Genomic DNA, 115,343 nt, shown 5'->3' with positions numbered 1-115,343 from the left:
CATCCACATCTGGCGTCACGCGAACGGCGATTGGAGCCATCTTTTGGTCGGCTTCGGCGATGCTTTCAATCCGCGTCATTTCTTGCGCCGACTCCACATTAAAGCAGCCGATACCAGCTTGAAGCGCTGCCTTAATATCGTCTGCACTTTTTCCGACGCCGGAAAAAACCGTTTTGCTTGCGTCACCTCCCGCGGCCAGCACTCTCGCTAGCTCTCCCGCTGACACAATATCAAAACCGCAACCGGCATCGCATAACACTCGGATAATGGCCAGATTGCTATTGGCTTTGACGGCATAAAAGAAGCGCGGCGTGCTTTTTGGAAAAGCGGCTTTTAATTGCGCTAAATTGTCCAATAGAACTTGTTTGGAATACACATAGCATGGCGTGCCAAAACGTTTTGCCACCTCCACCAGCGGCAAGTTTTCCACAAACAAGTGTTCGTCGTGCCGAGAAAAACCACTCATTGTGGCATAGTGGATTGGGCTTCTTTCGGTAGCCGTAACGGCCCCGTTTTGCCACACCCGGACAGGATTAAAAACACGCAAAAGGCACTAAGCAATAACAATCTCATGGTATGATGAAAGCATTATAAACTGACTGGGAAAAGCGATGGACGAAACCGAATATCATAATATTTGTGATGAACTATTTATGCGTATTGAAAGTGTGTTGGACGATGCTGGCGTGGATTATGAATCCAATGGCGGTATGATTGAAGTGTTGTTAGATGACGATGGTAAAGTTGTTATCAATCGTCAGCCGGCATTGCAGGAAGTGTGGGTTGCGGCGCGAAGCGGCGGTCACCATTTTGTCTGGCGTGACGGCGGCTGGCACGACACCCGTTCTGGTGGGACACTATCTAATTTATTGCTAGAGGTTGTTGGCGTCGGCATTCAATAACAAAAGATAGTGATTAATTATTGGCAAAAAAGGTGCGGTTTTTTTGACAATGCAAGCGGCACTACACTTTTCGTATCGGCAGGATAATCAGTTCACGCATGGAAGCGCGAGTAGTACCCAGTCGTGCTTCATAATGAGCACGGTTGGCTAGTACATGCTTAACATATAAACGTGTTTCTAAAATGGGAATGTTTTCTATATAAATAAGTAAATCTCGGCCGCGGTTGCGTTTGTCCCAACGTACTGCCCGCGCTGGACCGGCGTTGTAAGCGGCCGCAACTTGTACCGGATGTGCTTTGAATCTACCAGCTAAATCGGCAAGGTAAGTAGTGCCGATAATGACATTGGTGCTTACGCGCGTGAGTCGGGAATGGTTATAGCGATGGTAACCATGTTTGCGAGCCACTAGCTGCGCCGTGGACGGCAATACTTGCATTAGACCGTGAGCTTTGGCGGGTGAAACAATAGTTGACATAAAATGACTTTCTTGTCGGATTAGTCCATAGACAAAGGCATGGTCAAGATTGAATGTATCACTGTTGCCGCTAATGGTGTCGTGATAAGGCAGAGGAAAGCGCAAATTGTGTGCCTGCGGCAGATAATTGGCAGCATCAATGGACGCCAAATGCCATTCCGCTACTGCTGCTGCTTGTGATGCCGCTAGCAAAATGGCGTTATCTGTTTCGTCACGAACAGCATGGCGCCAAATTTTCCGTGCTAGAGAATTTTCGCCCGCTTTACGTACTGCCATCGCCAAAGCAAAATCTCCTTGCGGTTGTGCAGACAACTCGGTTGGCGCATTTTGAATCATTACTAGTGGCATGTCCGATGCCTCGCGCGCTAGTAAACCGTAATAATCATCTTCATCAGCAGCGAGCGAGCGCATGAGCGAGAGCCCTTGTTTTGTGTTGCCAGTTTCTAGCGCGGCTACGGCCCGCCAATAGCGCCACGTTGACAATTGTGCTTCGTCGGAAGGCATGGTATCAATAGTTGCCGCTATATCGGTGTAATCGCCGGCGCGTAAGGCAGCTCTCACTCGCCACGCCCGCGCATTAGTATCATAGATAGCCGCTGGTGATGCAAGGCGATACAATGCTAATGCGTCTTGTCGGTGCCAGCGGGCTGCCCATTCAGCAATAGCCAACCACACTTGGGCGTTTTCTTCTTGGTTAAAATATTGTGAAAAAGCTTTCCATCGGCTAATGGCAATGGACGGGCGGCTGCGGGCGGCGGCCATTGCTGCTATCATTACCAGAGATTGTTTTGCTGGCGTGTTAAGACCGTGTTTGCCGAGAATATGTCGTTGTGCGCTATTGGCAACTTTGCGCACCTGCTGATAAGAGAGATTAATAGGAAAATGACGCAATAGCCGTTTCGTTGCGGATAATTTTTTACTGCCAGCAAGATCGCGCACCTTCATCCATACGTCTTGCTTGTTCAACACGCCGTTTTTTATGGACTGCCGATAGGCGGCAATACACAAGGCATCGTTCATGCGCGAATCGTTGTGCCAAATATCACGCGCTTGCTGTTTGCCGTTGCCGTTGCGAAGTTGCAATAACAATTGTCCACATGGTGGCAAAATGCCGTCCAATTTAGCAAGTTTCTTCCACAAGTTCTTTTCGGCATAATGCGTTGCTAGCTGTTGTATGGCATTGTCACGCAAAAAGGCGGAAGGTGTTTTTTGTGCGACGGTCTCCAGTTCTGCCGGTTTCTTCCTGCGTAAGTTGATTACACCTTGCCAATATTCCAATAAAGGAGTGTACACGCTATTGGATGGGATTTTTTTAACCTGATTGGTAAATGATTTAGCGTGGTCACGCAAAAAAAATTGGCGGGCTGTACTTAATTCTTTGCTTTCAGCGGCTAGCGCGCCGATATTAGCGGCACTAATTAGAAAGATAAAGACAAAGTTAAGCCCCCTCATAACAGTGATTTTACAGGCTTAAAGAATGTCTAAAAAAGCGGCTAAATAAAATCTCTATTTCAGACGGAGGAACAGTAAAAAATTAAGGTTATAGAAAAACATAATTTTTATTGTGCAAGACAATAATTTTCTTGCTGTGCTGGTTATTGGCGTAATTTTTCTAGTAATCTGTCCAATGAGTTTAAAGAACCATAGTAAATGGTTAATTTTCCGCTACCGTTTTTGTGATGCTGAATGTCCACCTGTGCCGATAATCGTGATGATAATTCTTCTTGTAGTCTGCGAGTGTCGGGATCTTTAGCCGAGGGGATTTTATCGGTTTTATTGGCGAGCATGCTCCGTGCTAGATTTTCGGTTTGTCGTACCGATAAATTAGTAGTTATGACACGCACGGCTACTTCTTTTTGCTGACTCGGAGGCAAAGGCAACAGTGCTCGAGCATGACCGGCCTCCAATTTTTTCTCGGCGAGCAACGTTAATACGGGCGTCGATAATGATAACAAGCGCAATGCGTTACTGACCGCTGGACGCGACATGCCGAGGCTGTCCGCCGCCTCCGCATGCGTAATATCTAAGTCTTTTATGAGGTGAGCGATACCTCGCGACTGTTCCACCGAGTTGAGGTCGGCGCGCTGGATGTTTTCCACTAACGCTACCAGCAATGCTTCCTTGTCGGATAGTTGTCTTACCACTACTGGTACTGTTTTTAGCCCCGCTAGCTGCGCTGCCCGCCACCGCCGTTCGCCGGCGACAATTTCGTATTCACCGGCAGCAAGCGGACGTGCTACCAGTGGTTGAATCACGCCGCGGGTTTTGATAGAAGAGGCGAGCGACTGTAGTTCACTTTTGTCAAAATGCCGACGTGGTTGGGCGCCACCGGGTTGCAATTTACTTATTGTAATATTGACAATACCTTCCGCTGCGCCGGCTTCTGACGCACCGCTCAACAAGGTTTCTAAACCGCGTCCCAGACCGCGCCGTTTCATGCGAAGCGCTCCAAAAATTCATCTCCTAATTGTCTGTAGCCTTTTGCGCCGGATGAACGCGGCGCATAAGTAAGTACAGGTAAGCTATGGCTAGGGGCTTCCGCCACGCGCACATTACGGTGAACAGCGGCAGAAAACAATTTTTCGCCAAAATGCCGCTGTAACTCATCGGAAATAGAGCGTGACAGTAAATTGCGCCTATCTAACATGGAGCGCACAATGCCAGCTACGTGTAATGATGGATTCCAGCCGGTGCGAAGTCGGCGCACGGTTTCTGCGAGGTCAGATAAACCTTCCATGGCAAAATATTCACACTGCATGGGAATAAGTACACTGTCGGCGGCAACTAGCGCGTTGACGGTGAGAACCCCTAGAGATGGCGGGCAGTCAATTAAAATAAAATCAAAATCATCCCGCACTGTTGCCAGTGCATCACGTAGCCGGCACTGCCATAATTGCTCGCCAGCCAGCTCAATTTCCGCTCCGGCTAATTCCATGTTGGCACTCAGTACCCAATAGCCACCGACCAGTGAATAAATTAGGCAATTTGCTACTTCCCGATCAAAAAGCACGTCATAGGTGCCGCCGCCAATGTGCCATTTTTCTACACCGCTGCCCGAAGTGGCATTGCCTTGCGGATCAATGTCTACTAGCAACGTTTTTTTACCCAACTCGGCCAACCGTGCCGATAAGTTAATACTTACCGTAGTCTTGCCGGTACCTCCTTTTTGATTAATAACGGCGAAAGTTTTCACACTGACCTCATTTTATCCGTAATTTCCCGTGTTTTGAGATGAGCAGCTACGATGGCCAGCGCCGCCGGCGTGATACCGCTGATGCGCCGTGCTTGCCGAATGCTTACCGGATGGTGACGGTGAAATAGCTCCTGTACTTCGTGTGATAAGCCGGCAATGGCGCTAATGTCAAAATTATTGGGAATACGCATGGCGTCTTCTTCACCCGCGCGAGCTAATTGTGCTTGTTGATGTTGAATGTAGCCGGCGTATTTGCAACGCGCTTCCATTTCAGCAATGTCAGCAGTGTCGCTGAGCGCATCGGGTAGGCATAAATCTACATAATGCGCTTCCGGTCCCCGCAGCCAACGTGCAACTGATTGTGCAGGTGCCGCGGTAACGGAGGTATCACGCATTTTGAGGGTGTTTAACCGTAATTCTTCTTTCTCCAATCGTTCTCTGCGGGCACAAAACAATCGCCACCGCTCATCATCTACCAAATTCAAGCGACGACCTGTTTCTGTTAACCGTAAGTCTGCATTATCTTCTCGCAAGGATAACCGACATTCAGCGCGGCTAGTGAACATGCGGTAAGGTTCTATCACACCACGTGCCGTTAAATCGTCAATCATCACGCCGATGTATGATTCTTCGCGTGTCGGCGTCCACGGTGGCTTGTCCGTTGCCAGCCGTGCTGCATTGAGTCCGGCGATTAGTCCTTGTGCGGCGGCTTCCTCATAGCCGGTGGTGCCGTTAATTTGGCCGGCGAAGAAAAGCCCAGGCAATGTACGTGTTTGCAAAGACGGAAGTAGTGCTCGGGGATCAAAGAAATCATATTCAATCGCGTAACCTAAACGTGTGATGCGAGCATGTGCAAGTCCGGGAATGGTGCGCACAAAATTTGCCTGCGCTTCTTTTGGCAAACTCGTGGAAATACCGTTGGGATAATATTCACAATCTTCCCGCAAACTTTCTGGCTCTAAAAAAATGCGATGCGATTCGCGCTCAGCAAAGCGGGTGACTTTATCTTCAATAGAAGGGCAATAGCGCGGTCCTGCACCTTCAATCGCGCCCGAAAACAGAGGTGAGTCGGATAACGCGGCGCGAATAATATCGTGTGTGGACGGCGTGGTATTAGTGATGTGACAGACGCGCTGTGGTGGATGGCGATGGGCGGCTCCAATAAAAGAAAACACGGGGCGCGGTGTGTCACCGGGCTGTTCTGTCAGTTGGGAAAAATCAATGCTTCGCCCATCTAACCGTGGTGGCGTACCGGTTTTGAGCCGCCCCACCGGCAAATTTAACTCCCGCAATCGGGCGGCTAGAGTCGTTGCGGGTTTGCAACCCGCGCGGCCGCCGGCGATTTGCTGTTTGCCGATGTGTATGATGCCAGCTAAGAAAGTCCCCGCCGTGAGTACGATAGCTGGAGCAAAAAATTTATTGCCGTTGTCTGTCGTATTGGTTAGCACGCCCGTCGCGTGGCCGTTTTGTACAATGATGTCGTCTACCGTGCATTGCAGTACACATAGGTTGGGAGCGATTTCTAACCGCAATTGTACTGTCGCTTTGTATAATTCGCGATCGCTTTGGGCACGAGTAGCACGTACAGCCGCTCCGCGGCTACTATTGAGGCGCCGGAATTGAATGCCAGCATCATCGGCGGCAAGTGCCATCATGCCGCCCAGCGCATCAATTTCTTTCACTAAATGCCCTTTGCCAACGCCGCCAATAGCTGGATTACAAGACATTTGCCCCAAGGTGTTTTTGTTTTGTGTGAGCAGTAGCGTTTGCACACCGCTACGTGCCGCTGCTAGAGCGGCTTCGGTACCAGCGTGCCCACCACCAATCACAATGACATCAAAACGGTTATCCATTGAACATAGAATCATACGCTACCGCAATGATAGCGGCAAGAAAAATCGTTGTTAGGTAAAAACTGTTATAGTTATTGGGTAGTTAGAAAGAGGAAATAATGCAGTATCTTCACACTATGGTTAGAATTCGCGACATTGACGAGTCGTTGGCGTTTTATTGCAACAAACTCGGACTGTGCGAAGTGCGCCGAATAGAAAATGATGCTGGGCGCTTTACGCTGATTTTTCTTGCCGCGCCCGCCGATGTGGAGCGTGCTACGGTAGGCAAGGCGCCATTGTTAGAATTGACTTACAATTGGGAACCGGAACAGTACGATGAGGGGCGCAATTTTGGCCACCTCGCTTATCGTGTGGACAACATTTATGATATTTGTCAGCAACTGATGGATTCTGGCGTAGCTATTAATCGACCGCCACGTGATGGACGTATGGCTTTTGTGCGCTCACCAGACGGTATTTCCATAGAATTATTGCAATCCGGTGATGCGTTGCCGTCGGCAGAGCCGTGGCGATCTATGGCTAACACCGGCATTTGGTAAATCGATTTATATTATTAATAGCCGTAAATGGGTGTTGTGAGCGATTTGCTAAATTTTATGGCGCCGAGCTAGATGCGACATCATGCCACAGGCACTTTTGTATTGGCGCCGAAATACATGAATTCTTGGTTCATTGCCGCCACTTCGTTTTTGTGTAGCAAAATTTCGCCGGAAGACAGCATATTGTGATTTTTTTGTGATTTTATCCAAGTGTCAGCGGATTCAAGTGTGGTCAGTGTAATAGACACGCCTTCGCATAGATAATGTGTCGGAATGATGATTTTCGGATTGAGCATGGCGACAATTTCATTTCCCTGTTCATAGCTGAGGATGTGTTGGGAGCCGTCAACCGGTAAAGTCAGCACATCTATATTGCCTAGCTGACGTAAAACGTGCGGTGATGGATTATGACGGTTGTCTCCCCACATCAAAATGCGTAAGCCGCCGGTTTCCACTACATACATGGACATATCCATGTGTCCGGGGTTATTTGGCGGACACGGGTCGGCACCAAATTCTTTAATGGCGTTTGTCCATTGATACCACCCGGGCGCGCTGCAGGCATGTTTGTCCGCTATCCCTGTGATACTTATGTCGGCGAAACGGTACTCGCCTACCATCCGATCCAGTAACATTACCGCATCCAACCGATCAATGGCATCGTGATCGAAATGTGCGTGAGTGGATAAGCCTATGTCCACCTTGCTTTTGGGGAAATCGTTGGGAAACCACAGCCCCCACGCGCCGGAAGGGTCATTGCGCCAAGGATCAAACATCATGGTTACGCCTTGTGGGGAGGTTAGCTTAAACGCGCAATGACCGAAATATTCTAACAGAACGCTGCCGTCGCCGCCCGCATCCTGTTCCTGTAGTGCAATGACATGATTATTATTGTCAGGTTGTGTCCAGGCGACCGAACCGGTTAGTGGACAAGATTGCTGCGCCGCTACGGTAGTTACCGGAAGTAGTGTGCTAGCGCTTCCTACACCACCCGCCAAAATAACGCGCCCCAAAAAATCGCGACGTGTCGGATCAGATGTTGCTAGTTTGTTAATGTTATTTTTTTTCATGCGTTCTCCTAAACAATTAAAATAAAAAACATGTTCGCTATATTACTCTATATTAGTCAAGAAAAAATTTTGATTGACAACACAAAAAGTTACTCAACGATCGCAAAAGGTGGCGCTGAAGAATTGCTAAAAATAATGTTACCGTAGCGTGCCCGCATTTCTGCGCCGGCCGAATCACCGTCGGTCATCAATCCCGCCGCATTCAATATTGGCGCTGACTCGTCAAAAATATCCTGCCAAAGCTGCGCTAAATTAATGGTGGTTTTCCCCCATTTGCCACGTGTTTTTTTGTTGCCAAGTGAATAAATGTGCAAGTCATAAAGTAGCCCGCTGTAGGGGCTCTGCCACGTGGTGTGCATTGCCGCTTGTGAGCCCACCACGGATAAACTTTTGTATCTTAAGCCGCTACGGGTGATGAAATACAAGCGTAAGGCAAAGTCGTCGCCAGCCTTGCTGCGTTCGTCAAAGCCCGTTTCCATTTGGTCAATTCGCCACTGAAAATGCAACCAGGGGGTTTTTTGTAAATCAATAGATGTTTGTAAAACGTATCCTGATGCGCCTTTCTGGCTGTGGGCAAACAAGGCTTTGCTGCCTAATTCGTCGTCGTATGCCGTTTGGTATTGTGTGGTCGGGATATTGTTAAATGTTTGATATTCCCACGCCGACACATTGCCATTAGTCAGTAATGTTACTGTCTGTCCCGATGGTTGGGGGCGCTCATCGTATGCTGCGGGTGCTGTATTAAGTGATGCTGTTTGTGCTAAGGCAACCGGCGCAAGTAATGCCAACATCCACAGTTTCCATTTAATAATGATTTGTGTTGGTTGTCTCACCTAGGGGCAGAGGACAATGAGCGGGCGCCGGAGTCGGTTACTAGCAATGTTTCTCCCGTACTCATGGCAACGCCGACGTCGCTGTCCATAAGAATAATGTGTAAAAAGAATACCATATTAGGCTGTGCTATAACCGGATTACCATGATAAAACATTGGCCAATCCATCCAGCTGGGGGCGAATTTTGCTCCCAGCGAATAACCGGTGGCATTGAACCGATGGCGTTTCATACCAGCTTTGTCTACTACCTCTGCATAAGCGTCAAATACTTTGCCAATCGGTTCGCCCGGATGTAACGCTTCAATGCCACGCGCCCGCGCTTCTTTGCACACGGCGTACATTGCCGTATGTTGCGGTTCGGGCTTGCCAATAATAAGTGTGCGCATCAATGCGGCGTGATAGTGACGGTAAGCGCCGGCAAATTCCAGCGTTAGCTGGTCGTTTTCAGCCAAATGGCGGCGACCAGAAAAAGAACGACACAATAATGCTCGCTGACCAGAACCGATAATAAATTCGTTGCCGGAGTAATCGCCACCGCCACGAAAAATCGCTCCCTGCATAGCCGCTAAAATATCGCCTTCAAAAGCTGCCGGCTTGGCTAGATTAACTGCTGCAGCAAGTCCTGCGTCGGCTAATTCGGCGGCACGAAACACATATTTTAATTCACTATCACTTTTGATGACGCGTAGCTTACTGATGAGTTGAGATGCATCTTCCAGCGTTATCCTAGCAAAAGCGGCGGCGACTCTTTGACCGTTGCCGGCGGTTAATCCATAAGTTTCCCATTCCACACCCAGCCGGTTGGCGCCACCTTGTTCATCCACAATGGCGCGTAATTCGTCGGCAGGATTGGCGTTTGGTCCGTCTTTCCAGATGCGAATGTCCTCAATCACCGAAGTCATTTGCGCTTGTCGCAAATCAGGTGCTCTGGTTAGTAATGTCATGCGACCATCACCGCGCAAATATAAACACTGAAAAAACACATAACCAAACGTGTCGTAGCCGGTAAGATAAAACATGCTTTCTTGGCTAAAAATAAGCAAACCGTCTAGCCCGTATTTTTGCATCATCTGCAAAGTACGCCCTTGTCGCGCAGAAAATTCTTCTTGGGAAAAATGTAATTGTTTTTCAAGCATATCAAGGATTATAGTTGTAATATTGTGCGGGTTAACTCAGATGATGTCCCCTCCCATGCCGTATACAGGTGGGGGAACGCCTCCTGATGGTTTGGCTTCCACATGTTGCGCAATTCACCTTCCCACGGGTCTGGATCTTTGATGGTATTGGAGCCAGCCCAGCATTTGCCCGCTTTGTCCGCAATTTCTTGGGAAATAAGCTCCGCCGCCCAGCACTACGCACTTTTTGCCGCGGTACTGTTCGCCGCCGAGATGGGAACTGTAGTGGTGTTGCTCTCCCTTAAACGTATCGGCGCCCGAAATATCGGAAATGTTAGATCATCCTGACATTCCGGTTGCTAATACCAATTGTTTTGGGTGCAACACAACCGTTTCACCCTCCCGTTTGATTGTAACCGTCCATTTTTTACTGGATTCATCGTAGTAGGCACTTTCACAAACGGTTGAGTTCCAGTAATTTAATTCCAGGACTTTGGCGTACATTTCCAACTAATCGCCCAACTTATCTTTGGGTGAAAATACCGGCCAGTGTTGAGGAAAAGGAATGTAAGGCAGGTGGTCATGCCATACCGGGTCGTGTAGGCACAGTGATTTATAACGCTTTTGCCACGAATCTTCCGGGCGGACGTTTTTTTCAATAATGATAGTGGGAACGCCTAATTGTTTCAATCGGGGCCAAGACGATGCCGCCTTGTCCACCGCCGATAATCAAACAATACGGTTGTTTGTCATAGCCTAGCAATTTTTCCTCACGTGTTTTTCCCTCGCGGCACGTCAAGCGGTTTTTAGAGGCATTATGCTCAACGCCCTTGATGCGCTGCTCACCTTTTTTCTCCTCATGACCTTTAATTTCCACCATAGTGGTTAGCAGCGTCCAGCACAACTCATTTTTCAGTCGCAGATGCCCTTTGCCCCGGCTAACCGTTGTTTCAAAAGTAAACCACGCTTCCGTAATACCGTCAGTTTCTGTGGCTTCTCTCTCTATCCGCCAGTGTGTTGGTTTAACGTCAGTAGCGCAGGCAGCAACCATGGTGTGAATTGCCCCTTTGCCTTCCATCGTTTTGATATTCCAAGTGAAAGCAATTAAATCTCGCCAAAAACATTCCTCTGCAAACAAGGAAGCCACTTCGTCGGCATCCGCCTGTTTGAGTGCTTTTTCAAATTCGCCAAGCCATTGTGTTACGCGTGCGGTTGCCGTATTTCCAATTTCTTTGTTCGTTGTCATAGCGGTTCCTCTTATTTGTCCAGATTATTTATGCGGGGTGTTCGTCTTTTGAACCCTTGTTCACTTTTCAGATTTTTTAAGACCATTCAACGCTTATTTGAATTGCGCTAACCTCCTTTTTTATTTTTAATAAATAGAGTGCTTTGGTTATAGTCATACTTTAATCAAAAAGACAGACAATCATCTCATGAGCATTTCTTACGATATTTTGAGTTGACGACTCGTCCATTTGGCTGGTGTATATTGGTTCCCAAAGAAAAAAAATGAGAAACTCGGCGCGATACACGCGTTAATATAAAAAAAACACTCTCATCAGCGGGAGCTGAATGAAAATATTGTTTTATTTAATGCCAACAAAGGCTCGTGCTGCTGTCAATGCCGCATCGATTTGCGTACAGTCGCCGCCGCCGGCTTGGGCAAAATCAATCTTGCCACCACCTTTGGCATTGGCTACTGTAGCTACCACGTCAATCCATTCACGGGCGCTAATGTTGAGCGACTTGTCTGTTGCTGCGACAAATGCTGCGGTGTCGCCGTTGCTTCCGGCCAACAATACCGCTGCCGGTGATAAACGCTCGCGAAGCTGCACCGCCAGCTCACGCAACGCTTTGATGTCGGTGTCGGCGTCGGTCGCTACCAAAATTTGCGCGCCATTATGCGCTACCGCCAGTTGCGCTAACTGTATTGCTAACTGGTCTGCCTGTGCTGCTTGTAGTGCTTCCAAACGTTTATTGGTTTCTTTTAACGATTCGCGCAATTGAATGATTTTTTCTTCTACCTTATCAGTAGACGATTTCATCAGATTGGAAATATGTTGTAAGCGAGTGTGTAAATGCTGCGCGTGCGCCACTGCACTGCGAGCGGTTACCGCCTCTACTCGCCGCACTCCGGCAGCAATAGCACCCTCACTGCGAAATTGAAAAAAGCCGATATTACCGGTTCGTGTTACGTGAGAGCCTCCGCATAATTCCACCGAAAAATCACGGTCAATGATGACCGTACGCACGATGTCGCCGTATTTCTCACCAAACAATGCCATCGCACCAAGGTTGAGCGCATCATCATAAGGCAGTGACTGTGTCTCCACAGAGTGATTGTGTCGGATTTGTTCGTTGACGATTGTTTCTACTGCACGTAACTCATCATTACTTACTGCGGTATGGTGGGAAAAATCAAAACGCAAATAATCAGGTGATACTAGAGAGCCTTTTTGTTCAACGTGTTGCCCAAGTACTTGTCGCAAGGCGGCATGCATCAGATGAGTCGCTGAATGATTGCAACGAATAGCATCGCGTCGTGTCGCGTCAACCTCACCACGCACTATCATTCCCGTATGAACGGCGCCGGCATCAATGGTAGCCATGTGCCCCCACACATCAGTGCGAATTTTGTGAGTGTCGGTGACGCGAATTTTTGTTTCTTTGCTGCACATTAATCCAATGTCGCCTACTTGACCGCCGGATTGGGCGTAAAACGGGGTCCGGTTGAGTACCACCAGTGCTTCTTGACCAGCGCGCGCTTCTTTTACCGCTTCGCCGTTAACAAACAGCGCTAGTACCTCAACTTCGGTTTCAGTATCATCATAGCCGACAAATTCAGTCGCTACTCCGTCATAAGCGATGGTCTTCTGGCCGATGTTGAAAGTCATTGCCGCCCGTGAGCGTTTGCGCTGTGTGCTCATGTGCGCTTCAAAGCCCGCCATATCTACGGCGATTCCCTCTTCACGGGCAACGTCAGCAGTCATGTCAGCGGGAAAGCCGTAAGTATCGTACAACTTAAATACGGTATCTCCGGTTAATTTGCGTTGTGTCCCTAGTGTCCCCAATTCACGCCGCAACATTGTCATACCGTGGCGTAAAAGCGTGGAAAAATTTTCTTCTTCAGTTTGTAATATTTTTTCTATCAGAGACAAGCGAGTTTGTAATATTGGATGTGCACCACCCATCAAGGCGGGCAAGTATCGGATTAATTGATAAAAAAATGCTTGTTGAGCACCCAATTTGTGGCCGTGGCGCAATGCTCGGCGGATAATGCGTCGCAACACATAGCCGCGCCCTTCGTTGGTCGGCATCACACCGTCGGCAATGAGAAATGCGGCGGCTCGAATGTGGTCGGCGATAACCTTGTGTGAAGGCGTGTAATCGTTGCCGCTGTCTTTTCCGCCCGCGGTTGTCACTTTGTCATTGACTTTCTTTAGCAAATCGGCAAATAGGTCAATTTCATAATTGCTGTGGACTTTTTGCATTACGGCACTAATGCGTTCTAGTCCCATGCCGGTATCCACACAAGGTTTAGGTAGCTTGTTTAATAATCCTGTGTCATCACGGTTAAATTCCATAAACACCAAATTCCAGACCTCTACACAGTCATCGGCGTGAGATTCGTCCGTGCCGCGAAAATATTCGGAATTTTTGTCGCGATCGTAAAAAATTTCAGAGCAAGGCCCGCAAGGCCCCGTCTCACCCATCATCCAAAAATTGTCTGTAGTGGGAATGCGGGTAATGCGTTGTGCCGCCTCAGCCTCATTAAAACCGGCGGCGACAAGTGTTTTCAGCCATAGTGCATAGGCGTCATCATCCGCTGGTACTGGAGGTGAATCATCGCCAAACAAATGGCCGCCGCCAAACACCGTCACCCATAAATGTTCTTTTTTTAATCCCAACCACTGTGGGGAAGTTAAAAATTCCCACGCGTAGGGAATGGCTTTTTCTTTGAAATATGCACCAAAAGAAAAGTTGCCTAGCATCTCAAAGAAAGTATGGTGCCGCGCCGTGTAGCCGACATTTTCTAAGTCGTTGTGTTTGCCTCCCGCCCGCAGACAGCGCTGAGCAGTGGTGGCGGTGTGGTGGTGGGGTTTGTCAAAACCCAAAAACACGTCTTTGAACTGTACCATGCCCGAATTGGTAAACAGCAACGTTGGGTCATTGGCTGGCACTAACGGTGAAGAGTCAATGCGGGTATGTTCTTTTTCAGCAAAAAACCGCAAAAATTTCTCACGAATATCAAGGCTTTTCATTAGGATATTTTATCAAAAGCATATTCATCACAAAGAGGGCAAAAAGCCACAGAAACTAAGAATTTGTCAATTTTCATTGCAAAAATTGAAAAAATGTTAGCACAATATCACAATAGGCACCGGCAAGCGGCAAAAATTTGCTTTTATTAGGGTTGATTAATTATTTTTTGAAATTAGCTAGCGAGGAGGGTTTTTATATTTCGCTGGTTTATTACACCGAAATACATCGGCGTATTTGTCGGCGGGTGTAAAATGGAATTTTTGCCGGATGCTATCAGTTAAACATTGGGATTGGATTGTTTGGGCGGTACTGTTACTGTCGCTTGGGGAGGCGAGTAGCGCTTTCGCATTTTATAAATGTGAAAAGCCGGATGGCGGCATGTCGTATGTCAACTCTCTTGAGGATTGCGATACGACGGTCGGCGCGGAAAAAGTCCCATCTTATGAACCAAAGCAGGAAACTCAAGTAGAAGCAGTGCCCGTTAAGCCTATTGAAAAACCCAAAAAATCTGCGCCGGTTTCAACCCTAGTACCGTCGTCATCGCCACCAAAAAAATATAATTTCAATTTGAGTGCCGCAGACAGCAAGCGTAGTCAGGTATTGTTATATGAGTTGCAACAAGAAATAAAAATGCAAGGGTTGATGCAGAAGGCGATTAACGGCGCGGCGGCGGGAGATGAAGAGCGATTACAGGTGCTGAGGGAGCAACGGCAAACGCATACGCTTAATATTGCGGCAATAAAACAAGAATTGGCGCGGCTGGGGGTGTATGCAGATAATACCGGCAATTGATATTTTAAACGGTCAATGCGTGCGTTTGCGGCGCGGTGATTATAATTCCGCCAGCATTTTTGGTGATGATCCGGGCATTATGGCGCGTCATTTTTTTGATGCCGGGGTGCGCCGTTTGCATGTCGTGGATTTAGATGCTGCTAAAGCGGGTGCTTCTGACAATAGTGACGCTATTGCCGCTATATTGCACGTTGCTGCTGATTATGATGCGGTCGTGCAGGTGGGTGGTGGTGTGCGCAGCTTAGAAAGCGCGCGGCAATTATTAAACATTGGTGCATCGTATGTGATTGTGGGTACTGCCGCAGTGCGGGATGCTGTTTTTCGTGCGGAAGTTATCGCCGCTTTTCCGCAGCAGGTAATTCTTGGTTTGGATGTTCGTGATGATAAGGTAGCGGTTGCGGGATGGCTGGAAGAATCTCCATTTACTGTTGATGATTTATTTGACAGTGTGCGGGATGCGCCGCCGGCAGCCGTTGTTTTCACTGATATTGGAAGGGATGGCATGATGCGTGGTGTGAATGCGAAAAAAACAGGACAAGTAGCGGCTAAAGCGCCTTGTGGGGTTATTGCTAGCGGTGGTGTATGTGGCGTGGAAGATTTGCAGGCGCTGACGGCGGCGGATTCCAATATTGTTGGTGCAATTATCGGTCGTGCGGTGTACGAAAATTTTAGCGTGCTTGAAAAATTGCTCGAAAATTATGCCTAATTCAGTATTGTGCCATATTGCTGAAAGCGTGCAAACGTTGGCACCGTATCAACCCGGTCGTCCCATAGAGGAGGTGTCGCGCGAGCACGGTATTACCGATATTATTAAGTTGGCTTCCAACGAAAATCCACTGGGACCTGGTAATGTCGTATTGCAGGCATTGCGCGAGCTACCGGCAGCAGCAGTGGCGCGTTATCCCGATTCTGGCAGCAGTACCTTGCGGGTGGCGCTGGCCGAAAAATTGCAAGTGACGCCGGAGTGTTTGATTTTTGGCAACGGGTCTAACGAAATATTAGAATTGGCAGCACAATTATTATTAACTGAAACAACAGCGGCAGTATATTCGCAACACGCTTTTGTGGTGTATAAGTTAGCGGTTGCCGCTCGTCGCGCGCGAGCACGAGTGACACCGGCGGCAACGGATTATGGTCACGATTTAAATGCCATTGCCGAGGCAGCGCAATCTGATGATGTGCGACTAATATTTGTGGACAATCCCAATAATCCTACTGGTAACTGGCATTCGCAGGCGCGCATTGCTGACCTGCTGCGGCAGGTGCCAAAGCATGTGTTGGTAGTTGTTGATGAGGCTTATTGCGAATACGCTGATGAGGAGGGCGTATTGCCTCTGCTGACGGAATACCCAAATTTATTAATAACGCGGACTTTTTCAAAAATTCACGGGTTGGCCAGTTTGCGGGTGGGGTATGGCATTGGCGATGCAGAACTTATCCAGATGTTTAATCGTGTGCGACAGCCTTTTAACGTTAGCATGCCGGCGCAAGTGGCGGCACTGGCAGCTTTGCGCGACACTGCCCATGTAGAACGCAGTCGCCGTCTTAATGATGCTGGCATGAGGCAAATTAACGATGAGCTAAAAAAATTGGAGCTGCCGGTTATGCCGTCGCGGGGAAATTTTTTGACTTTTTCCGTATCTAATGCTGACGTTGTTTATCAACAATTACTTGCTGCCGGTGTTATCGTACGACCTCTGGCTGGTTATGATTTGCCAGAGTGGCTACGGGTGACAATTGGCACCGAGACAGAAAATGCGCGCTTTTTACAAGCGTTGCGGGAAGCACTAAATAAATGCGCTCAGTAGGCGTCATTGGGTTGGGGTTAATCGGTGGATCTTTTGCGCGCGCTGCCACCGCTGCTGGCGCGACCGTTGTTGGCGCAGATTCTTGTGCGCAAACAAGACGAGCGGCACTGGAAGCGGGAGTGGTTCGGGCGGCTTATGATTCTCCATCCGCGGTTTGCGGAGCCGACGATATTTTTATCGCTGTACCGGTGGGTTCAGTGGAAAGCATTTTTGCTGATATTGCTGATGCTTTATCGCCAACGTCGGTGATTTTTGACGGTGGAAGTTGTAAGCGGAGTGTTATTTCAAAAGCGGCGGAACAGTTGGGTGACAATCGCCGTCGGTTTGTTCCGTCACACCCTATTGCGGGCAATGAAAATAGTGGATTTTCGGCGTCCAACGTTGATTTGTTTAAAAATTGCTGGGCGGTGCTGTGTACGGACGGTGTTGATGAAGAGGCCGTCCAAGTTGTTTCTTTAGCGTGGCAGCAAGTCGGAGCTAACACGGTGAATATGTCAGCTGCTGAACACGATGATATTTTTGCTGTGGTTAGCCATTTACCTCATCTGTTATCTTATGCTTTGGTGGAATCAATTCGAACGCGCCCTGACAGTGCGCGCTATTTGCATTATGCGGCGAGCGGCTTTCGCGATTTTACCCGCGTGGCATCATCGCACCCCATCATGTGGCGGGATATTTGTTTGGCTAACGCTGATAATTTGCTGGCTTCTTTGGTGCGGTTTAGAGAAGAATTGGATACATTGGAAGGTGCTATTAAAGACGGTAATAGTGTTTTGTTGTATGAGCGATTTGCCTCAGCTCGCCAGTTGCGGCGTGATTGGGCGGCTACGTTGGAAGATTAATTTATGCGATATGTAATTTCTCCCGGCGGCGAATTACGCGGCGAATTACGCGTTGCTTCCGATAAATCTATTTCTCATCGCGCCGTGTTGCTGGCAGCGCTGGCTGATGGAAAAAGTGAAATATCTAATGTGCTCATGGGAGAGGATGTACGTGCCACTATCGCAGCGGTGCAAGCATGTGGTGTGGAAGTAAACGAAGACGGCAAGCGGTTGATAGTTAAAGGTAAAGGTGGGCTGGCATCGCCTGTGGGCGATATCGATTGTGGTAATTCGGGCACTCTGATGCGGTTGTTTTGTGGTGTGGCGGCAGGTTGGAATGTGAATACGCGGTTGGTGGGAGATTCTTCATTAATGAAGCGTCCTATGCGGCGGATAACCGAACCCTTAGAATGTATGGGTGCTGACATTACCGACAAAAACGGTTGTCCACCAGTACAAATTACTGCCGGCAAAAGGCTTTTTGGTATGTCGCACAAATTACCGGTGGCCAGCGCACAAATTAAATCGGCGTTACTTTTGGCAGGGCTGCGTGCCGAAGGCGAAACAGCGGTTATTGAACCGTTTGCCAGTCGTGACCACACCGAGCGAATGTTGCAAATGTTTGGTGTGCCGGTGCGGCGAGAAGGATTATGTTGTGCGGTATCGGGGAAAGCGGTTTTGTCGCCAACACGCATTAAAATTCCGGCTGATCCTTCATCAGCGGCTTTTTTTATGGTTGGTTCAGTGATAGCGCCAAACAGTGATTTATTACTCAAGGAGGTGTGTGTAAATCCTACTCGCAATGGAGTTATTGAATTACTAAGGCGGATGGGTGCACACATTGAAATGCTCAACCCACGAAAAATGGGATCTGAGCCGGTAGCGGACATTCGCGTTGTGGGTGGTAGCTTGCGCGGCATTGACATTGTCGGTGCCGAAGTGCCAGCGGCAATTGATGATTTACCAGCGCTGTTTGTTGCCGCCGCCACCGCTCACGGGAAAACAAGACTTACCGGTGCTAGTGAATTGCGTCACAAAGAAAGTGATCGTATTGCGGCTATGGCGGATGGCTTGCAGAGACTCGGCGTAGGTTGTGAGACGACGGAAGACGGTATAGTAATTGAAGGGCGAGGCGACAAAAAATCGGTTTTTTCTGGTGGTGAAGTGGATTCGTGTGGTGATCACCGTATCGCCATGGCTTTTACCATGGCGGCACTACGCGCCAAAGACAGTGTTGTAGTGAATGATTGTGACAACGTAAGCACTTCATTTCCTGGCTTCGGAAAAATGGCCACCGCTGCTGGTATTCGCATCGCTGTTAGTAAAGACTAGCATGACGGCTTTCGGAAGGTGAAAAAACTGTCTGAAAAACGAATATGAAAAATTCCATCAAAGGAAAGTGAGTTTGATTCAAGCGATGTGGGATGCGGAGTTGACTTGCTGTCGTAACAAACTGTTACGGTGACAAGCCGATATTCTTCCTATCATAACGTGTAATGATTTTTGGAGTGAACATTAATATATGAAAAAAGAAACGATTATTAAAATCGGTATAGTTATTAGCTTACTGGTCGTTGCCGTTATTTTATATACGCAGTTTAGTGAATATGCCAGCCTAGATTACATCAAACAAAAAAAAGACAAATTTCAGTCCTATTATGAAGGTAATAAAGCCTTTGTATTAGCGATGTTTTTTATCGGTTATGTGGCAGTGACTGCATTGTCATTGCCGGGGGCGGTATTAATGACACTTTTGGCGGGCGCGTTGTTCGGCTTGTTGACGGGTGTAATTGTTGTTTCTTTTGCCAGTAGTCTTGGCGCGACATTGGCGTTTTTGGTGGCGCGTTTTATCCTTGGGGAGTCGTTGCAAAAAAAATACGGTGACAAATTGGAAAAAATTAATGCAGGTGTAGAAAGCGAGGGCAAATTTTATTTGTTCACTATGCGGTTAATTCCGGTTTTTCCGTTTTTTCTCGTTAACATTTTAATGGGGCTTACACGATTACCGGTGCTATCTTTTTATTGGGTGAGCCAATTGGGTATGTTGGCGGGGACGGTTGTTTTTGTTTACGCGGGCACGGCGTTGGCACAGGTAGAAAGCGTAAGCGATATTTTATCTGTAGAAATTATCATTGCTTTTGCTGCGCTAGGGCTATTTCCATTGATTGCTAAAAAAGCCGTAGTGTATTTTCGCAATCGCGCTTAAATTTATTAGGGAACACAGAAAGAAAAAACAATGGCATATGAATATAATATGGTGGTCATTGGTGCCGGCTCAGCCGGATTGGTGACATCTTATGTGGCGGCGGCTGCTAAGGCAAAAGTTGCCTTGGTGGAGCGGCACAAAATGGGCGGTGACTGCCTTAACACTGGTTGTGTGCCATCTAAAGCGCTGATTCGTTCGGCGTCATTTTTACGCGATGCCAAGCGTGCGCAAAAGCTGGGCATTAAAAAAGTGGAAGTGGAATTTGATTTTGCCGAAATTATGGAGCGCGTGCAACGTGTAATTGGCGCTATTGAACCGCACGATTCGGTGGAACGTTATACTAATTTGGGTGTGGACTGTGTTGTCGGCAATGCGTCTATTAAATCGCCGCACGAAGTGGAAGTAGAAGGACGGGTGTTGACTACGCGCACTATCGTTGTTGCCGCTGGCGCGCGGCCGTTTGTGCCGCCGATTAAGGGAATAGAATTATCCGACTATCGTACTTCCGATACTATATGGGAGATTCGCGAGCAACCGCGCCGTCTGATGGTGGTCGGTGGTGGCCCTATTGGTTCGGAATTGGCGCAAGCTTTTGCTTATCTTGGTACCGAAGTTACGCAAATTGAAGACGGAGAACGCATTATGGCACGTGAAGATGCCGATGCCTCAGCCATTGTCATGGAGCATTTCCGTGAAGCGGGAGTGAACATTATGACTAAAACTCGTGCCCGTGAAGTGGTGGTAGAAGACGGTCAAAAAATAATGCTGGTGGAATGTGATGGCAAGGAGGAAAAAGTTCCTTTTGATTTGTTGTTGTTGGCTACCGGACGTCAGCCTAACGGTGACAAAGTGCCGGGGCTTGCCGAGGTGGGCGTGAAAATTAGCAAGCGGGGCGTAGTCGAAGTGAATGAAAAATTGCAAACATCGGTGCCCAACATCTATGCTTGTGGCGACATTATTGGCTCTTATCAGTTTACCCACACAGCTGCACATGCCGCCGTTTATGCGGCAACAAATGCTCTGTTACCAATCAAGCGCAAAGTTGACTGGTCGGTGGTGCCATGGTGTACATTCACGCATCCTGAAGTAGCGCGAGTGGGACTTAACGAACAAGAGGCAAAAGACCAAAATATTCCCCATGAAGTGGCTAAATATGGCATTGATGATTTGGATCGCGCCATTGCTGACGAAGAGGCAGAAGGATTTGTTAAATTACTTACCGAGCCGGGAAGCAAAAAACTTTTAGGTGTCACTATCGTGGGTGACCACGCCGGTGATTTAATCCACGAATATATTCTAGCTATGAAAAAGGGACTTAAAGTTACCGACATTTTGGGGATGATTCACATTTACCCAACGTTGGCTGAATCCAATCGCTTTGCCGCCAGTGAGTGGTACAAAGCGCACCCGTCGTCGTTAATGTTGAGTATTAGCGAATGGCTTAATCGGCGAAATCGAGGGTAGTTTCCGAGTTCTTTTTTGCTTTTTTTGTGCAGAAAATGCTATTTTTAGTGTGCCGGCTTGAGCAATCGTGCGCGGCGTACCGACTTGTTGCCGGTTTCTATGATTTCAAAGCGCATGCCGGCAATTTCCACACACACTGACGTGTCGGGAATGTCGCCTAATACTTCCATAATTAATCCATTTAAATTTGTCGCGGACGTGTCGGGCAGTTGAATATCAGGTAATAACTCGCTTAATTGCAATAACGAAAAATCTCCCGGCAATATGAAATCGCCTTCTGTCGTTGGTGTTGGCGGTGCGGTACTGCCGCCGATAATGGCGGCGGCAAAATTAGCTAACGTGACCATGCCTGTTACTCGTCCGGCGCCGTCCACTACCAGTGCAGCGCGGGAATTTTGAGTGCGCATATTTTGTAATTGCTGCACGGCGTTGGCGGCGGCAGGCATAAACAACGGTTTGACTACTATACGCCGCAAATCGGCAGCGGTGACACGCCCTTGCCGTGTGGCAATTTTGAGTGCCTGAATGGTGTCCACAAAACCGGCAGCATTGTCTGGATTACTTTCGTAAATCAACAGTTTGGCGTAATCGGCGGACAAAATGGCATCATATGCGTCGTTGTCGCCATTTTGTAAATTAATTCCTTTTATATGGCGCCGCGGTGTCATTATTTTTTCCACTGGGATGTTTCCTAGATGTAACGCTTGTTCTACCATTTTGTAATGTTTGCCATGTTGCGAGTCTTGTGCGGCCTGCGCCCGAGAGGCGCGCACAGCGCTATGCAATTCGCGTGTGTTCATGGCAGTATTGAGGACGTTGGCATGACGTACTCCGGCTAACAATAAAATTCCCCGGGCGAAAAAATTGGCAACAACGATAACCGGATGAAACACAGCGAGCAAAAAGTGTAGTGGCACGGCACATACCAGCGAAATAGTTTGGGCGTGCCGAACGCCAATAACTTTGGGTGATATTTCACTAACTACCAAAATCAAAAAGGCTACACCTAGCGAAGCGACAAAAGCCGCCGTTTCGCCACCGCCTGATAATCGGGTGACAATGACAGTAGCGGTAGTCGCGCACAGGACATTGGCAATATTGTTAAATAATAAAATGGCCGCTAGTAATCGGTCAATACCGCCCAGCATAGTTTGCATGATCTGAGCCGAGCGTTTGCCGGACATGGCGAGATGTTCGAGCCGATGACGGTCTTGTGAAATAACGGCAGCTTCCACCATGGAAAAGATGGCGGAAAATACCAGCCCTACGGCGAAAACAAGCAACAGTTGTGGAATAGTCAAGCTCACGAATAACTCAGTAACAATATAATAGTATTTTCAGTTTTTTGCAAGAGGATGCGTTGGTTTGTAGCAGAGGAGACAAAAAATTATGCGTTTTTAACTTAAAAATCAGATATTCCCTGTAAACAAGGAAGTATTGCCACCAGATGTGGTGGTATTAATGCGAATATGTCGTTCCAATAGACAGCGGTCAGTCATGTTTCATTCTGTTGATAATGGAAAGCTTGATTTTCAATTAAGCAATTGTTTGAGCGCGTACAATAATTCCTGCGATTCGCGCGGTGATAAAGTGTCTGGGTCTATTCTCGCCAGTTTTTCTAATACCGGATGGGGCGGCGTGGTAGGTGGTTCGGATATAGAGGAAGCTGACGAAAATAAAGGCATTTCCGGTTTTGTGTTTTCAAAACGTGCGAGCAATGCCTGCGCTCGCGCCAACACTGCTTGTGGAACGCCCGCCAAGCGAGCTACCTGTAAACCATAACTGCGACTTGCTGCACCGTCTTCCACGCGGTGTAAGAATACTATTTCTTCGCCGTGCTCACGCGCTGACAAGTGGCGATTAATTGCGCCGGCACATTCATCAGGCAGTTGTGTAAGCTCAAAATAGTGTGTGGCAAACAAGGTTAGCGCACGGTTGTGTAACAACAGCCGTTCGGCCAACGCCCACGCCAGTGCCAGACCGTCATAAGTAGATGTGCCGCGACCGATTTCATCCAAAAGTACTAGACTATGGGTGTCGGCGTTGTGAGTAATTTCCGCGGCTTCTGTCATTTCAACCATGAAGGTAGAACGTCCTCCGGCGAGGTCGTCTGCCGCACCGATGCGGGTGAAAATATGGTTTATGCTGCCTATTTCGGCGCTTGCCGCTGGCACAAAAGCGCCACAATGGGAAAGAATGACTATAAGCGCAGTTTGTCGTAAATAGGTGGACTTGCCGCCCATGTTGGGACCGGTCACTATGCCTAGCCGCGTTTCATCACCCAGTCGCAAATCGTTGCCGACAAAGTGCGATGTCTGCGCTTCCACCACAGGATGCCGTCCTTCAACAATGCACAAAGCTGTTTTGTCAGTCATCATTGGACGATGCCACTTTTTTTGTGCAGCGATATTGGCAAATCCGGCAACAACATCGGCTTCTGCCGTTGCTGCTGCTAGAGTTCGTATAGCCGGCACATGTGGTTGCAGGGCAATTAGCACGTCATCGTACAGTCTTTTTTCCAAAGCGCGGGCACGCTCATCAGCGGCTAACACTTTTTCTTCATGTTTTTTCAGCTGCGGTGTGATGAAGCGTTCGGCATTTTTAATCGTTTGCCGTCGTTGCCAAGCCATCGGTGCTCGTGCTGATTGTGACTTGGGAATTTCAATAAAAAACCCATGTACTTTGTTGAATTCAACTCGTAACCCAGCAATACCGCTTTCCTCCCGAGCGGCTTCCGCCATGGTGTCTAAATCACCCCGGGCGCCGTTTTGCAATCGACGTAACTCGTCTAACTCGCTGCTGTAGCCGTCGGCAATAACGCCGCCATCGCGTGTGGTTGCCGCTGGCTCTAGGGTAATGGCCGTGTTGAGCAAATTGAGAGCGGCCTCGGGCGGCGACAGAGAATCGGATAATTTTTTTAGTAGCACACTTGCCTCTGCGCCTCGCCGCAATTGCATTGCCGTCGCCGGCAGCGCTACAAATGTTGCACGTAGTGCTGCTAAATCGCGTGGACGTGACGAAAATAACGCAATGCCGGCGGCAATACGTTCAATATCCGCTATCGATGACAACGTTTCTTGTAATGCAGTGGTTATACCGCCTTCTAGCAAAGTAGCAATGGCGTCGTGGCGTGCCAAAATTGTAGTACGCTGCCGCGGTGGTTGGTGCAGTAGTGTGGATAACAAACGTGAGCCCATTGCTGTTTGACAGCGGTTCACAACTGATAGTAAAGTGGGAGCCCGCTCGCCTGATAAGGTGGCGGTCAGCTCTAAACTGTTGCGGGTGGCAACGGTCATGCCGATAAAATCTGTCTCATTTTCGCGTACCAGTCCTTCCACGTCAGCTAGTGGACGTTTAGTTACATCTTTTGCGTAACGTAGTAAGGCGCCGGCTGCGGCTATCGGTAATGGCTGATTGTTGAGACCAAAACCACTCAAGTCGCGTACGCCAAAATGCGTAACGAGCAACCGTTCACAATCTTCAGTAGCAAAACGCCAGTTCGGTAGTCGTTTGATTGCTCCGTTAGCAGCCAGTGCGGGCATCGATTCGGGTAACAAAATTTCTGCTGGGCGAATGCGGGCGATAACGCTCGCCATTTCTGCGGTAGAGCATTCTCCGGCACAAAGGCGGGCGGTAGACAAATCTAGTTGCGCATAGCCGCGTCTTTCTTTATCGCCGGAAATTGCCATCAGCACGCATGATTGTTGTGCGGAAAGCATGGACTCTTCCACCAAAGTGCCCGGTGTCACTACTCGTGTAACCTCACGGCGCATCGGACCTTTGCCGTCCGATGCTCCAATTTGTTCGCAAATAGCGGCCGACTCACCTAACTTAATCAACCGCGCTAAATACTGACCTATGGCATGAAATGGCACTCCAGCCATCGGAATGGAATTGCCGGCGGAAGAGCCGCGTCGTGTTAGCGTGATGTTGAGTAATTCGGCGGCGCGTTCGGCATCTTCATAAAATAATTCATAAAAATCGCCCATACGAAAAAGCAGCAACATGTCGGGATATTTTTTTTTTATCCCTAAATATTGTTGCATCAACGGTGTGGGCGCACTCATCGGGTGCCCATTATTGATGTTTTTTCATTTCGTGCAGATAAGCGGTAAACACACCGGGCGTGCCGGCAACAAAAGGGAGCGTGGGTTCGCCAAAGGCGAAAGAGGTGTGATCTTCAGTGTCGGAAATAAGACCACCAGCTTCGCGGATGAGTAATGCACCTGCCGCCACATCCCAAAATTTTACTGGCCCGCACAACATCGCATCGGCCCGTCCGGCAGCTACCGTTGCCATATCTAAGGCCGTGGAACCAGTGCGCCGCATGCCCATGCTCCGTCGCGCCATGCTTTCTATCAATGGCCACATGCCCTTGCCGTTAATAACGCCGCTTGCTAAAAACAGTGATTTTCCTACGGTCGTTGTCGTTGTCACCCGCAATCGTTGATTGTTGAGATATGCACCTTCACCGCTGGCTGCAAAAAATGTTTCGTTAGCGGCAATGTCGTGTATTGCTGCCACTACTGGACGTCCCTTACGACAAAATGCCACCGACACCGAGCATGACAGATAGCGACAGACAAAATTGGTGGTGCCGTCAATGGGGTCAATCACCCAGCATTCGTTTTGATTGCCGGAAAGACCGCTTTCCTCGCCTAAGATACCGTGCTTGGGGAATTTTTCACGCACTAAGCTGATAATCAGGTTTTCTACTTCACGATCTACATCGGTAACCAACTCACCGTTGAGTTTGTGATTTACTGCAATAGTGCGATTGCCATAGAACCGTCGTCGAGCCAGCGCACCAGCTTCGCGGGCGAGTTCAGCAGCAAAATGTTGCGTGGTCACAGTTGCATTATAGCCGCAGAGCGACGGTAATTACTGGTGCCTAGGGCGCCGAGTTTGGTTGTACACCGTTACCACTTTACCGTTATCAAACACGGCAACGCAATTACGCATGGTTTCTATGGCGTCAATGCGCTTTTTTAGTTTTTTGTGCATAGTGCGATTATTGGGTTGTCGTTTTTGTAACCGTTGTAACCACACTTGGCGGCGAGCAATTTCTTGTTCAGCGTCTTTACTGTGCAAAAGGTAACGGGATTTGGGTTGCTTGCGTCCGTAACGAATCAGCATTTTAACGCCTTCCTTAGTTTTTCCTCGTTGTTGCATCCGTACCCATACGTGACGAGTCATTTCGTAAAGCATGACAACTCCTTTGCCTTATCTTATCATCGTTAATATTTAATGCAATAAATCGTATTTACTTATAAAACATAAAAAACATCAACGGTGCTGTGTAGTTGATTTTTACTGTAATGGGTTGTCAAAAGCCAAACGGCGGTATTGAATCGCCTCGGATAAATGACCGGTGCTAATGTCTTCTTCTTGTGCCAAATCGGCAATAGTGCGCGCCATTTTGAGCACCCGGTGATAACTGCGTGCTGACAATCCAAGTTTTTTTAGTGCTTGGCGAGCAAAAACTTGGGCGCTTTCGTTGGGAATGCAGTATACATCAACGCCGGATGGCGGCAAGCGGGCATTGAGCGCATTTTGGCGCATGGTTTGAAAGGCGCGTGCTTCCGTCACGCGAGCGCGTACGGTCGCGCTGGTCTCGCCATCAGCCGCACCGGTGATTTCGTCCTGTGATAGTGATTCCACTTCAATGTGCATGTCAATACGGTCTAGTAAGGGACCAGAAATTTTAGCGCGGTAGCGACTAATTTGATTGGGCGTACAGTTGCATTCTTTTTGTGGATGTGAGAGGTAGCCGCAAGGACAAGGGTTCATCGCCGTGACAAGTTGAAAAGCAGCTGGAAAATCGGATTTGCGAGCGGCGCGAGAAACGGTAATCATTCCCGATTCCAGTGGCTCACGTAAGACTTCTAACACCTGTCGGTCAAATTCAGGTAACTCATCCAAAAATAATACGCCGTGGTGTGAGAGCGATATTTCTCCCGGACGCGGCTTGCTGCCGCCGCCGATAAGTGCTGCCGCCGAAGCTGAATGGTGTGGTGAGCGAAAAGGGCGTTGCCGCCATTTATTGGGCTGAAAATCGCCACCAACAAGCGAGCGCACCGCTGCTGATTCTAGTGCTTCATCATCGGTCAGTGGAGGCATTAAGTTTGACAATCGTGCCGCTAGCATGGATTTACCGCAACCGGGTGGTCCCATCATCAGCAGACTGTGACCGCCGGCGGCGGCAATTTCTAAGGCACGTTTCGCTTTGACTTGCCCTTTGACATCGCTAAAGCAGGAGCTGTTTCCAATTTCTGGTAATTCTAGTGGTGTCGCTTGGGGTAGCCGCTGTCGTTCTGCCAGGTGGGCGCAAACCTCTAGTAAGGTATGCGCTTGAAGCACCACGGCGCCAGTAGCTAAGGCGCCGATGGCGGCATCTTCGGGTGGCATAATAATAGCGCGGTCAGCACGCTTGGTCGCCAGCGTGATGGGCAAGGCGCTGCCGCAAGAGCGCAACTTGCCATCTAGTGCCAACTCGCCTGCAAATTCAAATTGTTCTAGTAAGTCGGTGGGTATTTGTTCGGCGGCGGAGAGAATTCCCAATGCAATGGGAAGGTCATAGCGGCCACCCTCCTTGGGCATATCGGCGGGTGCAAGATTAATGGTAATTCGGCGGGCGGGGAATTGAAAACGAGAGTTCAAAATAGCAGCACGTACGCGGTCTCGAGCTTCACGTACTTCGGTGTCGGGTAGTCCGACAATATTAAACTGAGGAAGACCGCCGGACAGGTGCACTTCTACCGTTACTGCCGCCGCGTATACTCCGGTGAGCGCTCTACTATGTAAAATTGCTAACGCCATTATCTGTATTGTAAGTGCGTTTGTAACGGTATTGCGGAAATGCGTGTTAGTTTAGTTAAACAAAGCACTCGACAGTCTTGTTATTTATTTTTTATTGTGTGAGTGGTTGATAAATCACGCAAAAAATCCGCCAGTTGTATTGCCCGTTCATCGGGTTCAACATTTAAATTTTCAATAATAACGGATTTACTATCTGTTGCTAGGCGGCATTCTTTAGCAGCGATTTTGGCCATTAATTGATTAAGGCAGCGTGGATTGTCAGCAAATTCCAATCGTGCTGTTTTCTCGCGCATTACTTGCAGACGCGTGATTTCTACTGCTCCCGCCAATAGGCGCAGACGGTGACAGGTAATAAGCCGCCGTGCTGGTGGTGGGGCGATGCCAAAACGGTCTTCCCATTCCAGCTGCACATCATTAATTGCCGCTAGGTTTTCGCAATTAGACAGCCGGTGATAGTAACGCAAGCGCTCATGCGGTGAGCGGACATAATCTGGTGGCAACAATGCCGACGTATTGAGGTCAATAACGGAATCAATATGAACAGCGATTTCATCACCGCGTAGTTGACGTACGGCGTCGTTAACCATTTTTTGATACATAGAGCAGCCTACGGCGTTAATGTCTCCACTCTGCCGCTCACCCAATATTTCACCGGCACCACGAATTTCCAAATCGCGCATGGCGATAAAAAATCCGCCGCCTAATGACTCATATTGCGTCAAAGCTTCCAGTCGTGCATCTCCTTGCTTTGTGGCGGCACCTTCGGGTGGAGTCAGCAGCAGTGCATAAGCCTGCGCGCCACCGCGTCCCACGCGCCCGCGCAATTGGTGCAGCCGAGACAAACCCATACGGTCGGCACGGTTGATGATGATAGTGTTAGCGTTGGCAATGTCCAAACCACTTTCTACAATAGTAGTACATAGCAAAATATCGGATTCGTGTCGCAAAAAACGCCGCATTGCCTGTTCCATTGCGAGTCCGCCCATGCTGCCGTGTGCTATCACCAGCCGCGCTTCGGGTAACCATTCCCGTAGTTGGTCAGCAATACCGGACAAGGTACGAATTTCGTTGTGGACGAAATAAATTTGCCCGCCACGAAATAATTCGCGTTCGCAGGCGTCTACAATAAGCCCGTGTGAAAAAGGTGCCACTGTGGTGTGCACCGTTAGTCGCGATGGTGGCGGTGTGGTAATAATGGAAATATCCCGCAACCCATCCATCGCCATCGCCATAGTGCGTGGTATCGGCGTTGCCGACAGCGACAAAATATCTACATCAGCGCGTAGCGCTTTGAAATGCTCCTTTTGCCGCACGCCAAAACGGTGCTCTTCATCAATGACCACCAGATTGAGCTGGTGAAAATTTACTGCCGGCGATAACAATGCGTGGGTGCCGATGACAATATTGATGCTACCATCGGCAATGTCATGCAGCAGTGTTTTTTTTTCGGAGCTACCAGCAAGTCGTGTGAGCGAGGCGATGCGTACAGGAAAGCCAGAAAACCGGTCAGTGAAAGTGCGAGCATGTTGCTCGGCGAGCAAAGTGGTAGGTGCTAATACTGCCGTTTGTCCTCCCGAAAGAGCGCAGGCACAAGCGGCACGCATGGCGACTTCGGTTTTGCCGAAGCCCACATCGGCAGCGACGAGCCGGTCCATGGTTTTTTCTGCTCGCATATCTTCCAGCACTTCGCGTACGGCTTTTGCTTGATCAGGCGTTTCTTCGTAATTAAAACCATCGGCAAAGCGTGCTAACGCTTGTTCATCAGGAGCATGAACATTACCGTCTTTGGCGGCACGGCGGGCGTGAATTTCTAATAATCGTGCTGCCGTATCGCGGGCATTTTTTTCTGCTTTGGCGCGGGCGCGTTTCCAGCCATTGCTACCGAGTTTGGACAATGCAGTTATTTCGCCGTGGTGTGGCGATAACAAATTTAATTGCGGTACTGGTAGCCACAATCGCTGACTGTCGGCATATTCAATTTCTAAAAATTCTTCTGTTACGTTGCCGATGGTTTTTTGCGTTAACCCCAGATAGCGACCAACGCCGTAATCACGATGGACAACCATGCCATTGACGGTCAGCTCGCCGACGTGAATGACGTCGCGTGCTTGTTGACGAATGGCACGAGGTGGTGGACGTACATCAAACACTTCCGCTTCGGTAAGCACACATAGACGATCGGTATCCATAAAACCACCGCGCAGTGGCGCCGTGACTAGCGAAATGTCTTCGGGGCGGCAGTCGGAAAAAGAATCTGCCACTCGCAGACGCAAATCGCTGTCGGTGAGTGCTGCCTGTAACGTCTGTCGCCGTCCTTCGCTGTCAGTGGCAATAATGACTTGTTGCTTGCTTTCGCGGAGGAAATTAATTAGCGGTGTGTGCGAATCGGCACGACGGTGATTGATCGCTACTGGCGGCGGTGCTTGTAAATTTTCACTGTCGTTATTAATTTCCAGTACGGAAAAGCAGCGCAAGGCGGCATAGAAATCTTCTGGACTCACAAAAACTTCTTTAACTGGTAACACCGTACGGTTTTCATATACGCTAGCCAATTTTTGCCGCCGCCTTGCTTGATGCATAAAACGTTCTATCGCTGTGTGACAGTCGTGGTGTAATACGATACCGGTGTTGGCAGAGGGATAATCTAAAGCAGTGGCGGTATTGTCAAAAAAAAGCGGCAGCATGAATTCTATTCCTGGCGCTCGTTCACCGTTGCTGACGTGTTCATATATTGGGCTTTTTGTGGCACCAAAGTGTTTGACATAAGCCTCGCGAAAGCGCGATACGCCTGCCGCCGACAAATCGCATTCACCGGAAGGTAATATTCGGATAGTGTCGGTTTTTCCGGTGGAACGTTGTGTTTGCGGGTCAAACAAGCGAATTTGTTCAATTTCGTCATCCAACAAAACCAAACGAAATGGGGTTTCTGAGTCGGGAGGGAAAATATCTAACTGACCACCGTACACAGCAAACTCTCCTGCTGCCAGCACTCGATCTGCACGGGCATAACCATTTTGCGTCAGATTCCGAATTAAGGATGATATATCCAGACGAGCGCCTACTTGCAGATTAAAAGTGCGGGCAAGAACAAATGCTGGCGGTGGGCAGGGCAGCAGCATGGTTGTTGCCGCCGCCACGATGATGCCGCGTGGACTTTCATGCAGCGCCGCTAATGCGGCTAGGCGGGCACCAGCCGTGTCCGCTGTCGGTGATACTCGGTCATAAGGCAGACATCCCCAGTCAGGAAGCAGGCGCGCTGGTAGCGTTGGCGCAAAAAAAGCTAATTCTTCTACTGTGTGTGCGGCGCTGATGGAATCGCGTGTCAGCAACAATATTTGGCGATTGTTGTGTGTCGCTAATTCCGCTAGCGCTAGGGATTCTCCGGCACCGCGTAAGCCGTTAATGCGGTGGCGTTTGCCGGTGGCTGGAAACGACGGTAATGAGGCGGCGGATGAAAGTGCGCGTTGGTTGAGGATTTAAACTTCCTTATGTTGTTTGAGCTTGCGATACAGATAGGTGCGTTCTATGCCGGCAATTTCTGCTGCTTGTTGGATATTACCTCGTGTTGCGTGCATGATGCGGCGTAGGTATTCGCGCTCAAAGCACATTCGTGCTTCCCGCATGGACATAGAAAAAATCTCGCTGCGCACGCCTTTGAGTGAGGAATTGAGCGAAAATTGTTCAATAATAACCTGCATGGTGGCAGCGTCTACTTTATCACCCGAAGCGTACATCAGGGCGCTGCGTACCAAAGACAATAATTCCATGAAATCATTTTCATAGTCGTGTTGAGTGAGTAGATTTACTGCTTGCGGTGAAAGTCTGCGTCCTACCATGTCAGTTTGCTCAGTCAATTGCCGGGTGATAATGTCAACAATATAAGGAATGTCCTCAATATATTGCGTCAAAGACGGCATGGTAATAACGTGATTGGAAAAAGAGTTAAGCAGTGCTTTATTGTAACCTCTATCGGTTTTTAACTTTTCTGGCGGATTCACAGCGGCTGCGATGAGTCGAACGTTCATACGTCCAGATTCACGTACCAGTGCCAGCAGCCCACTTTGCTGAATTGAATTGAGCATGTCTATCAAACGGATTACAAGAATGCCGCCGTTGGCTTCGCGTAAAATATTTTCTATAGCGCCTTCCAGTTGTGTGGAATTATCCAAAAATACGACGGGCATTTTTGGCTTGGCTAGCAACTGCGCAAAAAATGAGGCACCAGAACTGGGCGTGCCAACAAGCAGTGCCGGCTGTGAGCCAGCCGAAGCATCCAGCAATTGTTGTTTGAATTTTTGGATGATTGCCGATTTGCCAAAATTGGTGCGAATGATGTTGGGATTGCCGCGCTCATTATTGCTGGCATCAAGAGCATTTTGCATTGCTACTAGCAGGCGATTAGTGGCAATAGGTTTTTCTAAAACTTCCAGTGCTCCGAGTTTGACCGCTTCTACGGCGGTGTCAATAGTAGCGTGACCGGACATGACAATAATCGGCATGTCGGCAAGTCCCGCATCTTTCCACTGCTTGAGCAAGGTTAAACCGTCTTTTCCTGGCATCCAAATATCCAGCAATACCAGAGACAACTGTTGTTCCAGGCGAATTTGCCAAGCTTCGGCAGCATTCTCAGCCATGACTACGGCATAGCCTTCATCGGTGAGAATCTCCATGAGCAATTCCCGGATCCCCGGTTCATCATCAACAATTAGTACTTTAGGGCGCGTGCCGGTAGGCATAAAACTTTCCTTGTTAATTTTTAGTATTGACAACTAGTAAGAGGTGAATTTTTGCACAAAATCATGTCGAATCACTCTTTTTTTGCGTCGTGTCGGATTTTTTTTTGGGTGCGAGCAATAACCCCAGCTCAAATAATAGCCAGCACGGGATTGCCAGCAATAATTGTGAAATAATGTCTGGTGGTGTAAAAATGGCTGCCACGACAAAAGCACCAACGATAAAATAGCGCCGTCCTCGGCGTAGTGTGTCAATTTCTACTAAACCGGTTCGCACCAGCAAATAGACTACTACCGGTGTTTCAAAGGCGACGCCAAAAGCAATAAACAACGTGATGGCAAAACTGAAAAAATTCTCAATGTCGGGCATCCATACCACGCCGTCAAAACCCATAGATGCGATAAAGTTAAATACCACCTTGAATACCATCAAGTAGGCAAAAGCCATACCGATGTAAAACAATAATGTGCTGCTAACGATTAGCGGTAGAACAAGTTTTTTTTCGTGTATATACAGGCCGGGCGCGACGAATTTCCAAATTTCGTACCATAAATAAGGCAATGCTACAAGTATGGCAGCGAGTGCCGCAGTAACGATTCGCACGGTAAAAGGAGTCAGTACGCCAATAGCCACCATTTCTTGACTTGGTAGCGCTGTCAGGAGCGGTGCCGACAATGTTGTGTATATATAGCCGGCGATGGGAAATAGCACAACCATCAGTGCCAATACTGCAAAAATGCAGCGCAACAAGCAACTGCGTAAGTCTATTAGATGGCTGAGCAAACCATCTTTGACCAAATCATTACTCACGGGGAAGTTTGGTGTCTGCAGATTGCGCAGTGTCAGTGTTTTCAGAGGAAGCCGTGCCGACATCCGAAGACTTGGCAGTTTTTTCGCTGGTTGAGGAGGACGGTGTAATAGCTTTTGTCGCATCCGCGGCAACTTGGTTTAATTCCTGCGCGGGTGACTCAAAGCTTTTTTTCAATTCTTTGGTGGCATCCTGATATTCGCGCTGAATGCTTTTCATGTCTTCCAGTTCCATTTCGCGGCGCACATCGGCTTTGACAGTAGCAGCCTGTCGTTGCAACCGCGACAAGAGATGACCAATAAAACGGGCGGTTTCGGGAAGCCGTTCCGGCCCGATAATAATTAGGCCGATAGTTGCGATAATAAAAATTTCGCCGAAGCTGATATTGAACATATCACAGCGCTCAGGCGTTTTTTTGTTCGGGGTTTTCTTTTTCGGCAGAAAAGTCTTCTGCCGTCGCTTCTAGGGCCGCTTTTTCCGGGTCGTCGGATTCTTTCATGCCTTGCTTAAAGCCGCGCACAGCACCGCCTAAATCACTGCCCAGATTGCGCAATTTTTTTGTGCCAAACAACAGTACTACGACCAGTAATACAATAAGCCAGTGCCAAATGCTAAATGCTCCCATAATTATTGTTTCTCCTTGCGTGCGGCTTTTTCTGTAATTCCGGATGTGCCGCGGCGAGATGATAAAGCCGCCGCCACCTCATGCCACGATAAATTATAACGCTCCATTACCACTAAGCAATGAAACCACAAATCGGCCATTTCTTCGGTTAGCCGAGCCGTATCGCCGGCTTTGGCAGCTAATGCCGCTTCACAAGCCTCTTCCGCTAATTTTTTGAGCAGAGAATCTTCACTACCAGTAAGTAATTTAGCAGTATAAGATTGAGGTGCGTTCGTTTGTCGTCGCTGGCGAATGCATGTCGCTAATTCTTCTAATATGTCGGTGTTGTTACTCATGCTGCTTCTCGTACCTCCAGGTCGCAATCGGCCAAATATTGTTTAACCTCGGCAATGCTGTAAGTGCCATCGTGAAAAATACTAGCGGCCAAAGCGGCATTGGCAGCTCCGGTTTGTAACGCGGCGGCCAAATGTGCTGGCGTCCCCCCGCCACCGCTGGCAATGAGCGGTACTGGCACTGCATCGGCGACCGCTCGTGTAAGGGATAAATCATAACCATTTAATGTGCCGTCAGCGTCCATACTAGTAAGTAAAATTTCACCGGCGCCGGCATCAGTTGCTTGTCGTGCCCAAGTGAGAACGTCCAGTCCCGTGCTGTTCCGGCCACCGTGGGTGACGACTTCCCAACTGTCTTGAGCGGTGCGGCGTGCATCCACCGCTAGTACTACGCACTGGGCGCCAAAGTGTTGTGCGCATTCGCTAAGTAAAGCTGGTCGCTGTACCGCAGCGGAATTAATGCTGACTTTGTCGGCACCAGCGCGCAACAGCGTTTCAAAATCTTGCAGTGAGCGTACTCCGCCGCCCACGGTAAATGGGATAGTAATTGTTTCCGCCACGGCGCGGACTGTTTCCAGCAAAATGTTGCGCCCGTCGCTGGTGGCGGTGATGTCCAAAAAAACCAATTCATCGGCACCACCTTCATCATACCGCTGTGCTGCTTCTACTGGATCGCCGGCGTCACGCAAATTGACAAATTTCACCCCTTTGACTACACGCCCGTCGCGAATGTCTAAACAGGGAATGATGCGGCACGCTAATCCCATCAGGCTACTGCCTTGGGATAAGAGCCCAACATTTTTAAGAAAGTAGCCCGCTCGCGGATTTCTTCTAAGCAATGTTGCAACTCGGTGTTTTCTTGCACATGGCCGTCCACATCTACATAAAATGCATAAGCCCACAAATTGCCAGAAGACGGACGGGATTCTAGTTTGCACATGTTCACCCCTCGCTGTGCCATTGGCTCCAACAGGCGAAGCATAGAGCCTGCTTCGTGGTGCGATGTCATTACAAAGGTAGTTTTGTCTTGTCCTGATGGACCCGGTTGGTGGTGTCCGAGGATCAAAAATCGTGTGGTATTGGCGGCCGAATCTTCAATATCCGCCGCTACAACGGACAAGTTAAAAATAGTTGCTGCTGACTCAGAGGCGATAGCGGCAGCGTTGGTGTGGTTAGTGGCTTTTTCGGCGGCGGCGGCATTGCTTTCGCACGGTACTTTGGCGACGCCGGGCATGTTATCTTCTAGCCAGCGGCGGCACTGATCCAGTGACTGCGGGTGGGCATAAATCGTATCAATTTTCTTGATGTCTTCGGTGTGTGCCAGTAGGTTGTGACGAATGCGTAACATGGTTTCACCACAAATGACAAGCGGCGTTTCTAACAGTACATCCATAGTGGTGCCAACGGTACCGGCAGTGGAATTTTCAAAAGGAACTACGGCATAATCGCAGTGTTTTTTTTCTACTTCGCGCACGGCAGCATAAATGTTTTTAGCTGGCTGTAGTTGTGCGGTGTGACCAAAGTGCTTGCGCGCTGCATCGTATGTATAGGTGCCCGGCGGGCCGAGATAGGCGATTTGCTGTGGTTTTTCACATGCCAGACAGGCGGCGATAATCTCACGATAAATTGCTGTAACTGCTTCTGCCGGCAGTATGCCTCCTTGAGATGACAAGCGACGTAAAATTTCTGCTTCTCGTTCCAGACGGGCGTAGCAATTGCTTTTTTGTTTGTTCTTGATGGCGCCAGCGCATTTTGCCAAGTTGGCGCGTTCTCGCAACAAAGCAATAAATTTCTCGTCCAGCGCGTCTATGCGCAGACGAATGTCCGCTAACGTTTCCATTATCTTGGGATTAAACAATTAACCGCGGCGCTTACCAAAGAAATGTCATTGACCACATGTTCTTGATTTTTTAAAATGTGCAGAATAAGCAGTCAGAATTTTGCTTTAACAGAAAAAATAATTTATTACTGCGGTTGAATTTCTCCACCACCTAAACAAACATTGCCGTCATACAGTACGGCGTATTGTCCTGGTGCAACGGCGCGTTGCGGTTCGGCAAAAGCAATTTCTGCGCCGTTATCATCTACTTGCAACAACGTGCAGCTGGCAGGATCTTGCCGATGTCGTAAGCGAGCAGCAAATACCCAATTAGGCGGCGGTGGATTACCGGCAATCCAGTGAGCATTTGCAATAGTCACTCGCTTGTTGTAAAGGAGTGAGTGTGATTCGCCTTGTGCTACTACCAGCGCGTTTTGGTGTGGGCGTTTGGCAATGACAAACCACGGTGAGCCTTCACCACCGATACCAAGCCCTTGTCGCTGCCCGATGGTATAAAACGCCAGCCCGCGGTGTTCGCCGATAATCTCACCTGCTGGCGTTTGCATGGGACCGGGGGCGGGTGGTAGGTAACGCGCTAGAAAATCATTAAAACGTCGTTCACCGACAAAGCAAATGCCGGTGCTGTCTTTGCGCGCCCAATTATCCAGCCCAGCTTCACGAGCTGCGACACGGACATCAGCTTTGTGCCAGTCGCCCAAGGGGAAATTTACAGCGGTCAGTTGTTCGGCGTTTAACCGATGCAGAAAGTAGCTTTGATCTTTTGCCGCATCTTCGCCTTTTAGTAATTGCCATTCACCATTGAGTTGCCGAACTTGGGCATAATGACCCGTGGCGACGGTGTTGGCGCCCATGGTTGCTACCTTGTTGCGAAAAGCCTCAAATTTAATTTCTGAATTGCACAATACATCGGGGTTAGGCGTAAGCCCATGCCGCAAAGATTGCAAAAAAGGAGCAAATACTTTTTGTTTGTACTCTGCAGCAAAGTTTACTACTTCCAATTCAATGCCTAGCACGTCGGCAGCGGCAGCGGCAGCCATTAAGTCGGCTTTGTCGTGGCAGCCGGCGTCGGTGTCATCGTCTTCCCAATTTTTCATAAATACAGCAAAAACATCAGCGCCACTGCGTTTAAGCAGCATGGCGGCTACCGCTGAGTCGACGCCGCCAGATAAAGCCACGGCGATTCGGGTTGAAGAATTTGCTGTCATGTGGCGAATTTTAAAGAATGTTTGAAAAAGCTTCCAAATTTATAAAAATAAGGGAAGATAAATATTCTAATGATTTTGAACGAATTAATTTTTTTAGAAATTAAGACAAGGGTAGAAAACGTTAACGGCAACAGGAAAAATTAGAAAAAACGGTAAAAATTGCCTAAACACTCAGCACATTTTGTAAATTAAGCATAAAATATTAAGTATAAATGCCTCATTCCTCAACCGTTACTGCTGTGTCTTCTAAAAGATGTTTTCGACCCCATCCAATATTGACTGTTGCCGCAATTTTGTTAATGATTATCACGTTTCGATTGGCATGGTGGCAGTTTGATCGCGCCAACGAAAAGCGTGTGTTGGAACAACACGCACAAGCCGGGTTGCGTGCTGAACCGCTTACCGTTACCACTACCGTTGGTATTGCGCCACACCGCAGTGCTGTTGTCAGCGGACAATATCTGCCATCGCACGAAATTTTGCTGGACAATCAAGTTCATCAACGGCGGGCGGGATTTCATGTTATTACGCCGCTTCGCCTTGCTGGCGGTGATGTTATCGCCATCAATCGTGGTTGGGTTGCCGGCGATGTTTCTAGCCGTACCGCTGTGCCACTGCCGCCGCCAACTGGAAAAGTTACTGTGCGTGGTGTGCTACAAAAAGACCGGTCTGATGCGTTTACTTTGTCAGAGCAAACAGAAAACGGTAACGTCTGGCAAAATCTACAATTACCCAAGTACGCTGCTACCACGGGATTGCCGTTGCTCACGCTGGTGTTGTTTGCGCAAGACGGTGATGGAGTGCTTGCGCCTGCTGCCGTACGTATTAACTTTAAATCGGCACAAAGTACTGCTTATGCTTGGCAGTGGCTTACATTTTGCGCACTTACGCTATTGTTTTATATTTTGTTGGGATTGAAACGAAAAGAATCATGAAAAAACGTTGGCCACTTGTATTAATTATTCTTATTAGTGTGCTTACGCCCGTTGCGTCCACGCTGTTATTTTATTTTTCGCCACCGACCGCTCACACAGAAAATGGTGATTTGCTTTCGCCGACGTCATTACCGGCGTGGGGAAGTAGTGTTGAAAAAGGCAAGTGGGCTTTGTTGCAAGCTGCTCCCGGAGAGTGTGGTGATGATTGCCAGCGGAGATTGTGCCGAATGCGGCAGTTGCGACTGATGTTGCCCGGACACTATTTGCGGTTACAGCGAGCATGGTTAATGCCGGATGCTGATGAACCAACGTCGCAAATGACAACCAGTGATTGTGGCGAAACTCTCGCCGCTGCATTTTCTGAGCGAGCTGCAGAAGTGAGCGTGAGCGACAATGTGCTGATTTTGCGCGGTAACATTACCGATTTGCCTGTTGCGGCACCGGGACTTCAGCGTAGTGACTATCTATATTTAGTGGATCCGGCGGGGTTACTGTTTATGCGTTTTGCACCGACGTTAGATATTTATGAGATTCGTAAAGACATGGCCAAACTGCTCAAAATATCTAAAGGGCGCCGGCGAATTAGTAGATAACCGCAATGTTAGGCTGGCTTGCGAAAGGTTAGCGGTGTTAGCCACAGCAAGACAGACGAGCCGCCCAACCAAGCCGCACTCAGTAACAATATCATTGACCAGCCGATATTTGCATCTAACAATAAACCGTAAATTATCGGTCCAGCGGCACTGAACAATACCATCGTTGCTTGTGCCAAGGCACGTACTGCACCTAAATTTGCTGCTCCGTACATCTCCAGCCACAACGCATTGACTGATGGCACTCCGATACCAACCGTCATACCCATTAAAGCGTAATACACTGCCGGCAATGCGACAAAATCCAAGTTAATTGGTACGAGGCAAGCACAAATAATTGGCAGTAACGAAAATCTCACTACTCGGGCGCCACTCCATTTGTCTACCAGCACGCCGGCAATTAGCGATGTGCATACGGATGATAGCGAATAGGCAATAATTGCCGCTGACCAAAGGCGAAAATCCACCCCTTTGAAAGCAGCTAAACTGTGTTGGTGAAACAATAATGCGGTGACAATAAACGCTGGTGAAAATAACGCTGGCGCCGCCCGCCAAAAACGCGAATCTGCTAAAACTTGCCGGCGTGTCCAAGAATCCGTATCCGTCGTTGACGCTGTATTTGACATTTTTCGCGGCGGTGCGGTTGATATGCCGCGCAACAGCCACTGCGCCAACAGCATAACCGCAAACAGTTCTACTAGTGCCGACAATCGCCAGATTTCCCGCCATGAAAGAGCCAGTAACAAAACGGCAATTAACGGCGGTGAAATTGCTTCACCAACGGGCATGCCCAAGCCTGCCAGGCTTATAGATTTGCCTCGTCCTTGTGCGGACAACCGGGCGGTGGCGGCAAAGCCAGTGTGCGAGGATAACCCTTGACCAAATAACCGCAACAAGAAAAATGCTGCAAGCAATTGCCACCATGTTGTTGCATAAGACATGACTGCCGCTGCCACCGCCAAGCCGCTAATGACGATACCGGCGTAATAGCGCAAGTCAATGTCATCAATTAAACGTCCTAGCCAAGGTAGCAACATGGCACTACCCAGTGTCGCAACAGAATATAACGTGCCAATGCCGCTGTGACTTAGCGAAAAAGCTTCGCGTAATGGTGCATTGAATAGCGATAAAAAATGTGTTTGGCCAAATGCTGATGATAGCGTAAATAAAAAACCGAAGGCGATAATGTGCCAAGACATTGTTTTTATTTAACGCCGCCGAATTGCAAATTTTGTTTGCCGAATGACGTTATCTTGTAGTAACCAAGCAGCCGTAGTCATTTAATCAACCAAACCATAATGTTTCAACAAGGCTGCCGGTTTTGGCACTCGCCCGCGAAAGGCGGTGAATGACTGCATTGCCGGGCGAGAACCGCCTACCGCCAGCACTTCTTGACGAAAACGTGAACCCAATTCGGCATTTAATACATCACCACTTTCTGTAAACAAAGCAAAAGCGTCTGCTGCCAGCACTTCCGCCCACAGATAACTATAATAGCCTGCCGCATAACCGCCGGCAAAAATATGCGAAAAACAACAGGGAAACCGATTCCATTCTGGCGCAGGCAACACGGCAGTTTGTTGGCGTGCTTCTTTTAGCACTGCCATAAAAGGGCGTGGTGTACCGCTGTGTAGTTTTAAATCAAACAGCGCAAATTCTAATTGTCGCACCAAGCGTAAGCCAGATTGAAACTGGCGTGCTGCCAGTGCTTTGTCAAACAGTGCTTTGGGCATTGGCTCACCGGTTTTTTTATGTGTGCTGTCATCGGTTCTAGCACTCGCCAATCCCAAATGAAGTTTTCCATAAATTGGCTTGGTAGCTCTACCGCATCCCATTCCACACCGCTAATGCCGGAGGCAGAAAATTCTTCTACCTCAGTTAACAAATGATGCAGAGCGTGACCGAATTCGTGAAACAACGTTACTGCTTCATCCCAGTTGAGTAAGGCTTGTGAGCCGGCTTTTGGTGGGGCGAAGTTACACGTAACATGTGCTACTGGCAATTGCAGCGTTCCCGAGCGACGACAACGCGATAGGGCATCTGCCATCCACGCACCGCCACGTTTGGTATCACGCGCGTACAAATCAAGATACAGACCGCCGATTTCTTCACCGTTGCGGGTGTGCAGCTTGAAGTATTGTGCTTCTGGTAGCCACAGCGATGTTGGCACTGCTGTCGCACAAACGCCAAAAAGTTTTTCGGCACAGGAAAATAATCCATCTAATACTTTGTCGACGCGCAAATAGGGGCGCAACTCGGCATCTGAAAAATCAAACTGGCGGCGGCACATGTGTTCGGAAACAAAACCCACGTCCCACGGCTGCAAATCATCAATGCCTAGCTCGGTGGCGGCAAAGGCGCGCATGGCTTCTAATTCTTTAACAGCAGCAGGATACGCTCGTGCCGCCAGATCATATAAAAAGTCCAGCGCTTCATGTGGAGTACCAGCCATTCGCGTTTGTAGTGCCATGTGGGCGTAATCATCAAACCCCAGTAAAGATGCTTGTTTGGCACGCAATTCTAAAATTTCGGTGACAAGCGGTGTATTGTCGCGGGCGGCATTGCCAAATTCGCTGGCGCGGGTATTGTAGGCGTAATACAGTTCGCGCCGTTGTTTACGGGCGGGAGAATACTGCATAAATGCCACATAAGATGGCTGTTGTAAGGTAAAGCGAAAGCTGTTGTTATCTCCTGCTGCCAGTGCTGCCGCTTGTTTGAGGTCGGGTGGCATGTCGCCCAAGTCTTCTTCGCTTGCTATATCCAACGCATAATCGTTGGTGGCATCTAGCAGGTGTTCTACAAACGCTGCCGACAAAGCCGACAGTTTTTCGCTGTGCCGGCGAAATATTGTTTTTTGTTCATCTGCCAGAGCGATGCCGGATAATTGAAAATCCTGTAAAGCGTCAGCGACGATTTTTTTTTGTGTAGGAGAAAGCGTTTCCGATTGGGTGAGTGTTTGCAGCTGTTGGTATACGCCTTCATGCTGTCCCATGCGGGCGGAGTGTGCCGAAATTTTTTCTAGATTATCGCGATAAGCGGCGCGCCACGACGGAGTACTCATAACGGCATGCATGTGTTCTACCTGATTCCAAACGCGGGCAATGGCTTCATCGGCGGCTTCTAGCGGTGCGCAAACCGTCTCCCACGACGGCGATGATTCATCGGCGACGGCATCGGCAGTTTGTTCGGCGGCGGTTAACACCGAGTCAACGGCAGCACCGACGTCATCGGGGCAAATCTCGGCAAATCTCGGTAGTTTTTTAAAATTTAATAAAGTATTGTCTGGCATAGTATCTTTCCTGTTTTAAGGTCGCTTGTATAATGAGATTTTGCCGCGCCTTTAGCTCAGCGGATAGAGTGTTGGCCTCCGAAGCCAAAGGTCAGAGGTTCGAATCCTCTAAGGCGCGCCAGCAGATTATATTGTAATCGCCCTATTGCCCATTGTTGGCGAATGCGTACTTACTGTATAAAGTAAAAAAAGAAAAGAATATGCTATGGGTATTGGGTGAAGATGCAAGAAGCAAAAAAATACTCACAATGATGGTTCTCTTTGTAAAAGAGGAAATGCGAGAAGCGATGATTATTAAATTATTTGAGCATCTTGATAAAAACAGCAGCGCAAATTTGGTATTGCGCAGTTTAGATGAAAAAAAATGATGATGGAGTTGTCAATCAAATCAGAAATTTTGTCAGCCGAAGTGATAACAAAAATAACTAGCGCACCATTATCAAATTAATATTGAGTGGGCGTCTGCCACACGCCGAGTGTTTGCAATTGTGCGGTGGCGGTGGTGGCGAATCCTCGATTGGCAGCAGGGTTGGCAGGGCTGGGATGTAAAATTTTTCCGATTGTTATATCGCTGTCGGAAAATAGTGTTAATAATCGGGTTTCGGCAAAACCGCCAACGCCAATTAAATATTGTGGCTGTAATATGTCAACAACACGGCGTAAAAAAATATCACACGCTTCAAACAGCGGTGTTTTTTCTGCTGGCGACAATTTGTCGGGTGTGATGTTAGTACACCGTTTGCCCTCAGCACTCAAAAAAAGTAACGGACAATAATTTAACACCAGGTGGTCGGAAAAAAACGCCGCTGCCGTTTTATATTCCTGCGCAAATAAATCCCACAGCCGCCGCCCGCTGACTTCGGAGCGAGGACAATCAAAACCCAGTATAGGGCGCGCCGGATGGGTGTCGGGCTGCTGCTGTGGTGCTTCGCAAATCTTCATCCAGTCGCGTACTGCTGCCACTTCGCCAAAAGGGACGCCGGTTTGTGTCATTCCCCACGGACCGGGATTCATCCCCCAAAAAAGCGTTCGTTTAGTGCCGTCGCCAAACTGCCGTAAATATTTATTGTGCGCCCGGCGGGCATATCGCAGCGGATGATATGTGTGCGTTATTGGTGCGCCAAAAGTCAGCTGTTCACAAGTGGCGGTGAGCTTGTCGGTGGCGGCAATGAGGCGGGTGGCAGTCATAAAATATTAAAACAGGCAGTTTGTGTCCGCCATTGTATGTGTTTTCTTCAGAGGATTGTTTCTCACGGCAGGTAATTGATGACGCTCGGACGCGGCGATGGCGGGGATGAGAACGGTGGAGGATTGGTTGAGCGCGAGCGATGAAAATGCACACGGCGGCGGCGATGATAAAATTAACGGTTATGAGCCTCTTGGCGGATTTATTAAAAGCACGGTTTGATAGCGGTGATTTTGTCGTAAACGACAAATTGGATGAAATTATGCTACTGGTGCCAGAAAACCGAATTTCTGAAACAATGCGGGCGTTGCGTGACGAAAAAGACTTCTGTTTTGAGCAACTCATTGATTTAGCAGGAATTGATTATTCTGAACACGCGGCGTATCCAAACAAAAAATTTGCCGTGGTTTATCATTTACTCTCCCTCACCCACAACCGCCGATTGCGAGTGCGCGCTTTTTGTGAGGATGAGAGTTTTCCGCAAATGTCTTCGGTTACCGACATCTGGGCCGCCGCTGGCTGGTTTGAGCGTGAAGCATTTGATTTGTACGGTATCGTTTTTCATGGACATCAAGATTTACGGCGAATTCTTACCGATTACGGTTTTATCGGTCATCCATTTCGCAAAGATTTCCCCGTTTCTGGCCACGTGGAAATGCGTTATGACCCAGAAAAAAAGCGGGTGGTGTACGTCCCCGTGAGCATAGAACCGCGCGAGGTAACACCGCGTATTGTGCGTGAAGACGATTTTGGCAGAGAGCGCGACGATCATGGCTGAGATTCGTAATTACACAATGAATTTGGGTCCCCAACACCCGGCGGCACATGGAGTGTTGCGGTTGGTACTGGAGTTGGACGGCGAAGTCATTGAGCGCGCTGACCCGCATATCGGTTTACTCCACCGTGCTACCGAAAAATTAGCCGAACAAAAAACATTTATTCAAGCACTGCCCTATATGGATCGGTTGGATTATGTTTCCATGATGGTCAATGAACACGCCTATGTGATGGCGATTGAAAAACTTTGCGGGCTGACGCCGCCCATACGTGCGCAGTACATCCGTGTGATGTTTGATGAAATCACACGTATTCTCAATCACCTGCTGTGGCTGGGCGCGCACGCGCTGGATATCGGTGCGATGAGCATGTTTTTGTATGCCTTTCGCGAGCGCGAAGATTTGATGGATTGTTATGAGGCCGTTTCTGGTGCTCGCATGCATGCCGCGTATTATCGTCCTGGTGGAGTGTATCGGGATTTGCCTGATACGATGCCGCAATACAGCGTTTCCCGATTCAAAAGCGAATCCCATGTGAAGGAACTTAACGCTAATAGGCAGGGTGGTTTATTGGAGTTTATTGCCGATTTTATTGAACGGTTTCCGGCTAAAGTAGACGAATACGAAACCCTGCTTACCGATAACCGTATCTGGAAACAGCGTACCGTGGATATTGGTGTGGTAACGCCGGAGCGGGCGCTGGCACTGGGCTTTACCGGACCCATGTTGCGTGGCAGTGGCGTGGAATGGGATTTGCGCAAAAAACAACCTTATGAAGTTTATGAACAGCTGGATTTTGATATTCCGGTAGGCGTTAACGGGGATTGTTATGACCGTTATTTGGTGCGTATGGAAGAAATGCGCCAGTCCAATCGTATTATTAAACAGTGCGTAGAATGGTTGAGAGCAAACCCCGGTCCAGTTATTGTGGAAGATCACAAAATCGCACCGCCGTCTCGCGTCAACATGAAAGACAACATGGAAGAACTCATCCACCACTTTAAGCTGTTTACTGAAGGAATGCACGTGCCTTCTGGCGAGGCTTATTGTGCGGTGGAGCATCCTAAAGGGGAGTTTGGTATTTATTTGGTGTCGGACGGTGCCAACAAGCCGTACCGTCTAAAAATTCGTGCGCCGGGGTTTGTTCATCTGGCAGCGATGGATGAAATGGCACGTGGACACATGTTGTCCGATGTGGTGTCTATCATTGGCACAATGGACATTGTGTTTGGTGAGATTGATCGATGAGTGCCGAAAAAAACTTATCTGCCGAGTCACTGGCGGCGATTGATCGTGAAATGGAAAAATATCCGCCCGGCAAACAAGCGTCGGCAGTAATGAGTGCCTTGCGCATCGCGCAAAAAGAAAAGGGCTGGCTGGCTGATGACACTATCGCTTTTGTTGCCGAGTACTTAAAAATTCCAGCAATTCGCGCTTATGAAGTGGCTACGTTTTATAACATGTACGACCTAAAACCAGTGGGACGAAACAAATTGTGTTTGTGTACTAATCTTCCATGTATGTTGATGGGAGCGACAGAAACGGCCGCCGCCTTGAAGGAGGCGTTGGGTGTTGATTTTGGCGAAACAACGGCGGATGACGAATGGACTTTGCGCGAAGGTGAGTGTTTTGGTGCTTGTGGCGATGCGCCAGCAATTATCGTTAACAACGAAAAAATACACAGCGGCATTACGGCGGAAAAAGTACCGGGTTTTTTGAGAAAATTGCGACAACAAAACGATAACGCAAGCGATTAATTTTGTTTTGGTAAATTATGACGATGCTAGTCCGTCGGTAAGTTAATGTAGATTTCGGAAAAGTAATGAATAACGGCAAGTTGTTTGACGGTAAATTTTACTCAGCGACTTTATGCCTTTCGCGAGGATATAATTATATATGGCACGATATGTTTCATTAATAATTAACTATCAGAAAGCATAATTAAATTTTATGGCCAATAAAACCACTAAAAAAAGCAGAAAAAATCGGAGACGAATAAGCATTTCTTTAGCAGATTTTAAAAACGTTGCTGCAAAAATCTGCTGTTTGGCGTCGTTAAGTGGTTTTTGGTTTGTCAGTACCTACAACAGTGCTGCTGGAGAATTTTCCTACGATGACGCGCTCTTTGCGGCTTCTCTAACGATTGTAGTGCTTTGTGTTCAATCTATAATTATTGGAAGTTTAGCGTGGTTGAGATTTCGTTTTATTAATACAGCACTTGGGGCTTTCGCCGCTGTCAATATCTGCTCGCTGTATCTTTTTTATAATCAAGACATTCTCACGTTGTCTTCTATTTGGCAATGGCTGATAGCGTTCGTGGCTTTTTTGATAGCCACTGTTTTTTTTCAATCGCTGTCTGATGGAGTCCGCTGGCTGAAAATTGCTACTGCATCAACGGTTTTGTTGCTAGCTTTTGCGCTGACAATAACGACCGTGAATTCTCTAAGTTCTCAACAATATGTGTCTTCTCCGGCTGTTCCTCTTTCTGGTATGACCTCCTCTTCTAATATTAAAATTGTGAATTTTGTGCGTAGGCCAAATGTTTATTTTCTTTCTTATGACGCGATGATACCGGAATCGCTAGCTCAAAAGCTTATGAATATTAAATCGCTACCTTATGCGCAGATGCTGAAAAAACATGGCTTTATACTGTTTAAAAATGCATTTAGTGATGGCGCATCAACAAAATCTGCTCTTAACATGTTTTTGGCGATGGATAGAGAATACTATCGTGCTATGCCAGAAAAACAACAGCACGAAATAATTATCGGTAAGGTCGCAGGGCCGCTATTAGAAATTTTCAAGGCTAATGGTTATTCTACAAATATATATCATAGAGATAATTATTTTGGTTCCGCCAAAGGGCCTCATATAGATAGCTACAACACCGCTAATAAGTATTCTGCCGCTTGTTCATTTGTCAACAATTGGCAATTTCATTACGGGCTTTTTGGTTATTGTTTTTTATTGCGAATAGCAATTGATAATAATTGGGGAGGATTAAAGGATAAAGTCGTCAACACCATACTTGACCCAGTGATGTATACCGATTATTTCCTTGAGGAAGTTTCTCGTCTCTTGCCCAAAGGTCCTCAAGTGATTATGTCTTATATTATTGCACCTACCCACACTCCTCTTCACTATGCTGGTTTGCCGGGGCAATTTTCTGCTTACCAGAAAGAATATATAGAAGGTAGTCAACTTGCCGCGCAGTCTATTGACAAAATTATGTCTTTTATTAAAAAAAATGATCCGGATGCTTTAGTTTATTTGTTCGGTGATCATGGTGCTAGCCTTTCTAGAGGGATGGAATGGGAGACGCTGCAAGAGGACGAAAAAGATTTTTATATACTTGACCATTATGGTGTTATTGCCGGTTTTTATCCGCCGGATGCTTGTGCCTCTTATATTCAGCAGAACTCTAGTTATTCGGTAAATTCACAAGTTGCCTACAATATTGTTCGTTGCTTGGCTGATGGCGGTGACCCCGCAATTAATGCGATGGAGTATGATTTAATATATGCTGGTAGGTATGGATATGGGGAGGGTGATGAAGACGAAAAGGATGGAGATTATGCAGACTATTTGTACGAATGATTCTTCGCGTCCCCGCGTAACCGACAAGCGGTTTTCTCGCTTGGGGGTTATTACGTTGTGGACAATTATTTTTCACGTGGATGCGCACGCTTATATCGATCCAGGTTCGGGTGCGGCAATTGTTACCGCTATTTTGGGCGCATTTGGTGCGGTGACATACACATGCCGTAAGTACTATCACAAGGTCAAAGCACTTTTCTCAAAAAAAAATAAAGACGATTAAAATTCTACGGCAGAGTCGCTTGTTCCGCCTCGTGGAAAAATAATACTAATCTATTATCTAGCGGATTTATTGGGGTTTATTTACTTCTTTTGTGGGTTCTTGATACTGCGATAAAAATCTGGCCTGCAAGCTTTCTAGTGTTCTGGTTTTTTCTTTTATCTGCGCTTGAGTTCGAATTTCTCCACTTTTGACTTGCTTGTCAATAATATCTTCTAGTCGTCTCAATAAAAATTCAAACTCTGTCGGATCGGTTACTTCACCTGCTTCTAGTAATCCAGCCAGTAAAGAAGCAGAAGCTTCATACTCCTCCTCTTCTTCCAAAATAAATGCTTCCGTTTGCCGCACCCAGCCCGGTACTTTTCCTGGCGTGGTTAGGTCGCGCATTTCTTTTGCCATTTCTAATGCGAGTGCGTTGTTTTTTAAAGTGTGTCGCGCTAGATTAGTCATGTGCGCCATCCACTCCCAACGAGTGTCTGGAGAACGAGCAAAGTGACGACGTACCCATTCAATCATTTTGTTCTGCCGTTCTTCATTTGATACGAAAGAATATATTTTAGCGGCGGAAAAATGTGGGTATTCGGCTTTTTCATCTAATGACACAATCCGGTCAAGCCATTGTCCCAGCACATCATAATCCAGTTCTCTAAAGGGAATGCTAAGACCTTGTTGATTGTCATGGGCTTGTAAGTTCATCATCAGTATTCGCCCTAATGCCAGTGGGTCGCCTAAAGAGACAGCTTGTAAAAACAGTGCCGACGGTGGTTGATGCAATGCGCTAATTTTCGGTTTTGGCTGTGGTAACAGTAACACCGAAAAAGCGATTTGTGCCGCTATGGCGGTTGCCATCAGCAACCACAGCCAGCGTGGCACATTACGCAGAGGTTGATACTCTTCTTTGACAATTAGCCGGAAACGAAATTTGAGACGGGCGACGGGCATAGTCAAAGATTTTTTCGGGAAAAATCAACTAGTGTGACGCCGCCGATTAACATCACGTAAATTACCGTTTGCAGTGCAATTAACGGCAGTGCATCAGCAAACGGGGCATTGCCGTATGCCACCCAATCGGTTTGGGTAAAACGCGCCAAACTCGGCAACGCTACTGCTAGATTATCTACTACAAAAGAGATTACCGCGTTGCCAGTGGTGTGCAGCAAAATTTCACTTTTGCTGATGAGCACTATGCTATCTGCTGAGCGACTCATCAAATAAAAGAAAAAGGCGGCGGCAAAAGATGCCGGAATTTGCTGATTAAATGTTATTACACAAAATACGCTTACTGACGCAACAATTGTTAGCTCACAAGCGAGAGATAAAAACCATAAAAGAACTGGTGCGGGTTCGGCATATAACAACAACACCGCTGCAAATATTGCCGCCAATAAAGTGCTTACTGCAAAAAAGCCGGCCATTTTGCCGATAAAATAAATTGGTCGTGAGATGGTTAGTGATAAATATAATTCTAAACACTTGTCGTTAAATTCGCGTACTAATGTGGAAATTACCAACACCATTAGTACCAGCACCGCACAAAAACGATAGGCGGCTGCAAGAAAGGTTGCTTCCACAATTTTGTTTTCAATAATTGCAATGTCGCCAATAAAGGCGGATACGCCAATGCCGATAACGGCAAAAAATAAAGCAATCCAAAAAATACGATTTTGCAATGCTTCACGCAATGCATACAGTGCGATAACCGATACAATTTTCCAATCGGATGTTTTTTTCATACAGTCACCCTGTGTAAGAAAGTTATGTGCCAAATTCGTTTTTTCATCCGTTATTTTCTCTGGTGATACGGGTCATGTTCCCCATCAAAGGGCGTAAAACATCGGGGATATTAATGCTACCGTCCGCTTGTTGATAATTTTCCATCACGGCAATGAGTGCTCGTCCTACCGCCACGCCGGAGCCGTTAAGTGTGTGTAACAAGGCAGGTTTGCCATTTGCTTGTCGGTAGCGCGCTTTCATGCGCCGTGCTTGAAAATCTTCGCAGTTGCTGCACGAAGAAATTTCACGATAACATTGTTGACCTGGCAACCACACTTCTATGTCATATGTTTTGGCAGCGGCAAAGCCAATGTCGCCACCACATAGGGATACTACGCGATAGGGTAGCTCCAACAATTCCAAAACCCGACAAGCGTGAGTTGTCATTTCTTCTAGCATGCGATAAGACTCTTCTGGCGTACAAACAGATACCAACTCCACTTTGTCAAATTGATGCTGACGCAACATGCCGCGTGTGTCTTTGCCATAAGATCCAGCTTCGCGCCGAAAGCACGGCGTGTGTGACACCAGCCGCAAGGGTAACTCGGCTGGTGAAATAAGACGATCGCGCACTAAATTAGTGAGTGCCACTTCTGCAGTGGGTATTAAATACAGCGCGTCTCGTTCCATGAAAAACAAATCTTCTTCAAACTTGGGTAGCTGTCCGGTGCCTGTCAGTGTGGCTGGATTAGCCAGATAAGGCACATACATTTCGCGACAACCGTGTTCGTCAACATGCAAATTAAGCATAAATTGTGCAAGCACTCGGTGTAGCCGCGCGAGTGGTCCGGCGAGTATTACAAATCGTGCTGCGGCTAATTTGACGGCATCGTCAAAATTTATTAACTGTAGTGCTTCGCCCAGCGCCGTATGGTCTTTAGCGACAAAATCAAACGATGGCGGCTTGCCCCAGCACCGAACTTTTACGTTGTCTTGTTCTCCGAGACCGTCGGGAACTGACTTATGAAGTAAATTGGGAATATCATATAAATATTTGTCCAACGCTGCTTGTGATTGATTCATTTCTTGTTGTGCTTGCTGAAGTGGCGTCTTAAAATCTTCCGGTGTTGTTATTTTGCCCGATGCTTTATCGGCACTAATTTGTTTAGTTTGTGCGTTTCGTTTAGCACGCAACGTTTCTGTGTATTCTTGCGTTTGTCGTCGTTGCTGATCCAAGGCAGAAAAAGCCGCCTCATTTAGCGTTATGCCGCGTCGTTGAAGGTTGTCGGCGACTACGCCAAAATCTCGCCGCAACAAGGCTACGTCAAGCATTGGTATTAATCGCTGCTAAGTAAGCTTCTTCTAGTGTATTGCCGCCAAACTGCTCTCGCATCATTGCCGGTGTTCCGAGGTAGCAAATGCGGCCGTCATGCAACACTCCCATGCGTGAGCAGACTTCTTCGATATCGGCTAGCATGTGGGAAGTAAAAAAAAGTGTTGCACCGCGTTCTGCGAGTTTGCTAAATTGACGTTTAACTAGCACTCGCGCTTTGGGGTCTAGTCCACTCATGGGCTCATCTAAAAAATAGATGTCACGCTCGGCTAAAAAACAAGATGCCAATCCCAATTTTTGGGTCATTCCCTTGGAAAATGAGCGCACCGGCTTTCGGAGTGCTGAATCATCTAAATCCAAATCGGCTAGCATTTCCAGTGCCTGCTTATGTGAAAAAGGTGTATCTTGTAGTTTCATCATAAAGCGCAAAAACTGTTCGCCAGTTAAATAATAGGGTGGAATAAAGCGCTCCGGTAAAAATGCCATACGCGCTCGAGCATGTCGGTTTTTACTAGATACATCGAACAGACGAATATCACCGCTTTCGTAATGGCAAAAATCCAGCAGACATTTCAAAAATGTACTCTTACCCGCGCCATTAATTCCAGCAAAGCCAAAAGATTGACCAGCCTCAACAGAAAAATTAATGCCCCGCAATACGGGAGTGCCATAGTAAGATTTAGTTAAATTGTGAACTTCAACAGCCAGCATGAGAGGTTTTCTTTTCAGTAGAATATTGAAAATTAATTAAGTTTATTACTTCAGGAAAAAATTTTATCACAGTGTCAGCGTCTGGTAAATGACCGTTGCGGTGGTAGCCGTATGACACGACAGCAAAGTGGCAGCCGGCGGCGGTGGCGGCGCGAGCATCGGCAACAGAATCGCCTACCATCCACGTATCGTGGCAATCTACGTTGAGTAAGTGACATGCTTCTTGTAACGGTTCGGGAGCGGGTTTTTTGACAGGTAACGAGTCTCCTGCCACAACGGCACTAAAGAAAACGTCCAGCCCACACGCAGCTAGTACTGGTTGAGTAAAACGTAACGGTTTATTCGTTACGCATCCCAGCGCTATTCCCGCCGCTTGCAGTGTCGTTAGTGTTTCTTTTACGCCATCATATATTAAGCGGCGTACTGTGCATTCCCGTTCGTAATGAATATTCATACGGACTTTAGCGTGTGTTAACAGGTCAGTTGCTGGTTCTCCCCACCACTGGCGGGTGAGAATACGCTTTACAAACCGTTCCATGCCGTCGCCGATATACTGTTTGGCTTCCGACAAAGGCACTGGTGGCAGTTGTAAGTCGTTTAATGTACCAATAGCAGCGGCGTGAATGTCTGGTGCTGAATCAATCAAAGTGCCGTCTAAGTCAAACAAAAGCGCTTTTGTCATGCCGATTTTCGTAATCCTGCCACAGCAAGCGCATAATCGTCAGTGCTAAAGATGGCATTGCCTGCTACCAGTGTGTCGGCACCAGCGGCTAGACACTGGGAGGCCGTTTCCGCATTGACGCCACCGTCTACTTGCAGGCGAATCGATCGTCCACTGTCGTCTAGTTGCCGGCGCAAGGAGGAAATTTTATTTAGCATCTGGCAGATAAATTTTTGCCCGCCAAAACCGGGATTAACTGTCATAAGCAATACAAGGTCTGCGACATCCAGCAGATAATCTAGCTGAGTCAATGGAGTTGCCGGATTGAGCGCTATGCCGCATTGCATGCCAGTAGCGGTGATGCGGGTGGCAGTCCGGTGCGGGTGTGTCGTTGCTTCTGGATGAAACGTTAAAATATTGGCGCCAGCTTCGGCAAAAGGCTCAATTAAATTATCTACCGGCGAGGTCATTAAGTGCGTATCCAGTACTGCTGTTGGTAAGTGGTGACGCAATGCTGCACAAACAGGTGCACCAAAAGTTAGATTGGGTACGTAATGGTTATCCATTACATCAAAGTGTAGCCAATCGGCGCCCGCGCCAAGCACTTGGCGAGATTCTTCTCCTAGACGTGAAAAATCAGCCGACAACAAACTAGCGGCGATAACCGGCGGTTGCACCATAATTACAAGTCAGATTATACTCCCCGTATGTCTACACGTATGGTTTCGGCTTTAACCGACGCAGTTGGTGCCAAAGTGGAAGTGTTGGTGAAAGCTAATTATCTGCCTCATGCTAACCTAGTTGATGGCGGCGAATTTATCTTTGCCTACGAAATTACTATTTGTAATGTGGGGAACGCCGCCTTCCAATTGCTTTCGCGCGCTTGGAAAATCACTGACGGAAACGGTGATATTCGAGAAGTGCGCGGCGATGGCGTTATTGGAAAGCAGCCTAGGATTACACCCGATACAACTTTTTGCTATACCAGTTATGTGGATATGCCGACCCCCGCTGGCTCCATGACCGGTGTTTACACCATGCGACTGGATGACGGAAGCCATTTTGATGCTGCCATTCCTATTTTTTCTCTTGTTGTCCCTAGCATGGTGAATTAATAGGTTGACCAGTTGCGCATTATTATTTATGCTTAAAAGGATGCTTTAAGCGTTGATAATATTGTGTTCTGGACCGTAAGGAAAGCCGGTAATATTTTCTGCGGCATTGTCGGTTATCACCAAAATGTCATGTTCACGATAGCCGCCCGCGCCGGGAGAGCCTTCCGGAATCATGATCATTGGTTCCATGGAAACAACCATATTCGGCTGTAAAATCGTTTCAATATCTTCCCGTAATTCCAACCCGGCTTCGCGTCCGTAGTAATGGCACAAAACACCAAAAGAATGTCCATAACCAAACGTCCGTCGCTCCAGTAAGTCGTATGACTTATAAATTTTATTTAATTCGGCGGCAATGTCACAGCAACGTGCGCCGGGACGAATCAATTTTAATCCCGCTTCGTGTACTTCAACGTTGATTTTCCATAGGCGCAGCGAATCGGCATCACAATCGCCATAAAATAGCGTTCGCTCCAAGGCGGTGTAATAGCCGGCAATCATAGAAAAGCAATTCAACGAGAGAATGTCGCCGTGTCGTACCGCGCGGGTGGTGACCGGATTATGTGCGCCGTCGGTGTTAATGCCGGATTGAAACCAAGTCCAAGTGTCCATTAATTCGGCATGCGGAAAACGGCGAGAAATTTCACGTACCATTGTGCGCGTGGATTCTAGTGCAACTTCATGTTCGCAAACGCCCTCCCGCACCGCTGCGGTTACTGCCGCACCGCCGATGTCACAAACTTGCGTGCCTTGTTTGATGTGCGCAATTTCTTCGTCGGATTTAATCATCCGCAGGCGCATTGCTGGTTTGGAAATGTCTTTAAATTCACAGTCGGGTAGTGCGTCGCGTAATTTTTGCAAATTGTCAGCACTGATATGGTCCATTTCTACGCCGATTGTTCCACGTGTGGGCAATAGTTGCTGTGCCGCGCGGAAGAAATTGTCGCGCCGCCAATCGGTATATACCAAATTATCTCCAACAGTCCGTCGTCCGGGCTGACCGCCGTCAATATTCGCCGAAACCGTGGTAACTTTACCATCATACATTGCTAAGCCGTACGGGCGACCAAAAGCACAGTACAAAAAATCGGCATAATAATTAACGTTGTGAATAGAAGTAAAAAAAGCGGCGCTAATGTCGCTTTCTTGCATTAAATTAAACAGTGCCGCGTGGCGCCGAGCGTATTCGGCATCAGAAAAAGTGTGCATTGCACGGGTGCCGTTTTCAATTGTTAACAGATCTTTCATTGTAGTTGTCTTTCAGTGTGCGGTGATAAAACAGGCGTCATCCGCTTTCGCCCCGGTTGTTTGAACGACCCAAAACACTCTTTACCATTTTGCAGGCTCGCTCACGACATGTAGAAATTCGTTATATTACTATTTTGTTGCGCAGCAGCAGGTTAAACAATCACCACAATAGGTCGTATTTAAGTCTGAAAGAAATTAAGGTAGTAAGTGCTTTAGCGCTGTATTAGTTTTTTTCGCTGCATTGATAAGCTGCTTGTTGCAGCCAGTCGTCTTTGATGCGGATGCCCCAACCAGGTGCTGTTGGAATTTCCACTTTGCCGTCTCTGGCAATTGGCATTGGTTCATAAATGCCATATTGCCACGGATAGTAATCTTCTCCCTCAATTGAAAATTCAACATATGGGCCGGCATTGGTAAGTGCACCCATTAAATGTAGTGTGAAAATCGTTACCAAAGATAGATTAGCAGAATGCGGTGTTATCGGTATGCCGGCGGCTTGCGCCAATGTTGCGACATGTAACGTCCGACCAATGCCACCCAAATAACAAATATCTGGCTGTGCCACGTCCATGACATGGTCATCAATCAGATAACGCCATAGCGTCAGATTATTGTCTTGTTCGCCGCCGGTTACGTCCAATGTCAGTGCTTTCCGTACTTGTTTTGTCCAATCAGGTCGCCAGTACGGGCACGGTTCATCATAATGGACGACGCCGTACTCTTCCAACATACGTCCGACAGCAATTGCTTGTGCCGGTTCATAACAGCTATTAGCATCCGCCAACAAGGTTGCGTTATCACCCAATGCCTGTCGTATCGCCGGAATAATAGCCTCCGTTCGTCCCAGCCATTCATCCTGATTGCGACCGCATTCGGCACCAACGCGAAACTTAAAAGCGTCATAACCACACTCTTCGCGGAGGTGGAAAAACCGAGCTGCTTCATCTTTCGGTGCAATATTTCGTTTCATACTGGAGGCATAAACGCGTAGTGGGCGTGGCTTGCCGCCAAGCAGTTCACAGACCGTTTTGCTGTGTCGCTTGCCGAGCATATCCCACAGTGCTGTTTCTAATCCACCGACAGCACGACACAAGTAGGAGCCTGGAAATTTGTGTTCGCACTCAAAAATGCGGGCGATCAAATCGTCAAATTGTGCAGGTTCTTCCACTTCCATGCCGAGCGCCCAAGGTGCCACTTGCCGATGTAATACTGTAGATGAAATGTCGGCATGATAGGTTGACACCTGTCCCCATCCTTGTGCGCCGCTGTCGGTTGTTACTCGTGTGATACCGACAGTGGAAGTGCAAAAAGTTTCTATTTTTTGTATTTTCATGAGTTGTCAAAAAGGATGATGTTGCGCAAGGCATCGCCGCGGCGAGAGGCGTCCATAGCGCGGTTAATGTCCACCAGCGGATAATAGGAGGCGATAAGTTCCTTCAACTTAAGCCGTCCTTCACTGTGTAAGCGGAGAAATTTCGGAATATCAGTGCGGAGGTGGGAGTTACCCATTTTACTGCCGAGAAAGCGCCGCTGTCCTTGCGCTACGTCGGCGATGTTAATGCGCGCCAAATCGCCATCTGGTGGCATGCCGGTTAGCACCAACGTTCCCATCGTGGCAAGTAAGCTTGCAGCCTGTTCCGCCGCTTTAGCGCTACCTGCCGTCATAAAAACATAATCAAAGCCACGTCCGCCGGTGATGTGTTGTGCTTGTTCGCCGTAGTCATCAGCGTTGGCAAGGATGGTGTGTGTTGTACCAAATTGTTCGGCGGATTTCAATTTTTCTGCTGATAGATCAATCGCGACTAGCGGCGATGCGCCGGCAATAGATGCTGCTTGCAGGCAATTAACGCCGACACCACCGCAGCCGACAACAGCGACAGAGGCACCTGGCGGAACATTGGCGGTATTTACCACTGCCCCCCAGCCGGTCAAAACGCCGCAAGCCAGTAAACAGGCTTCTGTGAACGGTAAAGTATTGTGTATGGTGGCGACCTGTGAGCTGTCAACAACGACTTGTTCGGCAAAAGCGCCGGTTTTTAGACCGATGGCAACTGGCTTGCCGTTGATATCGTATAGGCGCGTCAGCGGGTCAAAATTGTCTTCACACAAAGTTGGTGCACCGTGCTGGCACGGAATACAGCCGCCACACGAGCGTAGCAGTGTTACGACAACGCGAGTGCCGACGGCGATACCACTGTCAGCACCAGCTTCAACAACGGTGCCGGCAGCTTCGTGGCCAAAAACAATTGGTGGTGTGCCGCCCCAGCCGCCGTCAGCATAAATAATGTCAGAATGACAGATGGCGCAAGCAGCCAAATTGACGCGCACTTCACGCGCCGTCGGCGGCGCTAGAGTTAATGTTTCTATGCTAAGTGGAGAACCGAATTGTCGACAAACGGCAGCTTGGATGGTTATTTTAGACATGAATGATTTCTCCAAATAAAATTAATCGGAATATGAGGTAATCGTTGACTGTGTCGGGGGCTTGTCGGACAAAAACATCCATTTAAAAGCAATGTGAAGCCTACCACATATTGGTCACGCTATTTTTGCATGACATTGTTCAAAGCTGCCTCTGCGGTGACATCTTTTCAGAATTAATTGGATGATTTTTCTAATGCTACATATTGGAGCGATATAATTCACCTGTTTATGACCTTGCGGCACGTTGCGTATTTAGGACTTCCGGCGGACGGAGAGATTGAAAATAAAATCAATGGTGAGGATTTCGCCATTTGTCAACAACAGCCGGGACTGATCGTTCGTTATGCATATTTTGCGGCGTGGGAAGGGCAGTTGTCTGTCTCCGATGAGGCATTGTTGCGCCAAATATTGCAAGCATCAGATAATTTTTGTGACGAAACGCTTGATGCGGCAATTATCATCCCCAACCCCGGAGTGCTGTCGCCGTGGGCTTCCAAGGCGGGAGATATTCTTCGCCGCTGTCATCTGAACGGCTTGCGGCACGTTGAGCGAGGATTATTTATTGGTGATATTAGTGGGCAATTCAATCCCGATGTAATCGCCGACCGCATGACGCAAACCGTTTTGCGGACACCACGGTTGAGGGAATGGCGGCGGCTTTTTGCCGTGCACTCTCCTCGCTCATCGCGCACTTTCGCCACAACGGATACAGCTTTGTGGGCGGCGGATGCGGAATTGGGATTGTCGCTATCCGCAGAGGATGTTGCTCACTTGCGGGCAGTGTATGTGCGGTTGAAGCGCGAAGCGACGGAAGCTGAACTGTTGATGTTTGCGCAGGCAAATTCTGAACATTGCCGCCACAAAGTATTTAATGCGGCGTGGGAAGATGGTGGTGAGTCGCTTATGCAGTCTATTCGCCGTACTCACGCCGCGAGTCCGGAGGGTGTAATTACCGCTTTTGCCGACAATGCAGCTGTCGTCAAAGCTGCCGCCGGAGAAGACTTCGCACCTGCCACTGACGGCGTTTATGCTGCTGGCAGTGGAGGGTTATTACTGGTCGCTAAGGCGGAAACACATAATCATCCAACAGCAATTTCACCTTTTGCCGGTGCTGCTACTGGTAGCGGCGGTGAAATTCGTGATGAAGCTGCTGCTGGCCGTGGTGCTACAGCACGTGCTGGGTTTTCTGGTTTTACAGTGTCCCATTTGGGGCTGTCGCAATGCGGTACCATGCAGCGGCGAGAAACGCCAGCGCACATTGCATCGCCGTTGCAAATTATGATTGATGGGCCTTTGGGCGCAGCGACATTTTGCAATGAATTTGGGCGTCCTTCGTTGGGTGGGTTTTTTCGTAGTTTTGAAAGTGATGAAAACGCGATTGATGAGCGGCGATTTGGGTTTCACAAACCTGTTATGCTGGCTGGTGGCTTGGGGCACATGCTGTCGACGAGTGCGGGCAAACATTCCATTCCAGTGGGAGCTAAAATCATTCAGCTGGGCGGGCCGGGGTTTCGTATCGGTATGGGTGGCGGCGCGGCTTCCAGTCGTGCTGACGGCGGTTCTGAACTAGACTATGATTCAGTACAACGCGATAACGCCGATATGCAAAGACGTGCCCAAGAAGTTATTGATGCCTGCCGTCGCCCACCGCATGATGGATTAATTTTGTCATTACATGATGTGGGTGCCGGTGGGTTGTCTAATGCGGTAATTGAATTAGTTAACGATGCGGCACGCGGGGCACAAATTAACTTGTCAGAAATTCTAGTTGAAGACCGTAGTCTGTCACCGGCAGAAATTTGGTGCAACGAGTCGCAGGAACGTTATGTATTGGCGGTGATGCCCGAGTCGGTAGATGAATTTAGTGCTATCTGCCGGCGCGAGGCTTGTCCTTTTGCCGTAATCGGTGAAGCGACTGAAGTGCGGCGCATTGTGGTGATGGGCGCAGTTGAAGTGGTAGTGGATTTGCCGTTGGCGGATGTGTTGGGTGGTGTGGAGTCGCCACCGAAGCGCGTTGTTGTTGCTGACACGCGGCCGCTTGCTGTGTTGCCGGTGTGTGGAATAGCATTGCGTGACGCTGCTTACCAAGTGTTGCGACATCCGACGGTAGCGTGCAAGCGGTTCTTAATTAATATAGGTGACCGCAGTGTTGGTGGGATGACCGCACGTGATCAGATGGTGGGGCCGTGGCAGATACCGGTGGCTGATTGTGCGGCATTTTTTAACGATTATGAGCATCCCGGCGGCGCAGTGTTTGCACTGGGTGAGCGACCGAACGTCGCCGCGTCAGCCCCTGACAGCGGTGTTCGTATGGCTGTTGCCGAAGCGTTAACAAATTTAGCCAGTGTGGGAATTGATGACTTACGACAGGTTAAATTGTCGCTCAACTGGATGGCTAATTGTGCCGATGAATTGCGCACCACCGAATTGCGCACTACTGTACGCGCTGCTGCCGATTTTTGTGAATCTTTAGGAGTGGGCGTGATTGTGGGTAAAGATTCACTTTCCATGCGCATGGGTAGTGGTGATACAACGGTGGAATCACCGGTGATGGCGGTGGCAACGGCGTTTGTTTCCCACGAAAATGTTCGCCGTGTGCTGACGCCGCAGTTGTCGGGGCGCAGCGATACTTTTTTAATGCTGGCTGCACCCGGTGAGTTACGGCGACTTGGTGGTTCAATATTACAGCAAACGTCGGCAACGGTATTTGCCGATGCGGTGCCGGATGTGGAACCGACTATTTTGGCGGCATTTTTGCGGGCGGTAGCGGTGTGCCACCAAAAGGAATTGCTGTTGGCTTATCACGATCGCTCCGATGGCGGGCTATGGGCTTGTGCTTGTGAAATGGCATTTGCTGCTAATCGTGGGTTAATGCTAATCGCTGACGGTTTGCGTGGACCTGCCTCTCAAACCGATGGTGGCGATGTGACCGTTGTCGGTGGTGGCGAAGTGGAAACTTTTTTTAACGAAGAAATTGGCGTTTTATTGGAAGTTCCACGGGAGTGTGCTGCTGATGTGCTGCAGGCTTTTGCCGATGCCGGCTTGCCAAATGCAGTGCAGACTGTCGGTTATACGGTTGCCGACAAGCGGGTGCGAGTGTATTGCGGCGGACGTAAATTATTGGACGAAGCACTGTCTGACTTGCGCCAAGCGTGGGATGAAACAAGTTATGCTATTGCCCGTCGGCGCGATGATGCCGATTGTGCCACCACCGAACACCAGCGTGATTTTGATGAAGATACAGGGTTATTTTGCCGGTTGCCGTTTACGTGGAATGGCGATGTGCAAGCGCCTGCTATTATCGGCAAACGTCCGCGGGTGGCAATTTTGCGTGAGCAAGGGACCAACGGTCAGCGCGAAATGGCGGCGGCGTTCACTCGCGCTGGCTTTGATGCTGTGGATCTGCCGATGGGCGATTTGCGCGCAGGGCGGCAACTAGACGAATCCTTTCAAGGCCTGGCGTTTTGTGGAGGTTTTTCTTTTGGTGATGTGCTGGGAGCTGGGCGTGGCTGGTCTGGTGGGATTTTGCACAACGCGGCTTTAGCCAAGATGTTTTCCGATTTTTTTTCGCGCTCAGATACGTTCACTTTGGGCGTGTGTAACGGCTGCCAAGTTTTGGCTGGCTTGCAGCCACTTATGCAAGATGCTAGTAATTGGCGTTTCCCACAATTTGAGCGTAACCGCTCCAAGCGTTTTGAATCGCGGTTGGTAATGGTTGAAGTGTTGCCGTCTCCGTCGCCGTTGCTGGCGGGAATGGAAGGTGCTATGTTGCCGGTAGTGTCATCCCATGTGGAAGGGCGTGCTGCTTTTGCGTCATCGCCGGCAAATATCAAAAACGCTTGTGCGGCGTTACGCTTTGTTGACAACCGTGGCGAGGCAACGGAAACGTATCCGCTCAATCCCAATGGTTCTGCCGGAGGAATGACAGGTTTTTGTTCTCCTGATGGGCGAGTGACGGTGATGATGCCTCATCCCGAGCGGGTTTTTCGTTGCGGGCAACTGTCGTGGTCGCCCCCAGAATGGAAAGGGGAATTTAGCCCGTGGCTCAATATTTTCCTAAATGCGCGCCGTTTTGTTCATTAATAATTTAGGCCATTGTTTTTTATGAGCACAAAACCGTTGCTCGTCGCTCAATTATTGCCACGTATGGAAGAAGGAGGAGCAGAACGCGGTGTGGTGGACTTGGCGCGTGAACACGGTGATGCGGTAAGGCATGTGATTATCAGCGAAAACGGGCGGCTTGTTAGTGATGCGCTGCTTGCTGGTGCGAGACATTTGTCGCTACCGATGGCAAGTAAAAATCCGTTGACTGTACCCGGACGAGTACGGCTCCTGCGTAAAACGCTGGAATCCATTGCACCTGATATTGTGCACGTGAGAAGTCGGTTGCCTGCGTGGTTACATCATTTTGCTAATCGTCAATTGCGGTTGCCGACAGTCTCCACTGTACACGGAATCAACAGTGTTAGCGCATACAGCCGCATTATGGTGCGGGCTGATGCAATTATCTGTCCTAGTGCTGCTGTTGCTACACACATTCAGCGGCATTATCTTGTGCTAGCGAAAAAAATCACGGTTATCAGTCGCGGGGTTGATGTGGAATATTTTGACTCGACGGCGGTGAATGCGATGGTAGTGGAAAAATTGCGTGAGGAATGGGGGGCTGCTGGTCGGCGTGTGGTTTTGCACGTGGGGCGGTTAGCAGAGCAAAAAGGGCACGATGTACTGTTGCGTGCTTTGGCTTTGATGCCGGCGCGAGCTGGATGGTTGGCGGTATTTGCCGGCGGCGGCGTACTTAAACGCCGCCGCCGGCTTGTTGCGTTGGCGCGGCGGTTGGGAGTTGCCGACCAAGTACGCTTTGTTGGTGGGCGTCGTGATATACGAGAAGTTTACGCATTGGCTGATGTGGTGGTCTCCTGCGCGCGCAAACCAGAATCTTTTGGTCGCACGATGGCTGAAGCGTTAGCGATGAACAAGTCGGTTATTGCCACCGCTCACGGTGGCGCATTAGACATTATTACCAATAATGAATCAGGTGGTCGCTTGGTGCCTCCGGATGATCCAGCTGCGTTGGCGGCTGCGTTATCTGCACCGTTGCCTGTTGCCGATGATTCGCGGGCGCGTATTACCTCCGTATTTACCGCCCGTAAAATGGCAGAAGAAACACTGGCAGTATATCGGCGATTGGTAGAGTAATAACGTTATCGTTTTTTGCTACTCAAAGGTACAATCATTTTGGTAATGAAAATGCAGACAGTCGGTTTTTTAATTATTGGCAATGAGATTTTGTCAGGCCGGACGACGGAGAAAAATTTATCAGTGTTGGCGGCATTGCTTGCGCCTAAAGGTTTGCGGGTTGATGAAGTGCGGGTAGTGCGTGATGTGCCGACGGTTATCGCTAAGGCGTTGCAGGAAATGCAGATAACGCATAATTATGTACTGACCAGTGGCGGCATTGGTCCCACCCATGATGATGTAACCACTTATGGTGTGGCGCTGGCTTTTAACACAGAAGTAATCGAAAATTTGGAAGCATTAGCATTACTGGAGGCGTTTTATGATGGGCGCGGGCTAGAATTTACTACCATGCGCCGTCGTATGGCACAAGCCCCCCGCGGCGCAACACCGCTTAAAAGCGAATTTCCGGGCGCGCCTGGGTATCGAATAGAAAATGTATTTGTTTGCGCCGGAGTACCTGCAATATTTAAACAGATGGCAACTGCGGCGGCGTTGCAACTGCCGGATTTGCCGCCGCGTCGTTCGCTGTCGCTGCGCGTGATGGGGCCGGAAAGTGAATTTGCCGAGCAACTGGAAGCAGTCCAGGCACAGTGGCCATCATTGGAAATAGGTAGCTATCCGCGCGATGACGATGGCGTGCTTTATTGCCATTTGGTATTTGGCGGCGTTGACGAAAAAGCGATTCGTTCGGCGGCGGCAAAAATGACTGAATACTTGCGGTGTGAGATGAGTTTTGAAGTTACCGAAATCGGTAACTAATTTAACGTTACCGCTTCCGGTTCACTTGAATCATTTAAATTTAACTGCGCTGCCGGTTTTGAGGTGCCTTCCAGTAGCAGTTTGGCAAGCGGCGTGTTTTTCCGAATCAAACAAAAACTCAGCCAGCGCTTTGTACAATCGTCTTAGCAACGCCAGCCAGCCCTAAAAATAAAAAAGAACCTAGCGGTCGGTCTTCCTGTATCAACCCAGTGCGAGTGAGACGCATTGCATCGTGTGGGAGTGCCACAAAGACAGGTGGACGGGTGGGATATGTATACCAAACGGAGGCAATAGCATTTGGAACAATCTGCCCACGAGTGTGCCATATACGGCATGAGATAGACCTATAATGCGCTTGTGATGAGGTATCTAATAGAACGGTTGGGTCATCATATCCTGTTATTCCGACCGATATTGGCGGCGGCGATATTCGAGCTGGTTGACGTCAGGCAGCGGATCTTATGGGGGAGGCAGGAGCCTGCAAGGCGCAACTACTTAATGACATTATTCGCCGCCATCAAGTCAGCAGCATAATAGATTTTGGGTGCGGCGATGGCAATCAAATCGCTAAGTTAGCAGACATTGACTACTTGGGCTTTGATATGGGCGGATTAGCGCTCACATTATTTCGCCAGCGTAATCAGATTTTCCATTTGTGTTTTTGTTTTACACCGGCGGTGGGGTTGTCACCAGTATCTGATATTTCACGTTCAAATAAGCGAGATTGAGCAGTCGTGCGGTTTGCTGTGACGCCTGAACCATGCCAGAAATTTCCTGCGCAATAGGCAATTCATGAATTTGATTTTTTAGTTGCGCTTGATACGCACAACATTATCGCCGGCGTGCGTCAGTAATGCCTCTAGTTCGATGTTGCCGTCAAGCATGGTTAGCAACAGATGGGACGGTTCTAACAATGTGTGGTTCGACTCTGGCGCCGTTATTTGCGCCGTCCCGACAGCGTCTTGCATTTTAGGCGAAATTGTTATTTTGTAAGTTGCACGTAAACAGAAAAAATACAGGAATTAATAACAAAGAATGGAGTATACAGGTCACAGCATTGGTTATCGTTAGGTATAGATAAATATTAAAAGCACTAGGACTGCGTGTCTTGTAGCGGGAAATTGGGGCGGATTAACGCAAACATGCGGCAGGTAATAGCAAAAATTAATATATAAACAGACGACCAAGCGGCCATTATGTTTATTTTGCCACTATTGTCACGGTTCGTATTGTCAAAATAATAGCATGAAATTTGTCAGGCGGGTAGTGGGTTTCTACGCTTCTTTCTGTAAGATATAAAAATTACTTTTCAAGCTAAATGCTTAAGGAATGAAATTGTATTTTGTTGACTTTTTGTATGGAGAGTGGTTTAATTGCTACATCAGTAGGCAATCAAAAAAAGATTGTGTGCTTTTGGCTTAACTTGTTAATGTTAGAATGGTACAAGTTGTCATCAGAATTAAGCAAAAGAAGGGATAAAAAATGAAGTTGACCAAAGCGCAACGACTTGTTTTAAGTTCATCGCTTTCCGTATTTCTTGCTGGTTGTGGCTCGCCCAATTACTCGCCCAGCGAAATGCATATGACCTTTGAAGAGGTTGAGAGCAGTCAGCCTACTGACAGGGACGGTATTCCGGCTTTAGTAAAAGCCACTCCTACTGTGCCAACATTGAGTAATGAGAGAGGCTCAGACACTTTTGATGTCGTGGTGACCGCCGTTCCGGTGCGCGACCTTTTATTTGCTCTTGCTAGAGATGCGGGCGTCAATATGGATGTTGATGCTAGCGTTGGTGGTTTGGTAACTATGAGTGCAATTGATCAAACATTGGATGCAATCATAGATAGGATTTCTGAGCAAATACCGATTCGTGTAGTGCGCGTAGGCAATGCAATAATTGTAAAAAACGACGAGCCTTACTATAAGCGTTATCATGTTGATTATTTGTCTATAAGTAGGGAATTCAGTTCTTCTGCGAGTAGCTCTGGCGTTGGTGATGGGGGGTCATCAAGCGTTACTAACACAGGGTCAAATGATTTTTGGGAAAGTTTTGAGGATTCTATCGAAGCTATTCTTGATGTGGAATATGAAGCTGCAGATGGAGAAGCCGCGGTTGCTGGAGCTAAGGGTAATTCTGAAAAACTTTCGGATGCGCTGGACTCTGCGGCAAAATTTAATCCGGAATCAAGTACATATGATTTTAATTTGAATACGGGAATTTTAATGGTTTATGCTCCTGAGCGGCTGCAAAAAGAAATACAGTTATACATTGATGAGTCGATGAGTATTATTAAGCGGCAGGTTTTGTTGGAGGCGACTATTGTTGAGGTTGTTCTTAACAATGAGTATAAGCAAGGAATTGATTGGTCAATATTCAATAGTTTGTCAGAAACAGGTCTTGCTCTGTATAAGGGAGCCGGTGTTGGTGGGGCTGTCGCAGCTTTGCAAAGAATTGTTGAGGATTTTACTTTCTCTGCTTCTAGGACTTTTACTGCGGGGAGCGATGAATATAAAGCTTTCATTAACCCCTCAAGTGTAGAAGATAGTAATAACGTGGTCACGGATTTTACTTATTCGGAAACGGTGAATGCAGATGGTACCGTTACTGTCCAAAGGGATTATACTGTTGCTCGAACCAATCAGCGGGCTACTCATGACCGTTCTGGTGGCCTCGCTCCTGTGAATTCTGCGGTGCCTGGCGCCGCTTTTACGGGGGCTTTTCGTCTTGGTGATATTAGTGCTGCTGTTGAATTGTTAGAAGAATTTGGTGATGCTAAAGTGCTTTCTAGTCCGCGGATTAGTGTTCTGAATAATCAGCCAGGGCTTCTGCGGGTGGTTGATGAAGAAGTATATTTCAGTGTGGATGTAGAAGAAGAAGTCAACGAAGATACAGGAAATGTGCAGAATCGAACTTATGTATTGACAGAAAATACGGTAGATGTAGGTTTTGCCATGAACGTATTGCCCCACATTACTAGTGGGGATGAGGTTTTTTTGAATTTGAAGCCAAGTGTTACTCGCGTTTTAGGTTATCGTCAATCTCCTTCTGTTTCTGGCGTGAGTGGCGACAACTCCGTGCCAATAACCCGTGTCCGGGAATTGGAGTCAGTGATGACATTGCGTGATGGTGAGATTGCTGTGATGGGTGGTTTGCTGGAAGATCGTACAGGCGATAATAATCAATCCGTTCCTGGAATTAGTAAATTGCCGGGTATTGGTAATCTGTTTCAAAATAAAAGCGAAAAAACCTATAAAACGGAATTTGTTGTTTTTATCAGGGCAAAGATTATTAAAGACCCAAGTATTTATGGTGATTACTCCGATTATCGAAGATTGTTACCGGATTCTGACTTTATTGTTCGAGATCAGGAGAATAATATTTTGCCGCCGAAGCAAGAAGACGCGCGCTAAAAAACAGGGAAAAATATGAGTCTCTTATTAAACTCGCTAAAAAAAGCGGATGAAGAAAATAAAGTTCAAAGTTCTTCGGAAGTGTTTCAAGAAAAGCCAGCTTCTGCTGAATCTGTTTCTGGTGCCGAAAAAAGCATAGACTTTGATACAATCGTTAGTGCAGAAAGTCAAAAGTCGATAGCTCCGTCCGTTGATGCAGGAACAAGTTATGTTGGTGCTGCAAAAGTATTTAGGGCGGGGGGCGAAAGGTCAAGTGCCGAAAACACTGGAGGCAGCAGAAAAAAATTGATTTCTGTTTCGCTAATAGGCGTGGTGGCGTTGGGTAGTTATTTTGCCCTGTCAAATAATGTCGTCCCAGGGTTAAATTTTGATTCTGTCTCTGGGTTGCGAGGCGGTGATTCGTCTCCGCAGATAACTTCCAGTTCGAATCGATCAGTAGCGGCGCCAAAACTTAAGGTTGCTTCTAGTCAAGAAGGAGTTCTTTCTTTGCCTATACCGAGAATTGATGTGCAAGCGGAGATAGATTTTGCTGCATTACAAATACCAAGGGCAGACGATTTGTCTAGCGTAGAAGAAAAGAGAGAGTATGTTGAAAAGATTGCTATTTTAACTGGTTATGACCCTCGATTAAAAGATGAGGGGCAGAAAGAAAAAAAATTAAATATCGAGGAAGGCATTTCTTCGCCATTAGATGGTGAGGATGTAAAGAAAGAAGAAGTAAGTGCAATAGTTAATGCGGAATCAAGTCGCGCTCGTAAGAAAAAATTAGATGCGTTGACTTCGTATGAAAGTGTCTTGAAAAACAATTTGAGAATTCATTCTTCTGATAGTGGGCAAGATAGTATGGTGGCAGAAGCTGATGTGGTGGTGGAAGGTCAAAAACTTGCGCAAACGAACTTATTAGAGGATGATAAAAAATCAAATTCTGACAAGAAAGTTAATATAGCGCCTTCTATGGATGGGGTGGAAAGAAATAAATTGTTATTGCAGGCGCAGTCTTTTTATAAAGCGAGTTCTTATGCCGAAGCGGAATCTTTGTATCGGCAGGTATTGGTAAGAAACCCAACAAATATTGATGCGCTTCACGGGCTTGCTCTTGTGGCAGTGGCTAGTGGAAGGTATAAATTGGCGGTTGCGACGTATTTGCAAATACTTGATTATTATCCGTCTGATTCAGTGGCAATTGCTGATTTGGCTAATTTGCATAATATTTCCAATCAAAACATGTATGAATTAGAAGCTGCTCTGAAAAAAGCCATAGGCGATAATGCTGTTTGGGATAGTCGTTTATATTTTTCTTTGGGTAATTTGTATGCGTCTAATGATCGTTGGTTGGATGCTCAAGAAGCTTACTTTGAGGCTCATTCTAGAGAGTTGCGTAATCCGGATTATTCTTACAATCTTGCTGTTGTCTTAGACTATTTAGCCAAGTCTGAATTGGCTATTAATTACTATGAGTTATCTTTGAAATTGTCAAAAAATTCGGTTATTGGCTTTGATGCAAATCAGGTCAAAGCAAGAATTAATAAGCTAAGAAAATAAAAAGGAAATTCAATGGCTGATTTTTTAGATGATTTAAATGATGGCGATCAAGAAGAAGCCACAGTTCCTCTTGGTGAACGGCTTCTTGAAAAGAGGGCTCTTTCAGATGATCAGTTGCGAATTGCTCTTTATGAACAACAATCATCTCAGGAGCCTCTTGGAAGGGTTTTAGTTCGATTAGGCTTTGTAACAGAAGCGACTATTCGGGATATACTTTCTGAGAGTGGTGGTGTTAGTGTTGTTGATTTAAGAAAAATCACAGTTGATCCTGAAGTGTTGGCAAGACTGCCGTTGGATGTTGCCAAGCAATATAACGTTTTTCCGATAGCTTTTCGCCCCGAAGACAGCGCCATTGTTTTGGCTGTCGCAAATCCCAATGACTTTGTTTTAGCGGATCAAATACGTGCTTTTCTAGGGGGGGATTATGAAATTGAATTCATGGTTGCCGAAGAGTCAGAAATATCTCGTGCGGTTGATGAATATTACGGATTAGAATTGACCATTGAGGGGATACTTAGAGAAATTGAAATAGGTGATTTTAGCGATGGAAGTGGGGTAAGTGATTATCAAGGTGATGGGTCATCAAATCCTATTGTTCGGCTAGTTAACGCTTTTTTGAATGATGCGGTAAAGCGTGGAGCCTCAGATATTCATTTTGAGCCAGAAGAGAGCTTTCTTCGAGTAAGATATAGGATAGATGGTGTTTTGCGGCAAATAAGAAGTTTGCATAGAAGTTACTGGGATAGTATGGCTGTACGATTAAAAGTAATTTCTGAGATGAATATAGCGGAATCTCGTCTTCCTCAAGATGGGCGTATTAGTTTTACTTTGTATGGGCGTATTATTGATTTTCGTGTGGCTTGCCAACCAACTACGCACGGCGAAAATTTTGTCTTGCGGATTCTTGATCAGCAGAGAAATGTAACGAAGCTTGATAATTTAGGGCTCCCTAATAAAGCAAAAAAATTACTTGAATTAATTATTTCCCGTCCTAATGGAGTCATTATGGTGACCGGGCCTACGGGTAGTGGAAAGACAACCACTTTGTATTCCATTATTCAGCATTTGAATACAGAAAGGGTCAATATCATGACGTTAGAAGACCCTGTAGAATATCCTCTTCCAATGATACGTCAGACTCCCATTGGAGAAAGTGGAAAAATGGACTGGGGAGTAGGTATTAATTCTATATTACGGCAAGATCCGGACATTATTTTAGTGGGTGAGGTGCGCGAGCAAGAAACGGCAGAGCAAGTTTTTAGAGCAGCTATGACAGGGCACTTGGTTTTAACCACGTTGCATACTAATGACGCGATAACAGTTATTCCGAGATTGCAAGATCTAGGTGTGCTGCCTGACATTATGGCTACTAATATCAGCGGTGTTATTGCGCAAAGGTTAATTCGTCGTTTGTGTCCTCATTGTAAAAAAATCAAAGAATCTTATGAAGAGAAAGAAAAAATAATATTAGATAATTTTACTGATGATATTTCTCAATATAAAGTATATTCACCTGTTGGTTGCCCGAATTGTGAATACCAAGGGTATCGTGGACGCATTGCAATTATGGAAATACTTAAGTTCAATGAAGCATTAGATGCAGCAGTAACGCAAAGAAAAACAGCCAAGGAAATAAAGGAAGTAGCAATAGAAACAAAAGCTTTTGTTTCTATGGCAGAAAGTGGTGTGGGGAAAATATTTGAGGGGCTGACCACTTTGGAAGAAATTGGGCGAGTGATTGATTTAACTTCGTTTTTGCACGGTATGCTGCAAAATGAAAGCAGTGATTGATGGTAAATTATCGATATAGCGCGGTTAATCAGACCGGCCAAGTTGTAAGAGGCAGGCTAGAGGCTAGGAATTTATCTGATTTAGAAAAAAGGGTAAATCGACTTGGCCTTTCTTTAATCAGTAGTGATGAAATAGGGGGTAGTTTATCTGTTGGTGGAGGGCTTTTTCAAAGAAGAGTTACCAAAGATGAATTGTCGCAATTTTGTTTTTATGTTGAACGGCTAGTTGCTGGTGGGGTTCCTTTGCTTGAAGGGCTATCCGATGTCCGAGATTCGGTTTCTAATCCCTCATTGAGAAATACCATTGGTATTATTATCCAAGATGTTGAGCAGGGTGCGACGTTGTCTCAGGCAATGCGTCAGCATCCTAAAGTTTTTGATGATGTGTTTGTCAGTTTGGTTGAGGCAGGAGAATTTTCTGGCGAATTAGATTTAGTGCTTAGAAATATTGGTGATAATATTAAATGGCAAGACGAAATAATCAAAAAAACAAAAAAAGCTGTTCGTTATCCGTTGTTCGCGTTTGTTGTGCTGTTGCTTGCAACTTGGGCGTTAATGGTTCTTGTGGTACCACAATTAACTAGGCTTCTAAAATCTCTGGGTCAAGACCTGCCTGTTTACACAATTGCCCTTATAAGCACGTCTGATTTTTTGCAAAATCAATGGAAGTTTTTGATATTAACAGCGATAGGAATTTATGTGACATTGAAAATCCTAGTTAAAACTATTCCAGGAACTGATTATTTTTGGGATAAAGTTAAGATTAGAGTGCCGGGTATGGGACCTGTGGTTGAGAAATTATTATTGTCTCGGTTTTCAAATGTTTTTGGTTTATTGTACGGTGCCGGAGTAAGTGTTATAGATGCTTTAAAAATTTCTCGCGGTGCATTGGGGAATAGATTTGTAGCAAGAGGGCTTGATCAAATTATTGAAAGTATAACAAACGGTCAGTCCATATCGCAGGCTTTTAGAGAATCTGGTCTTTTCCCCCCTTTGGTCATAAGAATGATTAAGCTGGGTGAAACAACAGGTGGTGTAGACGCTGCTATGTATCAAGTTAAAAGTTATTATGATCGAGATGCTAACGAAGCTATTGAGTCCGCCCAAGGGATGATTCAGCCTGTGATGTTGCTTCTTTTGGCCGGTCTTTTGGCGTGGGTTATTATAGCGGTTTATGGGCCTTTGTATGATTTAGTTGGTAGCGGTAGTATTGGTGGATAATGAACAATAAGGTGTTATAAAATGAATCTCCCAAATTTTATTAATTTTCAAAAAAGATATGGGTTGCTTATTACCGATAATGATGTGACCTTAGTGTCATGGCAAAAAGGCGATATTAAGCGGCTGGCATTATTTAGTAACGATGAATCAGGAATTGCACGATTCCATGCTTTTATTGAGAAAGAAGGTAAGGTTTTTAACGGCAAAGCTTTTCACTTGCTTGTTAATATTATTGGCGAAGATTATAGATTTGAAAAAACGGCCCACTTGATCGGAAAATATAAGACAGACTTTCATTCTCGTCGGATGCAGCACTTGTTTCGTGGTAGTAAGTTGAGTATGTCTCAAGTTCAGGGGCGTGAAGAAAGAGGGCGGCGTGAAGACTGGGTTCTTTTTTCTGGCATATTGACTGAAAATAAAGTTTCTCCATGGATGGCAGCCGTATCGCGCGGTGGACGTTTCTTGGCTGGAGTTCATATGGTGTCCCATTTGACCGGTTCCTTGCTTAAAACTATGGGCGGTGTCGGGAAGGGAAATAATTTGGTAATGACAATACATGAAAGAGGATTGTTGCGCCAAACTTATTATTCAAACGGGCATTTGCGATTTAGCAGAGTTTCAAAAGTTAATGATGAAAGTGCTGATTCGATTAGCACTTTCATTAAGAAAGAAGTAGATCGAACTCTTCAATATTTGAATTCTCTTAAAATGTCAATTGCAGGCGGCATTACAGTGCGAGTAATTTCCCCTAGTAATATGGTAGGACAGTTGCGTGAAATAGTTTCTGGTGGGGAAAAAATAAAGTTTGATTTTCACGATGTGGCAACAGTAGCTCAAAATATAGGGTTGAAAAATCCAGTGGGCGATTTGGGGAAAGACAGTTCTTTGGCATTACATGCCATGTTTTCTGAATTGCACATAGAGCAACTCGCTAAAATTAACTATGTAACATATTATAGAGCTCAATTTGCCGCTAAAGTTATTATCGCTGTTTTTGCAGTTTATGGAATATATGCTTATAGCTTTCCTCTTTCTTACCTGAAAAAAGGATATATTGACCATTCACGAGCAGTAATTAGTTTGCAAAGTCAAGAAGCAAGGTTACGCCAAAATTATCAAGCTGAAGTAAGCGGAGTGGGTGGGGAACCTCTTTCTTCGCCTACAAACATGAGAGCGGTTTCTAATTTATATAAAGCATTAGACAATATTAACATTTCGCCAACCCAAATGATGTACTTTTTTTCTCAAGGATTGGCTAAAAATAATGACGTTCGCATTGAAAAATTTGACTGGTATCTTTCCAATAACGTGCGAGGAGAAAAAAAATCTTCCAGTTTGGCTGTGTTTAGTGGTGAGGATTTGTACCAAATTATAGAAGTAAGCGGAACGTTCCTTCCTTTGCCTAATGAAAATTACATTGACGTTGCTGACCGTGCTGAAAAATTCGTAAAGTCTTTTGAAGAGAGAGAGGATATTCTTATTGAGGTTTTAGAAATTCCCAGTAGAGAAATGTCCACGAAAAATATAAAAGGCTCTTTGGATGATAATTCTATTGTTGACGCTCCTCGGAGTCGTAAGTTTGTTCTGAGAGTTATTTGGAAAGAGTATGAAAAAAGTATTTTTGAGAATTTTGTTTCAGAAACATAATACGTTGGAGTGTAAATAATGGATATTAAAATTCAAGAGAGAGAACAAAAAATTCTCATAAAAGTTTGCTTAGTGGCTTTTGTTGCCGTTATTTTGCCTAATATTTTGAGTGGATATTCTCTCAATTACATGTACGATCAAGCTAAGAAAGAAGCAACACTTGTAAAAAGCGTAAAATCTTATGAGGATCGTTTGTCGGGTATTGAGGGAGAAAGAAAAATTTTGCGACTCTTCGCTGAGCAATACAGGAATTTAGTAGATCGTGACGTGATTGGAGAGATAAATTTAGTTGATTTAGTAAAAGAAATGAAAACTATCAATGATGAGAGGAAACTTTTTCCTGTCAACTACGCTTTTTTGGATCAACAGGAGTTTGAATCAAAATATTCTATATATACTAAAGATAGTTCTATTGGTGTTAGTGTTTTGCCCATGACTATAGAAATGGGAATGTTGCATGATTTGGACGTATTTATGTTTATACAATCTCTTTCCGAGGAAATTGGGCATGTATCATATCCTGTTGAATGTACACTGCAGAGGATAAAGAACGATTTTTTGTTGGAAGAAAGAGAAAATATGAAAGCTAATTGTACCGTTGCTTGGTATTGGGTGAATGATCCGGACAGAGAAATAAGCGTGGGTGGTGCTAGTGATTCCCAATCTGCTGCGCTTTCCCAATGAAAACACGTACACATGGGAGTATTAATATGAACAATATCGCTAGTAGTTTTAGATTTATAATCTTTTTCGGTTGTGCAATTGTTAACTATTCCTGTTTTGCTCAAAATGTTTCTGACGAGAAACAAGGGGTGAACGCCGGAATTAAGATAGACAGCGCTCCTAATATGCCAGCGCTTTTTTTTACTGCTGAACAAAGACGCATATTGGAAGCTATTCGTCAAGGTGCGGTTGCTGAAGAATCACTGCAGTTAGATGAATTTATCCCACTGATATTAGTGGAGGAAATTTTTTCAACTGTAAATGAAGCGCCCGAACAAGGACGAACTGAAGATATACGCGTTAATGCTTTTATTTACAATAATAATAAAAAACAAGCAGTATTGTGGTTAAACGGAGAGTCTTATACTTCTCAAGAGCAGAATGATTTTTTTAGCAGAGAAAATATTTCTGAGGTTTCTGTTTTAAAATCTGGGACTGGAGAGATTGTGGGAATTGATCATGCCAATAATTCAAAGTTTGTTGTTAAGGTAGGACAAAAGCTTTCCAGTGATGGTGGGGTAGATGAGACTTACCCAGTCATTCTTGTTAAGAAAAAGTAAAAAACTTCAGAAGACTTAATGAAAGAGAAGAGTGCGCCAGATTTAGATGGCGGCAAAAAAAGTACAGTTAATACTGGACGTCGTGTTCTTCTAAATGTATCCTCCGTTGTGGGAGGAGTTGGAGGACTGTCAATTTTGGCTCCTTTTTTTTCGAGCCTTCGCCCTAGTAGGCGGACGCAGGCTGCTGGGGCTCCTGTTACTGTGTCGCTGAAGGATATTGACGAAGGCACTATGAAGGTTGTTCTATGGAGGCAAAAGCCAATATGGATACTGCGGCGTAATGAATTTATGATAGAAAGCTTAGAAAATAAAAACGAAGAAAATCTTTTAGATCCTTCGTCGGAAAATGCTCAACAGCCAGAATATTGTAAAAACAAAACTCGCTCAATTAACCCCGAATATTTCGTCGCAGTTGGCTTATGTACTCATTTGGGATGTTCACCTGGAGAGGCGAAAAAGGGATTTTTATGCGCTTGCCATGGTTCTTTTTTTGATTTTGCTGGAAGGGTGGTGAAGGGCAGTCCGGCACCCAAGAATCTTTTTATCCCACCTCACCATTATGACAATGACGGTAACATTGTTATTGGCATGGACGCTTCAATCGCTTAATTTGTCAACGTGAAAAACACCACTGCTATTGGTGATTGGCTGGATAAGCGTATTCCATGGCGTGAGACGGTTCGGAAACACCTTACCGAGTATTATGCCCCCAAAAATTTTAATATATGGTACGTATTTGGCGCCTTATCAATTTTGATGCTGGTAGTGCAAATTGTTAGCGGCATATTTCTAACCATGAACTATAAGCCTGATGCTGAACGGGCGTTTGCCTCTGTTGAATATATCATGCGGGATGTTCAGTGGGGATGGCTAATACGATACATTCATTCAACTGGGGCCTCATTTTTCTTTATTGTTGTATATTTACACATGTTTCGTGCTCTCATATATGGTTCATATCGTGCGCCACGAGAATTAATATGGATTTTAGGGATGTTGATTTTTCTGGCTTTGATGGCCGAAGCTTTTATGGGGTATTTGTTGCCTTGGGGACAGACCTCCTTCTGGGGGGCGCAGGTTATCGTTAACCTTTTTTCTACGATTCCGGGAATAGGAGAGTGGCTTTCCGTGACTATTCGCGGTGATTACGCTATTTCGGATGTTACGTTAAATCGATTTTTTGCACTCCACGTTGCGGCGATTCCGCTTTTTATCATTGTTCTAGTTTTTTTGCACATTATTGCGCTTCATCAGGTTGGCTCTAATAATCCCGATGGTGTGGAGATAAAAGAGCAAAAAGATTCCAACAGTGGACTTCCACTTGATGGAATACCGTTTCACCCTTATTACACCGTTAAGGATACTTTTTGTGCTGTGGTTTTTCTTTGTCTCTTTGCGGCGGTTGTGTTTTTTGCGCCAGAAATGGGAGGGTTTTTCTTGGAATATCCTAATTTTGAGCCAGCAAATCCTTTGAAAACGCCCGAGCATATTGCGCCAGTTTGGTATTTCACGCCTTACTATGCGATTTTGCGCGCAGTGCCACCTTTTTTAGGTACTCAAGTTTGGGGAGTTTTGGCGATGGGTTTGTCAATTGTTTTGTTTTTTTTCCTGCCATGGCTTGATGGCGGTTTGGTACGTTCCATTCGTTATCGGGGCTGGCTTTATAAATCAGCTTTGTTGGTTTTTGTGGTGAGCTTCGTTGGATTAGGAGTTTTAGGTGCATTGCCTCCGAGTGCGGGACGGCAACTTTCCGCACAAATATTTTCCGTTATGTATTTTGGCTTTATTATCTTGATGCCGTTTTACACAAAAATGGATAAAGTGCAAACACCTCCGACTAGAGTGCGATAAAAATACAAGTATGGTATTTGCGCGTTTTCTGATTTGTTTTTTGTTGTTGTTTCCGTTGCTGCCAGCGTGGGGAGCAGGTGGCAAAACTGTTCTGTCGCAAGCACCTATTGATTATAACGATATCGAATCCGTGCAACGCGGTGCCGCCGCATTTGCCAATTATTGTCAAGGTTGTCATAGTGTGAAATATATGCGTTACGGTCGCTTGGCAGAAGATTTAAAAATTAGCGGTGGGCAAATTGAAGATTTTCTTATTCACAATGAAGCAGGCTTAGCTGACGAGATGGTAAGCGCAATGACAAAAGAGGAAGGTAAAGAATGGTTTTGGCAGGCCAGTCCTCCGGATTTGAGTCTTGTTGCTCGTTTACGTGGTGTTGATTGGCTTTATGCTTACTTAAGGGGTTTTTACCGTGATTATTCCCGTCCCAGCGGTTGGAATAACGCTGTGTTTGAGAATGCTGCCATGCCACATGTGCTTTCTCACTTGCAAGGCATTTACGAACGCACTTCTGACGGCACAGTCAAGCAGATTCGCCCCGGAAAAATGTCTGTCGTAGCCTATGACGCCATGATTGCTGACGTGGTCGGCTTTTTGGCGTATGCAGGTGAGCCGACGCGCGCACAAAGAATAAAAACCGGTTACCTTGTGATGGCATTTTTGTTGCTGTTTTTGTTGATAGTTTATTTTTTGTATCGAGAGTACTGGAAGGATATCCACTAATATGCCTATTATTTTTTATTCAGGGAGCTATTGCCCATACTCTCATCGTTGTCGCATCGTTTTGGGTGAAAAACAAATGGAAGTTGATGTGCGAGAGGTAGATTTGAACAACAAGCCTGAAGAATTGGCTTTGTACAATCCATATAATCGAATTCCGGTTTTGGTTGACCGTGACGTGAAATTACACGAGTCGGGTATTATCAACGAATATTTAGACGATCGTTTTCCTCATCCGCAATTGATGCCAGTTGATATTACATTGCGCGCCAAGGTACGATTGATGTCTTATCTGATAGACCGTGAGATTTTTAGTCATGTTGACACGTTAGAAAACAAAACAGCCAAAAAACAAAAGCAGGATATTGCGAGACAGCGAATCCGCGAAGGGCTTTTAGGATTGGTTAATCATCTTTCAAAAGGTAACCATTATTTGGTGGATAAAGAGTTTACTATTTTAGACGCTGCGTTGGCGCCACTGTTGTGGCGGCTGGAGCATTATCGTATTACGCTACCACCTAAGGCGGTGGCGTTGAGCAAATATGCTGAGAGGGTGTTTGCTAGACCTTCTTTTAACGATTCGTTGACTACCATTGAAAAAGCGATGCGCAAGTAAGCTAATGCACGAAGATTTGACAATACGTCCTTATCTTTTGCGTGCTGTTTATGAATGGTGCGTAGACACAAAACACACGCCTTATTTAATTGTTGAGAATGGTCGTGACGACGTTTCCTTACCAAAAAGTTCGGTGGGGGAAAAAAACACGGTACTCAATATTGATGGTGAAGCTGTGCGTGATATGGTTATGGCGGATGACGTGGTTTCTTTTACCGCACGTTTTCAAGGTGCTACTTTTCATGTTCACGTGCCGATGGGCGCAATCGTTGGCATTTTTGCAAAAGAAACCGGTTCAGGTCTTTCCTTTTCTCCCGTAGGTGGGCAGTCGCAAAAAAAACAAAGCGCACATGAAGGCGAAAAACCTAAACTGAAAATTGTTTGATTAAATTTAAGACTGTTTTTAGTCATTATCAAAATCGGAGAATATGTTGCTTAGCCGATACCGTTGCCATGAACACGGGGTAAAATCTCATTTAAATGCTGACTACGATTCGCAATTTTTCCATTATCGCGCACATTGACCACGGTAAATCTACGTTGGCAGATGCCCTTATTCAGCGGTGTGGAGGTCTTAGTGAGCGCGAAATGAAGTCACAGGTGTTGGACTCTATGGAGTTGGAGCGCGAACGTGGCATTACCATTAAATCGCAAACAGCGACTTTAAATTACAAGTCCGAGCAATCAGCATATACGCTTAATCTGATTGATACACCGGGGCATGTGGATTTTTCGTACGAAGTGTCGCGTTCTTTGTCTGCTTGTGAGGGCGCTTTGCTGGTGGTGGATGCGGCTAAGGGAGTGCAGGCGCAAACTATCGCCAATAGTAGTATCGCCGTGGCATTGGGGATAGAGATTGTGCCGGTTATTAACAAAATTGACTTACCCGCAGCTGACGTTGATAGGGTGTGTCGTGAAATTGAAGAAATGGCGGGAGTAGATGCCTCTGCAGCTATTGCAGTGAGTGCAAAAACTGGCGTTGGTGTGGATGAATTACTGGCCGCCGTTGTGTCACGAGTGCCGCCGCCTATTGGTGATGCGAAGGCGCCATTACAAGCGTTGATCATTGATTCGTGGTTTGACAAATATTTGGGTGTAGTAATATTGGTACGAGTCAAGCATGGTTGTTTGCGTCGCCGCCAGCGAGTGCGATTCATGGTGACGGGTGAAGAACGTGACTGCGATTCGTTGGGAGTATTCACACCAAAATTAGAAATGCGCGAATCACTTAGTGTTGGTGAGGTGGGTTGCGTTATTACCGGTCTCAAGGATATTGCTGCCGCCCGCGTTGGCGATACGCTGACAGCGGTGCGGCGTCCTTGTGCCAAACCGTTACAGGGTTTTAAAGAAAGCAAGCCTCATGTATTTTCTAGCTTGTATCCAGCCCAACCTAATGACTATCCGTTATTACGTGAAGCAGCGGAAAAACTGCGTCTCAATGATGCAGCATTGGTTTTTGAAACCGAAAAATCGCCAGCTTTTGGTTTTGGTTTGCGTTGCGGTTTTTTGGGTATGCTGCACATGGAAATAACGCAGGAGCGACTAGAGCGCGAATATGGTTTGGAATTGGTATTGGCATCGCCGACAGTTGTGTATCAAGTATTGACCGTGGCGGGCGAAGAAATTCTGGTGGACCATCCTGGGCGGCTGCCTGAATCAGGAAGCATCCGTGAAATACGCGAACCCATTGCCGACATGACTATTGTGACAACAAGTATGCATGTGGGAGCAGTGATGACACTAGCGTCCAAGTGCCGCGGTGTGCAGCGGCGGGTGGATTACGCTAGTTTGCAAGTGGTAATGATTTACGAAATGCCGTTGGCTGAAATTTTAGGCGGCTTTTTTGATCGGTTGAAGTCAGCAACTCAGGGCTATGCGTCCATGGATTATGAATTCAAAGTTTTTCGACCAGCTAAAGTTGTGCGACTGGACATTCTCATTAACGGCGAGCGCATGGACGCATTGTCTTCTATGGCCATTGCCGAAGAAGCGCAATCGCGAGGGCGAGCATTGGCGCTTAAAATCACAAACTCTATTTCTCGCCAGATGTTTGACGTAGCAGTGCAGGCGGCTATTGGTGGAAAAATTATCGCTCGCGAAACGGTTAAAGCCATGCGTAAAAATGTGACGGCAAAATGCTATGGTGGCGATGTGACTCGCAAGCGCAAATTATTGGAAAAACAAAAAAGTGGGAAAAAGCGAATGAAACAGTTTGGGCGAGTAGAAATTTCTCAGGATGCATTGATGGCTGCGTTGCGTAGCGACGAAAATTAAGGGAAAGAAGCATGTACTCAACGGATTTCTTTTTTATGATTTTGAGTGCTGGGTCGGGATTGTTGTATGCGTATTACGCTATAACGCGCCGCGATGACCCACCAGATTTTCGTAAGCCGATTGCTTTTTGGCGTGATATTTTTTTTATTTTCGGCGCGGTGTTTTTATTTCGTGGGCTAATTTTTAATTGGTTTTCCATCCCCTCAAATTCTATGCAGCCAACGCTTATTATTGGTGATTATGTGCTGGTGGACCGAAATCAATATGGTTTTCGGTTACCAGTGCTGAATACTCGTTTGTCTGCGGGTTCGCCGCCGCAGCGTGGTGACGTGATTGTTTTTCGTCATCCCGATAGCGATGTGCATTTTATTAAACGTATTATCGCGGTACCAGGTGATCGTATAGAAATTCACAATGACGGAGTAGAAATTAACGGTGTGTTGCTGGAGTCAAAGCCAGCGGAGCCGGCAGCTTATTTTTACAGTGGCGAAAGCACGGGTACCAGCGCTGGTTTTCGACGTCATGCAGCGAGGTTGGTAGAAAAAATGCCTGATGCCGGCTGGCATGATGCGCTTAATGATGGCGGCGTGCGCAACGTTGTAGGGACGTATCCGCCTGATAGCGAACACTGTGAATTGAGAAGTGGTGGGCGGTTGCTTCGTTGTGACTTACCAGAAGGCGAATATTTTGTGCTGGGCGACAATCGTGATCACAGCAATGACAGTCGTTATTGGGGGTTTGTGCCCGAAGATAATATTGTTGGACCGGCAGTGCGGATTATTTTTAACTTCAGAGATAGTGGCCGTGTTGGACAATCGTTATTATTGCGTGCTACGCCGTTTCCTGAAGAGGAAGAAAGAGAGGAAGGTGGCGATGAGAGCGGCCGTGGCGAATAAGCTTCCAAGCAGGGTTTTACCGCACTGTTTTGCCGATACTGCTTTAGAAAAACAAGCGTTTACGCATATTAGTGTTGGCGGTGCCCACAATGAGCGTTTGGAGTGGCTGGGAGATGCGTTGTTGGATTTGTTAGTTGGGAGGCTGTTGTTTGAGCGATATCCAGATTGGAGCGAAGGTGTGTTGTCGCAAGCGCGATCGCAATTGGTGAATGGCGATGCACTAGCGGTATTGGCTCAGCAAATCGGGTTGCCTGCACGGTTGATATTAGGCGCGCCGGCTAAAGTTGATGGGCGGCGGCAATATTCTATCCTCGCTGGCGTGTTAGAAGCTTATATGGCAGCGGTATATTTGGATGGTGGTTACGAAACGGCTATGGCGGTAACGGCAGAATTATTTGCCGAGCCGTTAGCGCGGGTGGGTGACATGCGGGCGAAAAATGCAAATTTACTTAAAGACGCTAAGACGCGGTTGCAGGAATATTTGCAAAACCGCAAGCAAGCGGTGCCGAAATATGAAACGGTGGCGCGTGGCGGCAAGGCACACAATCCTTTTTTTGTAGTGAAATGCCGGTTGCCGAATGGCAAAACAGTAACAACAGTTGCTAGTAATCGCCGCGAGGCAGAAAAAACTGCGGCCGGCTGTTTATTGGCAGCGTTAACGGTATGAATTCGCACAGGGGATTTGTTGCCGTAGTTGGCCGTCCCAATGTGGGTAAATCAACTTTGGTTAATGCGTTGGCGGGTGATAAAGCCAGCATAGTTTCTCATCGTCGGCAAACGACGCGCGGCGTGGTTCGGGTAATTTGTCGGCGCGATGATGCTCAGTGGGCGGTGTTGGACTCTCCTGGGTGGCAAACACGTCATGGCGGCACGTTAAACAAGCGTCTTAATGCCGGTGCTGAATGGGCAGCGGGTGTGGCGGATGTAGTTATTTTTATGAGTGCTGCACCTATTTGGACGGATGAGGATACTGCTTTTTTGCAACGACTACCGGCGGAAGCAAAAGTAGTGGCGGCGGTCAATAAAGTAGATTTGGCTACTGATAAAGGCTTATTGTTACCGTACGTGGACGCTTTGAGAGAACGCCGTGATTTTGCCGCTATTGTGCCGTTGTGTGCGCGCCGCAGACGTGGTATGGATGCTTTAGTGACAGAAGTATCATTATTGTTGTCGGAGTCGCCAGCGTTATTTGACCGTAATGATGTGGAAGACGAAGCGTTTTTTTTGGCGGAGTTGTTGCGTGAAAAAGTATTTCGCGCACTGGGTGATGAATTGCCGTATTGCATTGGCGTTATCGCTCATCGCACAGGAAAACGCGGCAGGGCGGAAGTGGTGATGGCAGAAATTTTTGTGGAACGTGATTCGCAAAAAGCTATCGTAATTGGCGCTGGCGGCGTTACGCTCAAACAGCTTGCTGCTGCTGCTCGTCAAGATATGGAGCGGGTGTTAAATGCCAAGGTATATTTAACTGTGCGGGTAAAAGTTGCGCCTGCATGGCAAACCGACCAGCAATTATTGCGGAAAATGCGTATCGGTGTGCCGGAGCTCATATGAAATTAGGTGTGAACATTGACCATGTGGCAACCATTCGGCAAGCACGGGGAACGCTGTATCCCGATATCGTTGAGGCGGCGAGGCTAGCCGAAAGTGGTGGTGCCGATTTTATTACTGTGCATTTGCGCGAAGACCGCCGTCATATTGTGGATGCAGACATTCCTATTTTGCAGCAAGCCGTGCGTACCCATCTCAACTTGGAAATAGCGGCGACGGATGAAATGCTAGATATTGCACTTGCAGTTGCACCAAAAAAAGTGTGCTTGGTGCCGGAACGACGGCAGGAGCTTACTACAGAAGGAGGGCTGGATGTATCTGGGCAATTATCGCGTATTCGTAATTTTTGTGCGCCCTTGCAGGCGGCAAAGATATCCGTATCGTTATTTGTAGAACCTAGCGCCGAACAGATAGAAGCGGCTGCCGTTGCTGGCGCAGCGGCGGTGGAATTGCATACCGGAGCTTACGCTAAAAGTGGTGACAGTCGTCCGCTGGTGGTTGCCGCCCGTGCCGCTGCCGCCGCTGGCTTGGCCGTTCACGCTGGTCACGGGTTGCATGTGGACAACATTGCTGCTGTTGCCTGTTTGCCAGAAGTGGTGGAGCTCAATATTGGTCATGCGCTGATTGCACGGGCATTGTTTGTGGGATTAGAAGCGGCGGTGCGGGAGATGGTGACAGCCATCGCTGTTGTGTGATGATTGCCGGCGTCGGCAACGATTTGGTAGACATGACTCGTTTACAACGTTTGTTGGCACGCTATCCGCGGCGATTGCCGCAGAAAATATTAACGGTGGCGGAGCGAGAAGAGTTTGCTGTTCGTCAGCTTAGTTTGACGTATTTGGCTGGTCGGGTCGCGGCTAAAGAAGCGTTGAGTAAAGCGTTGGGAACGGGATTGCGGACGCCCGTTAATTGGCGACAAATAGCGATTTTGGGAAATGAGGTGGGGAGTCCAGAATTTCATTTTGAGCCATTGCTGGCTGATTATCTAGCTGCTAGAGAAATCAATAAATGTCACTTATCTATCACTCATGATGGTGGTTTTGCAATGGCGGTTGTCATCGCTGATAAAATTGTTATTCCAGCATGATGATACCTGATATTTCCCAGCGATTAATGATTGCGCTAGTTGGTGATTTAGTGCTGACGGAGCAAGATAGGCAATGGTTACGACATCCAGCTGTCGGTGGAGTGATTTTATTTACGCGTAATTTTGCCGATAGTGAACAATTACGGCAACTTACGGCATCTGTTCGTCGTGCTGCAGGGAAACCGATATTGATTGCTGTTGATCAAGAAGGTGGGCGAGTGAGACGGTTTTGCGGTGACGATTTTTTGGCGTTGCCGGCGATGGGTATTTTGGTCGAAAATCCGGCGGTGCTACACGATGCGGGCATGGTTATGGCAGCGGAGGTACTTGCCGCTGGGGTAGATTTAAGTTTTGCGCCGGTGCTGGATTTGGCATATGGACGCTCACAGGTCATTGGTAATCGTGCTTTTTCTGCTGACAGTGAAAGTGCGGCAAAATTTGCATTATCATTTAGTGATGGTATGGCTGCGGCAGGTATGGCTTCTTGTGGAAAACATTTTCCCGGTCATGGTTATGCAGAAGCCGATTCACACAGTGCGTTTGCGGTGGACGAGCGCACTTTTGCTGAAATCGCTGCTGCTGATTTGCAGGTATTCGCTCGCTGTGCGCAGGCTGGTATGCCGGCGATGATGACCGCACATATTGCCTATCCGCAATGCGACTCGGCGGCAGCGACATTTTCAACATTTTGGGTTAAAGAAATTTTACGTGGGCAATTAGCATACAAAGGGTTGATTGTCAGTGATGACCTTACCATGGCGGGCGCCGCAATCGGCGATATGACTTCACGCATGAAGGCTGCACTTGACGTCGGCGTTGATGTGCTGTTGGTGTGTCAGCCACCAGCGGTAGAAGAAGCACTGTCCACGGGCTTGCCGGCAAAAGAAAATACCGACAATCCATGGTTGGCGTTGGCACCACGTTTTGACGGGCGCGTCGATGTGGGCAGCGTAGCTTATTGGAAAGCGCGTAAGCACGTGCTCAGTGTGATTAATTAACATTCTCTGTTAATGGGGAGACTTATTCGCGCCGTTTGCGGCACAGTTAATTTAATGAAGTGTCTTATTTAGTTGCACAGAGACGATTGGGTACTGATTGTCGGCGTTTTTTTTGATTGTTAGAGTAATACTTATTCCGATAGCGCAATCATGTCATCTGCTGACCAACTGATTGTTATTTGCTCGTTAGCATCGGGGGGACGGCTGTCGCGATGATTGTTGGGCAATACAACGGTAAGTTGTGCCCCCGTTTTGGTGCGTACAGTTAGTACTGTAAGACCGCCATAATAAGATACTAATTCCACTACAGAAATAGTGCTTTCATTTGCTGACGCTGTGGCGGACAATGATAACTTTTCTGGACGAATAGCGACATAACTGGTGGCTGATCCACCGTTTTGTGCGCGCACCTTGCCCAATCCTTCTACCATAAATAAATTGTCGGATATGTGGTGCGCGGGTAATATATTCATACGTCCAACAAAATCGGCGACAAACCGATTGTTAGGTGATTCGTATAAATTGCGTGGTGAATCCGACTGACGAATGCTTCCTGATTCCATTACGGCTACCCGTTCAGCCATAGACAACGCTTCGTCTTGGTCATGTGTGACCATGACAAAGGTAATGCCTACCGTGTGTTGTAGTTTTACTAGCTCAGTTTGCATGACTTCTCGCAATTTGGCATCTAGTGCTGACAACGGTTCGTCCAGTAGCAACACCCGTGGGCGTTTAATCAATGCCCGCGCTAAGGCGACACGTTGTCGTTGTCCGCCTGATAATTGTGCAGGGTATCGCTTGGCATATTCTTCCATGCGAACCTGCGCTAGCATTTCTCGTACCCGTGTTGTTGTTTCCGCCGCTGCTATGCCTTCCATTCGTAAACCGTAAGCGATATTGTCCGCCACTGTCATGTGTGGAAAGACAGCGTACGATTGAAACACCATGTTGACTGGTCGTTTGTTTGGTGGCAGTGCAGTTACGTCTTCACCATCTATGCAAATGCTTCCTGCAGTAGGATTTTCAAAACCGCCAAGCATCCGTAACAAAGTTGTCTTGCCACAACCGGAAGGCCCCAGTAAAGCGAGAAATTCTTTATCACCAATGTCCAGCGACACGTTATTTACCGCAGTATCTTGGCCAAAACACTTGATCAAGTTGCGAATGCTTATGAGTGCGGTATTGCTCACGGCTTCTTACCGTTTTGCAGGCGCATCGCTAAGATGGTGGCGATAATGGTAATAACGATTAAGACGGTAGATGCAGCATTGACCTCTGGTGTTACCGAAAAACGCACCATAGAGTTAATTTTGACAGGCAAAGTGATGCTGTCAGGACCAGCGGTAAAATAAGTAATAACAAAGTCATCTAGTGACAGCGTAAAAGCGATGAGTGCGCCAGCGATAATGGACGTACGAATTTGCGGTAGCAAAATATCGCGCATTGCCTGCCATTCGCTTGCCCCTAAATCCATAGCTGCCTGTTCTAACTCTCGGTTGACCGATGCCAACCGACCGCGCACGATTACCGCAACAAAAGGAAAAGTAAACGTCACGTGGGCGATGATGATGTTGCCTAAATTGAACGGCCAGGGTAGATGGTGTGGCCACCATAAATTAAAAAACACCAGCATGGCAACACCCATACAAATTTCAGGAATGACGATGGGTAGCGCTAACACTCCTTCAGCAACCGGTTGACCAGGAAAACGAAATCGCCATAAAACAATTGCTGCCGCTACGCCTAATATGGTCCCCAGCAACATGTTTGCTGCAGCAATTGTTAGCGAATTAGCAAACGCTTCTACTAGTGATTCATTGTTCCACGCTTTTTCATAATATTTAAAAGTAAAACCGCGCCAAACGATATTGCGCTTGGAATCGTTAAAGCTGAATATGATAAGCGTGATGATGGGCGCATAAAGCACAAGAAAAAACACCACTAAGAACACCCGCATCCAAGGGCGTTCAGAATAATTCAACAATGTTGGGCGTTTTTTCATACGATCACAGCTCCGCGCCGAATCGCGCGGCGGCTGGAGACAGCGCGTAATGCAATAGCAGCAAAAGTAATATACATCAACAAAAAGGATAGCGCTGCGCCAAATGGCCAATTGTTAGCGCTCAAAAATTGCCGTTCAATGACGTTGCCGATAATTTGACTGTCAGTTCCGCCGAGCATGTCGGCGATAAAAAAAGCTCCCAGTGCTGGCACAAAAACGATGATAACGCCGCTGATAATACCGGGCATGGTAAGTGGCAACAGTACCCACCAAAAAGTTCGCCAGTGTCCTGCCCCCAAATCAAGACTGGCTTCCAAGTATGAGCGATCAAAGCGTTCCATCACCGCATATAGCGGTAGAATCATAAAAGGAACAAACACATAAGCGATGCCGGCGACAACGGCGGCATTGGTATAGAGTAACTCCAGTGGTGTGTAAGCATCACCAAGTCCACCACTGACACCGAGCCACTCTAGGGAGCTATCTGCGAATTGCCAAAACGATTCTAGGGTGAAATTTAAAAAACCGCGAGTGCGAAAAACTGCGATAAGGGCATAGGTACGAATTAAAGTATTAATCCAAAATGGTAGCGAGATGGCAAGCAAAAGCGGCATTCTGAAGCGTGCAGGCGAAAAAGCAATGGCAAGAGCTACTGGGTAGCTGATGAGTAGGCAAATTGCTGTGGCAGCGGCGGCAATCAGCAGTGATTTGGCAAAAATAGTAAGGTAGATAGGTTCTACCGCCACCAGGTAATTGTCGCTGGTCCAAGTTAGAGTGTGATTAATGAGCCCGTTTTTTTCGGAAAAACTGAGACCAAAAATAAAAGCCAAGGGAAATACAAAAAACGCTCCCAGCCACAAAAAAGCGGGCAAGCCGAGTACCATGCCCACATAGCGCGACTGACGGGAGCTGTCGCGCATAGTCTTGTTGCCGCTTAGGCCGCCTGTGCTGTCAAGATGACAAAATTTGCGTCCACAGCCGTTCAATCAGCGCAGAACGTTCTTCACTCAAGTACAAAGACGGTTCCAACTTGCCAATGATGTCGTTGGGCGGAAAAATAGCAGGATTGTTGCGATAAGATTCATTTGTTAATAGGCGCGCTGCCTCGTTGGGAGTGGCATATTCAATGTATTCGGCTAAATCGCGCCCGACTTCGGCATCCAAAAGAAAATTGATGAAGGCGTGGGCGTTTTGCGGATGCGGTGCGTCTTTGGGGATGCACAAGCAGTCCTGCCAATAGTACGAACCCTCGCGTGGAATGACATATTTAATATCAGGGTCTTCACTGCGTAACTGGGCGATGTCGCCGTTCCATTCCACAGCGATATCTACTTCACCGGAGGCAAGTAAATCTTGACCGTTGTCTTCGGCGATGGTTTTGACGTTCTTTTTGTATCGGGTCAGTTGTGCCACGGCGGCTTGTATTTCATCCGGATTTTCGGAATTAAAAGAATATCCTAAGGATACTAGCGCCATGCCAACCATGGAATCTGGTTCACTAATCCAAGCAATACGTCCGGCATACTGATCAGATTGTTCGCCCCACACTGCTGACCACGAGTCAATAGATGGCACTTTAGACTCGCGGTAGCCGATGCCCATGGTGCCCCACATGTAGGGCATTGAATATTGGCGACCGGGATCAAAGGCGGCGTCTTGAAAAGACGGTGCTATGTTTTTAAAATTAGGGATGGCGGTATGGTCTAGTGGTTCTAACATGTTGGCTTTCCACATACGATTTACAAAGTCGTTGGTGGGCACAATGACATCATAGCCGGGATTGCCCTCACGTAACTTGGCAAATAACTCAGCATTGTCGCCAAACAAATCCATTTTAACTTCTACACCGCTACCGCTTTTAAAATCAGCCAGCGTGGTTTCTCCGATATAAGTATCCCAATTGTAAAAGTTGAGCTGTTTTTCTTCGGCAGCGTTGACACGCCCGCCGGATAGACTAAAACCAGCAATAGTACCCAACCCTGCCAAAAAAGAGCGGCGTGAAAAACGATTGTACTTAGTCATGAAAATTTTCCTTTCGGCCACGCTTAGCAAACGGCGTGTGATAACAATTATAAGACACTTTTGCAAGGAATATTTTCAAATTTTCTGTGAAGAGAAAAGAGATAATTTTTTTCAGGGCGTTTTCTATGAGGTTCTTGTTCCTCTACTGTTGTCAGGTGGTTGAGGTCTGTTTTTGTGCAAAGCAAAAATAAATTTATCAAATAACGCTTTACATTGGAATATAATAAAAAATATATTGTCGTGGCCAATTCATTTTTAAGTAACGCAAGTGTTTTGCACTGCACAATTAAGGAGAAATAAATGACCAGAGCTTATAATTTTAGTCCAGGTCCTTGCGGCCTTCCCGATAGTGTTATGCAAAGAGCGCAGGCGGAATTTTTAGAATTTGCCGAGACTCAAACTTCGGTGATGGAGATATCCCATCGTGGCAAAGATTTTTTGAAAGTATATAACAACGCGGTGAGGCTGCTACGCGAAATTATGGACATTAGCGACGATTATGCTGTGCTATTTCTCTCTGGTGGCGCTACCGGTCAATCTGCAGCTATCCCGCTTAATCTTACCGCTAGCTCAGATGATACCACCGCCTATATTATCAGTGGTCACTGGTCACAGCGTAGTGCTGTTGAAGGAAAAAAATACTGTCACACCCATATTGCTGCTGACAATACCGGTAATGGTCACACCATTTTGCCGTCTGAGTGGGACGTCCCCGAAAACGCCGCGTATTTGCATTATGCAGACAACGAAACTGTACACGGCGTAGAATTTTCTACACGGCCGGATTCGTTTGTGCCGTTGGTGGCAGATATGTCTTCCAATATTGCTTCGCGCCGTATTAACGTGAGCGACTACGGTCTGATTTATGCCGGCGCACAAAAAAATCTGGGGCCTACTGGCGTTACCGTAGTTATTGTACGCAAAGAATTGATTCGCGCACGGTCAGACGTGCCGATGATATGGGATTATAAAAATCAAATTCCTGCTGAATCCATGCTCAACACACCGCCGACATTTCAAATTTATATGGTGAGTTTAGTATTGGAATGGGTTAAAAACGAAGGTGGCATTGATGAAATGGAAAAACGTTGTGTGGAAAAAGCGAAACTATTGTATTCGTGTATTGACGCTGGAAATTTTTATACTGCACCAGCGCAGATAGGTAACCGTTCACGTACTAGCATTCCGTTTTTTCTGGCAGATGATGTGCTGACAGGTGATTTTGTCGCTGGTGCCGAAAAAGAAGGCATGATTGGTCTCAAAGGTCATGCTTTGTTAGGAGGTTGCCGAGCCTGTATGTACAACTCTATGTCAGTCGCTGGCGCGCAACAATTGGTTGAGTACATGCGAGAATTTGAGCGCAAGCACGGTTAAAATTTGCGCAATTGATAAAATTTATTGTCTGCTAATAACGGATTAATCAATTATTAACAGGTAGTTAGGGAAGAAGCTTTGGTATGCTTACAGTTTCCCGCAACATTGCTTGTATTTTTTCCCCGAACCACATGTGCAAGGGTCGTTGCGACGTGCTTTGGGTTCCATGCGGCGAAAGGTGGTTATTTGTGCTTTTGTTTCTTCTTCTGTTTCCGGTATTGCGGGCGGTGGCGGAGATGTTTCTGTTGTCACGGCGGGTGTGTCATCGTGGCGATATTGTAAATTGCGTGGCGTTGCCGGCGGTGGCGTGTCATCAGTGCTTTCAAATGGCTTATCACGCACTGTTAGCGCGTACATTACCCGTGCCGCCATGCTTTGCACGCCAGTTAGCAGATGTTCAAACATCTCAAAGGCCTCACGTTTGTATTCCTGTTTGGGATTTTTTTGTGCCATGCCGCGCAGGCCGATGGACAGCCGCAACCCGTCTAGCGCCGACAAGTGCGCCCGCCAGTGTTCATCAATAATATTTAGTGTCAAAGAGCGTAAAAAGCCGTTGAATGAATCAACATCGGTGTGCGCAATTTTTTGTGCATACAAAGCTTCGGCTTCATTTATGATGAGCTCAACAAAATGTTCGCGAGGTTTGTCTTCATCATTGCTCAGCCATTTTGCTATCGGCAACTGTAAACGATAATCGCCTGCCAGCAGTTTTTCTAAATCCGTAGCACGCCATTCCTCTTCCGGCGTTTCTGGCGGCAGGTGAACGTCAATCACTTGTCGTAAGTTCTCGGTACGCAAATCGGCGGCAATGGGTACCATATCGGTGGCGGTGAGTATGTGTTCACGTTGTTCGTATATCATCCGCCGTTGCTCGTTGGCAATATCATCATATTCCAGCAACTGTTTACGAATGTCAAAATTATGAGACTCTACTTTGTGCTGAGCATTTTCAATGGTGCGACTAACCATACGTGCTTCGATCGCCTCGTCTTCATCCAAATTAAGTTTTTCCATGAGGGAAGAGACACGTTTGGTAGCAAATATGCGCAGTAGCGAATCTTCAAATGACAAATAAAATGTGCTAGCGCCGGGGTCTCCCTGTCGTCCAGCGCGCCCACGTAACTGGTTGTCAATGCGTCGTGATTCGTGGCGCTCGGTTCCGATAATTTTAAGCCCACCGGCTTTCAACACCTGCTCGTGCTGTTCCTTCCATGCCGTTTGTAGCTTGACAGTTTTTTCTTTTCGTTCATCATCCGATAGCGACTCGTCGTGTTCCAGTGCCAGCCGTTCTTCTTCAATATTGCCACCGAGCACAATATCAGTACCACGGCCAGCCATGTTAGTGGCAATGGTAATGGCGCCGGCTCGCCCAGCTTGTGCCACAATATGTGCTTCCCGCTCATGCTGTTTGGCGTTGAGCACTTCGTGTGGGAGTTTTTCTTGATGCAATAGCTGCGACAGTTTTTCCGAATCTTCAATAGCGGTGGTGCCTACCAACACCGGCTGTCCGCGTTCGGCACAAGCGCGAATATCAGTTAGGACAGAGCGATATTTGCCTGCTGTAGTGCGATAAACACGGTCTAGCTCATCGTGGCGAATCATTTTTTTGTGGGTGGGGATTTCCACTACTTCCAAACCATAAATAAAGCGAAATTCTTCCGCTTCAGTTAATGCCGTACCAGTCATACCGGCTAATTTTTTGTATAAACGAAAGTAATTTTGAAAAGAAATAGACGCTAACGTTTGGTTTTCTTTTTGTATAGCAAGTCCTTCTTTGGCTTCTATTGCCTGGTGCTGGTTATCGCCCCAACGCCGTCCAGGCATTAGTCGTCCAGTGAATTCATCCACAATAATCACTTGTCCTTCTTGCACTACATAATCGCGGTCGCGTACATACAAATGTCGTGCTTTGAGAGCGGCGTTAAGATGGTGCATCAGTGACAGATTGCTCGGGTCGTAAAGTGAACCACTTTTGAGCAAATCAGTTTCGCCAAAAAGACTTTCGGCACGAGTGAAACCATCTTCGGTCAGGTGAATATCACGAGCTTTTTCGTCTACTATAAAATCACCAGGAGCATCCGAATTTTCACAGCGGATAAACTGTGCCGCTACGTGATTGGCGCTTTTGTACACGGTGATGTTATCGCCGGCTTCGCCAGAAATAATTAGTGGAGTGCGCGCTTCGTCAATGAGAATGGAGTCCACCTCATCCACAATTGCATAATGCAAAGCCTGTTGCAGCCTTGTATTTGGGTCGTAGCGCATGTTGTCGCGCAGATAGTCAAAGCCGAACTCATTATTAGTGCCGTACACGATATCGCAACGATAAGCGGCAGCTTTTTCTTCCATAGATGCTTCGGGGACGTTAATGCCTACCGACAAGCCCAAAAAACGATACAGCGCACCCATCCACTCGGCATCGCGGCGGGCGAGATAATTGTTAACCGTCACCACATGTACGCCCTTACCAGCAATGGCTTCGAGACACACCGGTAATGTTGCCGCTAACGTTTTTCCCTCACCAGTTTTCATTTCGGCGATGTTGCCTTCAAACAGTGCCATGCCGCCGATGAGCTGAGCGTCAAAGTGGCGCATGCCGACCGACCGTGATGCCGCTTCGCGTACTACGGCAAACACTTCGGGTAATAATGATGACAACGTTTCGCCGTTGTCGCCACGTTGTCGCATATTTTGATAGGCAGCGCGTAATTGTGCATCATCCAAAGAAGAAAGGCTGGCGGTTTTGGTGTTTACCGCCGCGAGTCGTGAGCGATAGGTCGCCAATTGCCGATTTTTACGGGAGCCAAATACGCGGGAGAGAATATTTTTCATATAAAAATGTTAAGCGTCCCAATCATCATGAATGTTGCGAGCAGCGAGTAATTCTTTAATTACGCGGGCGATAGGGCGTGGTTTGTTATTAATACGTAATTCATAATGCAAGTGCGAGCCGGTGGAGCGTCCAGTGCTACCCACTTCGCCGATGGGTTCGCCGCGGAGCACATATTGCCCAATCTCCACACCCGTAGCATGTAAATGCCCGTACAACGTGGAGATATTGTCGCCGTGGAAAATACGAATAGCTTTACCATAATTACCTAACCGACCGCTGTAGGTGACGAAGCCGGTGGCCGCAGCCAGCACCGGCGTACCGCGCCGCGCCGAATAATCGTAGCCGGAATGAAAGGCGCGGCGACCGGTGAAAGGATCTTTTCTGTATCCAAAACCCGAAGTCTGGCGGTGTTTCTTTTCTAGTGGTTGTTGCATGGGGACGGTATCAAATGCTACCCGTTGTTGCGTGCCGCGCACAGCTAATATGTCGTAGCGGCGAGTGATACCTTGTAATGACCTTTGGAGTGCGCTCATTTTGTCGGCGCCCAAAGCGGCAGTTTCATCAATACTTTCCGGCACTTGAGTAACGGAAGGAAGAGTTTCGCAGCTATTATCCAGTGAAGTACCGGAAAAAAATTTCTCCTCAGGCAAGCCGATTCTTGAGGCGATAATTTTGCCACGATTTTGCACAGCGATGATACCTGCTTGCACGTCAGCGATTTGTTCTTGTAACACGTCAATGTTTTCCTCCCACATACGCTGGCGAGCGATGTCTGCCTCTCGCTCTTGCTCCTTGGCGATAGCCAGAGCAATAGGGGAACGTGTTTGTAGCCAGTGAGCAGCGAGTTGCTGGGCTGCCATATATACGACGGCACTCAAGGTTAAAGCGGCAATGACAAGCACGATAAAAAAACGCCGACGAGTAACTTCCAACACCAGCGGCGGCGAATTAGTAGAATAAGAAGAGGAAAAAATAATATTCATGACGTTCCGAAGACAAAAGTTGAAAATATAAAATGTTCTCAACAAATAAGAGAAAATATTAAATTATAAATTTAAATATTTAAATTGGCGTTTGCAGGCTTGTCCAAAATTATTGTAAGCTGTCTTCAACATTGCCATCTTCTTCTTTGAGAAACCGGAAAAAGTCTGATTCTGGTGATAATAAAAAAAAGTCGCCGCTGGTGCCTAAGGTTCTGCGGTAGGCTGCCATACTGCGATAAAAATCGTAAAAATTGGGATGTTGTGAAAATGCCGCAGAGTAAGTGGCAGCGGCTTCGGCATCACCGCGGCCGCGTAATTCTTCGGCTTTGCGCGCTGCTTCCGACAGTAGGATGACACGGTCGCGGTCAGCTTCAGCACGAATTTTTTCCTTTTCTGCTTCACCTTCGGCACGTCTTTCATTGGCGATGCGGCGACGTTCTTCAATCATATTTTTAAATACTTCTTCGGAGACGCCGGTGGGCAAGTCTACGCGTTTTAACCGCACATCAAGTACTTCCACACCAAAGTCAGTGGCGGCCTCGGTGGCGCGACTACGCATGATACGCATAATTTCTTCACGTTCGCCGGTTACCACATTCTTAACCGTGCGCTTGCCGATTTCATCTCGCAAACCACGATTAACTACATCTAAAAGGCGCCCTTCAGCTTGTGATTCGTTGCCGGCTAATCGCTCATAAAATTTCGCCGGCTCAACAATACGCCATTTGATGTACGAATCCACTAGCACATTTTCTTTTTCGGCGGTGATAAAACGATCAGGTTCATCAGTATCAATGGTGAGAACTCTAGAATCAAACATTAACAAACTGTGCCACGGTGCTTTGGCGTACAGTCCCGGTTCTTTTTTGACTGATACAATTTCGCCAAATTGCAATATCATGGCGCTTTGCCATGGATACACAATAAACAGCGATGCGCTGAGCAAAATAACGAGCAATAATAATGAGGCAGCGACAACGGCTAGGTAATGCAACTGTTTCATCGACGGTTTTCCAGTGCGTCTAATCCGCTTTGTGAACCTTCACGCAGGCGTTTTTTGAGTTCGTCTAGCGTACGCAACCCGCTGGGTGTGGTTTCTTTATCAGTTATCGATGATTGCGAAGCCGCCGCCGCTGCACCGCCAGCCTGCATAAGTTTGTCAAGCGGCAGATACAATAGATTCCCCGAATCTTTTTGGTCTACGATAACTTTGTTGGCGCGCCCCATGACTTCTTCCATCGTTTCTAAATATAGCCGCCGCCGCGTGATTTTCGGCGCTTTAGAAAACTCGTTGGCCACCAACAAAAAACGCTCGGTATCCCCCAGAGCGCGCTCAATGGCATTGCGGCGATAGGCTTCAGCGTCTTCTAAAATACGTGCCCCTTGCCCTTTGGCGCGCGGCAAAATATCATTGGCGTAAGCCTTGCCTTCGTTAATTTTGCGATCTTTGTCTTTGCGAGCGCGAATGGCGTCTTCAAAGGCGTCTTGAACTTGATCGGGTGGCTGTGCGTTTTGTACTGCTACCTCGCGTACTTGAATGCCAGTTTTATAGCGATCAAGGATGTGTTGCATAGTTTGTTTGGTTTCGCTGGCAACGGCTTCTCTTCCTTCGTACAATACAAAGTCAATTTCGCTTTTACCGACTACTTCACGCATTGCGGTTTCTGCTACCTGCTTCACCACATCTTGCGCGCGGGCACTAGAAAACCGATTTTCAAATAAAAATTGTCTAGGATCGTTAAACGCATATTGCACTACAAATTGCGTGTCTATAATGTTTAAATCGCCGGTAAGCATGAGTGATTCACGCGGATTTTTGCGCTTGGTGTCATTGCGAAAGCCGATTTCTACCCGCTGCACTTCAGTAAGGTTAACAATACGATAATTTTCAATCAGTGGCATGTGCCAAGCAAGGCCTGGGGTCTTGATGCCGCTGGGGTTGCCAAGTCTGAACATAACCGCCCGTTCGGCGGCGTCTACGGTGAAAAATCCGGCCAATACCCACATTAGTACCAGGCCGATACACAGCAACGCTGACAGATAGCGTAACGGCGGCAATACGATGCCATCGGAGGGATCGTCGTTGTCCTCGTTAAAATCGCCAGCGTTACGGGAAAACATTTGCGAGTTCTTTTTTTCGCCGCCCAAACGTTTTACTAGGCGCCGTAACAATTCATCAATGTCAGGCAATTGATTTTGTGAAAAAAAATTCATTTAATAGTATAGCAAATCAGATAGCAGTATATTATCAATGCTGCGAGGAAGATTGTCGTTCCGCACGGCAATATTTTGACGCTTGTCCCAGCGCCTCACGCAAAGCGGAAACGCCAGTTCCAAGGTGGCTGGAGAGCCAAACTTTTTCTATTTTACCACAGGGTGCCCGCTCTGTCCGTGACTGCAATTCTGCCTTATCTATTTTATTCATCACTGTCAGCCGGTTATCATGCGGTGCGCCGATAGAGTCCAGTGTATTACGAACCACTGCCAATTGTGCTTCACAATCGGAGTGTGCCGCGTCGGCAACGATGATAATAACGTTGCTGGTCGCCGCTTCTTGTAAAGTGGCGTGGAAGCCCGTTAGCAATTCGTGAGGTAGGCGGCGAATAAATCCCACAGTATCGGTAACCACCAGTTGCTCGCCGTCTACGTACAGTCGCCGTGCAGTAGATTCTAGTGTGTCAAACAAGCGGTTGTTAGTCGGTGCGTTGGCACTAGTTAGCAGATTGAACAACGTAGATTTGCCAACGTTGGTGTAGCCTACCAAAGCGGCAGTGGGGACGCCAAATCGCTCGCGCCGGGTACGTGCTAGAGAATTGGAAGCGCTCATTTTTTTAATTTGTCGTTCAATACGCTTGGCTTTATGTGCTAGCAAGCGACGGTCTATTTCGATTTGTTTCTCTCCCGGACCGCCACGTAGACCGATGCCGCCGCGTTGCCGCTCCAAATGTGTCCACCGACCAGCTAAGCGGCTCATATCGCGGCGGCAGCGGGCAAGCTCTACTTGTAATTTGCTATTGTGTGTTTGGGCGCGGTCGCCAAAAATATTAAGAATTAAATCGCTACGGTCTATTACTGACCGTTCCCATTTGATTTTTAAATTTCGCGCCTGCATGGAAGACAATTCGGCACCTACGATGATTAACTCAGCGGTAAATTTTTCAGCTAATTGCAAGCAGTGCTTAATTGCACCTTCGCCGAGCAGTGTCGCTGCTCGCACCTGTCGCAGTCGCACTACATGAACGGCAATGCCAAAATAGCCTGCCGCAGCCGCGAGTTCAGTTAATTCTTCGCTTTCTTCTCTGGCATCATCTCCGGGATACTGCAATACCGCCACTAGTAACGCGCGGCGGCGGTCAATGTTATGCATAGGGATTGTCTTCGGAGCGCAATTCAATACGCAACGGTGTGCCAATTATTTCCAACCGACTGGCAAAAGCTGATGCCAGATAACGGCGGTAATCATCGGCAACGCGCTTAACGCCACCACCGTGAATCACGATTTGTAGTGGATCTTTTCCGCCTTGATGTGCATAACGTAGTTTGGGGCGGAATCCGCCGCTTATTGGCGGTGGATTGTGTTTAACTATTTCTATCAGTGTGCGGGTTAGCAACGCTGTGGAAAACTGTTTGCTACTGCAAGCGATAGCGGTGGAGGCCGCGGCAAGCATGGCTTCCACCGGCAACCGTCCGTTGAGCGCTGATATCGCAAATGCGGGTGCTGAAAAACCTAGTGGCAAAGCGGCGGATAGACGCCGCAAAGCTGCTGGTCGTTCTGAGCGCGGAAGCAAATCGCTTTTGTTGCCAATTACCACGGTAGCACATCCCGATTCGGCAATTAATGAAGCGATGCGTTTATCTTGATAAGAGGCGCCGGCGGCCATATCTGCCACTAACAATGCTACTTTTGCTTGTTGCAGAGCGTATCGAGCTGCTGCCACGCTAAGTCGTTCGCGGACGGTTCGTGCTCGCTGTCGTCTCATGCCGGCGGTGTCAATCAGCGAAAACAAGCCGTGACGGGAGCGAAAAGACGCCATAATACTGTCGCGCGTGGTACCGGGGACTGACGATACTACTGCCCGCTCCTCTTTGAGTAAACGATTGAGTAACGTAGATTTACCGGCGTTGGGACGCCCTACAATAGCCAGCGTTAGAGAATCTTCGTTTTCAATATTGGTGGCAGGTAGCATGACCTCCAATTTTTTCTTAAGTGCTGACACACCGCTACCACGCAGTGCAGATACGGGAAGTATGTCTTCTTGTAAAGAATAAAAATCGGCACAAGCTTCCGCTTCCAGCAGCCCCTCGGCTTTGTTCACGAGCAATAACCGCGGCAGTCGTGGCCATTGCCGGCGTAGCCAATTTAATAAAGCTTTGTCGCCGTATTGCAAGCCACTGCGGGCATCTACCATAACCAGTAGCGCGTCTGCCTTGCCAACGGCCGCTTCGGTTTGGCGTACTGCAGCAGCAGTCCAATCGTCTTCTTCGCCTTGTACGCCACCGGTGTCAATCAGACGTACGTGATGATTAGGGGCAATCGGAATAGTTTCAGTCAGATAATCCAAAGTCATCCCCGGGGCGGCATCTACAATAGCCGCAGGGTGCTTTGTTAAACGATTGAAAAAACGTGATTTGCCAACATTAGGGCGACCAATGATGACAACCGTTGGAAGTTCTTTCAAAATACAACTACCGCTCGAAAGATGTCGCCACTCAGCGTGGCTCCCAGTACTTCTTCCGCATTCAAAGGCTGTAAAAATGCGACTTCACCACTCAAATCCACACTGCCGATAAAACTTCCATCATCTGCCGTTAGCGCAGCCAACGTGCCGTCGGAAAAACCGACAACGACGGCGCCGCGCACAAAAGCCACTGTTTTGGCAGTGGCTAATTCTTGACTCCAAAGCACCTCGCCGTTTTTGGCATCATAAGCTGCTAAATTGCCGTTTACGTCTACAGCAAATACCCTGGTGGCGTATTCGTCTACTGCTACCCGTTTAGCCGCTGACAGTGGTTGCCGCCACAATATTTGGCCGCTTGAAGTGTGCAAACAACCAATGTGACCTTGATAGGCCACCGCACACAATCTATCTTCTCGCACTATCGGTGTGGTTGTATCCAAAATATCGGACAGTGTGCCGGATTTACGGGCAAAGGACAATTTAGTCTGCCATTCAACTCTGCCATTGTTTTGTTGTAACGCGACAATATTGCCGTTGCCCATGCCTGCATAAATGAGTCCATTCGCTGCCGTTGGTGTCGAATCAACTGGCGTGCGCACCAACGTCCGCAACGGCAACACATAGCGCCATAACAAATCGCCGTGCCGAGCAGAATAGGCGCTGATACGCCCGTCCTGCCCGAGCATAAATACGCTACCGTCGCTCACCAAAGGAGAGGCAATCAGGCGAGTATTTAATTCCTTGCGCCATAATTCAGAGCCGTCATAATCATATACTAGTAAAGTCCCGTCGTCAGTGGCTGCCGTCACTACACCGTCGCCACAACTAGTGGCGGCGGTTATCGTATCGGCTGTTTCCATACGAAAAGACGACAAGGCATCACCACCGTCATCTTCTCGCAACAGAAAAAAAGTGCCGCTACGATTGACAGCACAAATCGTACTGCCATCACGAGCGGGGTGTAAAAATCCAGTGTAGGTGCCGACGTTGCGATTCCATATTAATTTTATTTCTCCGTGTCCCGATGTCGTCGGTAGTGAAGTTACGGGTGATTTGGCGGTGTTACTGCCCGCGCAAGAAGAGAGCAATAAAACGGCGACAAGGGCGAAAAAGGTGTGATTCATTGAGATTTTTTAACGTTTATTTCCGTTTTGCTGACAGCATTGTCGAATGCTTCGGCCGGCGTATCGATATCAGTATCGGAAGGTAGTTGATTTTCCTCACCGCTAGTGGGCACAAGAGAATCTTCTGTGTCATTGTCTTTCGCTACCCCGCTGGCTAATGGCAGAATAGAACGGTGTGATAGTAACGCCCCGATTTTAATATTAATTACTGGAAGGTAGCTTTGATGATTGTTTTCGGCAGCTAACAGAAATGCTTCTTCATAGGCCCCGCGCGCCTGCAAATAATGACGGGCGGTAAAATGTGCATCACCACGTCGTTCGGCAAATAGTAACTGCATCTGACTACCTAGCGGTGCATTCTCTTCCAACAAGGTTACCGCTTCATCCGTTTCTCCGGCGTTAATCAGCAATTCTGACAGTCGCAGTGCTGCCAAGGCGCGCAGTCCATCATCTTTCTCATTATCCACAACAGCTTGCAAGTTGCTGCGTGCTTCTTCGGCATTATCATTTTGTACTTGCACTGATGCTAACGCGAATGCCGCTAAGTGGCGTAGACCGGCAAAATCATCGCTTTTATTGATTTGTTGATACGCCTGTGCCGCCGCTTCCGCCTCACCGGCATCGGCCGCCCGCATAACTTGATACAGCGCGTTGCCAGCTTCACGTTGCAAAGCATCATTGTGCGTGGTTTGGTAAGAGAGTCCAGAAACTGCCGACAATATCATCAATAGTCCGGTGATAAGGTGAAATTTGTAGCGTCCCCAGAAATCGAGTAATCGCGTCAGTGCTTCTTCTTGGTCGTAATCTGCCATGTTGTTATCCTGTTTGTATCATCATCATTGCTGCCGTTTCCGCCACCCGAGACGTCAGAACTTGTTGTTGTTCGCCGTCGCATAGTCGCTTTAGAGTCACTTCGCCGGCAGATTCTTCATCGGTGCCGACAATAACTGCTAGTGCCGTATTCATGGCATCTGCTTTTTTGAGTTGGCGAGCTAAATTGCCGCCGCCGACGTGTCGCCATACTGACAAGCCGTTTTTTCTTAGCTGTTCGGCGACGGTGGTGCAATATGAGTCACTGCCGCCAGTGGTAACTAAATAGCAAGTTGGTGCGGGATGAGAGGCTTTATCTACCAGTGCCGCTAGTCGATCCAGCCCCAGAGCAAATCCGCAGCCGGGCAACGCTGGACCACCAATTTGTTCGCTGAGACCATCGTAGCGACCACCGCCGCACAATGTGCTTTGCCGTCGCGAGTCATCTTTGAGTACCCACTCAAATACGGTAAGGTTGTAATAGTCCAATCCCCGTACTAACGTTGTATCCTCAACAAAATCTATTCCCGCGCCAGTAATCATATTTTTAACCGATGCCACATGCTGTTGTGATGCTGTGCCTAATTCATTAGCCAGTAGCGGTGCGGTGTTGACTACTTCCTGCACGGATTTGTTTTTGCTATCCAAAATACGCAAGGGATTGCCGTCTATGCGTGCGCGTGCGGCATCATCCAGTTGCGATTCGTGATGGCGAAAATGCGTTCGCAGCTTTTCGCGATGGTGGGCACGTTCATCCGCTGTACCTAAATTGTTAACAACAAGACAAAGTTTATCTTGCACACCCATATCATTCCATAACTGCGCCAGCATAATAATTTGTTCGGCATCAATAACTGGGTCTGCCACGCCGACGGCTTCGGCGCCCAACTGCCAAAACTGTCGATAGCGTCCTTTTTGTGGGCGCTCACGGCGGAACATGGGACCGCCATACCACACCCGTTCCAATCCACCACGGCGTAAGCCATTTTCTACCAATGCCCGCACCGTGGGTACAGTGGCCTCGGGGCGTAGCGATAATTCTTCGCCACCGGCATCGATAAAGGAATACATTTCTTTTTGTACCACATCGGTGTGTTCGCCTAATTGTCGACAAAACAGCGCTGTACGCTCCACCATCGGAGTCCGAATTTCGGCGTAGCCGTAGCGCGCAAAACAAGCGGCAGCGGTGGTTTCTACCGCTTGCCAGTGAGCGGTATCTTCCGGCAACAAGTCGCGCATGCCACGTACAGAAAGAATAACAGGCATAATTAAGGTTGAATTATCCCGCAAAAAAAAGGAAATTGGCAATACACATGAGTGTGTCCCATCATATCGTACATTCCCAAATCGGCCGACTGTTTATTTTGTCAGCACCTTCGGGTGCGGGTAAAACCACGATTACGAACCAGTTACGGAATTTTGGGGTGGTGCGAGTGTCGGTGTCACACACTACTCGCTTGCCGCGTGAAGGTGAAAAAAACGGCTGTCAATATTTTTTTGTTAATCGCGATGAATTTTTGTGTATGCGTGATTCTGGCGATTTTTTGGAATGGGCGGAAGTGTTTGGCAATTTGTATGGTACTGCTCGCAGTTGGGTAGAAACGCAGCTTGCCGGCGGTACCGATGTATTACTGGAAATTGACGTGCAGGGGGCGTTGCAGGTTAAAAAACACATGCCTGAGGCGGAATTGATTTTTGTTCGGCCGCCGTCTCTAAATGTGCTGGAAAAGCGCTTGCGTGCTCGCGGACAGGATAAAGAAAAATCTATTACGCTACGATTGGCGGCGGCGCGAGACGAATTGCTGCAAGCGTCACAATATGATTATGTTATTATTAACGATGACCTTGAGCGGGCGGTAGCCGAGATAACGGCTGTAATTGCTGGAAAATAGCGGCAATTACCCCCGGCACACAGTCGTACCTTAAGAATTATTTACAAAAAAGGATAGCAACTATGTCACGTACTACTATTGCCGATTGCTTGGAAAAATGCCCAAACCATTTTAATCTTGCTTATCACGCTGCTTCTCGGGCAAATAATATCTTGCGTCGGGGTGATGCTCAAGTGCCCGATAACGATGACAAAGCCATCGTTATCGCCTTGCGCGAGATCGCAAAAGGGCTGTATCCCATATCACCTCTGCTTATTGAAGCGGAGAGCGATACCTAACCTCTGTTATGGCTGGTATCGCCGGGTTAACGCGCAAGCTTGCCGTTTACCTGCCAGAAGAAAGCCTGAAAGATATTGATGCTGCTTATCGATACAGTGAAAAAGCGCACTTTGGTCAGTTGCGTGCCAGTGGCAGACCTTATATTCAACACCCACTCACTGTAGCCGACATTCTAGCCGACTGGCGTTTTGACGCTCAATCTATTATTGCCGCCTTGTTGCATGATGTAGTAGAAGACACTGCCGTGAGTTTGAAGCAAGTACGTGAGGCTTTTGGCGGGACCGTTGCCCATTTGGTGGATGGGTTGTCCAAAATAGAACGTATTGAAGGCATAGATCGGCGCGTTCAGGAAGCCGAAACTTTTCGCAAAATATTACTTGCCGCTGCTGATGATTGGCGGGTGCTGTTCATTAAGCTTGCTGACCGCTTGCACAATATGCGTACGTTATCGGCCATCAACGGCTCTGCTCGCCGCAAGCGAATCGCGCTGGAAACGCTTACTATTTATGCTCCCATTGCCGAGCGTATGGGATTTTCTCCGGTACGTGATGAATTACAAAATCTTGCACTACGCTATTTGCGCCCGCACCGCTATCGGGTATTGTCCAAAGCGCTCAACAATTCCAAAGCCAACAGTCGCCACATTATTGATCGTGTGGAACAGATGACGCGAGAGGCACTACAAAAATACCGTCTTACCGGCGAACTCAAAAAGCGGCGCAAAAATCTTTACAGTATTTACCGCAAAATGGCCAGTCAACGCCTGTCCTTCGCACAAGTAGAAGATATTATAGGTTTTCGGTTGATTGTGGATGGTCGTATGGATTGTTATCTTGCACTCGGTGCGCTACACGAATTTTTTGTGCCTGTGCCGGCACGATTTAAAGATTACATTGCCGTGCCGAAATCAAACGGCTACCAGTCGTTGCACACGGCACTTAGTACTAAAGAAAGTGTCAAAGTAGAGATTCAAATTCGTACTCGTGCCATGCACGAAGTTGCCGAACACGGACTGGCAGCCCACTGGCACTACAAGCAACAAGAGGGGGCTCTGGATAATGCGCAAACAGAAGCGCTGAACCGCTTGTCATCGCTGGTGCGGTTACACGCTGAAAACGACGCGCCTACTGAGTTTATGGAATATGTGCGGGTGGATTTGTCGCCGGGAGAAATGTACGTGCTTACTCCAGACGGAAAAGTAGTTAATCTGCCACCCGGCGCTACCGCACTGGATTTCGCTTATTCCATCCACACAGATGTGGGCGACCATGCTGAAAGCGCTGTGGTAAATGGTCAAATCGTTCCCATCTCATCACGTCTCAAAAACGGCGACCAAATTTCCATTAAAACCAATCCCAATATTGTGCCGCTACCACATTGGATTAATCTTGCCAAAACAGCGCGCGCCCGTTCACATATCCGTCAGCGGTTAAACGCTGCCAGTCGTGAAGAATCCATCGCTTTAGGGAGAAAATTACTACACAATGCTTTGCAAAAAATAGAAGCTCGTTCTGATGACATTAGCGATGATCATTGGCGTGCGTTTTTGAATTCACAAAACATGCAAACAGCCGATGAGCTATATTTGGAACTGGGGTTGGGTAAAGTAATTCCCGATATTGTGGCGCGAGGGTTGTTACGACGACAGGTACGGCAAAACAAAAGTGGTCGCTTGCAGCCGGTTTCCATCGCTGGGGCAGGAAGCGCTGCTATTACGTTGTCTTCATGTTGCCATCCATTGCCAACAGAGTCTATTATTGGGTTGTTGCAAAAAAATCGAGGGCTGATAGTGCACGCCAATCATTGTCCGATGGTGCAAATAATGCCCAACCGCCGCTCCGAAAAATGGATTGATGTGGCGTGGAGCGACAAAGCAACAAATAGTCTGTATCGCAGCACTATCGCATTGGAGTGTCGCAACCGCTCGGGATTAGCGACATCGGTATCTTCGGCTATCAGCGGTATGGATGTGAACATTGTAACTTTTAACTTCAATTCCGGAGCACTCGAATGTGACAGTATTCAAATGGAAACTATGGTTGAAGTTCACAGTTTGAGCGTGCTGGAAACGCTACTACAGACGTTGCGCCAGTTGCCCGACGTGATAGAAGCAAAACGCCGCTTACCAGAGTTGGAAAAAAATGCCCGCATAGAACATTGATGCTTGGTAAATATAGCGCCATATTGATAAAGTGAAAAATTAATGTACGTCAAGCAACAATACTATCTACATAATGCCGTTATTTATTGAAAACACCAATATTGTCCGCGCTTATGTTCGCTGGGGGAAGCAGCACGGTTGGAATTCGCCGTTGTTTTCTGACACCGAAAAAGAGCTGTCGTACCGTAGCTGTTATCGCGCTGCTTGGGCGCTTGGGAAAATTATCGCTGCCCGCCACTCGCATGGTGAGCGAATCGGCGTACTGTTGCCCTCATCTGTCGGTGCGACCATTGTTTTTTATGCTGCGCTTTTTTACCGCCTTACGCCCGTGATGTTGAACCCGGTTGTTGGGTCTCGAAATTTTCAATCCGCTTGTCGCACGGCGGTAATAAGCACTGTTTACACGTCAAAAAAATTTCTGGATAATTTACTCACAGCAGAAGCACTCACGCAAGCGGCTCAAGATGCTGGAGCTACTGTGGTATGTTTAGAAGACTTGCGCCCGCAAATTAATACAAAAATTAAAATTGGCGCTGTCTTGGCGTCATTGTTTCCCGCTTTATCGGTGACTCGTTTGCCGGGTGCGGTTAGTTCGGAAAATGAAGCCGCGGCTATATTATTTACTTCTGGCTCCGAAGGCGCGCCTAAGGGTGTATCGCTAAGCCATGGCAATTTGCTTGCCAATGTTGCGCAAGTGCTTTGTCGTCTGCCGGGAGCGGCTGGACTGCGCATGCTCAATTGCATGCCAGTATTTCATTCATTTGGTCTGCTAGCCGGCGTGGTGTTGCCGGCGGCGGGTGGGATGTTTGCTCGTCAGTATCCCACTCCTTTGCATTACCGGCAAATACCGAAAATTGTCAAAAAACACCGCGCGGAAATTTTTTTCAGTGCTAATACTTTTTTATTGCGTTACGCAGACGAAGTGGGGTCAGCGGATTTGCAATCGTTGCGCTATGTCTTTGCGGGTGCTGAAAAATTGCAAGACGCCACTCGCACATTGTGGGCTGAAAAGTTTAACATCAGTATTTTAGAAGGCTATGGAGTAACCGAAACGGCGCCGGTTATCGCCGTCAATGCGCCAGAGACTAACCGCCCTGGCTCGGTGGGAAAGCCGCTAGACGGTATTGTCGTTCGCTTGGAGCAGGTGGCGGGTGTTGCTAAAGGCGGGCGGTTACACATTAAAGGACCCAATGTTATGTTGGGATACTTTCACGCTGACAAACCGGGTGTACTACAGCCGCCGCCTGATGGCTGGCACGATACCGGTGACATTGTCGAATTGGACGATGATGGTTATCTTTATATTAAGGGGAGAATGCGGCGGTTCATTAAAATTGCTGGTGAAATGGTGCCGCTGGATGTCATCGGAGAAACATTGAAGGCACACTGGTTGGATTTTGATTTTTCGGTCACCAGCCTGCAAGATACGCGGCGTGGCGAAGAACCGGTGTTATTGACCACCATGCCGGAAGCAAACCGTCAAAATATTGCTGCCGTTATCCAAGATGCCGGTCTCCCATCGCTGTGGCAGCCGCGTCGGGTGTTTGTTGTAGAAAATATTCCCCTGCAACCTACCGGTAAACCAGACTATCTTGCCATTCAACAACTGGCGGCGGAGTGTGATAAAAAATCGTTGTGCGCTAGTAGAAAATGAGAGTTTCGCTGAAATGCACGTGATGAGGGTGTTTCCTCGTTTGTTTTGGTGCCGATGCCAAACCGGCTGCCGTCGAATCCTCATGCACATCAATATTGTTGTGCTTCGGCCTGTTCGCTTAGCTCTTCAAAATGCTCATTGTCAGATATTTCCTGAATGAAGAGCAAAGCTTCAACGAATTCGATATCCATATCCTCAGATGGATTCATCAAAACTTGGTAGAGTGTCTCAAAATCCAACTCGAAGCTAAAATTGCGTACAGTCAGGTAGCCTTCGTATCGTTTGAGAAATGTGATCAGGTTATCTTGTTGAATGTTTTTCAAAACATCAGGTTGGGAAAAACGTCGTAAATTATAGGTGCTCATTTGGTTATCCTCCTTAGGGTTCGTCTAGGAGGGCCTCGGTATCAAAACCCGAGCAGACGTGTAAGACCTTCCCAATTATTTTAAGTTCATCCTGTTGTCCTATGATGATGGGTTTAAGTTTCTGATTTTCAAGGCGCAATTCAATATGCTCCCCTTCAATGCTCAGCCGCTTTACAGTGGCTTCTTCGCCGACCATGGCTACAACAATATCGCTGTTTTCAGCAATCGGCTGTTAGCGCACGACCACATAATCTCCTTCGAAAATATCAGCATCATGCTGTCGCCTTGCACTTTAAGCGCAAAGCATTTCCAGCGCAGAATATTATCCGGCACCATGACCTGACCAATCTGGTTTTCAAGGGCAAGAATCGGTTGACCAGCCGCTACCATCCCCCAAAACAGGAACAGCTGTCAGATTTGTTTTAGGGTATGGAAACACAATATGGACAACGCCTAACTTGTTTATCCAGTTCGGCGTTAGTGACGGAACTAGTGGTCTCGGAGACGAAACACAATATATCCGTATCCAATATTCTACTGACGCCAATTTTGTCATTTTTTCTGTAAGAGCCACCAATGCGTTCGATTTTGTCAAAATTTATGGTGCTGGTTAATCGTGGCTATAATAATAGCGTGCTGAAATGGATAAAACATAAGTTATTTAGCTCGGGATGGTATTGGTAGCGGCGGTATGCTCGCGGTCGCACATCGGGTTCGGGTTCTTATGGTGAGCGCGGCAACAAGAAAGCAGAGGTGTTGAACACATTGCTAGCGCAGTACAACATTACAGATATTATAGATTTTGGTTGTGGTGATGGTAATCAAATATCTATGTTGCGCGGCATAGATAGTTATCTCGGCATAGATGTCAGTGCGGAGGCAATTAAACTTTGCCAGCAGTGGTGTAAAAACATAGCGAACCCCCGTTGGATGTTATTGAGTGATTATCGGAGCGAAACAGCAGAGGCAGCCCTGTCTCTTGATGTTATCTACCACTTGGTAGAGGAGAGTATCTATGAACAGCACTTACATTTATTGTTTGGGGCAGCACAGCAGTTAGTTGTTATTTATGGGGAGGACAAAGATCTGATTCCAACAACTAAACACATCTTGCACAGAAAATTTACGGATTGGATAAAGCAATACTACCCGCAATGGTGCTTAGCTAATACGATAACTGTACCCCAGACCAATACAAGTTTTTATTTATTACGCGCTCATCTCCCCGCTTTCGTTAAGACCTTCACCCCCCTGACAGGGAGAAGGTTAGGATGAGGGGACTAACCAACAATGTAGGCATACAGGTGCCACACCGTACCATGAAAATTAAAAAATGGCACGACAAAAGCACGGGATTGAGACTATTATCATTGACGATAATACTCGTCCTATCGAGATACCGATTTCATCGGTAATTAGATTGTTGTGTTCACCCTTTCATTCAAACGACTTGGCAGTAGCGATTGCGCTACAAACAACGGCTGAAATAACTGCATCCCCCCCCCGACCTTAATCTAGACACCCAAAATGTATCACTTTGCAATTAATTTGTCATTTTACAGCCAACTTTGTATACTTTTTTGAATGCCGTCGGCGGTCAATCCGGTTGCTGCTAGTAGCTTTGCTGGTGCTCCGTGATGAATGAATTCGTCAGGTAACCCTAGCTGTAGTATAGGCTTGGTTACTCCGTGGCGGTGTAGGCATTCGGATATCGCATCGCCGGCGCCGCCGGCAATAACATTTTCTTCTACTGTTACCAGATAGTCGTGTGTTTCAGATAATTGCAAGATCAATGCTTCATCTAGCGGTTTGACAAAACGCATATTCGCCACTGTTGCGGATAACGTTTCCGCTGCCGTCGTTGCCGGATAAGCCATCGCACCGAATGCAAGTACCGCTATTTTTTTTCCTTGCCGCATGATTTGACCTTTACCTAGCGGTAGCGTTTGGTTGTCTCGCACGACCTCAATTCCCGGCCCCGTACCGCGTGGATAACGTACTGCTGTCGGCCCGGGTGTGATTAGCGCAGTGTTAAGCATGTGCCAAGCTTCGTTTTCGTCGGCAGGTGCCATGATGGTGAGGTTAGGTACGCAGCGTAAATAAGATAAATCAAAAGCACCGTGATGTGTGGCGCCATCGGCTCCTACCAATCCGGCACGATCAATGGCGAATACTACTGGCAGGTTTTGGATGGCGATATCGTGTATCAATTGATCATACGCCCGTTGCAAAAAGGTAGAATAAATCGCTACTACAGGCTTCATGCCGCCGCAGGAGAGACCAGCGGCAAAAGTTAGCGCATGCTGCTCGGCAATGCCTACGTCAAAATATTGTGAGGGGTACCGTTGTGAAAATTCCACCAACCCTGAGCCATCCCGCATCGCTGGCGTAATGACCACTAATTTTGGCTCACGAGCAGCGGCGTCACATACCCAGTCACCAAATATTTGAGTATAGGTGGGTGATTTTTTTTCACCGGGGTTTTCCACTTTCATCGGTGCAATACCGTTTTCTGGCTCAAAACGACTAACGCCGTGATACAGAACAGGGTCGGCTTCGGCTTTTTTAAATCCGCGTCCTTTAACCGTTACTACGTGTAAAAATTGAGGGCCAGCCGAGTCGCGCAGTCCTGACAAGGTAGAAACCAGCAGCGGCAAATCGTGACCATCAATGGGTCCTACGTAATTAAAACCAAACTCTTCAAATAGAGTGCCCGGCAGCACCATTCCCTTAAGGTGTTCGTGAGCGCGGCGGGCAAAACGCTGCATTACCGGGAGTCCCGACAACATACGCTGACCACCACGTTGCATGCGTCCATAAAAGCGACTTGCCAAGACACGCCCCAAATAGTTATTAATTGCTCCTACCGCTGGTGAAATAGACATTTCATTATCATTGAGCACGACCAATAAATCGGTGTTTTTTAAGTCGCCAGCGTTATTGAGTGCCTCAAACGCCATGCCGCCAGACAGCGCACCATCGCCGATAATTGCTGTTACTCGCCGTTTTTCTTTTAGTTGTCTAGCTGCCACCGCCATGCCTAGTGCCGCGGATATGGAGGTGCTTGAATGTGCGGTGCCAAAAGTATCGTATTCGCTTTCTTCACGGCGTGGGAAACCAGACAGCCCACCTAACTGGCGAATGGTGTGCAGCTGCTTTGCTCGTCCAGTGAGCGTTTTGTGACCGTATGTTTGATGTCCCACGTCCCACACCAACAAGTCGTGCGGCGTATTGTAGACGTAATGCAAGGCGATGGTCAGTTCTACCACGCCCAAATTAGAAGATAAATGTCCGCCGACGCGACTCACCACATCCAACAAGAAAGCGCGCAATTCGTCGGCTAACTGTGGCAGTTGGGTGGGTGTCAGTGCTCGCACATCGGCGGGAGACTGAATGGAATCTAGTAATTTAGACATCGTCGTTATTATGAATATCATTTGCAGGAGAGAAAAAATCCTGCAATGCCAACCAGTATGACTCTGTTTCAATATCGCCATGTGTAGTGTCAGGTAGTGTCACCATTGTGTGCGGCGTTGTCCAGTGTTCAATTAAATTGTAGCTGTGTTTGTGTGGCACCATATAATCTTTTTCTGATAAAACAAACAGCGTTGGTGCTTGTACCATAGGTGCTTCTGCCAGCGTATTCATATCATGACGCAACAAGGATTTAACTGGAAACAGCGGAAAGCGTCCTTGTGCCACGTTGCTGATGCTATCAAAAGGTGTGATGAGCGCTAATCGGTTAACATCACGGCGCGAGGCGACATACGTTGCGGGATAGCCGCCCATACTGCGCCCCATCAGACAAATATTTTCTGGTGATAAATTTAATCGTTCAATTATTTCGTCAAAAATTAATAATGCATCAGCGCGAATGGTAGCGGCAGATGAGGTGCCGCTACTCTGACCATAACCACGATAATTGACATACAACTGCGGGATATTAAAGTTTTTTGCGTTGTTAATCACGTTGTGCGATAACTCTTCATTGTTGCCGCCAAAATAAATTAATAATTTGCAGTTATCTGTGTTGTCATTATCCACTCCCGGATGGAGCCAACCGCGCAACACGGTACCGTCGGAGGCGGTAAATTCTACCGTCATGGTAGCCAGAGAACGAATATTGTCGGGCGGTGAGGGTTTGGGAAAAAATATCATTTTTTCCTGCATTAACCATAAATAAATGAGAATAGCAGCGTACAACAAAACACAGCCAAATAATATTTTCAGCCACAGTGTGAGCATGCTATTTTATCCTGACAGTTTCGAAATATCTGCCACTTGATTGAGCTGCTTACGCAGCTCGGCTAGTAAGGCGAAGCGGTTAGTACGAATGCGTTCGTCATCGGTATTAACCATTACATGTTCAAAAAAAGCGGATACGGGTTGTGCAATTTTGAGTAACTCTTGTAAGAGGGAACTAAATTCTTGTTCTTTAATATCAGTGCGATTGTTGTTTTTAAATTTGGTAATAGCTGCCCACAATTCGCGTTCTTCTTTTTCGCAGAATAAAGACTCATCTGGAGATTGCAGATTATTAGCACGTACATCTGATTTGCGAAAAATATTATTGACGCGCTTGTTCGCTTCAATGAGCGAGTTGGCTTCTTCTCTCTGTATGAAATTGTAGAGGGCATCAATTTTGGGTGCGACATCTCTTAACATCGGTTGTGGTGTTGAAAAAATCGCATTGAGCATGTTTTTTTTTGTTATTTTTTTCTGGCTTTCTTCTTTGGTTGTTAGCAAAGGCTTTTCTGCTAATAGAATAGCACGGAGCCGCCCATCAATAAAGTTTTGTATTTCGGAGATATTAAATTGGGGTAATTTATCAAAAGTGTTTCTGGCAATATTGATCAGTTTGTCGGTAGGCAATGCATATCTAGTAAGGGTTAAAATGTTTACTATCATGGCTGCCGCTCCTCGAAGCCCGTGCGGGTCTTTGTTCCCGGCAGGTTTCTCACCAATCCCAAATAGCCCAACTAATTTTTCTAATTGGCAGGCAAGGATTAGTACACTTCCCATTTTTAGAAATTTATTCTCTGACGGGAGCAGAGGAAGAGGAGAGTTTTCATAATTGTTATGCCAGCGTACGAGCTCGTACACATCAGAAGGTTGGCCTGTAATTGAATCGGTTTTTTGACAACAATATTCGGCTGCCATCATGCCTTCAAATTCCGGATATTCACCAATCATCAAAGTTGACAAATCGGCTTTACATATTTTAGTAGCATTGACAAGCGTGTGTTGTTGTTGCTCATCAAGGTTCATTAACTCAGCAATGTTGGCGGTAATGTTTTGCAATCGTTCTACGCGCTGATATTGACTACCTAATTTTTGATGATAAACAATATCTTTTAATTTTTCTAGAGCACTATCTAAAGACAATTTTTTATCTTCGCGGATATAAAAATCAACATCCCGTAAACGCGCTCGCAATACTGTGTTAAACCCATCAATCATGCCTCGATCATTTTTAGGTTTGTTGTCGGCGACAAACAAATAATGTTGAGACAATTTGCCTTCTTTAAGATGCAGGCTTTTTTCTGATTCCCATAGCGGAAAATACCGTTGATGTTTGGTCATACAGCCAACGGTACAAAAAGTTGGCAATGATAAAAAATCTTTTTCTACAACGCCTTGGTACACGGTGGGTTTTTCGCACATTGCTGTAACTTCTTGCAATAATAAATTTGTATCGTATCCTATTTCTGTTTTTCCGGGTATGACGACTCTTTTTGTTTTGCCCTGAAGGTTAATTTCTACAACTTGGTTGCCAAAAGAAGACATCTCATCTGGAAAATCCCATTTTTTATTCGGGGGAGTAAGAGAAAGGCCAATATATTTTTCGATTTCGTTTTCTTTTTCCCATAATTGCTCGCGAATATTATTTTTGCGGCTTTCAAAATCAACAATAACGTTTCCGTTTTCTTCCATTACCAATTCGTATTTGTCGGCGGACGAAATAATGATATCTCCCGAAGATAATGCCCGATGTCCTTGTGTGGAATTGCTAGTTTGTTTTCCTAACACGCAGCCGTTAATCACGGATGTGCCATGCATGAGCACCACGCCACGTACCGGACGGATGAATTTGTAATCATAATCCCCCCAACGCATCAAGCGAGGTGCGCTAAGATGGAGCAATGTTTTTTCCACTAAGATGGGCAATTCATCGGCTAGTTTTTTTCCGGGTTGTGTACCTTTCCAAGCAACATAAACGCGTTCTTTATCTTCGGTTTGAGTTAAGTCTTTTTCGCAGGTTACGCCTACCGAATGCATAAATCCGATTAATGCTTTTGTTGGCGCACCATCTTTGTCGTGGCAGGCAGTTAACTGTGGGCCACGGCGAAAATCATCGCGAGGCGGTGATTCGGCGGGAATGTTTTCTAGTAGTGCCGCCAATCGTCGTGGCGTAGCAAAAGTGATTGTTTGAGTAGTGACTTTTTGGTTAGTTGGATTTTTTTTGTCTTTGCAAAATCGTTTTGATTTTGCGGTGGCAAAACCTGTCTGCCGCAAACTTTCCAGTAAGGCATCGGGGAAATCATTCCCCAGCCGCCACAATAATGCCGGTGGTAGCTCTTCTGTTCGTACCTCTACTAGTAATGTTTGGTCTATCATCTTATTGCAATGACATTAGCCGTTCAATTCAGGAAAGTCTGACTTGGTAAATAGCGCCATGACTGGCGCGTTGTATTGTGTTTCCAGTTTCTGTTTGCCGCCGGCTTCACGGTCTATGATGGCAGCGATGCCGGCAATTTTGTGTCCTGCTGCCAACAGTTCATCACAGGCATAAGCGATGGAGCCGCCGGTAGTGATGACATCTTCCACCACCAACACTTGCTGACCTGAGGGTTGTTCGTTTTCTATAAGACTTTTGGTGCCGTGTTTTTTGGCTTCTTTTCGCACGATAGACGCGCGGCACAGTGGTAGATTTCGTTGGGTGGCGCGCATGATAGCGGCGGCAGCGATAAAATCCGCACCCAAAGTGGGACCGCCAATAAGTGTTGGTGATGGCGACAAGGCAGGTGCTACTTCATCTAGTAGCCAGTCAGCTAGTGGTGTTAAAAACTCACCATTTAATGTTGCACGCTTGCAATCAAAATAAAAATTGGCGGTGCCACCGCCAGACAATTGAATTTCGCCGGCTAGTAGGCAGTGATCTGCCAAAAATTGCCGCATTTTTTTGTGTTTCATTGTGCAACCTTTTATTGTTTGTTTTGTAAAGGAAAGCCTAGTTTTTCCCGTGATTCAAAATATGCTCGTGCACATTGGCGTGCTAATTTTCTCACCCGTGCGATATAGCGCGTCCGCTCCGACACAGCAATGACGCCGCGTGCATCCAACAAATTAAACAAATGTGAGCATTTTATCGTCATTTCGTAAGCTGGTAACGGCAGTGGTGACGAATCTAAAAGTGTTTGTGCTTCACCTTCTATGCTATCAAATAGCTGGGCTAATAAAGCCGTATTTGCTCGCTCGAAATTGTAAGCAGAATGCTCTTTTTCGTTTTGCAAATACACATCAGCGTAGGTTGTATCTTCCGTCCACTGTAAGTCAAAAACGCTCTTACATTGTTGTATAAACATCGCCAATCTTTCTAGTCCATAGGTTATTTCACCCATGACTGGCTTGGCAGGCAGACCGCCGACTTCTTGAAAATAAGTAAATTGCGAAACTTCCATGCCATTAAGCCAAACTTCCCAACCCAGACCCCAGGCGCCTAAAGTAGGCGATTCCCAATTATCTTCAATAAAACGAATGTCATTAGCGGTAGCATCTATCCCTAAAACTTCCAGCGACTGTAAATACAATTCTTGAAAATTGTCTGGCGATGGTTTCATCACAGTTTGAAATTGATAATAGTGTTGTAGACGGTTTGGATTATCGCCGTAGCGACCGTCTTGTGGACGCCGTGAAGGTTGTGCATAGGCGGCTTTCCATGGCTCTGGCCCTATCGCCCGCAAAAAGGTGGCTGGGTGAAAAGTACCGGCACCTACTTCTCCGTCAAAAGGCTGTATGAGTACGCACCCTTGTTCTCCCCAAAAATTCTGTAATGCCAAAATGATTTGTTGAAATGTGCGGGTGACCATACCGCCGCAATTATAATGGGGAAATGATTCATCTTTCCTTTTTCCTTGCGCCAAGGAGGCACTGCCCGTTGGGTGGGTTTTTAAGGGGTTAGGTTTTTTTCTACTATCATGTCCAATAATCAAATTTATTTAGATTACAACGCTACAACACCGTTACATCCGCGAGTATTAGAAGCGATGATGCCGTATTTGACAGAAAATTACGGTAATGCTTCCAGTCGCCATGATTGGGGGCGGCGAGCACACCAAGCCGTGGAGACCGCTCGTGAGCAAGTTGCTACAGCGGTGGGAGCATATCCGGAGGAGGTTGTTTTTACTGCATCTGGTACAGAAAGTAATAACACCATTATTAAGGGCGTGTCTTTAATGTCAATGCGCAATGTGGTAACGGCAACAGCGACGGAGCATCCTTGTGTTTTGTGTGCGGCGCGTGGAACGCAGCGTGGTGGATTTTCTTTTGTCCCTTTGGCAGTAGATAGTGCAGGGCGGTTGGATAAAAATGATTTAACACAGACTCTCGCTGGCGATAGCGTGGCGCTGGTGTCTGTCATGCGTGCGAACAATGAAACTGGCGTGTTGCAGGATATTGCTACCATTGCTCCGGAAGTGAGAGCTGCGGGTGCTGTTATGCACACGGATGCAGCACAAGCGTTAGGGAAAATCCCGCTAAATTTTAAAGCTTTAGGAGTAGACGCCAT

107 protein-coding genes, 1 tRNA gene and 2 pseudogenes (1 of these 110 running past the window's edge) are annotated in these 115,343 nt (G+C 47.2%); 51 read left to right on the top strand and 59 right to left on the bottom strand.

Annotated features, from left to right (window positions below):
* Positions 1-523 carry the start of a diaminopimelate decarboxylase gene (gene lysA, locus NQX30_00550; GenBank protein MDM5146879.1) on the bottom strand. The gene continues 785 nt to the left of window position 1, outside the view, so 523 of the gene's 1,308 nt are visible here — the first part of the coding sequence; the start codon lies at positions 521-523; its stop codon lies off the left edge, out of view.
* An 88-nt stretch (positions 524-611) separates the two neighbouring features.
* Between lysA and cyaY the strand changes: the two genes are divergently transcribed.
* Positions 612-902, top strand: coding sequence for an iron donor protein CyaY (gene cyaY, locus NQX30_00545; GenBank protein MDM5146878.1), 291 nt, complete (start codon positions 612-614; stop codon positions 900-902).
* Between the two features lie 61 nt (positions 903-963).
* Here cyaY and NQX30_00540 read toward each other — a convergent pair whose 3' ends face one another.
* The 4 genes from NQX30_00540 to mnmG form a co-directional block, all read right to left on the bottom strand.
* Positions 964-2,829 (bottom strand): lytic transglycosylase domain-containing protein, encoded by a 1,866-nt coding sequence (locus NQX30_00540; protein MDM5146877.1) that lies wholly within the window; start codon positions 2,827-2,829, stop codon positions 964-966.
* 143 nt (positions 2,830-2,972) lie between these two features.
* A complete protein-coding gene (locus tag NQX30_00535; GenBank protein ID MDM5146876.1) occupies positions 2,973-3,815 on the bottom strand; it encodes a ParB/RepB/Spo0J family partition protein in 843 nt (280 codons plus the stop codon).
* Positions 3,812-4,570, bottom strand: coding sequence for a ParA family protein (locus NQX30_00530; GenBank protein ID MDM5146875.1), 759 nt, complete (start codon positions 4,568-4,570; stop codon positions 3,812-3,814). The genes NQX30_00535 and NQX30_00530 overlap by 4 nt, the downstream gene beginning before the upstream one ends.
* Entirely contained in the window at positions 4,567-6,423 is a 1,857-nt protein-coding gene (gene mnmG, locus NQX30_00525) for a tRNA uridine-5-carboxymethylaminomethyl(34) synthesis enzyme MnmG (GenBank protein ID MDM5146874.1), read from the bottom strand. Before mnmG ends, NQX30_00530 begins: the two co-directional genes overlap by 4 nt.
* A gap of 98 nt (positions 6,424-6,521) precedes the next feature.
* Here mnmG and NQX30_00520 point away from each other — a divergent pair, with 98 nt between their 5' ends.
* Positions 6,522-6,962 carry a VOC family protein gene (locus NQX30_00520; GenBank protein MDM5146873.1) on the top strand — a complete coding sequence of 147 codons (441 nt, stop codon included), beginning with the start codon at positions 6,522-6,524 and terminating at the stop codon, positions 6,960-6,962.
* Between the two features lie 80 nt (positions 6,963-7,042).
* Here NQX30_00520 and NQX30_00515 read toward each other — a convergent pair whose 3' ends face one another.
* From NQX30_00515 to alaS, 5 genes and pseudogenes are all read right to left on the bottom strand, one after another.
* Positions 7,043-8,032, bottom strand: coding sequence for an MBL fold metallo-hydrolase (locus NQX30_00515; GenBank protein ID MDM5146872.1), 990 nt, complete (start codon positions 8,030-8,032; stop codon positions 7,043-7,045).
* Between the two features lie 89 nt (positions 8,033-8,121).
* A complete protein-coding gene (locus NQX30_00510) occupies positions 8,122-8,823 on the bottom strand; it encodes a DUF3047 domain-containing protein (GenBank protein MDM5146871.1) in 702 nt (233 codons plus the stop codon).
* Positions 8,824-8,861: 38 nt separating this feature from the next.
* Complete coding sequence (locus NQX30_00505; protein ID MDM5146870.1) at positions 8,862-10,001, bottom strand: Xaa-Pro peptidase family protein; 1,140 nt, start codon at positions 9,999-10,001, stop codon at positions 8,862-8,864.
* Between the two features lie 207 nt (positions 10,002-10,208).
* Positions 10,209-11,226 (bottom strand): annotated as a pseudogene (locus NQX30_00500) (NAD(P)/FAD-dependent oxidoreductase).
* 340 nt (positions 11,227-11,566) lie between these two features.
* Positions 11,567-14,242 (bottom strand): alanine--tRNA ligase, encoded by a 2,676-nt coding sequence (gene alaS / locus NQX30_00495; protein MDM5146869.1) that lies wholly within the window; start codon positions 14,240-14,242, stop codon positions 11,567-11,569.
* Positions 14,243-14,510: 268 nt separating this feature from the next.
* Between alaS and NQX30_00490 the strand changes: the two genes are divergently transcribed.
* From NQX30_00490 to NQX30_00460, 7 genes are all read left to right on the top strand, one after another.
* Entirely contained in the window at positions 14,511-15,035 is a 525-nt protein-coding gene (locus NQX30_00490; protein MDM5146868.1) for a hypothetical protein, read from the top strand.
* On the top strand, positions 15,013-15,741 hold the full coding sequence (locus NQX30_00485; protein ID MDM5146867.1) for a HisA/HisF-related TIM barrel protein: 729 nt from the start codon (positions 15,013-15,015) through the stop codon (positions 15,739-15,741). Before NQX30_00490 ends, NQX30_00485 begins: the two co-directional genes overlap by 23 nt.
* A complete protein-coding gene (hisC, locus tag NQX30_00480; GenBank protein MDM5146866.1) occupies positions 15,734-16,843 on the top strand; it encodes a histidinol-phosphate transaminase in 1,110 nt (369 codons plus the stop codon). The genes NQX30_00485 and hisC overlap by 8 nt, the downstream gene beginning before the upstream one ends.
* On the top strand, positions 16,831-17,685 hold the full coding sequence (locus NQX30_00475) for a prephenate dehydrogenase/arogenate dehydrogenase family protein (protein ID MDM5146865.1): 855 nt from the start codon (positions 16,831-16,833) through the stop codon (positions 17,683-17,685). The genes hisC and NQX30_00475 overlap by 13 nt, the downstream gene beginning before the upstream one ends.
* Positions 17,686-17,688: 3 nt before the next feature.
* Positions 17,689-18,996, top strand: coding sequence for a 3-phosphoshikimate 1-carboxyvinyltransferase (gene aroA / locus NQX30_00470; protein MDM5146864.1), 1,308 nt, complete (start codon positions 17,689-17,691; stop codon positions 18,994-18,996).
* Positions 18,997-19,186: 190 nt separating this feature from the next.
* Positions 19,187-19,870: a VTT domain-containing protein gene (locus NQX30_00465; protein MDM5146863.1), complete on the top strand. Its 684-nt coding sequence runs from the start codon at positions 19,187-19,189 to the stop codon at positions 19,868-19,870.
* A gap of 30 nt (positions 19,871-19,900) precedes the next feature.
* Positions 19,901-21,334 carry an FAD-dependent oxidoreductase gene (locus NQX30_00460; GenBank protein ID MDM5146862.1) on the top strand — a complete coding sequence of 478 codons (1,434 nt, stop codon included), beginning with the start codon at positions 19,901-19,903 and terminating at the stop codon, positions 21,332-21,334.
* A 44-nt stretch (positions 21,335-21,378) separates the two neighbouring features.
* Here NQX30_00460 and NQX30_00455 read toward each other — a convergent pair whose 3' ends face one another.
* The 6 genes from NQX30_00455 to mfd all read right to left on the bottom strand — a co-directional run bounded on the left by NQX30_00455 (position 21,379) and on the right by mfd (position 31,482).
* Positions 21,379-22,641, bottom strand: coding sequence for a CNNM domain-containing protein (locus tag NQX30_00455; protein ID MDM5146861.1), 1,263 nt, complete (start codon positions 22,639-22,641; stop codon positions 21,379-21,381).
* A 225-nt stretch (positions 22,642-22,866) separates the two neighbouring features.
* The gene (gene mutS, locus NQX30_00450; protein MDM5146860.1) at positions 22,867-25,401 is read right to left on the bottom strand and encodes a DNA mismatch repair protein MutS; all 2,535 of its coding nucleotides are present in this window, start codon (positions 25,399-25,401) and stop codon (positions 22,867-22,869) included.
* A 10-nt stretch (positions 25,402-25,411) separates the two neighbouring features.
* Entirely contained in the window at positions 25,412-26,185 is a 774-nt protein-coding gene (locus NQX30_00445) for an inositol monophosphatase (protein MDM5146859.1), read from the bottom strand.
* A 30-nt stretch (positions 26,186-26,215) separates the two neighbouring features.
* Complete coding sequence (locus NQX30_00440; GenBank protein MDM5146858.1) at positions 26,216-26,542, bottom strand: hypothetical protein; 327 nt, start codon at positions 26,540-26,542, stop codon at positions 26,216-26,218.
* 102 nt (positions 26,543-26,644) lie between these two features.
* Positions 26,645-28,153 carry a YifB family Mg chelatase-like AAA ATPase gene (locus NQX30_00435; protein MDM5146857.1) on the bottom strand — a complete coding sequence of 503 codons (1,509 nt, stop codon included), beginning with the start codon at positions 28,151-28,153 and terminating at the stop codon, positions 26,645-26,647.
* An 80-nt stretch (positions 28,154-28,233) separates the two neighbouring features.
* Positions 28,234-31,482: a transcription-repair coupling factor gene (gene mfd, locus NQX30_00430; GenBank protein ID MDM5146856.1), complete on the bottom strand. Its 3,249-nt coding sequence runs from the start codon at positions 31,480-31,482 to the stop codon at positions 28,234-28,236.
* Here mfd and NQX30_00425 point away from each other — a divergent pair.
* Positions 31,463-31,633 carry a hypothetical protein gene (locus tag NQX30_00425; protein MDM5146855.1) on the top strand — a complete coding sequence of 57 codons (171 nt, stop codon included), beginning with the start codon at positions 31,463-31,465 and terminating at the stop codon, positions 31,631-31,633. The genes mfd and NQX30_00425 overlap by 20 nt on opposite strands.
* On the opposite strand, the gene NQX30_00420 is transcribed toward NQX30_00425, so the two are convergent.
* The 9 genes and pseudogenes from NQX30_00420 to mnmA all read right to left on the bottom strand — a co-directional run bounded on the left by NQX30_00420 (position 31,630) and on the right by mnmA (position 37,697).
* Positions 31,630-32,535, bottom strand: a complete 906-nt coding sequence (locus NQX30_00420; GenBank protein MDM5146854.1) for a hypothetical protein — start codon at positions 32,533-32,535, stop codon at positions 31,630-31,632. The genes NQX30_00425 and NQX30_00420 overlap by 4 nt on opposite strands.
* A pseudogene (locus tag NQX30_00415) lies at positions 32,521-32,889 on the bottom strand (response regulator). Before NQX30_00415 ends, NQX30_00420 begins: the two are co-directional and overlap by 15 nt.
* A gap of 61 nt (positions 32,890-32,950) precedes the next feature.
* Entirely contained in the window at positions 32,951-33,697 is a 747-nt protein-coding gene (gene tatC, locus NQX30_00410; GenBank protein ID MDM5146853.1) for a twin-arginine translocase subunit TatC, read from the bottom strand.
* Positions 33,690-34,088, bottom strand: a complete 399-nt coding sequence (gene tatB, locus NQX30_00405; GenBank protein MDM5146852.1) for a Sec-independent protein translocase protein TatB — start codon at positions 34,086-34,088, stop codon at positions 33,690-33,692. The genes tatC and tatB overlap by 8 nt, the downstream gene beginning before the upstream one ends.
* Before the next feature lie 10 nt (positions 34,089-34,098).
* Positions 34,099-34,320, bottom strand: coding sequence for a Sec-independent protein translocase subunit TatA (gene tatA, locus NQX30_00400; GenBank protein MDM5146851.1), 222 nt, complete (start codon positions 34,318-34,320; stop codon positions 34,099-34,101).
* Between the two features lie 2 nt (positions 34,321-34,322).
* Positions 34,323-34,655 carry a phosphoribosyl-ATP diphosphatase gene (locus tag NQX30_00395; protein ID MDM5146850.1) on the bottom strand — a complete coding sequence of 111 codons (333 nt, stop codon included), beginning with the start codon at positions 34,653-34,655 and terminating at the stop codon, positions 34,323-34,325.
* The gene (gene hisF / locus NQX30_00390; protein MDM5146849.1) at positions 34,652-35,419 is read right to left on the bottom strand and encodes an imidazole glycerol phosphate synthase subunit HisF; all 768 of its coding nucleotides are present in this window, start codon (positions 35,417-35,419) and stop codon (positions 34,652-34,654) included. The genes NQX30_00395 and hisF overlap by 4 nt, the downstream gene beginning before the upstream one ends.
* The gene (pheA, locus tag NQX30_00385; protein MDM5146848.1) at positions 35,419-36,492 is read right to left on the bottom strand and encodes a prephenate dehydratase; all 1,074 of its coding nucleotides are present in this window, start codon (positions 36,490-36,492) and stop codon (positions 35,419-35,421) included. Before pheA ends, hisF begins: the two co-directional genes overlap by 1 nt.
* A gap of 125 nt (positions 36,493-36,617) precedes the next feature.
* Entirely contained in the window at positions 36,618-37,697 is a 1,080-nt protein-coding gene (gene mnmA, locus NQX30_00380; protein ID MDM5146847.1) for a tRNA 2-thiouridine(34) synthase MnmA, read from the bottom strand.
* Positions 37,698-37,996: 299 nt separating this feature from the next.
* Between mnmA and NQX30_00375 the strand changes: the two genes are divergently transcribed.
* Positions 37,997-38,632 carry an SURF1 family protein gene (locus NQX30_00375; protein ID MDM5146846.1) on the top strand — a complete coding sequence of 212 codons (636 nt, stop codon included), beginning with the start codon at positions 37,997-37,999 and terminating at the stop codon, positions 38,630-38,632.
* Positions 38,629-39,225: a hypothetical protein gene (locus NQX30_00370; GenBank protein ID MDM5146845.1), complete on the top strand. Its 597-nt coding sequence runs from the start codon at positions 38,629-38,631 to the stop codon at positions 39,223-39,225. Before NQX30_00375 ends, NQX30_00370 begins: the two co-directional genes overlap by 4 nt.
* Positions 39,226-39,233: 8 nt before the next feature.
* On the opposite strand, the gene NQX30_00365 is transcribed toward NQX30_00370, so the two are convergent.
* The 3 genes from NQX30_00365 to NQX30_00355 form a co-directional block, all read right to left on the bottom strand.
* On the bottom strand, positions 39,234-40,424 hold the full coding sequence (locus NQX30_00365) for an MFS transporter (GenBank protein ID MDM5146844.1): 1,191 nt from the start codon (positions 40,422-40,424) through the stop codon (positions 39,234-39,236).
* Positions 40,425-40,505: 81 nt separating this feature from the next.
* Positions 40,506-40,958, bottom strand: a complete 453-nt coding sequence (locus tag NQX30_00360) for a M3 family metallopeptidase (protein ID MDM5146843.1) — start codon at positions 40,956-40,958, stop codon at positions 40,506-40,508.
* A complete protein-coding gene (locus NQX30_00355; protein ID MDM5146842.1) occupies positions 40,883-42,514 on the bottom strand; it encodes a M3 family metallopeptidase in 1,632 nt (543 codons plus the stop codon). The genes NQX30_00360 and NQX30_00355 overlap by 76 nt, the downstream gene beginning before the upstream one ends.
* A gap of 45 nt (positions 42,515-42,559) precedes the next feature.
* Here NQX30_00355 and NQX30_00350 point away from each other — a divergent pair.
* A tRNA-Arg gene (locus NQX30_00350) sits at positions 42,560-42,635 on the top strand.
* Between the two features lie 34 nt (positions 42,636-42,669).
* On the top strand, positions 42,670-42,882 hold the full coding sequence (locus tag NQX30_00345; GenBank protein ID MDM5146841.1) for a hypothetical protein: 213 nt from the start codon (positions 42,670-42,672) through the stop codon (positions 42,880-42,882).
* 76 nt (positions 42,883-42,958) lie between these two features.
* Here the strand turns inward: NQX30_00345 and NQX30_00340 are convergent, their stop codons facing one another.
* On the bottom strand, positions 42,959-43,702 hold the full coding sequence (locus NQX30_00340) for a single-stranded DNA-binding protein (protein MDM5146840.1): 744 nt from the start codon (positions 43,700-43,702) through the stop codon (positions 42,959-42,961).
* Positions 43,703-43,884: 182 nt separating this feature from the next.
* Between NQX30_00340 and NQX30_00335 the strand changes: the two genes are divergently transcribed.
* The 5 genes from NQX30_00335 (at position 43,885) to NQX30_00315 (ending at position 48,296) form a co-directional block, all read left to right on the top strand.
* The gene (locus NQX30_00335) at positions 43,885-44,478 is read left to right on the top strand and encodes an NADH-quinone oxidoreductase subunit C (GenBank protein MDM5146839.1); all 594 of its coding nucleotides are present in this window, start codon (positions 43,885-43,887) and stop codon (positions 44,476-44,478) included.
* Positions 44,471-45,724 carry an NADH-quinone oxidoreductase subunit D gene (locus NQX30_00330; GenBank protein ID MDM5146838.1) on the top strand — a complete coding sequence of 418 codons (1,254 nt, stop codon included), beginning with the start codon at positions 44,471-44,473 and terminating at the stop codon, positions 45,722-45,724. Before NQX30_00335 ends, NQX30_00330 begins: the two co-directional genes overlap by 8 nt.
* Positions 45,721-46,233 (top strand): NADH-quinone oxidoreductase subunit NuoE, encoded by a 513-nt coding sequence (nuoE, locus tag NQX30_00325; GenBank protein MDM5146837.1) that lies wholly within the window; start codon positions 45,721-45,723, stop codon positions 46,231-46,233. The genes NQX30_00330 and nuoE overlap by 4 nt, the downstream gene beginning before the upstream one ends.
* A gap of 193 nt (positions 46,234-46,426) precedes the next feature.
* Entirely contained in the window at positions 46,427-48,073 is a 1,647-nt protein-coding gene (locus NQX30_00320) for an LTA synthase family protein (GenBank protein MDM5146836.1), read from the top strand.
* Complete coding sequence (locus tag NQX30_00315) at positions 48,051-48,296, top strand: hypothetical protein (GenBank protein ID MDM5146835.1); 246 nt, start codon at positions 48,051-48,053, stop codon at positions 48,294-48,296. The genes NQX30_00320 and NQX30_00315 overlap by 23 nt, the downstream gene beginning before the upstream one ends.
* 66 nt (positions 48,297-48,362) lie before the next feature.
* On the opposite strand, the gene NQX30_00310 is transcribed toward NQX30_00315, so the two are convergent.
* From NQX30_00310 to rpe, 6 genes are read right to left on the bottom strand one after another with little or no spacing between them, the layout of a single operon-like run.
* Positions 48,363-49,235 (bottom strand): hypothetical protein, encoded by an 873-nt coding sequence (locus NQX30_00310; GenBank protein ID MDM5146834.1) that lies wholly within the window; start codon positions 49,233-49,235, stop codon positions 48,363-48,365.
* Between the two features lie 2 nt (positions 49,236-49,237).
* Positions 49,238-50,026, bottom strand: a complete 789-nt coding sequence (locus NQX30_00305; GenBank protein ID MDM5146833.1) for an ABC transporter permease — start codon at positions 50,024-50,026, stop codon at positions 49,238-49,240.
* A 43-nt stretch (positions 50,027-50,069) separates the two neighbouring features.
* Positions 50,070-51,338 (bottom strand): serine--tRNA ligase, encoded by a 1,269-nt coding sequence (serS, locus tag NQX30_00300; GenBank protein ID MDM5146832.1) that lies wholly within the window; start codon positions 51,336-51,338, stop codon positions 50,070-50,072.
* On the bottom strand, positions 51,331-52,050 hold the full coding sequence (locus tag NQX30_00295; GenBank protein ID MDM5146831.1) for an ABC transporter ATP-binding protein: 720 nt from the start codon (positions 52,048-52,050) through the stop codon (positions 51,331-51,333). Before NQX30_00295 ends, serS begins: the two co-directional genes overlap by 8 nt.
* A complete protein-coding gene (gph, locus tag NQX30_00290) occupies positions 52,037-52,732 on the bottom strand; it encodes a phosphoglycolate phosphatase (GenBank protein MDM5146830.1) in 696 nt (231 codons plus the stop codon). The genes NQX30_00295 and gph overlap by 14 nt, the downstream gene beginning before the upstream one ends.
* Entirely contained in the window at positions 52,729-53,388 is a 660-nt protein-coding gene (rpe, locus tag NQX30_00285; protein ID MDM5146829.1) for a ribulose-phosphate 3-epimerase, read from the bottom strand. The genes gph and rpe overlap by 4 nt, the downstream gene beginning before the upstream one ends.
* A 42-nt stretch (positions 53,389-53,430) precedes the next feature.
* On the opposite strand from rpe, the gene apaG reads away from it, so the two are divergent.
* Positions 53,431-53,826, top strand: a complete 396-nt coding sequence (apaG, locus tag NQX30_00280) for a Co2+/Mg2+ efflux protein ApaG (GenBank protein MDM5146828.1) — start codon at positions 53,431-53,433, stop codon at positions 53,824-53,826.
* Positions 53,827-53,871: 45 nt separating this feature from the next.
* Here apaG and NQX30_00275 read toward each other — a convergent pair whose 3' ends face one another.
* The 3 genes from NQX30_00275 to NQX30_00265 all read right to left on the bottom strand — a co-directional run bounded on the left by NQX30_00275 (position 53,872) and on the right by NQX30_00265 (position 57,498).
* Complete coding sequence (locus NQX30_00275; protein ID MDM5146827.1) at positions 53,872-55,074, bottom strand: M24 family metallopeptidase; 1,203 nt, start codon at positions 55,072-55,074, stop codon at positions 53,872-53,874.
* A gap of 223 nt (positions 55,075-55,297) precedes the next feature.
* Positions 55,298-56,407: a mandelate racemase/muconate lactonizing enzyme family protein gene (locus NQX30_00270; GenBank protein MDM5146826.1), complete on the bottom strand. Its 1,110-nt coding sequence runs from the start codon at positions 56,405-56,407 to the stop codon at positions 55,298-55,300.
* On the bottom strand, positions 56,404-57,498 hold the full coding sequence (locus NQX30_00265) for a zinc-binding dehydrogenase (GenBank protein MDM5146825.1): 1,095 nt from the start codon (positions 57,496-57,498) through the stop codon (positions 56,404-56,406). The genes NQX30_00270 and NQX30_00265 overlap by 4 nt, the downstream gene beginning before the upstream one ends.
* 228 nt (positions 57,499-57,726) lie before the next feature.
* Between NQX30_00265 and purL the strand changes: the two genes are divergently transcribed.
* The 4 genes from purL to NQX30_00245 all read left to right on the top strand — a co-directional run bounded on the left by purL (position 57,727) and on the right by NQX30_00245 (position 64,223).
* Entirely contained in the window at positions 57,727-61,581 is a 3,855-nt protein-coding gene (gene purL, locus NQX30_00260; protein ID MDM5146824.1) for a phosphoribosylformylglycinamidine synthase, read from the top strand.
* 21 nt (positions 61,582-61,602) lie between these two features.
* On the top strand, positions 61,603-62,694 hold the full coding sequence (locus tag NQX30_00255) for a glycosyltransferase (protein ID MDM5146823.1): 1,092 nt from the start codon (positions 61,603-61,605) through the stop codon (positions 62,692-62,694).
* Between the two features lie 45 nt (positions 62,695-62,739).
* On the top strand, positions 62,740-63,495 hold the full coding sequence (locus NQX30_00250) for a molybdopterin-binding protein (protein MDM5146822.1): 756 nt from the start codon (positions 62,740-62,742) through the stop codon (positions 63,493-63,495).
* A 461-nt stretch (positions 63,496-63,956) separates the two neighbouring features.
* Complete coding sequence (locus NQX30_00245) at positions 63,957-64,223, top strand: hypothetical protein (protein ID MDM5146821.1); 267 nt, start codon at positions 63,957-63,959, stop codon at positions 64,221-64,223.
* Between the two features lie 78 nt (positions 64,224-64,301).
* Here the strand turns inward: NQX30_00245 and NQX30_00240 are convergent, their stop codons facing one another.
* Complete coding sequence (locus NQX30_00240) at positions 64,302-64,463, bottom strand: hypothetical protein (protein MDM5146820.1); 162 nt, start codon at positions 64,461-64,463, stop codon at positions 64,302-64,304.
* 514 nt (positions 64,464-64,977) lie between these two features.
* Between NQX30_00240 and NQX30_00235 the strand changes: the two genes are divergently transcribed.
* The 19 genes from NQX30_00235 (at position 64,978) to nagZ (ending at position 84,377) form a co-directional block, all read left to right on the top strand.
* On the top strand, positions 64,978-66,903 hold the full coding sequence (locus tag NQX30_00235) for a hypothetical protein (GenBank protein MDM5146819.1): 1,926 nt from the start codon (positions 64,978-64,980) through the stop codon (positions 66,901-66,903).
* A 15-nt stretch (positions 66,904-66,918) separates the two neighbouring features.
* Positions 66,919-68,445 (top strand): tetratricopeptide repeat protein, encoded by a 1,527-nt coding sequence (locus tag NQX30_00230; protein MDM5146818.1) that lies wholly within the window; start codon positions 66,919-66,921, stop codon positions 68,443-68,445.
* Between the two features lie 12 nt (positions 68,446-68,457).
* Positions 68,458-70,236, top strand: coding sequence for an ATPase, T2SS/T4P/T4SS family (locus tag NQX30_00225; GenBank protein ID MDM5146817.1), 1,779 nt, complete (start codon positions 68,458-68,460; stop codon positions 70,234-70,236).
* Positions 70,236-71,456: a type II secretion system F family protein gene (locus NQX30_00220; GenBank protein MDM5146816.1), complete on the top strand. Its 1,221-nt coding sequence runs from the start codon at positions 70,236-70,238 to the stop codon at positions 71,454-71,456. The genes NQX30_00225 and NQX30_00220 overlap by 1 nt, the downstream gene beginning before the upstream one ends.
* Positions 71,457-71,477: 21 nt before the next feature.
* Positions 71,478-73,103 (top strand): hypothetical protein, encoded by a 1,626-nt coding sequence (locus NQX30_00215; GenBank protein ID MDM5146815.1) that lies wholly within the window; start codon positions 71,478-71,480, stop codon positions 73,101-73,103.
* A gap of 18 nt (positions 73,104-73,121) precedes the next feature.
* Complete coding sequence (locus tag NQX30_00210; GenBank protein ID MDM5146814.1) at positions 73,122-73,787, top strand: hypothetical protein; 666 nt, start codon at positions 73,122-73,124, stop codon at positions 73,785-73,787.
* A gap of 26 nt (positions 73,788-73,813) precedes the next feature.
* On the top strand, positions 73,814-74,386 hold the full coding sequence (locus NQX30_00205; GenBank protein MDM5146813.1) for a hypothetical protein: 573 nt from the start codon (positions 73,814-73,816) through the stop codon (positions 74,384-74,386).
* Between the two features lie 18 nt (positions 74,387-74,404).
* The gene (petA, locus tag NQX30_00200; GenBank protein MDM5146812.1) at positions 74,405-74,995 is read left to right on the top strand and encodes a ubiquinol-cytochrome c reductase iron-sulfur subunit; all 591 of its coding nucleotides are present in this window, start codon (positions 74,405-74,407) and stop codon (positions 74,993-74,995) included.
* Positions 74,996-75,022: 27 nt separating this feature from the next.
* Entirely contained in the window at positions 75,023-76,237 is a 1,215-nt protein-coding gene (locus tag NQX30_00195) for a cytochrome bc complex cytochrome b subunit (GenBank protein MDM5146811.1), read from the top strand.
* A gap of 10 nt (positions 76,238-76,247) precedes the next feature.
* Positions 76,248-76,958, top strand: coding sequence for a cytochrome c1 (locus tag NQX30_00190; protein MDM5146810.1), 711 nt, complete (start codon positions 76,248-76,250; stop codon positions 76,956-76,958).
* 1 nt (position 76,959) lies between these two features.
* Positions 76,960-77,571, top strand: a complete 612-nt coding sequence (locus NQX30_00185; GenBank protein ID MDM5146809.1) for a glutathione S-transferase N-terminal domain-containing protein — start codon at positions 76,960-76,962, stop codon at positions 77,569-77,571.
* Positions 77,572-77,575: 4 nt separating this feature from the next.
* The gene (locus tag NQX30_00180; GenBank protein ID MDM5146808.1) at positions 77,576-77,956 is read left to right on the top strand and encodes a ClpXP protease specificity-enhancing factor SspB; all 381 of its coding nucleotides are present in this window, start codon (positions 77,576-77,578) and stop codon (positions 77,954-77,956) included.
* Positions 77,957-78,051: 95 nt separating this feature from the next.
* Positions 78,052-79,845: a translation elongation factor 4 gene (lepA, locus tag NQX30_00175; protein MDM5146807.1), complete on the top strand. Its 1,794-nt coding sequence runs from the start codon at positions 78,052-78,054 to the stop codon at positions 79,843-79,845.
* Positions 79,846-79,880: 35 nt separating this feature from the next.
* Positions 79,881-80,741 carry a signal peptidase I gene (gene lepB, locus NQX30_00170; protein MDM5146806.1) on the top strand — a complete coding sequence of 287 codons (861 nt, stop codon included), beginning with the start codon at positions 79,881-79,883 and terminating at the stop codon, positions 80,739-80,741.
* Complete coding sequence (rnc, locus tag NQX30_00165) at positions 80,731-81,408, top strand: ribonuclease III (protein ID MDM5146805.1); 678 nt, start codon at positions 80,731-80,733, stop codon at positions 81,406-81,408. Before lepB ends, rnc begins: the two co-directional genes overlap by 11 nt.
* Complete coding sequence (gene era, locus NQX30_00160) at positions 81,405-82,295, top strand: GTPase Era (GenBank protein MDM5146804.1); 891 nt, start codon at positions 81,405-81,407, stop codon at positions 82,293-82,295. The genes rnc and era overlap by 4 nt, the downstream gene beginning before the upstream one ends.
* Entirely contained in the window at positions 82,292-82,987 is a 696-nt protein-coding gene (locus NQX30_00155; GenBank protein ID MDM5146803.1) for a pyridoxine 5'-phosphate synthase, read from the top strand. Before era ends, NQX30_00155 begins: the two co-directional genes overlap by 4 nt.
* Positions 82,987-83,379 carry a holo-ACP synthase gene (acpS, locus tag NQX30_00150; GenBank protein MDM5146802.1) on the top strand — a complete coding sequence of 131 codons (393 nt, stop codon included), beginning with the start codon at positions 82,987-82,989 and terminating at the stop codon, positions 83,377-83,379. Before NQX30_00155 ends, acpS begins: the two co-directional genes overlap by 1 nt.
* Positions 83,376-84,377, top strand: coding sequence for a beta-N-acetylhexosaminidase (nagZ, locus tag NQX30_00145; protein ID MDM5146801.1), 1,002 nt, complete (start codon positions 83,376-83,378; stop codon positions 84,375-84,377). The genes acpS and nagZ overlap by 4 nt, the downstream gene beginning before the upstream one ends.
* A 131-nt stretch (positions 84,378-84,508) precedes the next feature.
* Here the strand turns inward: nagZ and NQX30_00140 are convergent, their stop codons facing one another.
* From NQX30_00140 to NQX30_00125, 4 genes are read right to left on the bottom strand one after another with little or no spacing between them, the layout of a single operon-like run.
* Positions 84,509-85,567 carry an ABC transporter ATP-binding protein gene (locus NQX30_00140; protein MDM5146800.1) on the bottom strand — a complete coding sequence of 353 codons (1,059 nt, stop codon included), beginning with the start codon at positions 85,565-85,567 and terminating at the stop codon, positions 84,509-84,511.
* Positions 85,564-86,379, bottom strand: coding sequence for an ABC transporter permease (locus tag NQX30_00135; protein MDM5146799.1), 816 nt, complete (start codon positions 86,377-86,379; stop codon positions 85,564-85,566). The genes NQX30_00140 and NQX30_00135 overlap by 4 nt, the downstream gene beginning before the upstream one ends.
* Positions 86,376-87,299, bottom strand: coding sequence for an ABC transporter permease (locus tag NQX30_00130; GenBank protein MDM5146798.1), 924 nt, complete (start codon positions 87,297-87,299; stop codon positions 86,376-86,378). The genes NQX30_00135 and NQX30_00130 overlap by 4 nt, the downstream gene beginning before the upstream one ends.
* Positions 87,300-87,330: 31 nt before the next feature.
* A complete protein-coding gene (locus tag NQX30_00125) occupies positions 87,331-88,401 on the bottom strand; it encodes a spermidine/putrescine ABC transporter substrate-binding protein (GenBank protein MDM5146797.1) in 1,071 nt (356 codons plus the stop codon).
* Between the two features lie 300 nt (positions 88,402-88,701).
* Here NQX30_00125 and serC point away from each other — a divergent pair, with 300 nt between their 5' ends.
* Positions 88,702-89,775 (top strand): 3-phosphoserine/phosphohydroxythreonine transaminase, encoded by a 1,074-nt coding sequence (serC, locus tag NQX30_00120; GenBank protein ID MDM5146796.1) that lies wholly within the window; start codon positions 88,702-88,704, stop codon positions 89,773-89,775.
* Positions 89,776-89,862: 87 nt separating this feature from the next.
* Here serC and secA read toward each other — a convergent pair whose 3' ends face one another.
* The 9 genes from secA to hisS form a co-directional block, all read right to left on the bottom strand.
* The gene (gene secA / locus NQX30_00115; protein ID MDM5146795.1) at positions 89,863-92,607 is read right to left on the bottom strand and encodes a preprotein translocase subunit SecA; all 2,745 of its coding nucleotides are present in this window, start codon (positions 92,605-92,607) and stop codon (positions 89,863-89,865) included.
* 9 nt (positions 92,608-92,616) lie between these two features.
* Positions 92,617-93,591, bottom strand: a complete 975-nt coding sequence (locus tag NQX30_00110) for a M23 family metallopeptidase (GenBank protein ID MDM5146794.1) — start codon at positions 93,589-93,591, stop codon at positions 92,617-92,619.
* A 109-nt stretch (positions 93,592-93,700) separates the two neighbouring features.
* Positions 93,701-94,594: a protease modulator HflC gene (gene hflC, locus NQX30_00105; GenBank protein MDM5146793.1), complete on the bottom strand. Its 894-nt coding sequence runs from the start codon at positions 94,592-94,594 to the stop codon at positions 93,701-93,703.
* Positions 94,591-95,805: an FtsH protease activity modulator HflK gene (gene hflK / locus NQX30_00100; GenBank protein ID MDM5146792.1), complete on the bottom strand. Its 1,215-nt coding sequence runs from the start codon at positions 95,803-95,805 to the stop codon at positions 94,591-94,593. The genes hflC and hflK overlap by 4 nt, the downstream gene beginning before the upstream one ends.
* Before the next feature lie 34 nt (positions 95,806-95,839).
* Positions 95,840-96,958, bottom strand: a complete 1,119-nt coding sequence (gene hflX / locus NQX30_00095) for a GTPase HflX (protein ID MDM5146791.1) — start codon at positions 96,956-96,958, stop codon at positions 95,840-95,842.
* Positions 96,951-98,270 carry a ribosome biogenesis GTPase Der gene (der, locus tag NQX30_00090; GenBank protein ID MDM5146790.1) on the bottom strand — a complete coding sequence of 440 codons (1,320 nt, stop codon included), beginning with the start codon at positions 98,268-98,270 and terminating at the stop codon, positions 96,951-96,953. The genes hflX and der overlap by 8 nt, the downstream gene beginning before the upstream one ends.
* Entirely contained in the window at positions 98,267-99,394 is a 1,128-nt protein-coding gene (locus NQX30_00085) for a PQQ-binding-like beta-propeller repeat protein (GenBank protein MDM5146789.1), read from the bottom strand. Before NQX30_00085 ends, der begins: the two co-directional genes overlap by 4 nt.
* Positions 99,391-100,206, bottom strand: coding sequence for a tetratricopeptide repeat protein (locus NQX30_00080; protein MDM5146788.1), 816 nt, complete (start codon positions 100,204-100,206; stop codon positions 99,391-99,393). Before NQX30_00080 ends, NQX30_00085 begins: the two co-directional genes overlap by 4 nt.
* A gap of 4 nt (positions 100,207-100,210) precedes the next feature.
* The gene (gene hisS, locus NQX30_00075; GenBank protein ID MDM5146787.1) at positions 100,211-101,470 is read right to left on the bottom strand and encodes a histidine--tRNA ligase; all 1,260 of its coding nucleotides are present in this window, start codon (positions 101,468-101,470) and stop codon (positions 100,211-100,213) included.
* A gap of 47 nt (positions 101,471-101,517) precedes the next feature.
* Here hisS and gmk point away from each other — a divergent pair, with 47 nt between their 5' ends.
* The 4 genes from gmk (at position 101,518) to NQX30_00055 (ending at position 106,190) form a co-directional block, all read left to right on the top strand.
* Entirely contained in the window at positions 101,518-102,096 is a 579-nt protein-coding gene (gmk, locus tag NQX30_00070) for a guanylate kinase (GenBank protein ID MDM5146786.1), read from the top strand.
* A 62-nt stretch (positions 102,097-102,158) separates the two neighbouring features.
* Positions 102,159-102,374 carry a DNA-directed RNA polymerase subunit omega gene (rpoZ, locus tag NQX30_00065; protein ID MDM5146785.1) on the top strand — a complete coding sequence of 72 codons (216 nt, stop codon included), beginning with the start codon at positions 102,159-102,161 and terminating at the stop codon, positions 102,372-102,374.
* 8 nt (positions 102,375-102,382) lie between these two features.
* The gene (locus tag NQX30_00060; GenBank protein ID MDM5146784.1) at positions 102,383-104,536 is read left to right on the top strand and encodes a bifunctional (p)ppGpp synthetase/guanosine-3',5'-bis(diphosphate) 3'-pyrophosphohydrolase; all 2,154 of its coding nucleotides are present in this window, start codon (positions 102,383-102,385) and stop codon (positions 104,534-104,536) included.
* A 73-nt stretch (positions 104,537-104,609) separates the two neighbouring features.
* The gene (locus NQX30_00055) at positions 104,610-106,190 is read left to right on the top strand and encodes an AMP-binding protein (protein ID MDM5146783.1); all 1,581 of its coding nucleotides are present in this window, start codon (positions 104,610-104,612) and stop codon (positions 106,188-106,190) included.
* An 89-nt stretch (positions 106,191-106,279) separates the two neighbouring features.
* Here the strand turns inward: NQX30_00055 and NQX30_00050 are convergent, their stop codons facing one another.
* Positions 106,280-106,555, bottom strand: a complete 276-nt coding sequence (locus NQX30_00050; GenBank protein MDM5146782.1) for a hypothetical protein — start codon at positions 106,553-106,555, stop codon at positions 106,280-106,282.
* Positions 106,556-106,753: 198 nt separating this feature from the next.
* A complete protein-coding gene (locus tag NQX30_00045) occupies positions 106,754-106,945 on the bottom strand; it encodes a hypothetical protein (GenBank protein MDM5146781.1) in 192 nt (63 codons plus the stop codon).
* Positions 106,946-107,308: 363 nt separating this feature from the next.
* Here NQX30_00045 and NQX30_00040 point away from each other — a divergent pair, with 363 nt between their 5' ends.
* On the top strand, positions 107,309-107,830 hold the full coding sequence (locus NQX30_00040; protein MDM5146780.1) for a class I SAM-dependent methyltransferase: 522 nt from the start codon (positions 107,309-107,311) through the stop codon (positions 107,828-107,830).
* Between the two features lie 58 nt (positions 107,831-107,888).
* Complete coding sequence (locus tag NQX30_00035; protein ID MDM5146779.1) at positions 107,889-108,068, top strand: hypothetical protein; 180 nt, start codon at positions 107,889-107,891, stop codon at positions 108,066-108,068.
* A gap of 43 nt (positions 108,069-108,111) precedes the next feature.
* On the opposite strand, the gene dxs is transcribed toward NQX30_00035, so the two are convergent.
* Genes dxs through glyQ form a run of 5 tightly spaced genes read right to left on the bottom strand, consistent with a single transcriptional unit; the run spans position 108,112 to position 114,645 of the window.
* Positions 108,112-109,971 (bottom strand): 1-deoxy-D-xylulose-5-phosphate synthase, encoded by a 1,860-nt coding sequence (gene dxs, locus NQX30_00030; GenBank protein ID MDM5146778.1) that lies wholly within the window; start codon positions 109,969-109,971, stop codon positions 108,112-108,114.
* A complete protein-coding gene (locus NQX30_00025) occupies positions 109,964-110,800 on the bottom strand; it encodes a hypothetical protein (protein ID MDM5146777.1) in 837 nt (278 codons plus the stop codon). Before NQX30_00025 ends, dxs begins: the two co-directional genes overlap by 8 nt.
* Positions 110,801-110,806: 6 nt before the next feature.
* The gene (glyS, locus tag NQX30_00020) at positions 110,807-113,173 is read right to left on the bottom strand and encodes a glycine--tRNA ligase subunit beta (protein MDM5146776.1); all 2,367 of its coding nucleotides are present in this window, start codon (positions 113,171-113,173) and stop codon (positions 110,807-110,809) included.
* Between the two features lie 15 nt (positions 113,174-113,188).
* Positions 113,189-113,749 carry an orotate phosphoribosyltransferase gene (gene pyrE / locus NQX30_00015; protein MDM5146775.1) on the bottom strand — a complete coding sequence of 187 codons (561 nt, stop codon included), beginning with the start codon at positions 113,747-113,749 and terminating at the stop codon, positions 113,189-113,191.
* Positions 113,750-113,760: 11 nt separating this feature from the next.
* The gene (glyQ, locus tag NQX30_00010; protein MDM5146774.1) at positions 113,761-114,645 is read right to left on the bottom strand and encodes a glycine--tRNA ligase subunit alpha; all 885 of its coding nucleotides are present in this window, start codon (positions 114,643-114,645) and stop codon (positions 113,761-113,763) included.
* Positions 114,646-114,753: 108 nt separating this feature from the next.
* Between glyQ and NQX30_00005 the strand changes: the two genes are divergently transcribed.
* Positions 114,754-115,343, top strand: a 590-nt coding sequence (locus tag NQX30_00005; protein ID MDM5146773.1) for an aminotransferase class V-fold PLP-dependent enzyme, incomplete at its 3' end; no start/stop codon positions are given.

The organism is Candidatus Persebacteraceae bacterium Df01 (assembly GCA_030386295.1).
GTDB lineage: Bacteria > Pseudomonadota > Gammaproteobacteria > Tethybacterales > Persebacteraceae > Doriopsillibacter > Doriopsillibacter californiensis.
The sequence above is the reverse complement of the archived record's forward strand: the minus strand, read 5'-3'. Positions and strand labels throughout refer to the sequence as shown.

Bases quoted from the DNA above. Each gene is read 5' to 3' on its own strand.
- NQX30_00510 (MDM5146871.1), bottom strand. From the start codon at position 8,823: ATGTTGGCATTACTTGCGCCGGTTGCCTTAGCACAAACAGCATCACTT.
- hflK (MDM5146792.1), bottom strand. From the start codon at position 95,805: ATGAATTTTTTTTCACAAAATCAATTGCCTGACATTGATGAATTGTTA.
- NQX30_00025 (MDM5146777.1), bottom strand. From the start codon at position 110,800: ATGCTCACACTGTGGCTGAAAATATTATTTGGCTGTGTTTTGTTGTAC.
- purL (MDM5146824.1), top strand. From the start codon at position 57,727: ATGACCTTGCGGCACGTTGCGTATTTAGGACTTCCGGCGGACGGAGAG.
- NQX30_00050 (MDM5146782.1), bottom strand. From the start codon at position 106,555: ATGAGCACCTATAATTTACGACGTTTTTCCCAACCTGATGTTTTGAAA.
- nuoE (MDM5146837.1), top strand. From the start codon at position 45,721: ATGAGTGCCGAAAAAAACTTATCTGCCGAGTCACTGGCGGCGATTGAT.
- NQX30_00185 (MDM5146809.1), top strand. From the start codon at position 76,960: ATGCCTATTATTTTTTATTCAGGGAGCTATTGCCCATACTCTCATCGT.
- pheA (MDM5146848.1), bottom strand. From the start codon at position 36,492: ATGGAAACGTTAGCGGACATTCGTCTGCGCATAGACGCGCTGGACGAG.
- mnmA (MDM5146847.1), bottom strand. From the start codon at position 37,697: ATGACAGCAAATTCTTCAACCCGAATCGCCGTGGCTTTATCTGGCGGC.
- NQX30_00060 (MDM5146784.1), top strand. From the start codon at position 102,383: ATGGCTGGTATCGCCGGGTTAACGCGCAAGCTTGCCGTTTACCTGCCA.
- NQX30_00460 (MDM5146862.1), top strand. From the start codon at position 19,901: ATGGCATATGAATATAATATGGTGGTCATTGGTGCCGGCTCAGCCGGA.
- NQX30_00295 (MDM5146831.1), bottom strand. From the start codon at position 52,050: ATGCTGGCTGTTGAAGTTCACAATTTAACTAAATCTTACTATGGCACT.
- NQX30_00250 (MDM5146822.1), top strand. From the start codon at position 62,740: ATGAAAATGCAGACAGTCGGTTTTTTAATTATTGGCAATGAGATTTTG.
- serC (MDM5146796.1), top strand. From the start codon at position 88,702: ATGACCAGAGCTTATAATTTTAGTCCAGGTCCTTGCGGCCTTCCCGAT.
- mutS (MDM5146860.1), bottom strand. From the start codon at position 25,401: ATGAGTGCGCCCACACCGTTGATGCAACAATATTTAGGGATAAAAAAA.
- NQX30_00505 (MDM5146870.1), bottom strand. From the start codon at position 10,001: ATGCTTGAAAAACAATTACATTTTTCCCAAGAAGAATTTTCTGCGCGA.
- NQX30_00220 (MDM5146816.1), top strand. From the start codon at position 70,236: ATGGTAAATTATCGATATAGCGCGGTTAATCAGACCGGCCAAGTTGTA.
- NQX30_00180 (MDM5146808.1), top strand. From the start codon at position 77,576: ATGCACGAAGATTTGACAATACGTCCTTATCTTTTGCGTGCTGTTTAT.
- NQX30_00110 (MDM5146794.1), bottom strand. From the start codon at position 93,591: ATGAATATTATTTTTTCCTCTTCTTATTCTACTAATTCGCCGCCGCTG.
- serS (MDM5146832.1), bottom strand. From the start codon at position 51,338: ATGCTTGACGTAGCCTTGTTGCGGCGAGATTTTGGCGTAGTCGCCGAC.
- NQX30_00235 (MDM5146819.1), top strand. From the start codon at position 64,978: ATGAAGTTGACCAAAGCGCAACGACTTGTTTTAAGTTCATCGCTTTCC.
- NQX30_00045 (MDM5146781.1), bottom strand. From the start codon at position 106,945: ATGGTAGCGGCTGGTCAACCGATTCTTGCCCTTGAAAACCAGATTGGT.
- gmk (MDM5146786.1), top strand. From the start codon at position 101,518: ATGAGTGTGTCCCATCATATCGTACATTCCCAAATCGGCCGACTGTTT.
- NQX30_00085 (MDM5146789.1), bottom strand. From the start codon at position 99,394: ATGAATCACACCTTTTTCGCCCTTGTCGCCGTTTTATTGCTCTCTTCT.
- acpS (MDM5146802.1), top strand. From the start codon at position 82,987: ATGATTGCCGGCGTCGGCAACGATTTGGTAGACATGACTCGTTTACAA.
- hisS (MDM5146787.1), bottom strand. From the start codon at position 101,470: ATGCCTGTTATTCTTTCTGTACGTGGCATGCGCGACTTGTTGCCGGAA.
- NQX30_00370 (MDM5146845.1), top strand. From the start codon at position 38,629: ATGAAAAAACGTTGGCCACTTGTATTAATTATTCTTATTAGTGTGCTT.
- pyrE (MDM5146775.1), bottom strand. From the start codon at position 113,749: ATGAAACACAAAAAAATGCGGCAATTTTTGGCAGATCACTGCCTACTA.
- glyQ (MDM5146774.1), bottom strand. From the start codon at position 114,645: ATGGTCACCCGCACATTTCAACAAATCATTTTGGCATTACAGAATTTT.
- NQX30_00535 (MDM5146876.1), bottom strand. From the start codon at position 3,815: ATGAAACGGCGCGGTCTGGGACGCGGTTTAGAAACCTTGTTGAGCGGT.
- NQX30_00515 (MDM5146872.1), bottom strand. From the start codon at position 8,032: ATGAAAAAAAATAACATTAACAAACTAGCAACATCTGATCCGACACGT.
- NQX30_00465 (MDM5146863.1), top strand. From the start codon at position 19,187: ATGAAAAAAGAAACGATTATTAAAATCGGTATAGTTATTAGCTTACTG.
- hflC (MDM5146793.1), bottom strand. From the start codon at position 94,594: ATGAAACAGTTGCATTACCTAGCCGTTGTCGCTGCCTCATTATTATTG.
- nagZ (MDM5146801.1), top strand. From the start codon at position 83,376: ATGATGATACCTGATATTTCCCAGCGATTAATGATTGCGCTAGTTGGT.
- NQX30_00205 (MDM5146813.1), top strand. From the start codon at position 73,814: ATGAACAATATCGCTAGTAGTTTTAGATTTATAATCTTTTTCGGTTGT.
- NQX30_00420 (MDM5146854.1), bottom strand. From the start codon at position 32,535: ATGCAAAATGCTCTTGATGCCAGCAATAATGAGCGCGGCAATCCCAAC.
- NQX30_00395 (MDM5146850.1), bottom strand. From the start codon at position 34,655: ATGAGTAACAACACCGACATATTAGAAGAATTAGCGACATGCATTCGC.
- NQX30_00190 (MDM5146810.1), top strand. From the start codon at position 76,248: ATGGTATTTGCGCGTTTTCTGATTTGTTTTTTGTTGTTGTTTCCGTTG.
- era (MDM5146804.1), top strand. From the start codon at position 81,405: ATGAATTCGCACAGGGGATTTGTTGCCGTAGTTGGCCGTCCCAATGTG.
- aroA (MDM5146864.1), top strand. From the start codon at position 17,689: ATGCGATATGTAATTTCTCCCGGCGGCGAATTACGCGGCGAATTACGC.
- NQX30_00330 (MDM5146838.1), top strand. From the start codon at position 44,471: ATGGCTGAGATTCGTAATTACACAATGAATTTGGGTCCCCAACACCCG.
- NQX30_00080 (MDM5146788.1), bottom strand. From the start codon at position 100,206: ATGGCAGATTACGACCAAGAAGAAGCACTGACGCGATTACTCGATTTC.
- NQX30_00490 (MDM5146868.1), top strand. From the start codon at position 14,511: ATGCTATCAGTTAAACATTGGGATTGGATTGTTTGGGCGGTACTGTTA.
- NQX30_00440 (MDM5146858.1), bottom strand. From the start codon at position 26,542: ATGCTTTACGAAATGACTCGTCACGTATGGGTACGGATGCAACAACGA.
- NQX30_00225 (MDM5146817.1), top strand. From the start codon at position 68,458: ATGGCTGATTTTTTAGATGATTTAAATGATGGCGATCAAGAAGAAGCC.
- NQX30_00055 (MDM5146783.1), top strand. From the start codon at position 104,610: ATGCCGTTATTTATTGAAAACACCAATATTGTCCGCGCTTATGTTCGC.
- NQX30_00485 (MDM5146867.1), top strand. From the start codon at position 15,013: ATGCAGATAATACCGGCAATTGATATTTTAAACGGTCAATGCGTGCGT.
- NQX30_00210 (MDM5146814.1), top strand. From the start codon at position 73,122: ATGGATATTAAAATTCAAGAGAGAGAACAAAAAATTCTCATAAAAGTT.
- NQX30_00335 (MDM5146839.1), top strand. From the start codon at position 43,885: ATGAGCCTCTTGGCGGATTTATTAAAAGCACGGTTTGATAGCGGTGAT.
- NQX30_00215 (MDM5146815.1), top strand. From the start codon at position 71,478: ATGAATCTCCCAAATTTTATTAATTTTCAAAAAAGATATGGGTTGCTT.
- NQX30_00240 (MDM5146820.1), bottom strand. From the start codon at position 64,463: ATGCAAGACGCTGTCGGGACGGCGCAAATAACGGCGCCAGAGTCGAAC.
- NQX30_00135 (MDM5146799.1), bottom strand. From the start codon at position 86,379: ATGAAAAAACGCCCAACATTGTTGAATTATTCTGAACGCCCTTGGATG.
- NQX30_00035 (MDM5146779.1), top strand. From the start codon at position 107,889: ATGGCACGACAAAAGCACGGGATTGAGACTATTATCATTGACGATAAT.
- lepB (MDM5146806.1), top strand. From the start codon at position 79,881: ATGATTTTGAGTGCTGGGTCGGGATTGTTGTATGCGTATTACGCTATA.
- cyaY (MDM5146878.1), top strand. From the start codon at position 612: ATGGACGAAACCGAATATCATAATATTTGTGATGAACTATTTATGCGT.
- rpoZ (MDM5146785.1), top strand. From the start codon at position 102,159: ATGTCACGTACTACTATTGCCGATTGCTTGGAAAAATGCCCAAACCAT.
- NQX30_00230 (MDM5146818.1), top strand. From the start codon at position 66,919: ATGAGTCTCTTATTAAACTCGCTAAAAAAAGCGGATGAAGAAAATAAA.
- dxs (MDM5146778.1), bottom strand. From the start codon at position 109,971: ATGTCTAAATTACTAGATTCCATTCAGTCTCCCGCCGATGTGCGAGCA.
- NQX30_00475 (MDM5146865.1), top strand. From the start codon at position 16,831: ATGCGCTCAGTAGGCGTCATTGGGTTGGGGTTAATCGGTGGATCTTTT.
- hflX (MDM5146791.1), bottom strand. From the start codon at position 96,958: ATGCATAACATTGACCGCCGCCGCGCGTTACTAGTGGCGGTATTGCAG.
- tatA (MDM5146851.1), bottom strand. From the start codon at position 34,320: ATGGGAGCATTTAGCATTTGGCACTGGCTTATTGTATTACTGGTCGTA.
- NQX30_00245 (MDM5146821.1), top strand. From the start codon at position 63,957: ATGGGGGAGGCAGGAGCCTGCAAGGCGCAACTACTTAATGACATTATT.
- hisC (MDM5146866.1), top strand. From the start codon at position 15,734: ATGCCTAATTCAGTATTGTGCCATATTGCTGAAAGCGTGCAAACGTTG.
- petA (MDM5146812.1), top strand. From the start codon at position 74,405: ATGAAAGAGAAGAGTGCGCCAGATTTAGATGGCGGCAAAAAAAGTACA.
- NQX30_00155 (MDM5146803.1), top strand. From the start codon at position 82,292: ATGAAATTAGGTGTGAACATTGACCATGTGGCAACCATTCGGCAAGCA.
- lepA (MDM5146807.1), top strand. From the start codon at position 78,052: ATGCTGACTACGATTCGCAATTTTTCCATTATCGCGCACATTGACCAC.
- glyS (MDM5146776.1), bottom strand. From the start codon at position 113,173: ATGATAGACCAAACATTACTAGTAGAGGTACGAACAGAAGAGCTACCA.
- alaS (MDM5146869.1), bottom strand. From the start codon at position 14,242: ATGAAAAGCCTTGATATTCGTGAGAAATTTTTGCGGTTTTTTGCTGAA.
- NQX30_00315 (MDM5146835.1), top strand. From the start codon at position 48,051: ATGCAGACTATTTGTACGAATGATTCTTCGCGTCCCCGCGTAACCGAC.
- NQX30_00375 (MDM5146846.1), top strand. From the start codon at position 37,997: ATGATTATCACGTTTCGATTGGCATGGTGGCAGTTTGATCGCGCCAAC.
- NQX30_00310 (MDM5146834.1), bottom strand. From the start codon at position 49,235: ATGCCCGTCGCCCGTCTCAAATTTCGTTTCCGGCTAATTGTCAAAGAA.
- NQX30_00365 (MDM5146844.1), bottom strand. From the start codon at position 40,424: ATGTCTTGGCACATTATCGCCTTCGGTTTTTTATTTACGCTATCATCA.
- NQX30_00520 (MDM5146873.1), top strand. From the start codon at position 6,522: ATGCAGTATCTTCACACTATGGTTAGAATTCGCGACATTGACGAGTCG.
- NQX30_00425 (MDM5146855.1), top strand. From the start codon at position 31,463: ATGGAATCGCGTGTCAGCAACAATATTTGGCGATTGTTGTGTGTCGCT.
- NQX30_00435 (MDM5146857.1), bottom strand. From the start codon at position 28,153: ATGGCGTTAGCAATTTTACATAGTAGAGCGCTCACCGGAGTATACGCG.
- NQX30_00355 (MDM5146842.1), bottom strand. From the start codon at position 42,514: ATGCCAGACAATACTTTATTAAATTTTAAAAAACTACCGAGATTTGCC.
- NQX30_00275 (MDM5146827.1), bottom strand. From the start codon at position 55,074: ATGAAAGATCTGTTAACAATTGAAAACGGCACCCGTGCAATGCACACT.
- NQX30_00360 (MDM5146843.1), bottom strand. From the start codon at position 40,958: ATGCCCAAAGCACTGTTTGACAAAGCACTGGCAGCACGCCAGTTTCAA.
- NQX30_00320 (MDM5146836.1), top strand. From the start codon at position 46,427: ATGGCCAATAAAACCACTAAAAAAAGCAGAAAAAATCGGAGACGAATA.
- NQX30_00305 (MDM5146833.1), bottom strand. From the start codon at position 50,026: ATGAAAAAAACATCCGATTGGAAAATTGTATCGGTTATCGCACTGTAT.
- apaG (MDM5146828.1), top strand. From the start codon at position 53,431: ATGGTTTCGGCTTTAACCGACGCAGTTGGTGCCAAAGTGGAAGTGTTG.
- mnmG (MDM5146874.1), bottom strand. From the start codon at position 6,423: ATGGATAACCGTTTTGATGTCATTGTGATTGGTGGTGGGCACGCTGGT.
- hisF (MDM5146849.1), bottom strand. From the start codon at position 35,419: ATGGGATTAGCGTGCCGCATCATTCCCTGTTTAGACATTCGCGACGGG.
- NQX30_00265 (MDM5146825.1), bottom strand. From the start codon at position 57,498: ATGTCTAAAATAACCATCCAAGCTGCCGTTTGTCGACAATTCGGTTCT.
- NQX30_00255 (MDM5146823.1), top strand. From the start codon at position 61,603: ATGAGCACAAAACCGTTGCTCGTCGCTCAATTATTGCCACGTATGGAA.
- NQX30_00130 (MDM5146798.1), bottom strand. From the start codon at position 87,299: ATGCGCGACAGCTCCCGTCAGTCGCGCTATGTGGGCATGGTACTCGGC.
- gph (MDM5146830.1), bottom strand. From the start codon at position 52,732: ATGACAAAAGCGCTTTTGTTTGACTTAGACGGCACTTTGATTGATTCA.
- NQX30_00340 (MDM5146840.1), bottom strand. From the start codon at position 43,702: ATGACTGCCACCCGCCTCATTGCCGCCACCGACAAGCTCACCGCCACT.
- NQX30_00540 (MDM5146877.1), bottom strand. From the start codon at position 2,829: ATGAGGGGGCTTAACTTTGTCTTTATCTTTCTAATTAGTGCCGCTAAT.
- secA (MDM5146795.1), bottom strand. From the start codon at position 92,607: ATGAAAAATATTCTCTCCCGCGTATTTGGCTCCCGTAAAAATCGGCAA.
- NQX30_00125 (MDM5146797.1), bottom strand. From the start codon at position 88,401: ATGACTAAGTACAATCGTTTTTCACGCCGCTCTTTTTTGGCAGGGTTG.
- NQX30_00270 (MDM5146826.1), bottom strand. From the start codon at position 56,407: ATGAAAATACAAAAAATAGAAACTTTTTGCACTTCCACTGTCGGTATC.
- tatB (MDM5146852.1), bottom strand. From the start codon at position 34,088: ATGTTCAATATCAGCTTCGGCGAAATTTTTATTATCGCAACTATCGGC.